Consider the following 112,239-nt stretch of genomic DNA (forward strand, 5'->3'; position numbering starts at 1 on the left):
CCAGCCTGGGACGCGGCGTCATTCTCATCCTCGTTGTGGCTCCTGACGATACGATCCGGGACCTGTTCGTGATGGAGGGGCGCAGCGTTTTCGCCAAGTTCAAGCGCTTGGACCAGTTCGAGGGCCGCGATGTCGTCAGCCTTCTCGCCGACGAAGCCTTCATTGGAATGCGTGGACGCAAGCAGGCTTTAGAGCAGGCTCTTCAACAGATCGAGAATGCGAAGGCTCGGAAAAGCGAGGCTGCGGCTGCGCTACGAGACCAGCCGGCATAGCCCGGCTGGATCTAAAAGAGAGTGGGGGGGCCGGCCAGGCCCTTTGTCAAAGGGAGGAACCATGACAATCTTCAGCACGATGGCTCAGCACATCGATGTTGTGAGTGACAGTCTTCACTACGCATCGCTCAGTGCAAGCCATGCCGTCCACGGCCTTGGAGCAGCCGACGGCGCACACGCAAGCCAGATCGCAGGCCAGGCGTCAGGTGACCTGATCATCCTGGCGCAGAATGCGGCTCCGGCTGCTCCCGCCACCGGCGCCGATTTCGCCGAGCGCGTGAAGAACGTCGCCCAGGAGGAGCAGCTCGGATGGCTCTCCACCATCGGTCGTCACTTCATCGGGGTCTTCCAGCAGGGTGGACAAGTCTTCACCGGCTTCGTGACCGGCATCATTCCAACCCTCATCGTGCTGATGACTGCCTTCTACGCGGTCACGGAAATCGTCGGCGAGCAGCGGGTGCATGGATTGGCGCGCGCAGCGGGTCGCATCGCGCTGACGCGCTACACGGTGCTGCCCGTCATGGCGATGTTCTTCCTCACCAACCCGATGGCCTATACCTTCGGAACCTTCCTCGAAGAGAAGCACAAGCCCGCCTTCTACGACTCGGCCGTGTCTTTCTGTCATCCCATCACCGGTCTCTTCCCCCATGCCAATGCGGGCGAATACTTCGTGTGGGGCGGCGTTCTGGTGGCTCTGCAGCAGCTTGAATCCAGCGGAAAGCTGCCGGCCGGATGGCACGTGAATCTGGCTGTCTGGTACTTCATCGTCGGTGTCGTCGTGATCCTCATCAGAGGCATCGTGACGGAAAAGATCACGCAGATCATGGCTCGCCGCGAAGGCGTGAAGCTCTGAGCGACGATGGAGGGTGCCATGGAAAAAAAGTTTAAAGCAGTTCGTGTCGATCGCGGCTCTAGCGGCTGGGGCGGTCCCCTGGTCATCAAGCCGACATCGCAGAAGGACAAGATCGTCGCCGTGACCGGTGGCGGAATTCCTCCGCTGGCGCAGAAGCTCGCGGACATGACCGGCGCAACGGTCGTCGATGGATTCCGCGCGCCGCCTGTCGAAGGCGAAATCGCCGCCGTCGTGATCGATTGCGGTGGAACCGCCCGGTGTGGCGTCTATCCGCGCAAGCGGATTCCGACGATCAACCTGACACCTGTCGGGCAATCGGGACCGCTCGCCCAGTTCATCACCGAAGACATCTACGTGTCGGGCGTGAAGGAGGCGAGCCTGTCCTATGCGGACGAGTCCGATATTCCGACGCCTGCCGCAGCAGGAGCTTCGGACCTGTCGCCGTCCGTGGGTGCGGCCGCAGCCGAAGCCCGCGAGGATATCGCCCAGACCCCGCCTCCCGCCGGCGGCTTCATCAAGATCGTCACCAGCGTCGGCCGCGTCATGGGCCGGGCGGTTGCGATCTTCTTCAATGCCGGACGCCGGACGATCGATCAGGTCATCCGCAACGTGCTGCCGTTCATGGCCTTCGTGACCATGCTGATCGGCTTCATTCTGTACACCGGCATCGGCGATCTGCTGGCCCAGCCCATGGGACCGCTGGCCAACAACATCGTCGGCCTCATCGTGCTCTCGGCCATTTGCGCCCTGCCGTTCCTCTCGCCCGTGCTCGGGCCGGGTGCGGTCATCGCGCAGGTGATCGGCGTGGCGATCATCGGTCCGCAGATAGCCAATGGCACCATTGCACCCGCAATGGCCCTTCCAGCGTTGTTTGCCTACAACGCGCAGGTCGGCTGCGACTTCGTTCCCGTCGGTCTCGCCCTTGGTGAAGCCAAGCCGAAGACCATCGAGATCGGTGTTCCCGCCGTTCTTCTAAGCCGCCAGATCACCGGACCAATCGCGGTCCTGATCGCCTACGGAGCGAGCTTCTTCCTCTAAAGAAAAAGAGATCCATGACCGTTTTCTACCAGACCAAGATCACCGATGTCGGCTCCGAAGTTCCTGAACTCATCGAAGGCGGCGTCCTGATCCTCTATGCAGCGGGAGCACCGCCGGAGCTTGCAGAAGTTTCGGTGCTGCACGATGTGCAGGCCGGACCGACCGCGGATGAACCGCCGGTGGGCGCGGTGCTTCGCATCGGCAATGTCTCCGCCAAGCTGACGGCTGTTGGAGAACTGGCATGGAAGAAGGTTGCGGATATGGGCCACGTCGTCATCAATTTCGACGGAGCCGAAACCGCCGGACGCCCGGGGGAGCTTTGCGCTTCCCCGGTCGATGCCGCCACTCTGCTCGGCGCCCTCGCTTCCGGTGCTGAGATTGTGATTGAGACCGCCGCTTAAGGCGGATCGTGATTTGTTGAAGTATTTGTGCGGCGACCCGTTCGCCGCCCCTTTTTCTTTGGAGATGAGCGATGCAGGTTGAACGGACCGTTTGCGTCAGAGTTCGCGATGGGCTGCATGCGCGTCCAGCGACCCAATTCGTCAAGCTTGCCAAGAGCTTCCAGTCCGACATCGAACTCGTTCGCGGCGAACAGGGCGTCAGCGCCAAGAGCTCCGTGAAGCTCATGCTTCTCGGTGTGAAGGAGAACGACGAGCTCATCATCCGCGCCAGCGGCGAGGACGCAGCTGTCGCCATGGATGCGCTCGCACGCTTTCTGGAAACGCCCGATGCCGGCTTGGACGTCGGCGGAGCGAGCGGCGCTTCCGCCGCCGAAAAACCGCAACCTTCGCCTCAGCAAGCCACGGCGCCTGCAGCCTCCGAAGGTGCCAAGGGAATCCCGGCAGGCGAGGGCACGGCCCTCGGCCCCGTCTATCCGTTCTTTCATGAAGACCTCGTCGCCGACCGGCGCCAGATCCCCGTGGAGCGGATCGAAGAAGAGGTTCTGCGTTATGAGGCGGCCGTGGCCCAGACGGTTGCAGCCCTTCTCGAAGGGCGCGACCGCGCGGGCCTGAAGCCCGACGACCTCCAGATCATCGACGCCCTCGTGGACGTCGCTCACGATGCCGAACTCGTCGAGCAGATCAAGAACCGCATTCGCAACGGCGACGATGCCGTCCATGCCACGGTGTCCGCCGGCGAGGAGCTCGCCCGCAGCTTCGAGGCGATGAGCGATGCCTATATCCGTGCGCGGGCGGAAGACATCCGTGGTGTTGCGCGCAACATCGCCCTGACATTGCTCGGCCGCAAGGATGCGACCCTGGCCGACGTTCCTGATGGCGCGATCATCGTCGCGGAAGAGATCAGCGCCTGGGATTTTGCGAAAGCGCCGATCAGCCGCATCGGCGGCATTCTCTGCACGACAGGTTCCACCACGTCGCATGTGGCCATCATGGCAAGGACCCACGGTCTGCCGGCCGTGCTCGGATATGGCGGTTCTCTCGAGGCGCTTCGCGCGGCGAAGACAGTCGCCATCAACGGCAGCACCGGCGAGGTCGTGCTCGATCCTTCCGAGGATGTGGCGGCCGCTTATCGCGAGCGCATCCGCAAGGAGGCCGAGGCCCGCGAGCAGCTTGCGGCCTTTGCGCATGTAGAGCCGAGAACACGCGACGGAAAGCTGATCGAGGTCGCGGCCAATCTGGGCTCGCTCAGCGAGGTCGACGCGGCGCTCAAGGCCGGCGCCATGGGCGTGGGTCTGTTCCGCACGGAGCTGCTCTTCATGGAGCGCAAGGTGCTGCCGACGGAAGACGAGCAGACGGCGATCTACACCGAACTCGCCCGCGCCTTCGCGCCGCGTCCGGTGATCGTGCGCACGCTCGATGTGGGCGGCGACAAACCTGTGGCGGGCATCGAATTTCCCGAGGAGGAAAATCCGTTCCTGGGCTGGCGCGGCGTTCGCATGTGCCTCGACCAGCCGGAGATCTTTCGCCCGCAGCTGAAGGCGCTTCTGCGCGCGGCAGTTGTGGGCAACATCAAGGTCATGGTGCCGATGATCGCCGACATTTCGGAGCTGAAGGCGGTCAAGGCGCTCGTGGAGGAGTGCAGGACTGAGCTTCGCTCGCAGAACGTGCCCTTCGGCGAGATCGAACTCGGCATCATGATGGAAACGCCTGCGGCGGCCCTGACCGCCAACGAGTTGGCGACGGAGGCGGATTTCTTCTCCATCGGCACCAACGATCTGACGCAATACGTGATGGCGGCCGACCGTCTCAATCCGCGTCTCGTCAAGCTCAACCGTGCGGATCATCCTGCCGTGCTGAAGGCCGTGGACATGATCTGTCAGGCCGCGACGAAAGCGGGAATCTGGGTAGGCGTCTGCGGTGAGGCGGCCGCGCGTGAGGATCTCATTCCGGAGTTCGTCCGCATGGGCGTGACCGAGTTGAGCATGAGCCCGGCCTCCATCGCCCGCGCCAAGAAGCGCATTATCGAGCTCTAGGGCAGATAGGGCAGGACCCGCAGGAACTCTCCCGTCAGGGACTGAACGGGAACACGCGAATCCATGGCCGCCGTAAATTCGGGGAGGCGGGCTTGCACAACGAGCCTGCCGCTCTCCAGAACGTCCGAAGTCTTCATGGTGACAGCCGCGGGGCGCTTGGAGGCTATCGCGAGCGCGAGGCCGACGATCGCTGCACAGAGACGGTTCGGGGATTCCATAGCGGGCTGCGAAGACGTGTCCGGAGATTGCACGATGTCGAACCGGCGGATCGGACGCGCCATGTCGATCTCGCAGGCAAGAGCCGCGCAAAGCTCGGCCTGACGCTCGAAATCCTTTGCTTCCGTCACCGGCCTCCTGTCAGCCTCGGCAACCTCGGCGATCAAAGTGCCGTAACGGCTCTGCAGGTTCTGCCTGACGGACTCGATGGCATGCTCCGAAACATAGACGTTCTCGACCGGCAGGTCTCTCAGCAGGTGGCCGATATACCGGTAGATGATCGTGACGAAATCCGACGGGCCCCTGGCGTAATTGTTGAGCGATGTATCGCTCAGGAGCGAGGAGATCGGCTTGACGGGGCCGGACAGGACGCGCAGCTCCCCCGGCTCCTGCAGGGCGATCTTCGCGGCCTTCTCCAGCGATCCGAACACGGCATCCGAGAATTGCAGGAGCGGCTTGTCGGGAAGGATGTGAATAGGGAGGGAGCGTGGAGCGAACTCGGATCCGATGGCATCCAATGCCCTGTCGATCATCCCCGCCTCATGGCGGATTGTATAGCGGATCTTCCGAAGCGTATCCCTTGCTCGAAGGAAGGTGATGCTTGGCCGTCGCATGATGGATCCCGCGGGGCGTTTCCGTGAGGCTTAACGATAGCGGATCAACGCGTCACAGGCCGATATGTTTGCCGATGGCGTTCCAATCCGCTTCCACGTAATGAGCGCCGGCTTCGAGGAGAACCTCCGCATGGGGTTCTTCCAGATGGCTGCCGCCGATATAGCCGATGGCCGTCATGCCGGCAGCGCGGGCGCCTTGAACGCCGAACGGCGAATCTTCGATGACGACGCAGTTCTCAGGACGCACGCCCATTTGCCTGGCGGCGTGCAGAAACAGGTCCGGCGCAGGCTTGCCCCGCTCGACTTCGTGGGAACTGAAGAAGTCGTCTCCGAAGAACGGCAGGAGGCCCGTAACCTCGAGGCTGAGCCGGATGCGGGTCTTGTCCGAAGACGAGGCGACGCAGCGGCGATAGGGAAGTTTGCTGAGGAAGGCGGGCACGCCCGGTGTGGGTTTCAGCTTCTCGACGAACAGGGCGCGGGTGGCTGGCCAGATATCGTCTGCTGTCTCCGGGCTGATCGTTGTTCCGGTTTGCGATGCGATCCGCGCGAGGATGTCATCGCGCTTCATGCCCACGCAGGCAGCCACCATCGCGGGGGTCGCCGCAACGCCCTGCGCCTGGAGTACCGAGCACATGGCTTGGCTTGCAAGAATCTCGCTGTCCACCAGCACGCCGTCGCAATCGAAAATGACAAGTTCCGGAGACATGAGGCTCTCTCAGATCTGAAAAAGGATGGGGCTTAAGGGGCGTTTACCCCGACTGCCTTGAGAATCGCAGAGGCCGTGACCTCGTCGGTGATAAACACTGTCGGCTTCACCATGCGAATGCCGCCAATGATCGCATCGACCTTGTTGGGGCCGCCCGACGTGAGAATGCGATTGGGAGCCGCAGCAAGGCTTTCGACGGGGATCGCCATGACGCGATCGTTGGTCGGGTGATCCACAAGGCGGCCGTCGACTCCATAGAAATAATAGAGCAGGTCGCCGACCGCGCCTTCCTTGACGAGCGCAAGCCTGTCCTGCTCCGAGAAATAGCCGAAGCGGTAGGCCGTCGCGTCCGCCGTCATGCCGCCGACGCTGAGCAGGACGGTGTCGAGGGAGCGAGCCACATCGAAAATCTCGGACAATCCGCAGCGCTCGATGAGCGTGCGCTTGGTCTCAATGCTGTCGACGAGGGCCGGTGCGGGCAGCAGGAAGCATTCCGACTGAAGCAACCGGGAGAACTGCCACGCGAACTCGGTGGGATTGTACTGCTTGGCCTTCACGATGCCGCCCAGGAGCGACACGACGGAGATGTCGGGAATCTGGCGGTCGCTGATGAAGTGGAGCGCCTGATGCAGGGTCTTGCCCCAGCCGACGCCGATCTTCATTCCAGGCTGCAGGAACTCGGAAACGAACTGGCCCGTCGCGGCCGCGATGGGTCTCGTCGGATCGGCGTCCGGTGACGAGAGTGGCGCTACCACTGCCTCTCCGATGCCGAAAGCCCGCTCAAGCGCCATCTCGAGGGCCGTCAGTTCCGATACATTCCGGTTGAGGGAAATGCGGACCTCATGCCGGTCGCGCGCATCGGACAGAAGGCGCACGACGGTGACGCGGCCAATGCCCAACGCCTCCGCGATGGCACTCTGGGTCATCTCCTCCACATGATACATCCAGGCGGCGCGAAGCCTGAGACGGTCCGAGCGGCGCCCGATAGAAATCGGGCCTTCGTCGGTTTCGACGGACGCGGCGGCAGCGTTCTTCTTTCGCGTCTTATTCTGGGTCATGAAAGGTTTCTAGCTTAGGCTTGTCACTGAGACAACAAAGGACGCTTCTCAGAACATATTGCACCCTCAAGAAACAGATGATCTAATCCATTCGATCTCGCCAGGGTCGGGCGGGTCATGTCGAGCGCTGGACGAAAGAATGCCAGACGACAGTGAGACTCACTGGGAGGGTAAAGACCATGGACAGTATTTTGACCGCCTTCAAAGGCGTCGTCGACACGCTCGGCGCAACGGTTCTGCTGCCGATCATCATCTTCGTCATCGCGCTCGTGCTGGGCGCCAAGCCCGGTCGCGCCTTCCGGGCAGGCTTGACCATCGGCATCGCCTTCATCGGCATCAATCTGGTGCTGGGGCTGATGCTGACCACGCTCGGCGAAGTCGCGCAGGCCATCGTCAAGAACACGGGCATACAGCGCGATATCGTCGATGTGGGCTGGCCCTCGGCTGCGGCCATCGCCTTCGGCTCCTCGGTCGGCCTCTGGGTGATCCCCATCGGCATCCTGGTCAATGTGGCGCTGCTTCTCGCAGGACTGACGCGAACGCTTAATGTGGACGTGTGGAATTTCTGGCACTTCGCCTTCGTCGGCTCGCTCGTGGTGGCTGCGACCGGCAGCCTCGGCTATGGCCTCATGGCGGCGGCGCTGATGGCGGCTCTCTCGCTGGTGCTCGCCGATTGGACAGCCAAGGGCGTGCAGCGGTTCTACGGTGTTCCTGGCGTATCCGTGCCGCACCTCGCCTCCGCGCAGATCGTTCCGATCGCGATTGGCCTGAACTGGCTCATGGATCGCATCCCCGGCATCAACAACATTCAGCTCGATACCGACACCGTGCAGAAGCGCCTCGGCGTCTTCGGCGAGCCCATCGTGCTCGGCCTCATCATCGGCCTTATCCTCGGCTTTGCCGCCTATTACAACGCGGGCGATGCAGGCACCGTCATCTCCCAGTCCCTGAAGACCGGCATCAATCTCGCGGCCGTGATGCTGCTGCTGCCGCGCATGGTGAAGATCCTCATGGAAGGCCTGATCCCTGTCTCGGAAGCCGCCCGCGAGTTCGTGCAGAAGCGCGCCGGCAACCGGGAAATCAATGTGGGTCTCGACTCGGCCATCCTGATCGGGCACCCCGCCGCCATCGCGAGCTCCCTGGTGCTCGTGCCGGTGGCGATCCTTCTCTCGATCATCCTGCCCGGGAACAGGATCATCCTGTTCGCGGATCTTGCGGTGATCCCGTTCATCGTGGCCATGGCCGCTCCCATCGTGAACGGCAACGTCTTCCGCATGATCGTGATCGGCACGGTGACGCTGATCGTCGGCTTCTATGTGGGCATGGCGCTCTCGCCGCTCATGACCTCGACCGCGCAGACCGCCGGTTTCCAGATGCCTGCCAACGCCACGCTCATCACCAGCGTCGTCGACGGCTTCCTCTACATCCCCTATCTCGTGATCAGCGCGATCTCGGCGCTGGGGCTGTTGGGTGTCGGCATCGTTCTCGTCGCCGTTCTCGCGCTCCTCTTCGGATTCCGCGCCGCGCCGCGGGCCTGGGAGCGCGCAGCCGGTGCCGAGCCTGAAGAGCCGGTCGTCCAGACCCGCGCGATGCCTGCGGAGTAAGCAAAAGATGGCGGTAGACTTTCGCTCGATCCTGTCCCCCCAGGCCATGTGCCTGGGGGTCTCGGCTCAATCCGCGGATGAGGTGATCGCTCTTCTGGGCGAACGCCTCATCGCGATGGGCAAGGTCAAGGCAAACTACACCGCCGCCTTGATCGAGCGGGAGCGCACCATGCCGACGGGTCTGCCTCTCGGCGCAATCAATGTGGCGGTTCCGCACTCGGACCCCGTGCACGTGATTGCGCCCGCTATTGCGCTAGCGACGCTCACGGAGCCCGTGTCCTTCGGGAGCATGGACGACCCGGACGAGAAGCTGCCGGTTCAAATCGTGGTGGCCCTTGCCTTGAATGACAAGGACGCGCAGATCGAAATGCTCCAAGCCGTGGCGGGCTTCATCCAGAATCCGGGTGCGCTGTCTGCGCTGTTGTCCGCCCGGACGCCGGAAGAAGCCTTCGCCGCTTTCCCTTCCTGAACAAAGAGAGTGCCCTATGGCTCAGCAGAAAGTCGTCCTCATCGCATGCGGAACGGCCGTCGCCACATCGACCGTTGTCGCGCATGCCATTGAAGAAGCCATGGCCGAACGCGGCATTCCCGTCATGACCCGTCAGTGTAAGGCCACGGAAGTGCGCAGCATGGCGGCTGACGCGGACGTGGTGGTCGCAACCACCCCGGTGCCGGACGATCTCGGGAAGCCCACCTTCAAAGGCCTGCCCTTCCTGACCGGCATCGGCAAGGCTCAGGTGCTCGACGATATCGAAAAGGCGCTGCGGGGCTAGACCCGGCGGGTTTGGGAGGCTTCCGCAGTTCCGCTGGAAGAACTGCTCACAGCGGGGCGCGGCAGCCCCCTCTTGGCCGATTGCATGCCCCCTTTGAGCTGGACGCCGCTGGCCAATGACACCGGACTTGACCCCGGTGCTCGTTCTGTGTTTGTTCTTGCAAACACATGGATCGAAAAAGGCTGGCCAAACCGTGACTCGTAAAGGATCAGAACAGCAGCTCGCCGAGCCGGCTGTGCTTGAGCAGCAGGCGAAGGACATGAAGCGTCTGCTCGCAAAAGCTGAGCAGACAATCGGGAAACTGCAGGAGAAATTGGCGGATCAGAAGAAGCTGGTTCGCGAGCTCCAGGCTCAGGCGAAGCATGAGACGAACCTTGCTGCGGAATGCGAGGAGCTCAAATCCGAAATCGCTGACATGAAAGGCGAAATTCGGGAGCTGACACGGACCAACCGGGAGCAGGTCGAAAAGCTCGATGCGGCCCGGATGGAGCTGATGAAAGCCAAGGCCACCGCGAAAATCCCAAAGCCGACCGGAACCGCTGCCAGGGCACGTTCTCGGGACTACTTGCAGCCCACGCTGCCTTGAGGACGAGAGAACAGGCGGGATGGGCTGAAGGGTCACCACTTCGCCCAACCGTCATGCGGCTGGGAAGATTGCCTATTATTCTGGAAGATGGAGAGGCTTGGTGGAGCTGAGGGGATTCGAACCCCTGACCTCTGCAGTGCGATTGCAGCGCTCTCCCATCTGAGCTACAGCCCCGGCCGGTGCAAAAAGACCATGCGGGCCGATTTTTAGGCCTCACGGCTGGGATCGTCAATCAGCCAGAGACCAGGGAAGTCTCGCCTTTCGGAGGAGAAGGGCTGCTTTTGAGACGGTGATGGGTTGTTCAGCCCCGCTTGGAAGGTTACATGAGCAGCGCCCGTTCCTGACAGGTTTCCCATGCGCGCTCTGTTCGAAGTCATTCTCGTCGCCCTGCAGCTCTATACATATCTCATCATCGCCTCTGCGATCCTGAGCTGGCTGGTGGCCTTCAACGTGGTCAATACCCGCAGCGAGTTCGTCCGCTCGATCTGGAAGTTTTTGGACGCGGTGACCGAGCCTGTCTTGCGGCCGATCCGGAACATCATGCCCAATCTCGGCGGCGTCGACATCTCGCCGGTCATCCTGATCCTGATCATCATGCTGATCGACCGGGCCATCCGGTACTACGTGCTGCCCTTCGTCTATTAAGGAGGGAAGGGCGTTTGAGCCTCCTTCCTTGGCGCATCCGTCCCGATGGTCTCGAGGTCCGCTTGCGCGTGACCCCCAGGGGCGGGCGCGACGCCATCGACGGAGTGGAGGTGCTCTCCGACGGCAAGCCGGTGCTCAAGGTCCGTGTTCGGGCCGCGCCGGAGGACGGGGCGGCCAATGAGGGCGTCCGGCGTCTGCTCGCCAAAGCGTTGAGGCTTCCCGCCTCCGCGGTGAGCCTGGAAACCGGCGCGACCGCCCGGCTGAAGACATTTCTGATCGCGGGTGAGGGAGAATCCCTCGCCAGAGACATTGCTGCTTTGACAGGACGCTAGCCCATGACCGCTGCCATCATCGACGGAAAAGCCTACGCGGAAGGCCTTCGCGCCCGCATCGCGAGCGCGGTGAGGGACCTGACGGGCAAGGGCGTGACGCCGGGGCTCGCCGTGGTGATCGTAGGCGAGGATCCGGCAAGCCAGCTCTATGTGAAGAACAAGGCCAAGCAGACGGTGGAAGTCGGCATGCGCTCCTTCGAGCACGTGCTGCCTGCCTCCACCACGCAAGCCGAGCTTCTGACCCTTGTCGCGCAGCTCAATGTCGATCCGGCGGTGGACGGCATTCTCGTGCAATTGCCGCTGCCGAAGCAGATCGATGCGCAGAAGGTGATCGAGGCCATCGACCCTGCGAAGGACGTGGACGGCTTCCATCCGATCAATGCGGGCAAGCTGATGACCGGCGTGCCGGGCCTCGTGTCCTGCACGCCGCTCGGCTGCCTCCTGCTGATCCAGTCCGTCCGCCGGGATCTGGCGGGCTTGAATGCCGTGGTGGTGGGCCGATCCAACATCGTCGGCAAGCCGATGGCGCAGTTGCTGATCGCGCAGAGCTGCACGGTGACGGTGGCTCATTCCAAGACCCGGGATCTGCCTGACGTATGCCGCGAGGCCGATATCCTGGTCGCCGCCGTCGGACGGCCCGAGATGGTCAGGGGCGATTGGGTGAAGCCCGGCGCCATCGTGATCGACGTGGGCATCAACAGGGTGCCGAACCCGGCCGCAGGCGAGGGCAAGACCAAGGTGGTGGGCGACGTAGCATACGCGGAGGCGGCGGGCGTGGCCTCCGCCATCACGCCGGTTCCCGGCGGCGTCGGCCCCATGACCATCGCCTGCCTCCTGCGCAACACCCTGGAGGCCGCATGCCTGCGCCGCGGCCTCGCCATGCCGGCGGTGGATTTCGCAGCCTGATCAGTTCGCCGCGAAGCAGTAGAACAGTCCCGCGCCGCCGGTGCTCTTCAGGGCATCCTGGCTGCATCCGCCTCGCGAGGGGTGCGAGGTGTTCCAGGATTTGGCTGGCGGCGAGTCGTCCAGGCCCATGCGGTCGTGGTGACCGAGCATGACGGCGCCGTCCGTGCCGCTCTTCGTCCAGTTGCCGCAGGTGCGATCCTCCGCGCCAGCAAAGGCTGTGCCGTCGGCCTGCGTCCCGGTGAGGATGTCGTGCTGGTTGGGCTGGTCGCCTCGGCCTTTTACCATCTCGCCCTTCTCGGTGAGCGCTGTCTGCTTGTTGAGGTTGTTGTTGGCGCTGTGCAGGTCCGCCACGTCCTTGGCAATGACGACGCCCTTGGCGTTCTGCCAGGGGCCTCGGCCGATCCGGTCCTTGGCGTTGACGGCGGTGGCGCCGCCCGTGGCCTGCGTGGAGAGATAGGCCCGCCACATCTTGCCGCGAATCCCGGCGGCTTCCGCGAGGGTCTGGCAATGCCGGTCCGCACCTTCCAGCCCGCCGAGGTCGGCGCCCTTGCCCGAGCCGACGCTGGTCACGAAGAAGCTCGTGTCGGCAGAGGCCGTCTGGGCCTGGGCCGCAGCCGGCGAGGCCAGGGCCAGGAGGCCGATGAAGGCCATGGGCGATAAGCCGTTCGTTCCACGCATTGTCATCCTCCGCGATGAGATTTGGCGCCCCTTTGGTCAAGACAATCGTGAAGCGGCATTATTCCTCGGCTCACGGCGTCGTGAAGGCGAGCCTCAGGTGCCCTGCCGCAGATGCGCCACGAGCTGCCGGGCCGAAGAGGGCAAATCCTTGAGAGAGCGAATGCAGAGGGTCAGATCGCGGGCGGCCCATGAATCCTCCAGGGCGACGGGGTGGATCGCCATGGTGCGGGCGGCGCGCTGGGCGGTGGTCTCCGGAACGATCCCGAGGCCCACGCCCGCCTCCACCATGCGGCAGACCGCGTCGAAGCTGCGCAGCTGTACCCTGAGGCGAAGGGGCCGGCCGATGCGGCTCGCCTTGCTGGAGAGGAACCGCTGGAGAGCGCTGGCCCGATCGAGCCCGACGAAATCGTGCTCCAGCACCTTCGAGAAGGCAATGCTGGGATGGGAGGCGAGGGCGTGGCCCGTTGGGACCGCCAGCACGAAGCGGTCGCTGCGGAAAGGATAGGTTTCGAGCTGGCCCGTATCCACCGTGCCGGCCACGATGCCGATATCGCCCACGCCTTCGGCGATCAGCCCCACGATCTCGTCGCTCAGCCGCTCCTCAAGATCGATGGAAACCTGCGGATGCTGGGCCAGAAAGGCGCCGAGCGCCTCGGGCAGGAACTCCGTGAGGGCATTGGTGTTGGAGAGGATCCGGATCTGTCCCGCCAAGCCGCCGGTGAAGGAGCCGAGATCCTCCTTCAGCCTCTCGGCCTGGGCCAGGAGGGTCCGGGCATGCTGAAGCAGGGTGCGTCCGGCAGGCGTGAGCGTCACACCGGCCCGGGTGCGCAAAAGGAGAGGGGCACCGAGCGACTTCTCCATGTTGCGGATGCGGGTGCTCGCGGCGGCCAGCGCCAGATGGGCCCGTTCCGCTCCATGGGTGATGCTGCCTGCCTCGACCACATGTCGGAAGAGGCTCAGGTCCGTCAGATCGAATTGCATATCTTTCCTTCGTCATCCGCGAAGGGAGATAAGAATAATTAAAAATTGTCCTATAAGCGAGGGGAGAGCATTCTTCGCCGCCGACGAAGTGTGCCTGTGGTCGTCATCTTGGGCGGAAGGCGCATTGCGGTGTTCCCGCGCTTCCGATACGAACCATTCCAAACTACGGGCGACGCGGCGTCGCCGATCAGGAGTGAAAGCTATGGCTGAGGCGAAAGTGGCCCCGCGCCCCTTGTCCCCGCATCTTCAGGTTTACCGCTGGAGCTGGACGATGGCGATGTCCGTCGCCCACCGTATTACGGGCACGGCGCTTTACGGCGGCATCGCCCTGCTGGCGATCTGGCTCGTGGCCCTGGCCTCCGGCCCCTCGGCGTTCGACGCCGTGCAATGGTTCTTCGGCTCGCCCCTCGGCTACCTGATCCTCTTCGGCTACACCTGGATCCTCATGCATCACATGCTCGGCGGCGTGCGCCACCTGGTCTGGGATTTCGGCTACGGCATGGAAGCGGCCCAGCGCATCAACATGGCCCGCTTCACTCTCATCGGCTCGGTCGCGCTCACCCTCGCGATCTGGGTCATCGCCTTCCTCGCGTTCTAAGGAAAAAGCCATGGCCGACAACAGGGCTGATACCCGCGTTTCCATGCGTACCCCGCTCGCCCGCGTGAAGGGCCTCGGCGCTGCCGGGCACGGCGTCGAGCATTGGTGGGTCCATCGTGTCACGGCGGTGGCGAACGTCCCGCTCATCATCGCTTTCGTGATCATCGTCGCGTCGCTGGCGGCCTCGCCGTCCTATCAGGATGCCATCGCCATCATCTCGCATCCGCTGATCGCGATCATTCTGCTGCTCGCCGTTCTCTCGGTGGTGAATCACATGCGCCTCGGCATGCAGATCATCATCGAGGATTACGTGCACGAGAAGGGCTACAAGATCGCGGCCCTGATCGCGAACAACTTCTATGCCGCGATCATCGGCGTGGCGTGCCTCTACGCCATTCTCAAGGTCAGCCTCGGCCGCATCCTGGTTTAAGGAATTCTCTCATGGCTCAAGCAACGAACGGCGCAGCCATCAACGGCAAGGCCTATAACATCATCGACCACACCTTCGACGTGGTGGTCGTGGGTGCCGGCGGCGCAGGCCTTCGCGCCACCGTCGGCTGCTCGCAGGCCGGCCTTCGCACCGCCTGCATCACCAAGGTGTTCCCCACCCGCTCGCACACGGTGGCGGCGCAGGGCGGCATCTCCGCATCGCTCGGCAACATGGGGCCGGACGATTGGCGCTGGCACATGTACGACACCGTGAAGGGTTCGGACTGGCTCGGCGACCAGGATGCCATCGAGTACCTGGTGCGCAACGCGCCCGCGGCCGTCTATGAGCTGGAGCACTGGGGCGTTCCCTTCTCCCGCACGGCTGAGGGCAAGATCTATCAGCGTCCCTTCGGCGGCATGACCACCGAATTCGGCAAGGGCACCGCGCAGCGCACCTGCGCCGCCGCCGACCGCACGGGCCACGCGATCCTCCATACGCTCTACGGCCAGGCCGTCCGCAACCAGACGAACTTCTTCATCGAGTATTTCGCTCTCGACCTGATGATGGATTCCGACGGCCGCTGCATCGGCGTCGTGGCTCTCAATCAGTCCACCGGCGAGATCCACCGCTTCCGCGCCCACATGACGATCCTCGCCACGGGCGGTTACGGACGCGCATACTTCTCCGCAACCTCCGCACACACCTGCACGGGTGACGGCAACGCCATGGTGCTGCGCGCCGGCTTGCCGCTGCAGGACATGGAGTTCGTGCAGTTCCATCCCACCGGCATCTACGGTTCGGGCTGCCTCATCACCGAGGGCGCGCGCGGCGAAGGCGGTTACCTGACGAACTCGGAAGGCGAACGCTTCATGGAGCGTTACGCTCCTTCCGCGAAGGACCTTGCCTCCCGTGACGTGGTCTCCCGCGCGATGACCATGGAGATCCGCGCCGGTCGCGGCGTGGGCAAGAACAAGGATCACATCTACCTGCACCTCGATCACCTCGACCCGAAGATCCTGCACGAGCGCCTGCCCGGCATCTCGGAAAGCGCGAAGATCTTCGCGGGCGTCGACGTGACGAAGGAGCCGATCCCGGTTCTGCCGACCGTGCACTACAACATGGGCGGCATTCCCACGAACTATCACGGCGAAGTGCTGACCCTGAAGAACGGCAACCCCGACACGGTGGTGCCCGGCCTCATGGCGCTCGGCGAAGCGGCCTGCGTGTCCGTGCACGGCGCGAACCGCCTCGGCTCGAACTCGCTCATCGACCTCGTGGTGTTCGGCCGCGCGGCGGGCCTGCGCTGCGCCGAGATCCTGGAGCCGAATGCCCGTCACGCGGATCTGCCCAAGAACGCCGACGAGCTTGCGCTCTCGCGTCTCGACAAGTTCCGCTATGCCAACGGCTCGACCTCGACCGCCGAGCTGCGCAATCAGATGCAGCGCACCATGCAGAACAACTGCGCGGTGTTCCGCACCGGCGAGGTTCTGGAAGAGGGCCGCAAGCTCATTCACGACGTGTGGAACGCGAGCGCCGACGTCAAGGTCACGGACCGTTCGCTCATCTGGAACACCGACTTGCTCGAGACGCTCGAGTTCGACAACCTCATCGGTCAGGCCGTCGTCACGATGGAAGGCGCCGCCAACCGTCAGGAATCCCGCGGCGCTCACGCCCGCGAGGACTTCTCCGAGCGCGACGACAAGAACTGGATGAAGCACACGCTGGCATGGCTCGACGACACCTCGCACAAGGTGACCCTCGATTACCGTCCGGTGCACACCTACACCATGTCGAACGACATCCAGTACATCGAGCCGAAGGCTCGCGTGTACTAAGGAAGACGAAAACAATGGCTCAGTTCACGCTTCCCAAGAACTCCAAATACACCGAAGGCAAGACCTGGCCGAAACCGGCCGGGGCTTCCAACGTCCAGGAATTCCGCATCTATCGTTGGAACCCGGATGACGGCGCCAATCCGCGCATCGACACCTATTACGTCGATCGCGACGATTGCGGCCCGATGGTTCTCGACGCGCTTCTGTGGATCAAGAACAACGTCGACTCGACGCTGGTCTTCCGCCGCTCCTGCCGCGAAGGCATCTGCGGTTCCTGCGCCATGAACATCATGGGCGGCAACACGCTGGCCTGTACGCTCGGCATCGACGATTGCGCGTCGGATTCGATCAAGATCTATCCGCTGCCGCACATGCCGGTGCTGAAGGATCTGGTGCCGGATCTCACGAGCTTCTTCGCCCAGCACGCCTCGATCCAGCCCTGGCTGCAGACGGAGACGGCGGAGCCCGAGAAGGAATGGCGTCAGACGCCTGAAGAGCGCTCCAAGCTCGACGGTCTCTACGAGTGCATTCTCTGCGCCTGCTGCACCACCTCCTGCCCGAGCTATTGGTGGAACGGCGACCGGTTCCTGGGTCCCGCAGCCCTGCTTCAAGCCTATCGCTGGCTCATCGACAGCCGCGATGAGGCTACCGGAGAGCGCCTCGACAACCTGCATGATCCTTTCCGTCTCTACCGCTGCCACACGATCATGAACTGCGCCAACACCTGCCCGAAGGGCCTGAACCCGGCAAAGGCCATTGCCGAGGTGAAGAAGATGATGGTGGCTCGCGCGGTCTAACCCAGACAAAAGCCTGGCTCCAGGCTGCTGTTTCTTTGCATGGCTCCCGGAGCGGCCTGGTCCGCTCCGGGAGCTTTTTTATGCTCACTTGCTCGCGAACTCGGTCGCATTCGGGGCCTTGCAGGACCGCCTCGGCTTGACTCGCACCCCATCTCTGCCATTTCAGGAGAGCTGCAACGACTGAAACAAGAATCGATTCCTCTGTTCCAAGAAGTATCTGCCGCGATGATCGACATGAAATCCCGTGCCTATGCCCTGACCGTTACTCTCTGCGCCGCTTTGGCGCTGAGCGCATGCTCGTCCACCCGCCTGGGTGGATCGTCAGGACGTAGCGCCGCGGCTGCGCCGGCTCTCGCACCCGTAGAGGCCGTGCCGTCCGGGCCCGTCGAGGCTGCGCCGCTTGCCCCCATCGAGGGCCAGCCGCTGTCGCCCATCGCCGGTGCGCAGGCACCCCTCGACTCAGGCCTGACACCGCCTGCGGGCGGAACAGACATCGCAGGTCTTCCTCCGGCTCCCCCTCCGGGCGTATCCGCTGCTCCTGCCGCTCCCGCGGCGCCCACCAGCCGCACGGCCGTGGTCGGCAGCTGGTCCGCGCGCGATGCGTCGGGCAAGTCCTGCCGGATCCAGCTCTCGAGCTCGCCCGCGCTCGATCTCTACCGGGCTTCCGCCTCGGGCTGCTCCAACCAGGATCTGTCGAAGGTCAATGCGTGGGATTACCGGGACGGCGAGGTCTACCTCTACCAGACCGGAGGCTCGGTCGCGGCGCGCCTTCGCGGCTCCTCGTCGGCCCTCTCCGGCGTGCTCGCCAAGTCCGGCGCTCCCCTGTCGCTCTCGCGATAGCAGCTCTGACGATAAGTCATTTGCGCTCGGTTGAGCGGAACGGTATCGGTTGATCCGTGACCGATACCTTCCATCCCCCGCAATCCATCACCGCCCGTTATGACGCGCTCGTCGCCTCAGGCGCCATCGAGCGCGATCCTGCGCAGGTGAAGCTTCTGCGCCAGCTCGAGACCCTGGCAGAAGGCCTCGGCAACTACCGTCTCGCCCGCAAGCCCAGCGCGCTGGGATGGCTGTTCGGCAAGAAGAATCCCGCGCCGCCGAAGGGACTTTACGTCTGGGGCTCGGTCGGTCGCGGCAAGACCATGCTCATGGACCTGTTTTTCGAGGCGCTGCCGGTCAAGCGCAAGCGCCGGGTCCATTTCCATGCGTTCATGGCTGATGTGCACGAGCGCATCCACGAGTTCCGGCAGAAGCTGAAGACAGGCGAGGTGAAGGGCGACGATCCGATTGCGCCGGTCGCCGAAACCTTGGCCCAAGAGGCCTGGGTGCTCTGCTTCGACGAGTTCACCGTCACCGACATCGCCGATGCGATGATCCTGGGAAGGCTGTTCACGGCCCTCTTTGCACATGGGGTCGTGGTGGTCGCCACCTCCAACGTGGAACCGCAGCATCTCTACGAGGGCGGGCTCAACCGCTCGCTCTTTCTGCCCTTCATCGAGCTGCTGCAGGAGAGGATGGGCGTGCTGAAGCTCGAGTCCCGCACGGATTTCCGGCTGGAGAAGCTCGCAGGCAGCCCGGTTTTCTATGCACCCGCCAACGAGCATTCCCGCGCGGCGCTCAACCATGCCTTCAAGAGCCTGACGGGCCGCGAGCAGGGCAAGCCCGTGACGCTCACCGTGAAGGGCCACCATGTGGAAGTGCCACAGGCAGCAAGCGGTGTGGCGCGCTTCTCCTTCGAGGATCTTTGCTCGAAGCCGCTCGGCGCTGCCGATTATCTCACCGTTGCCGACGAGTTCGAGACCGTCATCCTCGAAAATATCCCGAGAATGAGTTTCGAGCGCCGCAACGAGGCCAAGCGCTTCATCATGCTGGTCGATGCCTTCTACGACGCCAAGGTGAAGCTCCTCGCTTCCGCCGAAACCGAGGTTCATGAGCTCTATCAGGCGGATTCCGGGCGCGAGGCTTTCGAGTTCGACCGCACGGTGTCCCGCCTCATCGAGATGCGCTCGGAGGAATATCTCTCCTTGCCGCATGGTCGGGAGGCATCCGGCAGCTCCGAGGGACTGGCCGAGACATGAAGCGGGTGCGGGGCATCCAGCGGATCGTGGACGCCGACACTCCGGCCGACAGCCGCCTGCTCGCCATCGCCGCCGATCAGCTCAAGCATTTCGGGCCCAAGCACGTGACGGTGGTCGGCATTGCCGATGCCGCCGGCATGACCCATGCCAACGTCTACCGCTACTTCGCGTCCAAGGCCGCGCTCATCGATGCGGTGGCGGGCCAGTGGTTGCGGCGGATGGAGGCGATCATCGCCGATATCGCGGATTCCCCCGATCCGGCTGACGACAAGCTGGAGCGCCTGATCCAGGCCTGGGCGCGTACGCATCGCGAGCTGCTGAAGGAGGACCGTCACCTCTTCGACGTCTATTGCTCCGCCACCGAGACTTCGAGGGCATTGGTGCGCAAGCACCGGTCCCGGATGCGGGTCCTGATCGAGCGGGTGCTGGACGAAGGCATCGTGACCGGCAAGTTCGATCCTCGGGACAGGGAGCGGGCGCTCGCATTCATCAGCGATGCGGTCTATCGCTTCATCAATCCCCTGACCGTGCGCCTCGATGCGGAGGTTCCGCAGGACATCCTGGACCAGCGCCTGGCGGCCATGATCCGGGTCATCCTCCGGTCTCTGGAGATCGGCACGATATAGGTCTGGTTACAATTTCGAGAAATTGTAACATGAAATTTCCGGGCCCTATTAACGCTCTAAGTCCCTGAAGTCATACTGTTATTCTGCTACGGTCAAGCTGAGCCAAGTCTCCCAAGGGCTCAAAGCCTTGCTGGTTAACCTTTTGCTGACTTGAAGCAGGCCCATTTCTGGGGCTAAACAGCGCCACCTCTTAAAAGGCGTCAGCTTCAACAACATCCAAGGACAGACCATGGCCCGGAAAAAGATCGCGCTCATCGGTGCAGGCCAGATCGGCGGTACGCTCGCCCATCTCGTCGGCTTGAAGGAACTCGGCGACGTCGTTCTCTTCGACATCGCGGAAGGCATCCCCCAGGGCAAAGGTCTCGACATCGCGGAATCCGCGCCGGTCGACGGGTTCGACGCCAAGTACAAGGGCGCGAACGACTATTCCGCCATCGAAGGCGCCGATGTGATCATCGTGACCGCCGGCGTGCCACGTAAGCCCGGCATGAGCCGCGACGACCTGATCGGCATTAACCTGAAGGTCATGGAAGCTGTCGGCGGCGGCATCAAGCAGTATGCTCCGAACGCCTTCGTCATCTGCATCACCAACCCGCTCGACGCGATGGTGTGGGCGCTCCAGAAGTTCTCCGGCCTGAAGCCTGAGAAGATCGTCGGCATGGCCGGCGTTCTCGACTCCGCTCGCTTCCGTCACTTCCTCGCCGAAGAGTTCAACGTGTCCGTCGAGGACGTGACCGCCTTCGTGCTCGGCGGCCATGGCGACGACATGGTGCCGCTCGTGCGCTATTCCACGGTTGCCGGCATTCCGCTGCCCGACCTCGTGAAGATGGGCTGGACCACCCAGGAGAAGCTCGACGCCATGGTCGAGCGCACCCGCAAGGGCGGTGGCGAGATCGTCAACCTGCTCAAGACCGGCTCCGCCTTCTATGCGCCTGCCGCTTCCGCCATCGCGATGGCAGAGAGCTACCTGAAGGACAAGAAGCGCGTTCTGCCCTGCGCCGCCTACCTGACGGGTCAGTACGGCGTGAAGGACATGTTCGTGGGCGTTCCGATCGTGATCGGCGAGAACGGCGTCGAGCGCATCGTCGAGGTCGAGTTCTCCGGTGAGGAGAAGGCCATGTTCGAGAAGTCGGTCGCCTCCGTGCAGGGTCTTGTGGACGCCTGCAAGCAGATCAATCCGGCGCTCGCATAAATTCAGTGACGTTATGGCCGGGTTCATCCCCGGCCATTCATGTCTTTCAACCGCCCAAGCGGAGAGAAACGAATGAATATCCATGAGTATCAAGGCAAAGCCATTCTGAAGGAGTTCGGTCTTCCGGTCTCCAATGGCGTCGCCATTTTCTCCGCCGACGAGGCGGAAGCCGCTGCCAAGCAGCTCGGTGGTCCGCTCTGGGTCGTGAAGTCCCAGATTCATGCGGGCGGCCGCGGCAAGGGCAAGTTCAAGGAAGCCGCTGCCGGCGAGAAGGGCGGCGTGCGTCTTGCCAAGTCCGTGGACGAGGTGAAGGAGTTCGCCAAGCAGATGCTCGGCAACACTCTCGTGACGATCCAGACGGGCGAAGCCGGCAAGCAGGTCAACCGCCTCTACATCGAGGACGGCTCCGACATCGCGCGCGAGCTTTATCTCTCCATGCTCGTCGACCGCGCCACCGGCCAGGTTGCCTTCGTCGTCTCGACGGAAGGCGGCATGGATATCGAGCAGGTCGCTCACGATACGCCTGAGAAGATCCTCACCTTCTCCGTCGATCCGGCCACGGGCATCATGCCCCACCACGGCCGTACCGTCGCCAAGGCGCTCGGCCTCACCGGCCCGCTCGCCAAGGAAGCCGAGGATCTGGTCACGAAGCTCTACAAGGCCTTCACCGCGAAGGACATGGAGATGCTCGAGATCAACCCGCTGATCGTCACGCAGGACAACCACCTGAAGTGCCTCGATGCGAAGATCTCCTTCGACGGCAATGCTCTTTACCGTCACCCTGACGTGGTCGCGCTGCGCGACATCACGGAAGAGGACGAGAAGGAAATCGAGGCCTCCAAATACGACCTCGCCTATATCGCTCTCGACGGCACCATCGGCTGCATGGTCAACGGCGCGGGCCTCGCCATGGCGACCCTCGACATCATCAAGCTCTACGGCGAAGAGCCGGCGAACTTCCTCGATGTCGGCGGCGGCGCTTCCGAGGAGAAGGTGACGGCGGCGTTCAAAATCATCACCGCCGACCCGCAGGTGAAGGGCATCCTCGTCAACATCTTCGGCGGCATCATGAAGTGCGACGTCATCGCGCGCGGCGTTCTCGCCGCCGTGAAGGCTGTCGGCCTGCAGGTTCCGCTGGTGGTGCGCCTCGAGGGCACGAACGTGGAAGAGGGCAAGAAGATCATCCGCGAATCTGGCCTCAACGTGATCCCCGCTGACGACCTCGACGACGCCGCCCAGAAGATCGTGAACGCGGTTCGCAAGGCCTAAGAATGCTGAGCCTGTTTACGATAGACCACCGCTTGATAGCCCTCGCGATGTTCGTAGGGCCGCTCTTCGTTGTACCAATTTGCAGAGTTGTTTTTGGTGCACGTTGGGCAAAGCGGATTGGATATGTCGTAGCAGGTTTGTTTGGCGCTCTGCTCGCAACTGCTATTGGCCTGCTCCTCTATGCACAGGTTGGTCCAGACGACGCTCATGGCGATCATATCGTCGCTGGTTTGCTCGTCTTGATCAGCATGTGGTCAGCCGCAGGGTTGACTGGCGCCGTGCTCGGCGGAGGCCTTATTCCGCAACCTAAAAAACCCCAGCCCGTTGGAGGCTAAATGTCCATCCTCATCGACAAGAACACCAAGGTCATCTGCCAGGGCTTCACCGGCAAGAACGGGACCTTCCACTCCGAGCAGGCCATTGCCTACGGCACCAAGATGGTCGGCGGCACTTCGCCCGGCAAAGGCGGCTCCACGCACCTGAACCTGCCCGTGTTCGACACGGTGCGCGAGGCGCGCGAGGCGACCGGCGCGGACGCGTCCGTCGTCTACGTTCCGCCTCCGGGCGCGGCTGACGCCATCTGCGAGGCTATTGCAGCCGAGATTCCGCTCATCGTCTGCATCACGGAAGGCATTCCGGTGCAGGACATGGTGCGCGTGAAGCGCTCGCTGTCGGGCTCCAAGTCGCGCCTCATCGGCCCGAACTGCCCCGGCATCGTGACAGCGGGTGAATCGAAGATCGGCATCATGCCGGCCAACATCTTCCGCCCGGGCTCGGTCGGCATCGTGTCACGTTCCGGCACGCTGACCTATGAAGCCGTGTTCCAGACCACCAACGAGGGCCTCGGCCAAACCACCGCTGTCGGCATCGGCGGCGATCCGGTGAAGGGCACCGAGTTCATCGACATGCTCGACATGTTCCTCTCCGATCCCAAGACCGAGTCGATCATCATGATCGGCGAGATCGGCGGCTCGGCCGAGGAAGAGGCGGCCGAGTTCATCGCCCGCGAGGCCAAGAAGGGCCGCAAGAAGCCGATGGTCGGCTTCATCGCAGGCCGCACGGCACCTCCCGGACGCCGCATGGGCCATGCCGGCGCGATCATTTCCGGCGGCAAGGGCGGCGCGGAAGACAAGATCGCCGCGATGGAAGCTGCGGGCATCCGCGTCTCGCCATCCCCGGCGCGACTGGGCAAGACTCTCGTCGAGGTTCTCAAGGGTCAATAACGAACAGGCCGCCCCTTCATCGGGGCGGCCAATCACCTTTTTGATTTGTAGGTTGCCATGGCACGCCAAGACGCCAACGAAAACTTCCTGAACACCGCTTTCCTCTATGGGGCCAATGCGTCCTATATCGAGGAGCTTCAGGCCCGCTATGAGAAGGACCCGTCCTCGGTCGATGCCGAGTGGCAGGCGTTCTTCGGCGCTTTGAAGGACGACAAGCAGGCTGTCGAGAAGGCGGCCAATGGTCCCTCCTGGGAAAAGCCGAACTGGCCGATCCATGCCAACGGCGAGCTGATCTCCGCACTCGACGGCAACTGGGCACAGGTCGAGAAGGCCGTCGGCGACAAGATCAAGGCGAAGACCGAAGGCAAGGGCGCTCAGATCAGCCAAGCCGACGTGCAGCAGGCGACCCGCGACTCCGTGCGCGCGATCATGCTGATCCGCGCCTATCGCGTGCGCGGCCATCTTCACGCGAAGCTCGATCCGCTCAACATCAATCCGCGCCCGAGCGATGAGGAGCTGCATCCCTCCCATTACGGCTTCACGGAAGCCGACTGGGACCGCAAGATCTTCCTCGACAACGTGCTCGGCCTCGAATTCGGCACGATCCGCGAGATCGTCGCCATTCTCGAGCGCACCTATTGCCAGACGCTGGGCGTCGAGTTCATGCACATCTCCGATCCGGTCGAGAAGGCCTGGATCCAGGAGCGCATCGAAGGTCCCGACAAGGAAATCACCTTCACCAACGAAGGCAAGCGCGCCATCCTCAACAAGCTCGTGGAAGCCGAAGGCTTCGAGAAGTTTCTGGATGTCCGCTACACCGGCACGAAGCGCTTCGGACTCGATGGCGGCGAGTCGCTGATTCCGGCGCTCGAGCAGATCATCAAGCGTGGCGGCAATCTCGGCGTGAAGGAAATCGTTTTCGGCATGGCCCATCGCGGCCGCCTCAACGTTCTGACCCAGGTGATGGGCAAGCCGCACCGCGCGCTGTTCCACGAGTTCAAGGGCGGCTCGTTCGCGCCCGACGACGTGGAAGGCTCGGGCGACGTGAAGTATCACCTCGGCGCTTCTTCCGACCGCAACTTCGACGGCAACAACGTCCACTTGTCGCTCACCGCCAACCCGTCTCACCTGGAGATCGTCGATCCCGTGGTGCTCGGCAAGGTTCGCGCGAAGCAGGACCAGCACGGCTGCACACCGGACAATCGCGGCGCGGTGATGCCGCTCCTCATTCACGGCGACGCGGCCTTCGCGGGCCAGGGCGTGGTGGCGGAGTGCCTCGGACTTTCGGGTCTGCGCGGTCACCGCACAGGCGGCTCGATCCACTTCATCATCAACAACCAGATCGGCTTCACCACCGATCCGCGCTTCTCGCGCTCCTCGCCGTATCCGTCCGATGTGGCGAAGATGGTGGAAGCACCGATCTTCCACGTGAACGGCGATGATCCGGAGGCCGTGGTGTTCGCGGCGAAGGTCGCTACCGAGTACCGTCAGCGCTTCCAGAAGCCTGTCGTCATCGACATGTTCTGCTACCGCCGCTTCGGCCACAACGAAGGCGACGAGCCGTCGTTCACCCAGCCGCTGATGTACCGCAAGATTCGGCAGCATCCTTCGATCACGGAGATCTATTCCAAGAAGCTGTTGTCCGAAGGCATCGTCACCGAGGCCGAGCTCGAGGAGATGAAGAACTCCTGGCGCTCGAAGCTCGATGCCGAATTCGACATCGCTGCCAATTACAAGCCCAACAAGGCCGATTGGCTCGATGGCCGCTGGTCGGGCCTCAAGGCCGTGCGCGAGGATCAGGACGATCCGCGCCGTGGCCAGACGGGCGTGTCCGTCGAGACGCTCAAGCGCATCGGCGACGCCCTGACGAGCGTGCCGGAGGGCTTCCACGTCCACCGCACGATCCAGCGCTTCCTCGATAACCGCAAGAAGATGATGGAAACCGGCGAAGGCTTCGACTGGGCCATGGCCGAGGCGCTCGCCTTCGGCTCGCTCCTGCTCGAAGGCCATCGCGTGCGCCTCTCCGGTCAGGATTGCGAGCGCGGCACCTTCTCGCAGCGCCACTCGGTCCTCACCGACCAGGAGAACGAGGAGCGTTACACGAACCTCAACCACATCTCCGAGGATCAGGCCCGCTACGAGGTCATCAACTCGATGCTCTCGGAAGAGGCGGTGCTCGGTTTCGAATACGGCTACACGCTCTCGGAGCCCAATGCGCTGACCCTGTGGGAAGCCCAGTTCGGCGACTTCGCCAACGGCGCCCAGGTGGTGTTCGACCAGTTCATCTCGTCGGGCGAGCGCAAGTGGCTGCGCATGTCGGGTCTCGTCTGCCTGCTGCCGCACGGCTACGAAGGTCAGGGTCCCGAGCACTCCTCCGCACGCCTGGAGCGCTTCCTCCAGATGTGCGCCGAGGACAACATGCAGGTGGGCTACTGCTCGACGCCGGCGAACTACTTCCACATCCTGCGCCGTCAGCTGAAGCGCGACTTCCGCAAGCCGCTGATCCTGATGACGCCGAAGTCTCTGCTGCGTCACAAGCGCTGCACCTCCACGCTCGCGGACATCTCGGAAGGCACGCACTTCCACCGCGTGCTGCAGGACGATGCGCAACGTGGGGCCGAGGGCTTCAAGCTGGTGAAGGACGATAAGATCCGGCGCGTCGTGATCTGCACGGGCAAGGTCTATTACGACCTGCTCGAAGAGCGCGAGAAGCGGGGCATCGACGACGTCTATCTGCTGCGCGTGGAACAGCTCTACCCGTTCCCGGCGAAGTCACTGGCCGCAGAGATTGCCCGCTTCAAGAAGGCCGACGTGGTGTGGTGTCAGGAAGAGCCCAAGAACATGGGCTCCTGGACCTTCGTCGAGCCCTATCTCGAATGGGTGCTCAAGACGGCAGGCTCGAAGTCGGATCGTCCGCGCTACGTGGGCCGCCCCGCTTCCGCCGCCACCGCCACGGGCCTCATGTCGAAGCACACGGCCCAATTGCAGGCATTCCTCGACGAGGCTTTCGCGGCCTAAAAACCGCGAAGGCTCTCATCCTTTCCTTAGGGCTTAACGAAGCTCCGAAGAGACTGAACGATCATGGCAACCGAAATCCGCGTACCCACTCTTGGCGAATCCGTTTCAGAGGCCACCATCGGCCGCTGGTTCAAGAAGCCCGGCGATCCCGTAAAGGCCGACGAGCCTGTGCTCGAGCTCGAGACCGACAAGGTCACTCTCGAAGTCAACGCGCCCGCAAGCGGCACGCTGGGTGACATCATCGCCAAGGATGGCGAGACGGTCGCTCCCGGCGCCGTGCTGGGCTCCATCGTCGAGGGCGGCGCGGCCGCCGCTCCTGCCGCTGCCGCCAAGGCCGAGGCGCCGAAGGCTGCTCCGGCTCCCGCCGCGGCCCCTGCTCCCGCACCGGCTGCTGCAGGCGCTGCCAAGGATCACGGTCCGGCTGTCGGCCGTCTTGCCGCCGAGAGCGGCGTGAATCCGGCCAATGTCGGCGGTACCGGCAAGGATGGCCGCGTGACGAAGGGCGACATGCTTGCTGCCATCGCCACCGGCGCTTCGGCTCCCGCGGCCTCCGCTCCCGTCGCTGCGCGCGCCCCGTCCGCTCCGGTCGATGCCGAGCGCGAAGAGCGCGTGAAGATGACGAAGCTGCGCCAGACCATCGCGCGCCGCCTGAAGGACGCCCAGAACACCGCCGCCATGCTCACCACGTTCAACGACGTGGACATGAGCGCCGTGATGAACCTGCGCAGCCAATACAAGGACGTGTTCGAGAAGAAGCACGGCACCAAGCTCGGCTTCATGGGCTTCTTCACCAAGGCTGTGATCCAGGCGCTGAAGGACGTGCCTGCGGTGAACGCCGAGATCGACGGGCAGGATCTCGTCTACAAGAACTATTACCACATCGGCATCGCCGTCGGCACCGAGAAGGGCCTCGTGGTTCCGGTGGTGCGCGACGCCGATCAGCTTTCGGTCGCCGGCATCGAGAAGACCATCGCCGATTTCGGCAAGCGCGCCCGTGACGGCAAGCTCTCCATCGACGAGATGCAGGGCGGCACCTTCACCATCACCAATGGCGGCATCTACGGCTCGCTCATGTCGACGCCGATCCTCAACGCGCCGCAATCGGGCATTCTCGGCATGCACCGCATCGAGGAGCGTCCGGTGGTTCGCAACGGCCAAGTCGTCGTGCGCCCGATGATGTATCTCGCGCTCTCCTACGATCACCGCATCGTCGACGGCAAGGAAGCCGTGACCTTCCTCGTGCGCGTCAAGGACGCCCTGGAAGATCCGGCTCGCCTCGTTCTGGACCTGTAAGAAGCATTATCAAATCAGCGTCATGGCCGGGCCTGTCCCGGCCATCCACGACTTCAAACCTTCAGCAAGGACGTGGATGCCCGGACTTGATCCGGGCGTGACGTTAAGTGGAGACAAAAGATGTCCTACGATCTCATCGTCATCGGCACCGGCCCCGGCGGCTATGTGGCTGCCATCCGCGCCGCGCAGCTCGGCCTGAAGACCGCTGTCGTCGAAAAGCGCAAGACCCATGGCGGCACCTGCCTCAACGTGGGCTGCATTCCCTCGAAGGCGCTGCTCCATGCCTCGCACATGTTCGAGGATGCGCGCGATCACTTCGCCGATCTCGGCATCGGCGTTTCCTCGCCATCGCTCGACCTCGCCAAGATGCAGGCCTTCAAGCAGGAAGGCGTCGACGGCAACACCAAGGGCGTCGAGTTCCTGCTGAAGAAGAACAAGATCGATGCCTTCATCGGCACCGGCCGCATCGCCGCGGTCGGCCAAGTCGAAGTGACGGCTGAGGACGGCTCCAACCAGATGCTGGAGACGAAGAACATCCTGATCGCCACCGGCTCGGACGTCACGCGCCTTCCTGGCATCGAGATCGACGAGAAGGTGATCGTTTCCTCCACCGGCGCACTCGAACTCGAGAGCGTGCCGAAGCGCCTCGTGGTGATCGGCGCTGGCGTGATCGGCCTGGAGCTCGGCTCCGTGTGGCGCCGCCTCGGTGCGGAAGTCACGGTCGTCGAGTATCTCGACCGTATCCTGCCCGGCATGGACGGCGAGGTCGCAAAGAACTTCCAGCGCATCCTCGGCAAGCAGGGCTTCCAGTTCAAGCTCGGCGCGAAGGTCACGGGCGTGCAGAAGACCGGCAACGGCGCGACGCTCACCTATGAGCCCGCCGCAGGCGGTGCCTCTGAGATCATCGAAGCTGACGTCGTGCTCGTGGCCGTGGGCCGCGTGCCCTATACGCAGGGTCTCGGCCTCGACCATGTGGGCGTTCAGCTCGACAATCGCGGGCGCGTCCAGACCGATGCACATTTCGCCACCAACATCACCGGCATCTATGCCATCGGCGATGTGATCGCGGGCCCCATGCTCGCGCACAAGGCCGAGGACGAGGGCGTTGCGGTTGCCGAGATCCTCGCCGGCAAGGCGGGCCATGTGAACTACGACGTGATCCCGAGTGTGGTCTACACGTTCCCGGAGGTCTCTTCCGTCGGCAAGACGGAAGAGGAGCTTAAGAACGCAGGCGTTGCCTACAATGTCGGCAAGTTCCCCTTTACGGCGAACGGCCGCGCGAAGGTGAACCGCACCACGGACGGCTTCGTGAAGATCCTGGCGGATGCCTCCACCGACAAGGTGCTCGGCGTGCACATCATCGGTCCGGAAGCAGGCAACCTCATTCACGAGGCGGCCATCGCCATGGAATTCGGCGCGTCGAGCGAAGACATCGCCCGGACCTGCCACGCCCACCCGACCCTCGCGGAAGCTGTGAAGGAAGCTGCACTCGCAGTGGAGAAGCGCGCCATCCATATGTAATATGGATTCATGGCAAAACTTCACTTCATCCATTCCGTAATGAATGCAGGCAAGACCACCCATCTCCTGCAGGTTCGTTACAACTACATCGAGAACGGCGGAAACGTTCTGCTGTTCACGAGTCTGGTCGACGACCGTTTCGGCGTCGGCAAGGTGAAGTCCCGCATCGGCCTCGAGGCCGATGCGATCCCCCTGCGGAAAGACGACGACATCGCAGCCTATGTGACGGCGGAGCATGCTCGGAAGAAGGTGACGGTCGTTCTGATCGACGAGGTCCAGTTCATGACCGCCGATCAGGTCCGCCAGTTGGCCTGGATCGTTGACGAGCTGAAGATTCCCGTCATGGCCTATGGCCTCAAGAACAACGTCTATGGCACGCTGTTCAGTGACGCGATCGCGACGATCATGGCGCTGGCCGAGGATTTTCAGGAGATCAAGCAGCTCTGTCATTGCGGCCGCAAGGCCACCATGATCCTGAAATTCGACCCCAACGGCGAACCGGTGCGCTCAGGCCCGGTGATCGAGATCGGCGGCGAGAGCCGCTACGTTTCCGTCTGTCGTCCGCATTGGACGAAGGGCGATATCGGTCCCGCCGCGCGGCAATTGCTGGCAGAAGCCGTGGTCGCGGCGGAGTAATCCCTCAGCCCTTCATCCGTGCCCGCGGATGCGCCGCGTTGAATGCATCCATCAACCGTGCCGCATCCACCTTCGTGTAGAGCTGTGTCGTGGATAGCGATGCATGCCCGAGCAGTTCCTGAATGCCGCGCAGGTCGCCGCCTTTGGCGAGGAGATGCGTGGCGAAGGAATGGCGCAGGGCATGAGGCGTGGCGCTGTCGGGAAGGCCGAGCGCGCCACGCAGTTCCTCGACCGCAAGCTGAATGATGCGCGGCGAAAGCGGGCCTCCGCGCGCGCCGACGAAGAGCGGGCCTTCCGGCGGAACCGCATAGGGGCACAGGTGCAGGTATTCCTCCACCGCACGCTGGATCGGCGGGATCACGGGAACGCTGCGCATCTTCCCGCCCTTGCCGGTCACTGTGATCGAATCGGTGCCGTTCACCGGCGCGTCGCGGCGCTGAAGGCCGAGCGCCTCAGAGATACGCAGTCCTGCGCCGTAGAGCAGCGAGAGCACTGCGGCGTCGCGGGCCAGGATCCAGGGCTTGCGATCCTCGGAGGCGCGCGTTTCCTTATCCGTCACTGCAACGGCCGAGGAGGCGGAGAGCGGACGCGGCAGGTTCTTGTCCACCTTCGGGGTGCGAATCGCCGCAAAGGCCGAGGCGGTGCCATGGCCCTCTCGTTCGAGATGGCGCGCGAAGGAGCGGAGCGCCGCGAGTTGGCGCATGAGGGAGCGGCTTCCGACGGAATTCATGCGGCGCGCGGCCAGAAAGGAGCGGATGTCGAGAGGCTTGAGGCCCAGCACCCCCTTGATGGTGGGCTTCTCGCCGAGATGCTCGGTCAGGAAGGCAAGAAATTGCCGAATGTCGCGGGCATAGGCCTCTACCGTCTTCGGCGATAGCCTGCGCTCCTTGGCGAGGGACTTGAGCCACGCCATCACCTCCCGGCGGGTATCCTCCGCGCCGGGCAGGGCAAGATCGAGGGCTGCAGGTTGCGCTTTGGCGTTCGTCACAGGCTGAGTATCTCTTCGTTGCCTTGCCAAAAGATGAACTTGGAAGATTACGCGCTATAAACCGGATAACGTTCAGGCTGATCCGAGAGAACAAATATGGAAGCCGAAGGGAGACCGATCCCGAGCATCGCAGGCTATGCCGAGCAGGCCGACGCGCTGGTCGATTCGTACGAAAGCATCACCTTCGAGGATGTCTATCGGCCAGTCTTCGATCTTCTGCCTCACGGCGGATGGGCTCTGGATATTGGCGCGGGAACCGGCCGCGATGCGGCGGAGCTGGCGGCCAGAGGATTTCAGGTTCATGCAGCTGAGCCCACGGCGGAGCTGCGGGCCCATGCGAAGCGTCTTCATCCCGATCCCTCCATTACATGGACGGATGATGCGCTGCCCGATCTCGCAGGGCTCCATGCGGGCCGCATTCGTTTCGATCTTGTTCTCATGACAGCCGTGTGGATGCATCTTGATGCAGATGAGCGCGATAAGGCGCTTCCCATCATCGCGGATTTGCTCGTTCCAGGTGGGCGCTTGTTCATGGCGATCAGGAAAGGGCCGGTCCCTCCAGGCCGCCGCATGTTTTCCATTCCCATCACTCCCCTGATTGAGTCAGCGGAGCGGGCTGGCCTGATGCTTCTGCGAGCCAATGAGTTCGGCGATATGCTCGGACGTCAGGATGTGAGTTGGGCCATGCTTGCTTTCGAACGGAAAAATCGGGTCTAAGCGTTCGCTAAAGATACATTCCATGAATATGTTCGCTTCCTGATGGCTTCCAAAATCGCCGATGTCCTCATCCCGCTGGCGCTGGACACGGCCTATTCCTATGCCGTGCCGGATGGCCTCGCGCTTGAGGAAGGCGACGTGGTGCAGGTGCCGTTGGCGACCCGCGAGGTGGCGGGCGTGGTCTGGGCCTTGAGGGAAGGGCAGGGGGCCAACTTCAAGAAGGTGACCGGCGTCCTCGAGGGGCCGAATCTCTCCCCCAGGATGCGCAAGTTCCTCGACTGGGTGTCCTGGTACACCCTGGCGCCCAAAGGCTCTGCCCTCGCCATGAGCCTGAAGTTTCCCGATCCCGACCGCACCGAGGTCGTGCGCGTGGGCGTGAAGCTCACCGAGAACCTGCCCAGACGCATGACGCCCGCGCGGCAGAAGGTAATCGAGGCGGCGCGGGATGGAATCGTGCGCTTGAAAAGCGAACTCGCCCATGCGGCGGGCGTCAGCAACGGCGTCGTCGATGGGCTGATCGACGAGGGCGTGCTCGAAACCCTGGCCCTGCTGCAGGAGCCAGTGGCAGGCCTGCCAGACCCGGCTTTCGGCGACACGACGCTCTCGGACGGCCAGGACAATGCGGCGAAGGAGCTCGTCGCCGCCATGGGCGAGGAGCATCCGCCCGTCATCCTGCTGGAGGGCGTCACGGGGTCCGGCAAGACGGAAGTCTATTTCGAGGCGGTGGCCGAGGCCGTGCGTCAGGGCAAGCAGGCGCTGATCCTCATGCCGGAAATCGCGCTCACCGCGCAGTTCCTCGACCGATTCGCCACTCGCTTCGGCGTCAAGCCCGCCACGTGGCATTCGGGCGTCACGGGCCGCAAGCGCGAGCGGCTCTATGCGGCCATTGCTTCGGGCGAGGTGAAGGTCATTGCAGGCGCGCGCTCGGCCTTGTTCCTGCCCTATCACGATCTCTCCCTCATCGTGGTCGATGAAGAGCATGAGACCGCCTACAAACAGGATGACGGCGTGCACTACCACGCCCGCGACATGGCGGTGGTGCGCGGCAAGATCGAGAACGCCATGGTGGTCCTCGCCTCCGCGACGCCCTCGATTGAAAGCCGCGTGAATGTCGAGCGCGGGCGCTATCGGCACGTGAAGCTGCCTGAGCGTTTCGGGGGGCGTTCCATGCCTCAGATCCGCTCCATCGATCTCAGGCGCGAGCAGATCCCGAAAGGACGCTGGCTTTCGCCCTCTCTCGTGAGTTCCGTAGAGGAGACGGTGGCGCGGGGCGAGCAGGCGTTGCTCTTCCTCAACCGGCGCGGCTATGCCCCGCTTACTCTCTGCCGGGCCTGCGCTCATCGCTACGAGTGCCCGAATTGCTCCGCATGGCTCGTGGAGCACCGGTTCCGCCGCTCCCTCGTGTGCCACCATTGCGGCCATGTGGAGCGTACGCCGCAGGCCTGCGTGGAATGCGGCAGCCTCGATTCGCTCGTGCCCTGCGGACCGGGCGTGGAGCGAATCGCCGAGGAGGTGACGGAGCTTTTCCCGGACAAGCGTACCATCGTGCTCTCCAGCGACTTTCCCGGCGGCACCGAGCGGCTGCGCACGGAACTGGCGGCTATTGCGGCAGGCGAGGTCGACATCGTCATCGGCACCCAGCTCGTGGCCAAGGGCCACAATTTTCCGCTCATGACGCTGGTGGGCGTGCTCGACGCCGATATCGGCCTCACTTCGGGCGATCCCCGAGCCGCCGAGCGAACCTTCCAGATGCTCCAGCAGGTGACCGGCCGCGCCGGGCGCGGCGAGAAGCCGGGCAGGGCGCTCGTCCAGACCTGGCAGCCGGACCATCCTGTGATCGCGGCTCTCGTCTCGGGCGATGCGGAGCGATTCTACGAGGAGGAGACCCGGGTGCGCGAGATGGCGGGCCTGCCTCCCTTCGGGCGCCTGGCATCGCTGATCGTCTCAGCGGAGGAGCGGGAGGTGGCCGAGGCCCATGCCCGGGCCATGGCCATGGTGACGGAGCCTCCGCCCGGCGTCATGGTGCTCGGCCCCGCCGAGGCGCCCCTGGCTTTGATCCGGGGACGTTATCGCTACCGGCTGCTGGTGAAGACCGAGCGGGAGGTGGACCTGCAGGCCTATCTGCGCTCCTGGCTCTCCCGTTGCCCCAAGGTCAGAGGCAATACGCGCGTCTCTATCGACGTGGATCCTCAGAGTTTTCTGTAAGATCAATGGAGGCGGTGGTCTCGACCGGCGCGACGCGAATCTCCCGTGGCGCGAGCACGAGAACGGGCTCCGCTCCGCGCTGAACGGGAGCGATCTGGGAGCGAGCGACCTTTTCCAGCTTTGGAGCGAGGAACGGATAGCTCCAGAACAGGCCGAGCGCGAGCAGGGTAAAAGTCGCGAACAAGCGCATGGGACGCCCCCCGGATTAACCTTTCGTTAAGGGTGGCGCCCAATTTCGACTTCTCAAGTGCGCAAAAGCACAGGTGCGGCCGACTACCTCATCCGGGTCGACGCAAGAGCGTTTTTGTGATCGATAGCGGCCCAGAGGAGCCCATCCGGAAATCTCATGCCCAAGATCGTTCATTGCATCCGCCACGGCCAATCGACCTTCAACGCCCATTTCGCCGAAACCGGGGAGGATCCGATGCATTTCGATGCACCCCTGACCGAGCTGGGCCTCAGGCAGGTGACGGAACGGGCGCAGGAGCTGCGTCGGCATCCCTACGAACTTGTGATCACCACGCCGCTCACTCGGGCGATCCAGACCACCCTAGGCCTGTTCGGCGATCATCCCGCAGCCCCTCCGATCCATGTGGAATGCCTACACCGCGAGCATCTCGCGAGCAGCTGCGATGTCGGGCGGGCTCCGGCCCAGCTGATGCGGGATTTCCCGCACCTTTCCTTCGAGCACTTGGCCGAGGTCTGGTGGCACCATGAAGGGGAGATGGACCCCCGCGGATTCGTGTGCGAGCCCGGTCACATTTTCGAGGGTCGGGTGAATGAGTTCCGGCGCTGGCTGGTCGAAAGGCCGGAGCGGATGATCGCGGTCGTAGGCCACGGCACCTTCTTCGGCCAGCTCACGGGCCAGTATCTCGGCAATTGCGAGGTTGCCGTTCTGGAGCTGTGATCTTCACCTTGGGCGCGTCCTTGCCGGCTTTTACGGGCCAATCCCCGCTCAGCTCGCCTTGCGCCCCAGGAAAACCCATGCTAGTGCACCCCCGCCTGAGGGCGGAGACCGTTCCCGCTGAAGGCTCACTTCCATCGACCTGACGGGTTTCCCGAGAGCTGCAAGAGCTTCCCCGGTCCGAGACCCGTAACTTGAGAGAGACGATTACGTGGCGCAAAGCGGCTCCCAAGAAGGCCCCCTCCTGTCAGGCGTAGCGTTGCGCTATGCCTCGGCGCTGTTCGAGCTTGCTCGCGAAGCAAATGCCGTGGATGCCGTCGCCGGCGATCTCGGCCGCTTCGATCAGCTGATCCGGGGCAGCGAAGATCTGCAGCGCCTGATCCGGAATCCCATTTTCACGGCTGAAGAGCAGTCCCGTGCGATGGATGCCCTCCTCGCCAAGGCCGGCATCTCCGGCCTTGCGGGCAACTTCATCCGCCTCGTGGCGTCCAAGCGTCGCCTCTTCGCCCTTCCCGACATGATCCGCGCGTACCAGGACTTCGTGTCCGACGCGAAGGGTATCGTCCGGGCCCAGGTGATCCTGGCGGAAACGCCTTCGGACGCCGTCCTCAACGAAATCAAGGCGGCGCTGCGCGACGTCGCCAAGGCTGACGTCTCCGTCGACGTCAAAATCGACCCGAGCCTCATCGGCGGTCTCATCGTGAAGATGGGCTCCCGCATGGTGGATGCCTCGGTGCGCACCAAACTCAATTCCATTCGTCTAGCGATGAAAGAGGTCCGCTGATGGACATTCGAGCCGCTGAGATCTCCGCGATCCTCAAAGAGCAGATCAAGAACTTCGGCACCGAAGCTGAAGTGACAGAAGTCGGACAGGTTCTGTCGGTCGGTGACGGCATTGCCCGTTGCTACGGCCTCGACAAGGTTCAGGCCGGTGAGATGGTCGAATTCGAGAGCGGCGTGCGCGGCATGGCCCTCAACCTCGAGACCGACAACGTCGGCGTCGTGATCTTCGGTTCCGACCGTGAGATCGCCGAAGGCCAGACCGTGAAGCGCACGGGCGCCATCGTGGACGTGCCGGTCGGCAAGGGCCTGCTCGGCCGCGTCGTCGACGCGCTCGGCAACCCGATCGACGGCAAGGGCCCGATCCAGTCCACCGAGCGTCGCCGCGTCGACGTGAAGGCTCCGGGCATCATTCCGCGCAAGTCGGTGCACGAGCCGATGGCGACGGGCCTCAAGTCCATCGACGCCCTCATCCCGGTCGGCCGTGGCCAGCGCGAGCTGATCATCGGCGACCGCCAGACCGGCAAGACCGCTGTCGCCCTCGACACGATCCTGAACCAGAAGCCTCTGAACCAGGGCAACGACGAGTCGCAGAAGCTGTACTGCGTGTACGTCGCCGTGGGCCAGAAGCGCTCCACGGTCGCTCAGTTCGTGAAGGTTCTCGAAGAGAACGGCGCGCTGGAATACTCCATCATCATCGCAGCCACCGCGTCCGACCCGGCTCCGATGCAGTTCCTGGCGCCCTTCTCGGGCTGCGCCATGGGCGAGTTCTTCCGCGACAACGGCATGCACGCCGTGATCGTGTACGACGACCTGTCCAAGCAGGCCGTCGCCTACCGTCAGATGTCACTCCTGCTCCGCCGTCCTCCGGGCCGCGAGGCTTATCCGGGCGACGTGTTCTACCTGCACTCCCGCCTTCTGGAGCGCGCCGCGAAGCTCAACGACAGCCAGGGCGCGGGCTCGCTCACCGCTCTGCCGGTCATCGAGACGCAGGCGAACGACGTGTCGGCCTACATCCCGACCAACGTAATCTCCATCACCGACGGCCAGATCTTCCTTGAGACGGATCTGTTCTACCAGGGCATCCGCCCGGCGGTGAACGTCGGCCTCTCCGTGTCGCGCGTGGGCTCCTCGGCCCAGACGAAGGCGATGAAGAAGGTCGCGGGCAAGATCAAGGGCGAGCTGGCGCAGTACCGCGAGATGGCGGCCTTCGCCCAGTTCGGTTCTGACCTCGACGCCACCACGCAGCGCCTGCTGAACCGCGGCTCGCGCCTGACCGAACTCCTGAAGCAGCCGCAGTTCTCGCCGCTGAAGATGGAAGAGCAGGTCGCCGTGATCTATGCCGGCGTGAACGGCTATCTCGACAACCTGCCCCTGAACCGCGTGCGCGCTTTCGAGGACGGTCTGCTCGCTGCCCTGCGCGGCAAGCACGCCGACATCCTGGAATCGATCCGCGCTTCCAAGGACCTGTCGAGCGACACCGAAGCGAAGCTGAAGGACGTCGTCCAGAACTTCGCCAAGTCTTTCTCGTAAAGACTGACGTTCTCGTAGGATCGAACCGGGATACCGGAGAGGTAGGGCTGCTCGATGCCGAGCTTGAAAGACCTTCGTAACCGCATCGCCTCGGTCAAGGCGACGCAGAAGATCACCAAGGCCATGCAGATGGTGGCCGCCGCGAAGCTGCGCCGCGCGCAGACCGCGGCGGAGGCCGCGCGTCCCTATGCGGAGCGCATGGAAGTGGTGCTCGGCAACCTCGCGTCCGGCATCACTGTCGGGCCCGAGACGCCGCGCCTGCTTGCCGGCACCGGTGGCGATCAGGTTCACCTGCTGGTCGTCTGCACGGCCGAGCGCGGCCTGTGCGGTGCGTTCAACTCCTCGATCGCACGTCTTGCCCGCGATCATGCCAACCGCCTCCTGGCGGAAGGCAAGACGGTCAAGATCATCTGCGTGGGCAAGAAGGGTTACGACATCCTTCGCCGTCAGTTCGCGCAGAACATCATCGATCTGATCGACCTCCGCTCCGTGCGCCAGATCGGCTTCGAGCAGGCCGACCAGATCGCGCAGAAGGTGCTCGGCCTGTTTGAGGCCGGCGAGTTCGACGTAGCGACGCTGTTCTACTCGCGCTTCCGTTCGGTGATCGCGCAGATTCCGACGGCGCAGCAGATCATCCCGGCACAGATCGAGGCTACCGGCGTTTCGTCGGATGCGGTCTATGAGTACGAGCCCGAAGAGGGCGAGATCCTCGCGACGCTTCTGCCGCGCAATCTCACCGTGCAGGTTTTCCGCGCGCTTCTGGAGAACGCCGCTTCCGAACAGGGCGCCCGCATGAGCGCCATGGACAATGCGACCCGCAACGCGGGCGAGATGATCAAGAAGCAGACGCAGACCTACAACAGGTCCCGTCAGGCGATGATCACCAAGGAACTGATCGAAATCATTTCGGGCGCCGAGGCGCTCTGACGAATCCGAGAGGAGCCTCACATGGCTAACACCGCTACTGCCGGCAAGAAGGCCGGTCACATCACGCAGGTCATCGGCGCCGTCGTCGACGTGCAGTTCGAAGGCCACCTGCCGGAAATTCTCAACGCTCTCGAGACCACCAACCAGGGCAACCGCCTGGTGCTCGAGGTCGCGCAGCAGCTCGGCGAGAACACCGTGCGCTGCATCGCCATGGACACCTCCGAAGGTCTGGTCCGCGGTCAGGAAGTGTTCGACACCGGCGCACCGATCTCCGTGCCCGTCGGCGCCGCCACTCTCGGCCGCATCATGAACGTCATCGGCGAGCCGGTGGACGAGGCAGGCCCCATCGTCGGCGAGACCACCCGCGCCATTCACCAGCCCGCTCCTTCCTATGCCGAGCAGTCCACCGAGGGTCAGATCCTCGTGACGGGCATCAAGGTCGTCGACCTGCTCGCTCCCTACGCCAAGGGCGGTAAGATCGGCCTCTTCGGCGGCGCAGGCGTCGGCAAGACCGTTCTCATCATGGAACTCATCAACAACGTCGCGAAGGCGCACGGCGGCTATTCCGTGTTCGCCGGCGTCGGCGAGCGTACTCGTGAGGGCAACGACCTCTATCACGAGATGATCGAGTCGAAGGTGAACGTGAACCCGGCCGAGAACAACGGTTCGGCCGCCGGTTCGAAGTGCGCTCTCGTGTACGGCCAGATGAACGAGCCCCCGGGCGCTCGCGCCCGCGTCGCTCTGACCGGCCTGACCGTTGCAGAGAACTTCCGTGACCAGGGCCAGGACGTGCTGTTCTTCGTGGACAACATCTTCCGCTTCACCCAGGCAGGCTCCGAGGTGTCGGCGCTCCTCGGCCGTATTCCTTCGGCCGTGGGCTATCAGCCGACCCTGTCCACGGACATGGGCGCCCTGCAGGAGCGCATCACCACCACCACCAAGGGCTCGATCACCTCGGTGCAGGCCATCTATGTGCCCGCCGACGACCTGACCGACCCGGCTCCGGCCACCTCCTTCGCCCACCTCGACGCCACGACCGTTCTGTCGCGCTCGATCGCCGAGAAGGGCATCTACCCGGCCGTGGACCCGCTCGACTCGACCTCGCGCATGCTGTCCGCCGCCATCGTCGGCGAGGAGCACTACAACACCGCCCGTCAGGTCCAGCAGGTGCTGCAGCGCTACAAGGCCCTCCAGGACATCATCGCGATCCTGGGCATGGACGAGCTGTCCGAAGAGGACAAGATGACTGTGGCCCGCGCCCGCAAGATCGAGCGCTTCCTCAGCCAGCCCTTCCACGTGGCTGAAGTGTTCACCGGTTCGCCCGGCAAGCTCGTGTCGCTCGAAGACACCATCAAGGGCTTCAAGGGTCTCGTGAACGGCGACTACGATCACCTCCCCGAAGCTGCCTTCTACATGGTCGGCACCATCGAGGAAGCCGTCGAGAAGGCCCAGCGCCTCGCAGCTGAAGCTGCCTAATTGAAATGAAGTCTTGTCCCGGAGCGTGTGCGCACGCTCCGGGACTCACTTTTCAAGCCTGTCTCCAACGACCCCGACCGCTTCTTCAAGAGCGGACGGATGACGAGAAGCTCAGATGGCCACCTTCAATTTCGAACTCGTCTCTCCCGAGCGCGTGCTCTTCTCGGATGCGGTCGATGCCGTCGTCCTGCCCGCCAGCGAAGGCGACATGACGGTTCTTCCGGGCCATGCGCCGATGATGACGACCCTGAAGACCGGGTTTCTTATCATCGGGAACGGCGCCGGCGCCGGAAAGCGCGTCCTGGTGCGCGGCGGTTTTGCCGACATCAGCCAGAACGGCCTCACCGTTCTCGCCGAGCGCGCTCTCCCCACCGAAGAGCTGACCCAGGAGATCCTGGACAAGGAAATCCTCCAGGCCGAGATGGCTTACGACGCCACCAACGATCCGGCGGCCAAGCACGCCGCGGAATCGGCCATCGCGCAGCTGCGCGAAGCCAAAGAGGCGCTGAACTACTGAATTGAAACAACCCGGCCCTGAGCCGGGTTTTTCTTTTCATGACCCACGCCGCGCCGCTTATCCTGACGCTCGCCCTCGATGAGCGCTCCTTCGCCTTTTTCGACGAGCAGAGGCAGCGTTACTTTCCGCCCGCGAGAAACTTCATTCCCGCTCATCTGACGCTGTTCCATCATCTGCCGGGCGCTCATGTCGAAAGCATTCAGCGGTACATCGAAGAACGCTGCTCCGAACTGCCCCCCTTTCCGGCTGAAGTGACAGGCCTGCGCTCACTCGGCCGCGGCGTTGCCTATACTTTGCAATCCGAGAAGCTGAGAGGCCTGAGAGAAAGCTTCGTGCAGGAATGGGCACAATGGCTCACGCCGCAGGACCGGCAAAAGCATCAACCGCACGTCACAGTGCAGAACAATGTCGAGCCCCAGAAGGCGAGGGAGCTGCTCACGGAGCTGACGGAGTCGTTCCAGCCGTTCCAGGCGCAGGCAACCGGCCTGGACCTCTGGTGGTATCGCGGAGGGCCATGGGAGAAGGTGCGCGGCTTTCCTTTTGCGAGAACTGGGTGGTCGTAGCCCGAGACAAGTTATCCCGTGTCCTGCCCATCCAGCTAGCTGCTGGACCCACAGACCTTCCATGATCTGATCCATCAACGGATGGCGCCAGTTTCCCTCCCCCCTTGAGGGGAGGGCCAGGGTGGGGGTGTCGGCGTAAGTTCTGAGATCTTGGCGCTCACACCCCCACCTCCAACTCCTCCCCACAAGGGGGAGGAGAGCTAAAGTGCTCAACCGAGAGGCGCTCAGGTGAAGGACTGGCAGAAGCAGCGCCCTCACTCGCCCATCGCGATGAGATTCGCGTTGCCGCCCGCCGCCGCCGTGTTGATCGTCACCGTCTGCTCGGTGGCGAAACGCAGCAGGTAGTGCGGGCCGCCGGCCTTCGGGCCCGTGCCGGAGAGACCGTGACCGCCGAAGGGCTGAACGCCGACCACCGCGCCGATCATATTGCGGTTCACGTAGACATTGCCGACCGACAACGCGTTGACGATCTGGTTCACGGTGGCATCGATGCGCGAATGCACGCCGAGCGTCAGGCCGTAGCCCGTGCCCTCGATAGCCTGGATCACCTCTTCGAGCTTGCCCGACTTGTAGCGCACCACGTGGAGCACGGGGCCGAACACCTCCTGCGCCAGATCGTGCGGCTTGCTGAGCTCGAAGATGTGCGGCGCGACGAAGGTGCCAGTGGAAGGCGCGGTGCCTGCATAATGCACTTTTGCCTGGCGCTTCATCGCCTCAATATGTCCGTCGAGCTTGTCCTTGGCCTCGCGGTCGATGACCGGACCCACATGAACCGACACGTCGCGGGGGTCGCCGAGCTTCAGCTCCTGCGCGTTGCCTGCGATCATCTCGATCATGCGGTCGGCCACATCGTCCTGCACGCAGAGCAGGCGCAGGGCCGAGCAGCGCTGACCGGCGGAGCGGAAGGCGGACATCACGACATCGTCCGCCACCTGCTCAGGCAGGGCGGTCGCATCGACGATCATCGCATTGATGCCGCCGGTCTCCGCGATCAGCGGAACGATGGCCGCATCCTTGTTCGCCAGCGTACGGTTGATGATGCGCGCGACTTCCGTCGAGCCGGTGAAGACGACGCCCGCGACATCCTTGTGCTCCACGAGACGCGCGCCCACGCGCCCGTCGCCGGGCATGAGATGAAGCGCGGTCTTGCTCACACCGGCTTCGTGCAGAATGCGCACGGCCATGTCGGCGATCAGTGGCGTCTGCTCGGCGGGTTTGGCGACGACACTGTTGCCTGCCATCAATGCGGCGCTCACCTGGCCTAGGAAGATCGCGAGCGGGAAGTTCCACGGCGAGATCGCCACGAATACGCCGCGTCCGCGAAGGCGCAGCACGTTGCTTTCGCCAGTCGGACCCGGCATCGCCTCGCCGGAGCCGAACAGCGTGCGGCCCTGCACGGCGTAGTAGCGGCAGAAGTCCACGGCCTCGCGCACTTCGGAGAGTGCGTCATCGAGGGTCTTGCCCGCTTCGACCTGCAGAAGATGCAGCAAGGCCCCACGGCGCTCCTCCAGCAGGTCGGCCGTGCGCTCCAGAGCCTTCGCGCGGGTTTCCGCATCCGCGCGGCTCCAGGCGGCAAAGCCTGCGCGGGCAGAGGCCATGGCGCGATCCGCGATCTCAGGCGTTGCTTCCGACACCTGACCGGCGACGGTGCTGCCATCGATGGGGCTGATCACCGGACGCGTCTCGCCGGATGCCGCCTTGCCGTCGAGAAGCGGATCGGCGCGGTAGGTTTTCGCGGCGGCCTGCTTGATTTCGCCAAGCAGCGCATCGAGCGAAGCCTGATGGCCGAATTCGACGCCCTTCGAATTGGCGCGCTCAGGACCGTAGAGGTTGCGCGGCAGCGGGAGCTTCGGGTGACGCGCCTGCTCGGCGGAGACGATGATGTCGGCGGGACGCTTGAGGAGAGCCTGCACTGGAACTGCGGGGTCCGCTGCCACCGACACGAACGAGGAGTTCGCGCCGTTCTCGAGAAGACGCCGCACAAGGTAGGCAAGAAGGTCGCGGTGACCGCCCACCGGCGCATAGGCGCGGCAGGCAAGGCCCGGATTGTCCTCGAGCAGGCGCGCATAGAGCGCTTCGCCCATGCCGTGCAGGCGCTGGAACTCGTAGCCCTCCGTGCCGCCCGCGCGCTCGATGATGGACGCGACGGTCAGCGCGTTGTGGGTGGCGAATTGAGGATAGATGCGGGGGCGCAAGCTGAGCATCTTTTCGGCACAGGCGACATAATGCAGGTCGGTCATCGCCTTGCGCGTGAAGACCGGATAATCGTCGAGCCCGCGCTCCTGCGCGCGCTTCACTTCCGTGTCCCAATAGGCGCCCTTCACGAGACGCACCATCATCTGGCGGTCGTACTTTTCCGCCATGGCGGCGATGGCGTCGATCACGGAGCCTGCGCGCTTCTGGTACGCCTGGATGGCAAGGCCGAAGCCTTTCCAGTCGGCAAGCGACGGGTCGGCGATCACGGCCTCGATCACCTCCAGCGAGAGTTCGAGACGGTCCGCTTCCTCCGCATCGATGGTGAAGTTGAGGTCGTAGGATTTCGCCTTCTGCGCCAGCGCGATTACGAGCGGAACGAGCTCGCGCATCACGCGCTCGCGGCTTGTCGCCTCGTAACGCGGGTGAAGGGCGGAGAGCTTCACCGAAATGCCGGGACGGTTCGGCAGAGGCTCGTTGCCGGCGGAGCGGCCGATGGCGTCGATGGCCGCGGCATAGGAATCGTAATAGCGGCGGGCATCGTCCGCCGTGCGTGCGCCTTCGCCCAGCATGTCGAAGGAGTAGCGATAGATGCGGCCCTTGGCCGAGCCTGCACGCTTCAGCGCATCCTCGATGGTCTGGCCGAGCACGAAATGGTTGCCCATCACGCGCATGGCCTGACGGGTGGCGGTGCGCACGGCAGGGAGGCCGAGGCGCTTCGTGAGCTGGCCCAGGATGCTTTCCGGCGTCTCGCCGGGCTGGATCACGCGGGCCGTGATGCCGAGCGCCCAGGCGGAAGCGGAGACGAGGAAGGCGTCGGACTTGGCCTCATGGCCCGCGAAATCCGCCTGACCGAGCTTGTCCTCGATGAGCTTGTCGGCCGTGGCGGCATCCGGCACGCGCAGCAGGGCCTCCGCCAGCACCATGAGGGCGAGGCCTTCCTTGGTGGAGAGCGCATACTCGCGCAGCATCTCCTCCACGCCGCCGAGACCGCCGCCCTTGGCGCGAATCGCCTCGATCAGGCGGGTGGCGCGCTCGTCCACGCGCCGCTCCCGCTCGGGCGACAGCCGGGAACTCGCCAGAAGGCGGGCGGCAATGGCCTTGTCGTCCTCGGCGAAGGGCGGGTTGAAGGGCAGGGCGGCGCTGGAATTCGGCATCGTGGCTTCCTCTGGGAGTTTCCCGGGAATATACGAACCCTTATGCCGTGTTTCGATGGCAATATTTACGCCCTGGCCTTATGTTCCTCGCCTGAAAAGGGCATGGGGCGTGATAATGACGGAAATCGACCGGATTGATCGTAAGATCCTGAAGCTCCTGCAGCAGGACGGCCGGATCTCGACCGTGGACCTGGCCGAGAAGGTGGGGCTCTCCCCCACCTCCACGAGCGACCGAGTGAAGCGCCTGCAGCGGGAAGGGTACATCGCAGGCTTCGGGGCAAGGCTCGATCCGCACCGCCTCGGCCTGGAACTGCTGGTTTTCGTGGAGGTCTCCCTCGACAAGACGACGCCGGACGTCTTCGAGAAATTCGCCGAGGCCGTGAAGCGAGCGCCGGAGGTTCTCGAATGCCACATGGTGGCGGGCGGCTTCGATTATCTCGTGAAAACGCGCGTGGCCGACATGGCGGCCTACCGCCACTTCCTCGGCGAGATCCTGCTCGCGCTACCGGGCGTGAAGGAAACGCGCACCTATGCGGTGATGGAGGAAGTGAAAAGCGACGGGATGCTGCCGGTGTAAAATGAAAGAGGCGGCTTTCGCCGCCTCCTCGGGTCCTGTGCTTTAGGCCTCGTTGGAAATCGTGTGCTGCTCGTCCCTCGTCTTCCAGAGAGAGAACACGACGCCGCCGGCGATCAGCGCGAGGGTCACGCCGAGCGAGATGGTGGGGTCGAGCTTGCCCACGAGCTGGTTCCAGAAGATCTTGCCGCCGATGAAGACGAGCACCAGCGCCAGAGCGTATTTCAGGTAGTGGAACCTGTGCACCATGGCGGCGAGCGCGAAGTAGAGCGCGCGCAGGCCGAGGATCGCCATGATGTTGGCCGTGTAGACCACGAAGGTGTCCGTGGTGATGGCGAAGATCGCCGGAACCGAGTCCACCGCGAAGATCAGGTCGGCGACGTTGATCACCACGAGAGCGAGGAAGAGCGGCGTCGCCCAGGTGACGAGCTTGCCCGACTTGGGGTCAGGCTCGCGCACGAAGAAGTGCTGATCGTGCAGACGGTTCGTCACCCGCATATGCTTGCGCAGGAAGCGGACGATGGCGTTCTTGTCGATGTTGGGCTCGCTCTCGGGCACGAGCAGCATCTTGATGCCTGTGGCGATGAGGAACGCGCCGAAGATGTAGAGCATCCAGGAATATTCCTGCACCAGCGCCGCACCCAGCGCGATCATGATACCGCGCAGAACGATGACACCGATGATGCCCCAGACGAGGGCGCGATACTGATATTTCCGGGGAATCGCGAAGTAGCTGAAGATCAGCGAGATCACGAACACGTTGTCGATGGACAGGGACTTCTCGATGAAGAAGCCCGTGAAGTACGAAATGCCCGCGTGTGTACCGTCTTCGGTCACCAGCAGGCCGGTCTCGAACGACCACCAGATATAGGCGCCGAACAGCACCGCGATGGTAATGTAGAAGGCGGAGAGAAGAAGACTCTCCTTCACGCCGAGTTCTTTGTCCTTCTTGTTCAGGACGCCGAGATCGAAGGCGAGGAGAAAAACGACAAGGCTCAGGAAAGCCGTCCACATCCAGACGGGCTTTCCCAGCCATTCCACGAAGAGGAATTCTGGCATAACCGGACCTATGTTTGCTCAATGCTCAAGCATCGGTTCCGACATCACAGGCGCTTTCTCGCCTGCCAGAGGGGCCCGGTTACCGATTTCGGTCACATGGGATCGGCCTTGCGAGGCGTCAAGAGACCCGCAGACAGAACCGAATGCTCAAATTTTCGTCAATTGAGCGCCTTCGCTGCAGACTTGACCGGGCTACAGGCTTGACCCTGCTCACCAATCTGATTGCATGATGAGTAACAAGGCAACTCAAGCCTCCCGGACTCGTTCAAGAGCTGGGCCATAACAGCAGAGGTAACGGTGATGGTGTCAGGACGTTCGACGAAGGCGGGGATCAGGGGAATCGTGGCCGGGGCAGCCTTGCTGATAGGCATGGCGACCGCGCAGGCTCAGACGCCGGTGCGGTTTTCCCTCGACTGGCGCTGGGAGGGGCCGGCCGCGCCCTTCGCGGTGGCTCTCGACAAGGGCTACTTCAAGGCCGAAGGCCTGGATGTCACCATCGACCCAGCGGCAGGCTCCCGCGAGCCGATCTCCCGCGTCGCTTCCGGCACCTACGACGTCGGATTCGGCGACGTGAACTCCCTTGTGCGCTTTCGCGACGAGAATCCCGGCACGGACCTCAAGGCCGTGATGGTGATCTACGATCGCCCGCCCTTCGCCATCATCGGGCGCAAGAGCCGCGGCATCTCGAAAGATGCATCGAGCCTGACCGGCAAGAAAATCGGCGCACCGGCGGCTGACGGCGCCTTCGCGCAATGGCCGATCTTCAAGACGGTGAACAAGGTTGATGAAACAGGCATGAAATTCGAGAACGTAGGCTTCCCCGTACGCGAGCCGATGCTGGCGCAGGGCGAGGTCGACGCCGTGTTCGGCTTCTCCATGTCCTCCTTCATCAACCTGAAATCCCGCGGCGTGCCGGCGGACGACATCGTCGTGCTCCTCATGAGCGATTACGGGGTCGATCTCTATGGCAACACCATCATCGTGTCGCAGAAGTTCGCGCAGGAGAAGCCGGAAGCCGTGAAAGGCCTGCTGCGGGCGATCATGAAGGGCGTGCAGGATACGGTGAAGGACCCGTCGAGCGCCGTGGATTCCGTGATCAAGCGCAACGACGTCGCCAAGAAGGACGTGGAGCTGGAGCGCCTCAAGATGGTGCTGGAGCAGAACATGATCACGCCCTGGGTGAAGGAGAACGGCTTCGGCGGAATCGACAAGGCGCGTTTCGCCAAGGCGCTCGACCAGATCGGCCTGACCTTCACCTACAAGGAAAAGCCCAGTGTCGAGAGCGTGTTCACGGAAGAGTTCCTGCCCGCCGCCGACCAGCGGAAAGTGAACTGACTCATCCAACGCTCTGTCCTTTACCCTCCCCTAGAGGGGGAGGGTCGCGAGCACAGCGAGCGGGGTGGGGTGAGAAACACTGCGTTCTGAAGCGTCACGCTACCCACCCCACCTCGGCTCTTCGAGCCGATCCTCCCCATCGAGGGGAGGATAAATGAGCGGAGCCCCCCTTTGCCGGTTTTTGTCGACATCCATAACGTCACCCATGTCTATGCCCGCGCCGAGGATGGCGTTCCCGCCGTCGAAAACCTGACCATCCGCATCAATGAGGGAGAGTTTGCCGCCATCGTTGGCCCTTCGGGCTGCGGCAAGTCCACGCTCATGAAACTCGCCACCGGCCTTCAGTTCCCGCGCGAAGGAACGGTGATCGTGGACGGCAAGGAGGTCGGCGCGCCGGTGAAACTGGCGGGCATGGCGTTCCAGAATCCCACCATGCTGCCCTGGCGCACGACCCTCGACAACATCCTGCTGCCGCTTGAGATCGTGGAGCCCCACCGCTCGCGACTGCGCAGGCACAAGGCGGAATACGTGGCGAAGGCCGAAAGCCTTCTTGAACAGGTCGGATTGAAAGGTCAGGGGCAAAAATTCCCCTGGCAGCTCTCAGGCGGCATGCAGCAGCGGGCTTCGCTCTGCCGCGCGCTCATTCACGAGCCGAAGCTGCTCATGCTCGACGAGCCCTTCGGCGCGCTCGACAGCTTCACCCGCGAGGAATTGTGGTGTGTGATGCGCGATCTCCACGCCGCCCAGAAAGTCACCATCATCCTCGTGACGCACGACCTGCGGGAGGCCGCGTTCCTGGCGGACCGTATTTTCTGCATGAGCGCGCGGCCCGGCCGGATCGTAGCCGAGAGGGAGGTGACGTTCCCGCGGCCGCGCGATCTCGAAATCACCTACACACCGGAATTCTCTGAACTCGTCCACGAGCTGCGCGGCCGTATCGCGCAGGCGCGCAAGGCAGCTTGAACCCCTCATGAAAACCAAGAATCAACTTGCCATCGCGCCCTGGATCTTCACCATCGGCTTCTTCGTGCTGTGGGAGCTCGCCTGTCGCGTCTTCAATATTTCCAGCTTCATCCTGCCCGCGCCGTCGACGATCCTGTTCGCCGTCTGGGAGTATCGGACCCAGCTCACCTATCATGCTTTCCATACGCTCTGGATGACGCTCGCGGGCTTTGGGCTCGCTGTCGTGTTCGGGCTGCTGCTCGGCATGGTGCTCGGCTCGTCCCGGCTCATCAATGCGGGCAGTTATCCGCTCCTCGTCGGGTTCAACTCTATTCCGAAAGTGGCGGTGGTGCCGATCCTCGTGTTCTGGTTCGGCGTCGGCTGGGTGCCGCCGGTGCTCACCGCCTTCCTCATCTCGTTCTTCCCCATCGTGGTGAATGTCGCGACCGGCATCGCCACCGTGGAGCCGGAGATGGAGGATGTTCTGCGCGCGCTGGGCGCCTCGAAGAAGGACATCGTGTTCAAGGTCGGCGTCCCGCGCGCGATGCCTTACTTTTTCGGCTCCCTCAAAGTTGCGATCACGCTCGCTTACGTGGGGTCCGTCATCGGCGAGCAGAACGCATCGAATGTGGGCATCGGCAATCTGCTCACCCGCGCCTCCGCCGCTTTCGAGGTGCCCCTCGTCTGGGCGTCCCTTCTGGTGCTCGCGGTGCTCGGCGTCATCATGTACGCGATCACGGCCTATGCGGAGCGCTCCATGACCGGATGGGCGCAGCGCTCGCAGATGGCGGCCTAAAGCATCACCCTGAAAAGTGGGAACCGGTTTTTCCGATAAGATGATGCGAAGCTCGAAAGACTAGCGGCGCAGCGACAGCGGGTTATCCGACAACGCCGCCGCGTCCGGCTGGTCGATGGCCGGGTTTCCCAGAAACGCGTTCCAGAGCTTCTCTACCGTCTCGCGTTCCAGATCGTCCACGATGAAGACGATGCGGCTGCGCCGATCGTCGCTCGGCCAGCGCGGCAGAACGGCGGGCACATGGATCACGTGCTGCACGCCGTGAATCACCACCGGGTGCTCAGGATCTTCCGCGAGCGCGACGAGACCTTTCACGCGCAGCAGCTTTGCGCCTTGGGACGAGCGTAGAAGATCGAGGAACATATCCAGCGTGCCCTGCCGGATGGGCTTGTCGCTGGTGAGGCAGAAGGCGCGGATGCGCTCGTCGTGCCGGTTCACGTCATGATGATGATGGCCATGTTCGTGATGACCGTGGTGATGATGCACATGCTGGTGGCCGTGGCTCTCGTGCTCGGCCTTCTCCACCGCTTCCGTGCGCAGCCATTCGGTCACGTCGGCGATCTTACCGTCGAGGCCGAAGAGGCCGCCTGAGATGATGTCCTCGACAGGCGCATCGGCGTTGAGGATCGCGGCGCCCGGATTAAGCGCACGCAGCCTTTCGTTCAGCTGTGCCAGCTTCGTCCGGTCCTCGATGAGGTCGGCCTTGGTGATGACGATCCGCTCCGCGACGGCGGCCTGCTTCAAGGCTTCCCTATGCGCATCGAGGGTCTGTGCGCCGTTTACGGCATCGACCAATGTCACCACGCCTTCCACCGCGTAGCGCATGGACAGATACGGATGGTAGAGCACGGCGTGGAGAATGGGAGCTGGGTCGGCAAGGCCCGTGGTTTCAATGATCACGCGCTTGAAAGGCGTGATGCGGTCGTTGTCGCGCTTGCGCAGGAGGTCCTCGAGGGTCGCAATCAAATCGCCCCGCACGGTGCAGCACAGGCAGCCTGCGGACAGAAGCACCATGTTGTCGTCGATCTTCTCCACCAGCAGATGATCGAGGCCGATCTCGCCGAACTCATTAATGATCACCACCGTGTCCTGCAGGGCAGGACTTTTCAGCATCCGATTCAGCAGGGTTGTCTTTCCGGCGCCCAGAAAGCCGGTGAGGATCGTCAGCGGGATTGGTGCAGGCGGAGTCAGGGGCGCATGTGTCATGGCGTTAATCCGCAATCGGAATCAAAGGTGCGTCCTTCAGGCGACGCTGTTCCAGAAGAACGTTGGTCATGATGGCGGCGAGCACAAGGCAGCCGCCCGCGACCTGAACGGGAGAAAGGGCCTCGCCGAGGATGAAGGCTGAGGCAACGGAGGCCACCACAGGCTCCGTGCAGTAGATGATGCCGGCAGCAACGGCCGTGATGCGCCCGAGCGCCAGGAACTGCAGGACGAAACCGAAGACGTAGCCGCCGATGGTCATGGCAACGGCAAACGGAGCGAGAGCCAGGATCGAAGGCGGCGCGAGCTGTCCGGTGACGAGGCTGATGAGGATCGAGGTCGGCAGGACGATCAGGTGAATCCAGAACACCTTCGCTACCACGCCGGTTCGGGTGCAGCGGGCCGCCACGAAGAACTGGATGGCCGTGGCGACGCTGGCTGCGAAGGCGAGCGCCAGGCCGCGCCAGTCGAGGCCGGAGAAGGCGGGGCCGACGACGAGACAGACGCCGAAGGTCGCAACCACCACGACGCCGATGAGCAGAGGCGTCAGCGGCGTCTTTTCTACGAAGGGGCTGGCGAGAACGATAAGGATGGGAAAGGTGTAGAACACCACTGCGGCGACCGCCACTGGAATGAAGGCGACGGAGGACAGGTAGCAGATGCCGACGAAGGCGGTGGAGATGCCGAGGAGAAGCATCTTGCCTCTCTCCTCGCGCGCCATGGCGAGCGAGCGCCGCGCGGCGAAGGCCACGATGGCCACAAGCGCCAGCATCAGAAACACACGGTAGACCACGATGGCCGAGCCGTTGGCGCCGGCGAAGGACGCCATGCGCGCGAAGACGATGTTGAGGCCGTAGAGGCTGGCGGAGCTGACAGCGAAGAGAAGGCCTGTGGCGTGGTGGGAGGAGCGCGTCATGACGAGGATCGAGGTTCGCGGGATGCGCACCGTTCGCGCGGATCGGGTGTGAAAGCAAGAGGCCGGATAAGCAAAACGCCCGGCACGGGGCCGGGCGCTGATGATGCGTTGGGGAAGATCAGTTCGCCGCTTTCGGCTTCGAGGCGGCTTCCGCCTTCTGGTCCTTCTTGGCCGGCTTCTGAGTATTGGCCTTCTGGTCCGTCACAGGCTTCACGGTGACGCTGACACGGCCCTTCGACTTGGTCTTGCTGCCTTCCTCGGCTGCCGGAGCATCCGCCTCCTTGGAAGCGGCTTCCTTGGTGGCCTTTTTCTTGGCGGGGGCCTTCTTCTTGTTCAGGCGGGCCTTTTCGGCAGCCTCCTCTGCAGCGGCCTGGGCGGCAAGCTCGGCCTGGGAGGGCGGGTTCAGGCCGATCCAGACGCGCTCCGGCTGCACGGCAGCGCGCGGGCCAAGCACGGTGCGAACGGGCTTTTGCGTGTCGCCCGCGAAGGCCATGACGTCGGACGAGAAGAGGTTCGGAACGTTCGAGTTGTCCTCGGCCACCACAGGGGCGTCTTCTTCCTGAGGCATCGGGCCACGGCGGTCGCAGATCACCGGACGCATGTCCGGCGGCGTGGTGTTGGCCGATGCGGGAAGAGCGGCGAGCTCGGGATTGGTGAAGTTCACCTTGCTGTTGAAGCCGCGGTCGAACAGCTCGGCTGCCTTCATGGTGCGCTCGTTGGCCGAGGGCGCGCCGAGCACCACCGTGATCAGATGACGGCCGTTGCGGTTGGCGCTGGCCACCACGTTGAAGCCGGCCGAGCAGATGAAGCCGGTCTTCATGCCGTCCGCGCCGGGATAGCGGCCGATGAGGCCGTTGGTGTTGCGCATGATGCGGCGTCCGAACTGCACCGCGCCGATGTGGAACAGGTCCTGCTGATCAGGGAACTCCCTCAGCAGCGCGCGGCCCAGGATGGCCATGTCGCGCGCGGTGGTCTGATTGCGCTCGTCGGGAAGACCGTGCGGATTAGCGAAGTGGCTGCTGGTCATGCCGAGTCGCTGGGCATGGGCGTTCATGAGAGCCGAGAAGCCATCGATGGAACCGCCGATATTCTCCGCGATCGTGGCGGCGACATCGTTGGCCGACTTCACCATCATGATCTTGAGGGCGTTGTCGAGGCGGATCTGGGTGCCCGGCTTGAAGCCCATCTTGGACGGCGGCAGCGCGGCGGCGCTGTCGCTCACCGTGAGCAGGGTGTCCATGCTCAGCTGGCCGGAGCGCACCTTGTCGAGAGCGATATAGGCCGTCATCAGCTTCGTGATGGAGGCCGGATACCAGGGGTCGGTCGCCCGCTCTGCGTGCAGAACGCGGCCGGATTCAACCTCGACCACGAGGGCAGGGCCGCCCGCGGCCAGAGCCTGTCCACCCATGAGAGCGGCAAAGGCAAAGGCTGTCATGCGTAGGGCACGGCTAACGTTCATACGGAACGACTCCTTAGACTTGTACAACGGTCGGAGAGGGGACAGAGAGCCCCGCTTGCCAGCTGGGCTATAATTTTTAATCCCAAACCTTAGCTTTGGCTAGGCAAGGTGATGTATCGCAACCCGCACCGCCCTTTGTACTGAACTCCGTGGCAAGAGAGTGGCAAGAGCCGCTCATATGCAAGAACAACGAAGCTCGGCCATTGTTTCTCGGTGGAGAAGCATATTGTCGCTGCCTGAGGGGAATGCTATCACGAAACGTGATTTCATTTCTTTTGATGGATTGCGTCGATGACTGCCGCTGAAGCCACCGCTACGAAGCCCGCCTATCGTGCCATTCATGTCGGCGATCCCGCGCCATGGTTCACCCAGAACTGCACCAGCAACCCGCAGTTCCATTTTGAGACCGTTGCCGGCCGCTATCTCGTCCTGTGCTTTTACGGCACGGGAGCGGACGAGGCCGGTCGCGAGACCCTCAAGGCGTTTCAGGAGACGCATCGGGCCCTGTTCGACGATGACAAGATCGCCATCTTCGGAGTGAGCTCCGACCCCTCTGACCAGTCAGAGGCGCGTGCAAGGCAGATCGTGCCGGGTATCCGCCACTTCTGGGATTTCGATGGCAAGGCCGGGCGCCTCTACGGGGCTCTTCCCAGCAATGTCGAACCCGGCCAGACCCAGATTCCCGTTCGCCGGTTCTGGATGGTGCTCAATCCGACCCTGCGCGTACGCGCCATCTTCCCCTTCAAGGAGGACGGCAGCGACCGCGAGGAGGTGATGGCATATCTGCGTGATTTGCCCCCGGTCGACCGCTTCGCAGGTTTCGAGATCCCGGCCCCCATCATCATCGTTCCGGACGTGTTCGAGCCTTCTTTCTGCCGGCACCTGATTTCGCTCTACGAGCAGAACGGTGGAGAAGAATCAGGCTTCATGCGGGAGATCGACGGAAAGACAGTGGCCGCCCACGACCGCAGCCACAAGAGCCGCAAGGATTTCACGGTTACAGATTCCGAATTGATCGCGCAGCTGCAGCGGCGCATCATCCGCCGCATCAATCCCGAGATCGAACGCGTGCATTTCTTCACTCCCACCCGCATGGAGCGCTACATCGTCTCCTGCTATGCGGCGGAGGATGGCGGGCATTTTCGCCCGCATCGCGACAACACCACCAAGGGCACGGCCCATCGTCGCTTCGCGGTGTCGATCAACCTCAACGACGAATTCGAGGGCGGCGAGGTGAGCTTCCCGGAATACGGATCGCGCAGCTACAAGGCTCCGCTCGGCGGCGCCGTGGTGTTCTCGACGCCGCTTCTGCATGCGGTCTCGAAGGTCACGTCAGGACGCCGCTATGCGTTCCTTCCCTTCCTCTACGACGAGGCAGCGGCGAAGGTCCGCGAGGCGAACAACGCGCATCTCGGCGAAGGTGTCGGCGCGTACAAGGCCTAGAGCATTTTCAGCGAAGTGGATGCAGTTCGCCGTCAAAAATGCTGAGGACCATGAACAGAGATGATTCCTTGTCGATGGAGCCATCTTGGTTGCGGATCATCGCTCGCCGGCCTTGATCCATTTCTCGACCTTCGGCGGCTCATAAGCCCGGATCGCATCGATCAGGGCGGCGGGCTCGTCCTTCACGATCAGCATGGCGCGGTGGATGGGCTTCACGAAGCCGCGCTCCACCACGTCGTCGAGGAAGCCTGCGAGCTTGTCGTAGAAGCCCGCCACGTTGAGCAGGGCGCAGGGCTTCTTATGATAGCCGAGCTGTGCCCAGGTCCAGACCTCGAACAGCTCCTCGAAGGTGCCGAGGCCGCCGGGTAGCGCGATGAAGCCGTCCGAGAGTTCGGCCATCATCGCCTTGCGCTCATGCATGGAGCCGACCACACGCAGGTCGCTCAAACCCGCATGTGCGATTTCCTTGTCGACGAGAGCCTGCGGCATCACGCCGATCACGTGGCCGCCCTTGGCCAGAGCCGCATCCGCCACCGCGCCCATGAGGCCGACCGAGGCGCCGCCATAGACAAGCTCGATGTCGTTTGCAGCCAAGGCCTCGCCGAGCAGGCGGGCGGTTTCGATGTAGACGGGATCCTGGCCCGCGCTGGAGCCGCAAAAGACGCAAAGACGCATGGAGCATGTCCGCTGATTCGTTCCGGGCGTCCATGGAGGCTGAAGCAGGAGCAAATTCAAGAGGCGGGGGACTTTGATCAGACTGCGACCAAGGCTGGCTTGCCGAACGGCAGGAACCATTCCACCTTATGCGCAACATCCGAGTTTCGTGAGGAGACCCCCATGACTGCCTGCATCGTCGGTTGGGCGCACACCCCCTTCGGCAAGCTCGACGCGGAAAGTGTCGAGAGCCTCATCGTCCGGGTCGCCAGCGAGGCGCTGGATCATGCGGGGATCGGCGCGGAGGACGTGGACGAGGTAGTTCTCGGCCATTTCAACGGCGGATTCTCGGCCCAGGATTTCACGGCGTCGCTGATTTTCCAGGCCAGCGACAAGTTCCGCTTCAAGCCTGCGACGCGCGTCGAGAATGCCTGCGCCACCGGCTCTGCCGCCGTCCACCAGGCGATCAAGACCATCGAGGCCAAGCGCGCTAGAACGGTGCTCGTGGTCGGCGTCGAGCAGATGACCCGCACGCCGGGACCTGAGATCGGCAGCATCCTGCTCAAGTGCTCCTACGTTCCCGAGGACGGCGAGACCCCGGCTGGCTTCGCAGGCGTGTTCGGGCAGATCGCGGGCCAGTATTTTCAGCGCTTTGGCGACCAGTCGGATGCGCTGGCGCTCATTGCGGCCAAGAACCACAAGAACGGCGTCGACAATCCCTACGCGCAGATGCGCAAGGATCTCGGCTTCGACTTCTGCCGCGCCGAGAGCGAGAAGAACCCCTTTGTGGCGGGACCTCTGAAGCGCACGGATTGCTCGCTCGTTTCCGATGGCGCCGCAGCGCTCGTGATCGCCGACACGGAGACAGCGCTGCGCATGCGCCGCGCCGTAGCGTTCCGGGCGACTGCCCATGCGCAGGATTTTCTGCCCATGTCGAAGCGTGACATCATTCAGTTCGAGGGCTGCGAAGTAGCATGGCAACGCGCGCTCGCTCAGGCCGGCATCGAACTCTCGGATCTCTCCTTCGTGGAGACCCATGACTGCTTCACCATCGCGGAACTCATCGAATACGAGGCCATGGGGCTCGCGCCTCCCGGCCAAGGCGCCATCGCGGTCAAGGAAGGCTGGACGAATCGCGACGGCAAGCTGCCGGTGAACCCGTCCGGTGGCCTCAAGGCCAAGGGACACCCCATCGGCGCGACGGGCGTCTCGATGCACGCGCTCTCGGCAATGCAGCTCTGTGAGGAAGCCGGTGGGATGCAGGTGAGGAACGCGAAGCTCGGCGGCATCTTCAACATGGGCGGCGCGGCCGTAGCCAATTACGTAAGCGTGCTTGAACGGATTAAGTAATGCAATATCTTTTCCTTGGCCGCCCTGGCGAGGAGCAAAATATTACGATGAATAAATTGGATCGGAGACGCTCTCCACAAGAGAACAAAAAGCTCTCCTATGAGCGAGATTGCAGCAATCAATATGGTGAGAATGACAAGGCAGCCCGTAAGGCCGTTCGGCGCTTCAAAGCTGCTTCCAACCGTGCTGGCAGGCGTGGAGTGAACAGGGCATTGCATGGGCTTGAGCACGCTCCCGATGAGATGGCCCACGAGATAGCTTTGTTCGAAGCCGAGCATATGGCTTTGAAACCAAAGCAAACAAAGGTGCCTGATGCCCCTCTCAAAGATGTCGTGCCTTATCGGATGCGTGCTAGAATTAAATGGGCAACTGCCCTCAGGCCCATTTTCAAAGAATGCGGAGAAACGGGGATAACGTCCCCGCATCTCTTAGTAATGGAACTCGAACGGCGTCGCATTAGCGCCCCGTATGGGAAGACATGGACACCTTGGCTTGTCCATCAAGCATTGAGGAGTCTCGGCGTTAAATATCCTTGGGAGTGGGATGGAAAACTAGCCTAAAATCCATCCTGCCTGTCCTTACTCCCCCGGCGCCTTGGCCTGGATGGCCAGGGCATGCAGGCCCCTGTCGAAGGCGCCTTTCAGAACCTCGTTCACAAGGCGATGACGCTCGACGCGGCTCTTGCCTGAAAAGGCTTCCGACACGATATAAAGACGGAAGTGAGTTTCACCCCCCTCCCGCCAGCCTCCATGGCCGCGATGCTGCTCCGACTCGTCGGTGACGGTGAGCGCGGAGGGCTGCAACTGTTCCTGCAGATTCTGTGTGATCCAATCGGTGAGGGTCATGCTGCTCTTGTAAACCTTTTTGAACGGGTCTGCGGCGAAAAGCTCTTAAGCCTTGGCTCAGGGCCTTCCGCCCTTCATAATGTTTGAATCATGGATCTCAACTCGCCTCTTTTCGACCGTATCCGGATCAAGTCTTCCGCCGATGAGCCGCGGGAGACGAAGGGACCTGCCTGCGAGCACCCCGGCTGCAAGGCTGCGGGCGAATTCCGTGCGCCGAAAGGCCGGGACCGGGAGGGTCAGTACTGGCGCTTCTGCCTTGAGCATGTGCGCGAGTACAACGCCTCCTACAACTATTTCACCGGCATGTCCGATTCGGCGGTCGCCGCCTATCAGAAGGACGCGATCGTCGGTCATCGCCCGACCTGGGCCATGGGCGTGAACACCTCCGGCAAGGCCGAGGCCGAAGGGAAGGCTCAGGAGCCCCGGGACTGGGCCTATGTCGACCCGCTGGGCATCCTCAGAGGGGAGGACTTCACCCAGGCCCGCAGCCGCAGGGCGGCGCCCGAGCCGAAGCGCCCCCGCTATACGGGCGCAGTGCGCCGGGCCCTGGACATTCTCGGCCTGGATGAGACCGCCGACGGACCCGCCATCAAGGCCCAGTACAAGTCCCTGGTGAAGCGGTTCCACCCCGACGCCAATGGGGGCGACCGTTCCTTCGAGGAGCGGTTGCGCGACATCATCAAGGCGCATGACGTCCTCAAAAGCGCTGGTCTTTGCTGAAACCTCCTTGTTTCATGCAGCCCTCTTAAGCGTTTAGGAAATTGCACCGCACCGCCATGGAGTTTAAGAAGCCATGGCAAGTCTTTGAAACCACTGTCCGACGAGAGGCCCTTATGACGGCACAAACCGATACAACGACCCGCCTGCCGGATATGAAAGTGTCCGTGCGACAGGTCTTCGGCATCGACTCGGATCTGGAAGTTCCCGCCTTCTCCCAAGCGGAGGAGCATGTACCCGATCTCGACCCGGATTATCTCTTCGACCGGGAGACGACGCTGGCGATCCTCGCGGGCTTCGCGCGCAACCGTCGCGTGATGATCACCGGCTATCACGGCACCGGCAAATCGACCCATATCGAGCAGGTGGCCGCCCGCCTCAACTGGCCTTGCGTCCGCGTGAACCTGGACAGCCACGTGTCGCGTATCGACCTTGTCGGCAAGGACGCCATCGTGCTGCAGGACGGCAAGCAGGTCACCGCCTTCCAGGACGGCATCCTCCCCTGGGCGCTCCAGAACAATGTCGCTCTCGTGTTCGACGAGTACGATGCCGGACGTCCCGACGTGATGTTCGTGATCCAGCGCGTGCTGGAGCAGTCGGGCAAGCTCACGCTGCTCGACCAGAAGCGCGTGATCCGTCCTCATCCCGCCTTCCGCCTGTTCGCCACCGCCAACACGGTCGGCCTGGGCGATACGTCGGGCCTCTATCACGGCACGCAGCAGATCAACCAGGGCCAGATGGACCGCTGGTCCATCGTCACCACGCTCAACTATCTGCCGCACGACAAGGAGGTGGACATCGTCCTCTCCAAGGCGAAGCACTATCAGAACAGCTCGGAAGGGCGCGACATCGTCAACAAGATGGTGCGCGTGGCCGATCTCACCCGCTCGGCCTTCATGAACGGGGATCTCTCCACCGTCATGAGCCCGCGCACGGTGATCACCTGGGCCGAGAACGCCGAAATCTTCGGTGACACGGGCTTCGCCTTCCGCGTGACGTTCCTCAACAAATGCGACGAGTTGGAACGCACGCTGGTCGCCGAGTTCTATCAGCGCTCCTTCGGCAAGGAATTGCCGGAAAGCGCCGTGAACATGGTGCTGAGCTAAGTCACGATCAGGCATCCTCATCCTGAGGAGCGTAGCGTCTCGAAGGATCAGGATGCCGGGTCCAGAATTCTCTGGAAGCGCCCTCGTTCTTCGAGACGGCCTTTGGCCTCCTCAGAATGAGGGCTTATCGGAAGCGACAGGCAAGTATGTCCATCTCGAACCGCAAGCCAGGTGAGAAGAAGGAAGCGCCGGCGGAGCCGCTGAAGCGCTCCATCGCCGGTGCGATGAAGGCCATCGCCCGCAAGCCCGATCTTGAGGTGGCCTTCGCCTCCGACCGCCCCGTGCTCATGGGCCAGGACAAGGCTCGCCTGCCGGAGCTGCCGCGCAAGCTCACGTCGAACGATGTGGCGATCCTGCGCGGCAACGCGGATTCCATGGCGCTGCGGCTCGCCTGTCACGACACCTCTCTCCACCGCAAGCTCGCTCCCGAGGGCCAGGCCGCCCGCGCCGTGTTCGACGCCGTCGAGCAGGCGCGCGTGGAATCCATCGGCTCGCGCCGCATGGCGGGCATCTCTTCCAACATCTCCGCGATGCTGGAGGACCGCTATCACCGCGGCGGCAAATACGAAGAGATCACCGATCGCGCGGATGCGCCCATCGAGGACGCGCTGGCGCTCATGGTGCGCGAGCGCCTGACCGGCGAGAAGCCGCCACATGCGGCCGAGAAAATCGTCGATCTCTGGCGCGACTTCATTGAGGAGCGCGCAGGCAAGAATCTCGACGGGTTGTTGAAGAACATCGACAGCCAGCGCGATTTCGCGCGCGGCATCCGCGACCTGCTCTCCTCCCTCGACATGGCCGACGATGCGTCGCTCGAGCAGGACGACGAGGAGAACGAGGAAGACAACGAGTCCGAGCAGCAGGAGCAGCGGGGCGAAGGCGAATCCGAGCAGGAATCCCAAGGCGACCGCGCCGAGGTTGAGGTCAGCGAGGATTCGAGCGACGAGATGGAGGACGGCGCGACGGAAGAGGCCGATGGTCCTTCCGGCGAAATGCCCGAGGAAGCGGAAGAAGCCGATTCCGAGGATGCGGGCGAATCCTGGCGTCCGCCTTCGCGCGCGAACGAGAATCGGGGGCCCGATTACAAGCCCTACACCAGCAAGTTCGACGAGATCATCCATGCGGAGGATCTCTGCGATGCGGATGAGCTGACGCGCCTTCGCGCCTATCTCGACAAGCAGCTCGCGCATCTCCAGGGCGTGGTGGGACGTCTCGCCAACCGCCTGCAGCGCCGCCTCATGGCGCAGCAGAACCGCTCGTGGGAATTCGACCTGGAGGAAGGAACGCTCGATCCGGTGCGCCTGCCTCGCATCATCATGGACCCGTTCCAGCCGTTGAGCTTCAAGCAGGAGCAGGACACCAACTTCCGCGACACGGTCGTGACGCTGCTTCTCGACAATTCCGGCTCCATGCGCGGACGCCCGATCACCGTGGCTGCCACCTGCGCCGATATTCTCGCGCGCACGCTGGAGCGCTGCGGCGTGAAGGTGGAAATCCTCGGCTTCACCACGCGCGCCTGGAAGGGCGGTCAATCCCGCGAGATGTGGCTGCAGAACGGCAAGCCCGCCAATCCGGGCCGCCTCAACGATCTGCGTCACATCATCTACAAGTCGGCGGATGCCCCCTGGCGGCGCGCACGCAAGAATCTCGGCCTCATGATGCGGGAAGGCCTGCTGAAGGAGAACATCGACGGCGAGGCCCTCGACTGGGCGCACAAGCGTCTGCTCGGGCGTCCCGAGCAGCGGCGCATCCTGATGGTGATTTCCGACGGCGCGCCGGTGGACGACTCGACCCTCTCGGTCAATCCCGGCAACTATCTCGAACGCCACCTGCGCTACATCATCGAAGAGATCGAGACGCGCTCGCCGGTCGAACTGATCGCCATCGGCATCGGGCACGACGTGACCCGTTATTACCGCCGAGCGGTGACCATCGTCGATGCGGAGGAACTCGGCGGCGTGATGACCGAGAAGCTTGCGGAATTGTTCGAGGAGAATGCTCAAGCGCCGCGCGGGGCGGCACCTCGCCGCCGGGCTCACGCGTGAGGCTATTCAGCCGGAGAAGCCTGCTCATCGGCGGCGGTGCGATCACCGCTGCCGGCATCGCAGGCGTCACAGGAACGGCGCTGGCGCAGCGTCCGCAGGCGTTTCGCAATGCCACGCCGATCAGGGTCTCGGCTCAGCCGATCAGCCATCTCTCCAACACCGATCCTGACCGCACGAAGTTCGGCGCGCTGTTCTTCCGGTCAGGTCTCATCCTCAAATCCGACGTTTCCGCTTTTGGCGGCTTTTCCGGTCTGTGGCGCTCGCCAAGGGGCCAGGAAATCATCGCGCTTGCCGACAATTCGCAGGTGCTTCAGGCGCGCGTGGAGACGGCGGACGGGCGCTTGTCGGGGCTGTCCGATGCGGTGATGGCGCCCTTGCTCATGAGCAACGGCACGCCTACGCGCCGCACCCGCTATTACGATACGGAGAGCCTCGCGATCTCCGGCAACACGGCCTTCGTCGGCATCGAGCGAAATCATGCCGTTCTTCGCTTCGAGCGCGGCCGCGAAGGGGCGCTCGTCAAGGGCGTTCCGATTGCCGTGCCGAATGAACTCAAGGATCTGCCGAGCAATGGCGGGATCGAGGCTCTTGCCGTTGCCCCGCAGCGATCAACCCTGTCCGGCGCCCTCATCGGAATTGCCGAAGGCGGTCAGGGGTTCATCCTCACCGGCTCACGCAAGGGCGCATTCGAAATGGTGCGCCGCGGCGGCTACGACGTGACGGATCTCGCGTTCCTCGATTCCGGCGATGCAATCGTGCTGGAGCGCCGGTTCTCCCTGTTCGGAGGCTTCGGGTGCCGTCTCCGGCGTGTGGCGGCCTCGGCGATCAGGCCCGGTGCGCGCGTGGACGGCGAGGTGATCTACGAGAGCGAGGCCTCGCACCAGATGGACAACATGGAAGGCGTTGCCGTTCATCGGGAGGGAAGCGAGCATGTGATCTCACTGATCTCCGACAACAACTTCAATACGAACCTTCAGCGAACCCTGCTGCTGGAATTCGCGCTCGCCGAATGATCTGCGCGAGCGCCGATCAGGCGGTCCGGTGGTGGTGCTTTGCCTCGAAGCGCATGAGCCGCAGGATCGCGCCGTAGGGAGCGATCGAAAGAGCGGCGAGCGCGAGCTTCACCAGATAATCGGCGACGGCGAGGTTCACCCACGGAAGCGCGATGCATTCATCCGCAATGCCAGCAAGGCCAAGCGTGTCGGTGATCGTGAGGCCGAGACCGGGGAGGGCGCCGCAATAGAAGGCGACCGAGAAGAAGATGGCCGTGTCGAGGCCCGACGAGATCACCGAGGACACGAAGGGCGGCATCCACCAGGCGTGGCCGCGAAGGCGCGTGAAGATCTGAATGTCGAGCAGCTGCGCGCACAGGAAGGCCGCGCCCGAGGCAATCGCGATGCGTGGCGTCGCGAGATAGATCGACAGCAGGACAGCCAGCACGAAGCCGGCATAAACCACCCGGCGGGCGCCTTTGGGGCCGAAGCGGCGGTTCGAGAGGTCCGTGACCAGAAAGGCGAAAGGATAGCTGAACGCGCCCCAGGTCAGATAATCACCCAGGCCCAGATGGTGGAAGGGATACTGAACCAGAATATTCGACGAGAGGACGACGAGGGTCATTGCGGCGAGCGCAATGAGGAAGTCGCGGTGCCCGGTCTTGATCATGAACGGAGCCTTCCCAGAGAACAGCTAAGCCTTGAGGCAACGCAAAACGGGCGGCTGTGAGGCCGCCCGCAGCGTAGAAAACGGTTGAGGCCGAGATTAGCTCGCTGCGGCGAGCTTCTTCTCGATCTCGCGCTTCACAGTGAGGGCGGTGCTCGACAGCTCGTCAGCCGAAGCCTTCGCCAGGAAGGCGTCGAGGCCGCCGCGATGCTCGACGGAACGCAGAGCATGAGCGGACACGCGCAGGCGCACGGAGCGCTGCAGGGTGTCAGACTGGAGCGTGACGTTGCAGAGGTTCGGCAGGAACTTCCGCTTCGTCTTGCGGTTCGAGTGGCTCACGAGGTGGCCACTCAGCACGGCCTTGCCGGTCAGTTCGCAACGGCGCGACATGGGTTCAATCCTATCGTATCAAAGGGTCACGGCTCTAGTTTCGTGGGTTTGCTTCAACGCAGATCCCGCGCGGCCGGACACCAGAAGTCCTTGGAAGGTGCAGGGCTATAGGCCGAAAATGGGCCCGGCGTCAAGAATAGTGCGGCAGCACAACTCGTTTTTTTGCGCCGCCATGGTCATGATTTATTCTGATTCTCATGCCATGCAACGGAATAGACTAACGGGACAGCCCGAGAAAGCATCCATGCGCCTGATCGCTACCGCTCTGTTAACCTTAACCGTTGCCGGCCTTGGTTCCCAGGCTCAGGCTCAAGCCGCGCAGACCCTTAAGGTGAACTATGAACTTTCCTTGGCGGGGCTTCCGTTGGGGAAGGCTGATCTCTCCTCCACCTTTACCGGCCCCCGATATGAGCTGCAGGGCAATGTGAAGCTCTCCGGCCTCGTGCGGATGATCACCGGCGGCAAAGGGGCCGGCACGGCCTCGGGCCTGATTGCCGGGTCTCAGCTGCAGCCCAGCGGCTTTGCCGTGTCCTCCAAATCCTCCGGCGAGCAGCGTACGGTGCGGATGTCGCTTGATGGCGGCAACGTGGTCGAAGCCGAGATCACTCCGCCGGTGGAGCCGAAAGAGGACCGGGTGCCCGTAAAGGATGCGGACAAGAAGGGGGTCATCGATCCCCTGAGCGCCCTCATCATGCCTGCGGTCGCGTCAAAAGACCTCACGGATCAGGCCAACTGCAATCGCACCATCCCGGTCTTCGACGGCGCCGCCCGCCAGAACATCGTGCTGACCTATGCCGAGACCAAGAACGTCGCGGTGGCTGGCTATTCCGGGCCTGTCCTCGTCTGCAACGCGCGCTGGGTCCCGATCTCCGGCCACCGCACGCAGCGTCCCTCCACCAAGTTCATGCGGGAGAACAAAGACATGACCGTGTGGCTGGCGCCGGTGGAAGGAGCGCGCGTGCTCTTTCCCATCAAGGTCGCCGTGCGCACCATGATCGGCATGGGCGAGCTGCAGGCCGCGAGCTGGTCGGTGGAGGGCGACGTGAAACCCGCCTCGGCAAAGGCCAGACCCGCGGGCAAGGCGCGGGAGCCCATCAAGGCCGGGGCCGGGCAATAAGCCCTTCAAAATCCCCGGAGAATTCTTGGATACCCGGTAGCGAAACCGGCGCGTAGCCCCATATAAGGGAGAGCCTGCCGCCGGGTTTGCCGGACCAGGCCCGCTTTGTGAGAAGGCTGCCTGCATCATCTCTACGTGCAGGGGCGTCTCGCCCCTCTCACCCGGGATCTTATCCGACATTACCCCGCATCCAGGCATGGTTCGCCGTTCTCTTCCTCCGCAAGTGCGTGCGCGCGGCGTTACTGCTGTGCTCGGGCCCACCAATACCGGCAAGACTCACCTCGCCATCGAGCGCATGCTCGGTCATGACAGCGGCATGATCGGTCTCCCGCTGCGCCTGCTCGCGCGCGAGGTCTATCAGAGGGTGGTCGAGAAGGCGGGGCACCACAACGTCGCCCTGATCACGGGTGAGGAGAAGATCAAGCCGGACAAGCCCCGCTACTGGATCTCCACCGTCGAGGCCATGCCGCGCGACATCGACGCGTCCTTCGTGGCCATCGACGAGATCCAGCTCGCCGCCGATCTCGACCGCGGCCACGTGTTCACCGACCGCCTCCTGAACCAGCGCGGACGGCAGGAAACGCTGCTCATCGGCTCCATGACCATGCGTCCGCTGATCGAGGCCCTGATTCCTGGGGTCCATGTGGTCACCCGCCCGCGCCTGTCGAAGCTCACATTTTCGGGTGAGAAGAAGGTCTCGCGCCTGCCCCGCCGGTCCGCCATCGTCGCCTTCTCGGCGGAGGAGGTCTACGGCATCGCCGAGCTGATCCGCCGCCAGAGCGGCGGTGCGGCGGTGGTGCTCGGCGCCCTTTCTCCCCGCACCCGCAACGCCCAGGTCGAGCTCTACCAGAACGGGGACGTGGACTACCTCATCGCCACGGACGCCATCGGCATGGGCCTCAACCTCGACGTGGACCATGTGGCCTTCGCCTCGGACAAGAAGTTCGACGGCTTCCGCTTCCGCAAGCTCTACAATCCCGAACTCGCCCAGATCGCCGGCCGCGCCGGCCGCTACATGCGCGACGGCACCTTCGGGTCCACGGGCCGCTGCCCTCCCTTCGATGCGGAGACGGTGGAGGCGCTGGAAAACCACACGTTCGATCCGGTGCGCATCCTGCAATGGCGCAACCCGGATCTCGATTTTTCGTCCATCGGGCGGCTTCGCGATTCTCTGGGAGCTCAGCCCAGGGAGCACGGCCTCGTGCGTGCGCCTATGGGCGAGGACCTGGCGTCCCTGGAGATTCTGGCCCGGGAGGACGATATCCAGGCTTTCGCTCGCACGAAATATGCGGTCGAGCGCCTCTGGCAGATCTGCCAGGTGCCCGATTATCGAAAAGTTTCACCCCAGACCCATGCGGACCTCGTCGGCCAGCTCTACCGTTTCCTGATGAAGGACGGCGCGGTTCCGGCGGACTGGTTTGCCCGCCATTTGTCGGCTTCCGACCGCACGGATGGCGATATCGACACCCTCTCCAACCGCATCGCCCAGGTGCGGACTTGGTCTTTTGTCGCAAACCGTCCCGACTGGTTAAAGGACCCGGAGCATTGGCAGGGTGTTGCGCGTCAGGTAGAGGACAAGCTATCGGATGCGCTTCATGAACGTCTGGCCCAAAGGTTCATCGACCGGCGGACGAGCGTTCTCATGCGGCGCTTGAGAGAGAACACGATGCTCGAAGCGGAAATTACGACCACCGGCGACGTCACCGTCGAGGGACAACATATCGGCCACCTGCACGGATTCCATTTCGTGCCTGATCCCCAAGCCGATACCACGGAAGCCAAGACCCTGCGCAACGCCGCCAGCAAGGCGCTGGCCGGCGAGATCGAGACGCGGGCCGACCGGTTTGCCGAGACCCCGGATACCACGCTGGTGCTGTCGAACGACGGCACGATCCGCTGGCAGGGCGATCCCGTGGCGAAGCTGGAGCCGGGCGACAAGCTGTTCGAGCCGCGTGTGCGCATTCTCTCGGACGAGCACCTCACCGGTCCCGCTCGCGACAAGGTGGAGAATCGCCTGCGCGCCTGGCTGAAGGCCTATGTCGTGCGTCTGCTCGGCCCTGCGATGGATCTCGAGACCAATGCGGAGCTCGCCGGCCTTGCCCGTGGCATCGCCTTCCAGATTGGCGAGGCCATCGGCGTGCTCGAGCGCGCGAAGGTTCTCAACGAGGTGCGCAGCCTCGACCAGGATGCCCGCGCGGCGCTCCGCAAGGCGGGCGTGCGCTTCGGCGCCTATCATCTTTATCTGCCGGCCCTTCTGAAGCCGGCTCCGCGCGTTCTCGCAACCCAGCTCTGGGCGCTCCAGAACGGTGGCCTCGACCAGAAGGGCATCGACGAGATCGCCCATCTCGCCCAGTCCGGCCGCACCTCGATCCCGGTGGACGCCGAGATCGCGGCGGGTCTGTACCGCGCTGCGGGCTTCCGCGTCTGCGGCGGCCGTGCCGTGCGCGTCGACATCCTGGAGCGTCTGGCCGACCTCATCCGCCCGGCGATCTCCTATCGCCCCGGAATCACCCCCGGCGAGCCGCCGGCCGGTGCCGCCGACGGCGAAGGTTTCGTGCCGACGGTTGCCATGACGTCCCTCGTCGGTTGCGCAGGCGAGGATTTTGCTACCATCCTGAAGTCACTGGGCTACGTGATGGAGCGCCGTCCGGGACCTGCGATCACCGTGCCGCTGGTCCAGGCCGCTTCGACCGAGCCTGCTGCCGTACCCCCGGCTGAAGCTCCCGCCGATGCCCCAGCCGAGGGTCAGACCCTGGCTGAGGAGACAGGCGCCGTGGCCGTGGAGGCTCCCGACGCATCCGTATCGGCCGAGACCGTCGTGGAGAGCGCATCCGAAGCCGTGGCATCGCCTGAAGGGCAGGCGCTGGCGCCGACGGAAGGTGCCGCTGAAGCTGCTCCCGAGGCTCCGTCGGAGCCCGAGATGGTTGAGATCTGGCGTCAGCACCGCCGTCATCACGAGGGCGGTCACGCCCGCCAGGGCCGAGAGGCTCGCGGCGGACGCCATGAGCGCGGCGAGCGTTCCGAACGCGGTGACCGGCCTGAGCGGGGCGACCGTCGTCCACGTCATGGCGAAGGTCAGGGCGAACGTCCCCGCCGCGAGGCTCAGGGCGAGGGCGGACGGCCGCAGAATCGTCCGCCACGGGGCCCACGTCCGGATGACCGCCGTGGACCGCGTCCTGACAAACGCGCCGACAACCGCCGCGAGGGCGGGCACGAGCGCCGTGAGAAGCAGCCGGACCCGAATTCACCCTTCGCCAAGCTGATGGCTCTCAAGGCCCAGCTCGAAGACGGCAAGAAGTAAGGACGGCGAATGCGTGAGGACCGGCAGCGGCTCGACAAGTGGCTCTGGTTCGCACGCTTTGCCAAAACCCGGACACTGGCCGCCAAGCTCGTCACGAGCGGGTTCGTCAGGGTCAACGGGCAGCGCACGGATAGTGCCGCCAAGGCGGTTGCCGTCGGTGACGTGATCACTCTCGCTCTCGCCCGCACGACCCTGGTGGTGCGGGTGGAAGGCCTCGGGCAGCGCCGGGGGCCTGCGCCGGAAGCAAGGCAGCTCTACGCTGACCTCAATGAAGGCGAGGGGATGCTTGTCAGCGAAGGCGACAAGGGCTAGAGCGGCGGCAGAGCTAGTATTTTTGGAAAGACCCTCGAAGGACCGTCCATGACCTACGTCGTCACTGAAAATTGCATCAAGTGCAAATACATGGACTGCGTCGAGGTGTGTCCGGTGGATTGCTTCTACGAGGGCGAGAACATGCTCGTCATCCACCCGGATGAGTGCATCGATTGCGGCGTCTGCGAGCCGGAATGCCCCGCCGAGGCCATCAAGCCCGATGCTGAGCCCGGCCTCGAGCAATGGCTGAAGCTCAATGCCGATATGGCCAAGAGCTGGCCCAACATCACCCAGAAGAAGGACGCCCCGGCCGACGCCAAGGAATTCGATGGCGTCGCTGGCAAGTTCGAGGCTTATTTCTCGCCTAATCCAGGCGAAGGCGACTAAGCCTGAGGGCTCTTGAAGCACGGCCATAAACCGTGCCTCTTTACGCTATGCTTTGAAATATTTTTGCTTTTTCGGCCAGACTGTGATAGGGTCTGCAAATGCCGTCGCTTGCGCTCAAGCCGTGCGCCGTCCCCCGCAGGTCGTCGGTTCACACACTGAAGCAATAACGCACGAAACTTGGCCGAAAGGGGTTTACCCTTACTTTTGAGCCCAGGCGGAGTGCTTTTGAGCTACTGCTTACATCAGGGAGTCGCACGGAATAGTCAAGTTCCGCATGCACTCATCTCATTCCTGTTCCCCTGGGTCCCTGCTCAGTGGAACCATCGCTCCTGAGCCTGAGGGCAAGGGACCATGCAAGGAGGCCTCTCTCGCATGACAACCGCCAAGAAGTCCACCCCGCGCCTGGGTTTTAAGTCTGGCGAAGCCATTGTTTATCCCGCTCACGGCGTCGGCCGCATCACGGCCATCGAGGAGCAGGAAATCGCCGGCTTCAAGCTGGAGCTCTACGTGGTCTCTTTCGACAAGGACAAGATGGTCCTGCGAGTCCCGACCGCGAAAGCTGCCAGCGTCGGCATGCGCAAGCTTGCCGAGCCCGCCCTGGTTCAAAAGGCTCTGGACGTTCTGACGGGTCGTGCCCGCGTGAAGCGCACCATGTGGTCGCGCCGCGCTCAGGAATATGAGGCGAAGATCAATTCCGGCGATCTGATCGCCGTGACCGAGGTCGTGCGTGACCTGTACCGCTCCGAGGCCCAGCCCGAGCAGTCCTACAGTGAGCGTCAGCTCTACGAATCCGCTCTCGATCGTATCGTGCGTGAGATCGCGGCCGTGAACAAGATCACGGATACCGAAGCCCTCAAGCTCATCGAGCAGAGCCTGGCGAAATCTCCCCGTCGCGCCAAGGGCGCCGAGGGTGACGATGCCGATGGCGACGACGCGCAGGAGGAAGCCGCGTAACCATCGCGCCCTCCTCGACAAACCCTTTCAAAGCCTGGCCTTGCGCCAGGCTTTTTGTTTGCGGGTGCACCTTGTCGTCAGGGTTTTGGAATCTATTTTGCAAAACTTGGCTGTAAGGAGTGAACTTTTTCCGGCCTCGCTCGTTGTGTCTCTGCCAAGGGAGGACACAATGGGAGAAATCTCAGGCGTTCGTCGTCGTTTCGTTCGCGCCGCCATGAATGCACCTTTTCTCGAAAGAGAAGAGGAGCATCAGCTTGCCGTGCGCTGGAAGGATCATGGCGACGAGACAGCTCTTCACCAGTTGACTGCTGCTCATATGCGTCTCGTGATCGCGCTTGCGGCCCGCTTTCGCCACTATGGCCTGCCGATGGCGGATCTCGTTCAGGAAGGTCATGTCGGCCTTCTCGAAGCCGCCGCTCGGTTCGAGCCGGAGCGGGAAGTCCGTTTCTCGACCTACGCGACATGGTGGATCCGCGCTTCTGTGCAGGACTACATCCTTCGCAACTGGTCAATCGTCCGTGGCGGAACAAGTTCCGCTCAGAAGGCTCTTTTCTTCAACCTCCGCCGCCTGCGCGCTCGCCTGACGCGGGGTGGTGAGGAGCGCATCTCTTCGGACGTGCACGCGAAGATCGCCGAGGCCATCGGCGTGTCCAAGGCCGACGTCGCCCTCATGGATGCCCGCCTTTCGGCTCCCGACACTTCGCTGAACGCGCCGGTGCTCGATGCCGACCCGTCGAACTCGGCGGAGCGTGTGGAGTTCCTCGTGGACACCAGCCCGTTGCCTGACGAGAGCGTGAGCGACGTGATCGACACCGAACGCCGCGTGCGCTGGCTCAAGCAGGCTCTCGAAGTGCTCAACGAGCGCGAACTGCGCATCCTGCAGGCGCGCCGCCTCGACGACGAGCAGGTCACCCTCGAATTCCTCGGCGACCGTCTGGGCATTTCGAAGGAGCGCGTGCGCCAGATCGAGAACCGCGCCCTGGAGAAGCTCAAGCGAGCGCTGGTGGACAAGTATCCCCAGGCCTCAGGTGCTTTCGTCTAAGGATTTCGAGACCCTTAGAACCATTCAGGCGAGCCGGACACCGGCTCGCCTGTTTCGTTTTGGGCGCATGTGCATGAGGGGGAGGATATGTCCCTGAGCGCGTCTCGACCTACCGTCATACTGGGCGTGAGGAGGTCATGACGGCGTGAGGCTGTCGTGCATGGCCGAACAGGCACTCTCCTCAATCACTAGCCTCAAGGGGCGAGATTACTCCGTAACGATCTTGTAGCGCTGACCCGGCCTCAAGGGCCCGCTCCGCTCAAGACCGTTGAGGAGCAGGAAGCGGTCGAGGGCGCGATCGACTGGCATGCGGGAGGCAAACGACTGGGCCGTGTCGCCCCGCTGAGCGGTTACGATCTGGAGCTTGAGCGGCCGGATACGGCGGGCCTCCTCCGGCTGAAGCTGTCGCACGCTGTTGAGCGTCCGCTGGAACATGTTTTCCAGGTCGGAGCCGCCGCTGCGGGCCGCCATGATCAGGCGGTAGGTGGTGTTGCCGATGCGGATGGCCGAGAGGCGGAAGGTCCATTCCTTGCCGTTCGAGAGAGCGGTCACTACAGGCAGGTCATTGATCGTCGTCGTCAGCAGGCTTCCCGCCTCAATGGTGTCCGTCCACGTGGAACGCAGCACCTCTTCCAGGCTCTGGCCAGCGGGAGTATCGGCGGCATCGAAGAGAAGGCGGCGCTCACCATCGGCCGAGGAGCCGAGAACAGCTTGGGAGGTGTTCTCCAGGGTGAAGCCTTCCGGCGCCTCGAAAGCGACGCCGAGACGCGCATGGGTGAAGCGGCGGCCTTTCACGACGCCGTCGCTGGGATCGTCTCCGTAGGGGAGGCCATCGAGGGCCGTCATGTATTCAAGCTTGCCCGTTTCGCCCATGCCGGGAGGGCCCGCGCGTCGGGCGGCCTGCAGCGCCTTGGCGATGCGCTCAGCGGTGCTGGGATGGGAATCGACCCGGCCTGGGCCGCTATTGCTGGAACTGCTGGCAGAGCGGCCCAGCGCCGTGAGGAAGCGTGGCGCGCCATAAGGGTCGAAACCCGCGCGGGCGAGCACTGTGATGCCGGTCTTGTCGGCCTCGAGTTCCTGCGAGCGCGAGAAGCTCGCAAGCGTCGAGCGCGCCTGGTCCTGCACCACGGCAGCTTCCTGGGCATTGTTCAGGACATTTTCTGCCACCCTCTCGATCAGCTCGGAGCGGGCCTGCAGCTCGTTGCGCTGAGAGGCGTGGCGAAGGGTGACGTGGGCGATCTCGTGCGAGAGCACAGCCGCGACCTCGGAGGTGTCGTTCGCAAGCGCTAACAGACCGCGCGTGACGTAGAGGCGTCCGTTCGGCAGGGCGAAAGCGTTTACCACGGGGGAGTTGAGGATCGTGACCTGATAGGACTCATCGGGCCGGTCGGTGGCCATGACGAGCCTGTTCACAGCATCGCTGAGAAGACGCTGCATCTGCGGCGCGCGGCCCTCGCCGCCAAAGGCTGACACGAGACGGATATGGTCGCGGTCGCGATCCGGCCCGATCACCCGGGGCGCGTTGGCCGGCAGTGAGGTGTTGCCGAAACCTGAACAGGCTGAGACCAAGCCTGCGATCATCAGGCCAGTGGCGATCCGGAGCGTACCTGTGTGACGTTTATCGCGCATGCTCGCTTATCGGGCCAAGCGTTTATCTTCACCTCGGTCGCCCTGAAGGCGTCTGCCTTCAAGGAGTTCGATCATCTCCGGTAAATCAACGGTAAGTGCCGTTCCCTGCCAAGACTGCAAAATGCCTCGGGCTCGAAGAGTGCTGCCTTTCAGCGAATCGGCCGAGAGCCCCCGCTCGGCCATCCTCATCCAAGTTCTCTTCGGGATGATGATCGTGAAGTCGTCTGCCCAGTGCCCCCCGAAATTCAAATAGGTTTTCTGCTTGCGTTCGCCGACGCTGCGAACTCGTCCTTCGACGATGACGAAGCTGCCGACGCGCTCTTTCAAGCGATCGGCTTGGTCGACAGGAATGGGGTTATAGCGGCCATCGGCCCAAAGACCAAGGTGTCGTTCGCGAGCCGTCTCCTCCAGCGCGAGCAATTCAGGCTGGCAAAGCGCGGAATCGGCGCTCGCATCGACAAGGGCCAAGCCCGCTTCGACAAGTCCGTGACTGAGGTCGAGGGTACGCGAGCCCTGAACAAGCTTGGCGCGCAGGGGCATGCGGCCCCACCGGTCACGGCTTCCTTGCGCAGTTACGAGAAGAGGTTGGCCGATCCTGGCCTTGAGCCAGTCCATGGCCTGTTGCCTGTGCGTCTCGGGAATCCGGACGCCGGCGAGCCTCGCCAGACGCTCCAAGCCGAGAATGAGCTCACCCTCGGCGGAAATGGCTTCCAGCCGGTCCTGCCGCGTTTCATTCGTGCAGGCGGCTGCGTGCATCCGTGACGACACACGTTCCTGTGCAGCCGCCCCAAGTACCGATGCAGCCCATATGCCCAGCGCAATTCCGATTCGCATGCCCGATCCCGGTCCGAACAGGGATCATAAGCGGTTCAAAGCGAGGGGCTAGGCTCGGACATGCAGGGCTATTGCTTTTCCTGTGCGGGGTTGTGCCTGTTGTGGTCGCGGCTCTCCTGATGCGACATGCCAACTTGCCGGGGTATATCTGGCTTGCCGCCCGTATCGCGCTGGTTGCGCTGGCTGGAATTGGTCATCGCGAAAATCCTGATCGTTGCGTGCGATAGACTGCAGGCTCGGCAGGAGGCTTTTTCTTACCAGCGGATCACCACCACCGTCTGGTTGCCGTTGCCTAGCTCCACCGCTTCCAGGCTTTCAGTCCGCCTGTTCTGCGGCTTGGCATTCTCGACGATCTCGAACTCCTCAACATGGGTGGCGAAAGCCTCGTCCACCTCTGCGACACAGAGCAGGGTGTCGGGCGGCAGTTTCTCGACCTTTTTGAGAAAGTCGCGCAGGGTCTGAGCCATGGAATGCCTCCGTTTGCCCACACCAAACCGGATGAAGCGCGGCAGGTTCCGTCGCGCATGGATGCAGGCCCCCTGTTGCCTTGGACGGCGGACCGCTTTAGGAGAGAAGGGACGTCCGCGTAGCTCAGCAGGACAGAGCAAAGGTTTCCTGTTTTCAAAATCGGGGGTTGCAGTCGGAAACGCTGCAATCGATCTGCTCAAAGTCGGGGAACGCTTCGCCGCACTCGCGGCATGCCAATCCCGAGCCAAGCCCCTTCACGGGGAAGGTGTAGAGACTGGACGGGCAGCACCTAAGGGCCGCAAGGCCTAGGGTGAAGGGACAGTCCAGGCCACGAACGTCCTTCCGGACGGCGGCGAAAGCCGAAGTGGTATGAAACCTGAGGTCGGGGGTTCGAGTCCCTCCGCGGACGCCATTTCATTCCATCCGGGCGATCTCTCGCCCGGTGAGGCCAGCCTTCTAATCCAAGTAGCCGAAACCGCCTTCGGCCTGGCCACGTCTCCAGTAATTGAGAATGTACATCTGATCGCGATCAAGGCCGCGCTGCGCGCGCATATGGGAGCGGATAGAGCGCGCCTTCGCGCTTTCCGCTCCGGCCCAGACGAAAACGCGGCTGTGGGCCGGCCATGAGGCAGCCTTCACGGCGTCCTGGAGCGCCGAGGTCTCGCCCTTGCCGAGGAGCCACCTGACATCGACGCCCAATGGCTTGCTGAAAGTCTGCTTTTCGGATTCGGCGGGGATTTCGATATAGGCTTCCCCGCGCGCCGTGGCCGGCAGGTTCTCCAGGATGAAGGCGATGGCGGGCAGCGCCGTCTGGTCGCCGGCGAACAGATACCAGTCGATGTTCTGCGTGGTCGTGCAGCCCGGTCCCCACAGGCCGACAGAGTCGCCGGGTTTTGCACGGTTGGCCCAGGCAGAGGCTACTCCGCGATCTCCGTGCATGACGAAATCCACATGCAGCTCGCAATTCCCCTTGTCGAAATGGCGCACGCTGTAGGTGCGCATGACGGGGCGTCTTTCGAGAGCGGGCCAGATCAGGCGTCCATCGTCATTCAGGACCGGCCATTCGGGCTCGATATCTTTCGGCGGAATCAGGAGCTTGATGTAGGGCCCAAGCGCATTTCTCGGCACATCGAAGGTTTCGAGATCCCTGCCGCCCAGAACGATCCGGCGCATATGCGGCGTAAGATCGTAGGTGCGCACCACATGCAGGACACAGAGCTGCAGCTTGGGCTCCTGCGGGGAAGTTGCGTTCAGGGACATGGGAGGAATCCTCTCGAACAAGCGCTTACCGCCCGCGTCTCGTGAGATGCCAGATCAGGTATGGAACGCCGATCAGGGCCGCCACGAGTCCGGCAGGCAGTTGGAAGGGGAAGATGACGATGCGGCCGAGCCAGTCGGCCAGAATCATGAGAATGGCGCCGATCAGAGCCGCGCCGATCAATTGCTCGAACGCGCGGCGAAGGCCGATCGCGCGCGCCAGATGAGGTCCGACGAGACCCGCGAATGTGAGTGGGCCGATAGCCAGAACGGAAGCGGCGGTGAGAAACGCCGTCAATCCCATGATGGCAAGACGCGCGAGCCTGAGATCGACGCCGAGTTCCCGCGCGGTCTCCTCGCCGAGGGGAAGAATGTCCAAGGTGCGCGAGAAGAAGGGGGGCGCCAGGAGCAGCGGTGCCGCGATCGCCAGCGTCATCCACGCGGTCGTTGCATCCGCCCTGTAGGTGGAACCCGCAAGCCATGCGAGAAGCTGCGCCGCGCGCGGATCACCCAATGCGATGAAGCTCACGATGATGGCATCGAGAAACGCGCTCAGTGCAATGCCTGTCAGAAGCATCTGATCGGGAGCGGAGCGGGATTTGATGCCGCGCCAGAGAAGAAATGCGAGCACGGTGAAGGCGCCCGCAGAGCTCATGGCCAGTTGCAATCCGCGCCCCGGCGCGGTGCTGATCACCATGCTGAGAAGAATGCCGATCGCGACGCCGGTACCGATACCCAGCACTTCGGGGCTCGCGACCGGATTGCGGGTCAGGCGCTGAAGAAGAACGCCCGCCATGCCGAGCATCGCGCCGCCGAGCAATGCGACGCTTGTCCGCGGCACGCGCCATTCCGCGAGAGCCGCAAGCATTTCGCCGTCGGCAATGGACCATCCTTGTGTGGAGCGTCCGAGCAGGATGCTGGCGAGAGTGACGGCGACGAGACCTGTCATGAGAAGCGGAAAGAGGATGCCCGGTCTGTATGCCGTCGCCGGTGCGATGAAACCCGGTGCGAGATCGTTGCTCGACGATTTCAGCTGCGGCAGCAGCCACAGAAGAAGCGGGGCTCCGAGGAGAGCCGTCACGGCGCCTGTGGGCAGGAAATCCGAAAAGCTGCCGCTGGAAGCCTGAGCCGCCTGATCGACGAGAACCAGCAGGCCTGCCCCCATGAGGGGCGCCACGACGAGGCGCTCCTGAAAACGCCGTGCGCCTGACAGGCGCGCGATCTGCGGTGCCGCGAGCCCGATGAAGCCGATGATGCCCACAGCCGATGTGACGAAGGCGGTGAGCAGGACCGCGATGAAGAGAGCGGCGATGCGAAGCCAGCGCAAGGACACGCCAAGCGCGCTTGCGCTTTCGTCGCTGAGCGTGAGGACGACGAGGGGGCGCGCAAGCAATGCGGCGGCAAAGGCGCAGCCCAGCAGACGCGGCAACAGATAGGTTACCGCGGACCAATCCTGCTGCGCCAGGGATCCTGCTCCCCAAATGTAAAGGGAGGAGATGTATTCCTGGTTCAGGAGTTTCAGCGCCACAACCAGGGAACCGCAGAACAGGCTCATGACGAGGCCTGCCAGGATCAGCGTGAGAGACGAGAACCCGCGCGCCGACGACACGGCGAAAATGAGCGCTGTGACGCCCAAGGCACCGGCGACTGCCACGAACTCGCGGCCGACGCCGAGCAGGAAAGGCGCCCAGATCGTCGCTATCACGAGCGCAAGCTGCGCACCCGCCTCGACGCCAAGGGTCGTGGGCGAGGCGAGGGGATTGCGCAGAACATGCTGAAAGATCGTGCCCGCAAGCCCCAGCGCCGCTCCGCACAAAACAGCCGTCACAAGCCGCGGCAGGGCGCTGTAATGAAACAGGAGCTGTTGCGCATCCTCGAGAGAAGGATGCAGCCAGGCCTGTGTCCACAGATGCAGAGGCAACTGGCTGTTGAGACGGACGATTGCCCAGGTCACAGCAAGAGCGGCAAGGCCTGCGGCCAACACAACCGAACGGGAAGCGGAGTTAGCCTGCACGGAGGCTCTCCTTGTCGAGCAGCGTCTTGGTCAAGCTGCGAGCAAACCGCTCGGCGGTGGAGACATCGCCGAAGGCCCAGGTCGTCGGCAGCGTTCCGACCCGTCCCGCGCGCACGAAGGACAGGCTGCGCCACAGGCCTTCACCCGATGCATTCAGGGGCGCTTCCGGCGGAATGGGAGCAATCGCGAGAAGCCCGGCCTCTGCATAAGGCGCGAGCTCGTGGATGCCGACAAGGCTGAAGCCCCAGAAATTCGTGGGCTTGTTCCAGGCATTGCGCAGGCCCAATCGGTCGAGAACGTTTCCGAAGAGACTGTCGGCGCCATAAATACGGGTATGACGGCCATCCATGAATCCAGCCAAGAGAAGAGGCGGGATCTTGCGTCCTGCAAGGCTTGCTCTTGCTGCCGTGAAAGTAGCCTCCGCCTGAACGATGACGGCCTGTGCTCGGGCCTCGGCGTGCAACTCTCGGGCAATCTCGCGCAAGACCTGCGCCGAGCGTGCGAGGGGATGCCCGTCGGGCGTGTAGGTTGCATAGGAACGCGTCGGAGCGATGCGCTCGAGGAGCGGCCGCACGTTTTCGCTGAAGGGCGTCGTGAGAATCAGATCGGGTTTCAGGGAGGCGAGAACTTCGAGGTTCGGTTCCGTGCGAAGGCCGACATCCTGAATGTCTGGAGAAATCGGAAAATCATCAGCCCACCGGCGATAGAGATCGATTTCCGCGATGCCTGCGGGCGTGATGCCGAGAGAGAGAACGGATGTCGTGAGGCCCCAATCGACGATCGCCACGCGCGGAGGCGCTTTGCCCGCATCCTGCGCGAAAGCCGGAGCCATCGGGAGCAGGAGGGCAGCAAGGCATTCGCGGCGATTGAGACCTCTTCTCATCGGGCAAATCCGATCGGCGCTTCGGACGCGGGATGGCGGATCACTTCCATGGGAATGCCGTAGACATTCTCAAGCACGTCGCTTCGCATGAGATCGTCGGGCTTGCCCTGGATCCGGATCCGGCCTCTCTGGAGAGCGATCAGCTCGTCGCAGAAGCGGGCGGCCATGTTGATGTCGTGGAGTATGGCGACGACGCCGAGATTGCGGCTGCGGCTCAAATTGCGCAGAAGGCGAAGGACCTCGATCTGGTGCGCAAGATCGAGCGCGGAGGTCGGCTCATCGAGGAGAATGAAGCTGCTGTCCTGCGCCACCAGCATGGCGATCCAAGCGCGCTGGCGCTCGCCGCCGGACAAGGTGTCGACAAGACGATCCGCGAGATCGTCCAGCTGGGCCAGCTGCATGGCCTCGACGACATTCAGGTGGTCCTCCGCCGAGATACGGCCCAACGGGCCGTGCCAGGGATAGCGCCCGAACCTGACGAGCTCGCGAACGGTGAGGCCAGTGGTAGCAGGCGTCTGCTGCGGCAGATAGGCGACATGGCGCGCGAAAGCCCGCGCGCCATAATCTTCAACAGGTGTTCCGGCATAGCGGATCGAGCCGCCACTCGGTTGAGCCTGACGGCCCAGGAGCTTGAGGAGCGTGGACTTGCCCGATCCATTGTGCCCGATGATCCCGTAAACGCATCCCCGTTTCAGGGTGAGGGATGTGGGGGCAAGCAGCACATGTCCGTCGATGGAAACGCTCGCGCCCTCCATCTCGAACATAGGACCGGACAGCCCCGACGAATCGGTTCTGTCCTCAGTCCCGTCCTGCCGGAACAGTGCCTGCATCACCACTTGTAGCTCGCGCTGAGCGTCGCCTTGCGGCGGTCGCCATAGAAGCAGGCTGCCGGGCCGGAGCAGGAGCCGACATAAACCTCGTCGAACAGGTTCGACACGTTCAGCGCCACACGCCAGTTGTCCCGCTCGTAATGCAGGGCTGCATCGGCCACCGTATAGCTCGGCACGGTGAGCGTGTTCGCCGCATCCGCATAGGACTCGCCGACGAAACGAACGCCAGCGCCCACGCCGAAGCCTCTGAAGGTTCCCTCCTGCACCGTGTAGTCGAGCCACAGGGAGCCGAAGCTTTCCGGCGTGCCCGTCGGCATCAGGCCGATATTGGCGGGGTTGAGATCCTTCGTCGTTTCCAGATCGTAGAGTGTATAGGCGCCGACGAGGTTGAGGCCTTCCATCAGGTTGGCATTGACCGCGAACTCGACGCCCTGCGAACGCACTTCGCCGGTCTGAACCTGGAAGAGGGCGTTGCTCGGATCGGTCGTGAGCACGTTCTGGCGCTTCAGGTCGAACATGGCGACAGTGACGAAGCTGTTCATACCGACCGGCTGATACTTGAGGCCCACCTCGATCTGCTCGCCGGTTTCCGGATCGAGCGGACGGCCCGTGGCGAAGTTGGTGCCGATCTGCGGATCGAAGGAGCGCGAATAGCTCACGTACGGCGCAAGCCCCAGATCGGTGTTGTAGACCAGACCCACGCGACCGCTGAACTTGCTGTCGTTGCCTTCATAGCTCGACGAGGGGAAGAGGTTGTTCGTGTTATCCGTGTTCACCCAGTCCTGGCGTCCGCTCAGCACCAGAGTGAAGCGGTCGAATTTAACCTGATCCTGCACATAAGCGCCGACCTGCGTCTGGGTCGTGTTGCCCAGAACGTAGCGCGACGTCGTCGGCGTGGCGGGCGGATAGACCGGGTTCAGGAGATTGAGCGAAGGCCCGAACTCGAAACCCTGCTCGTCGTCGATGCTGTAGCGCTTGTAGTCGAGGCCGAGCAGCAAGGTGTGCTGAAGAGGGCCGGTTGCGAACCTGGCCTCGGCCTGATTGTCGACCGTGAAGAGATCGACGCTCGGCTTCGTGACGAAGTTGAAGCGGGAGAGCAGCGCCTCGTTGGCAGTCGGAGCAGCGGCGTAGCCGCCGCCGTAAAGCGTGGCGAAGTCGATCTTGAGATGGTTGTAGCGCAAGTTCTGGCGCACCGTCCAAGTCTCGTTGAAGCGATGCTCGAACTGGTAACCGATCATCGCCTGTTCGCGCTCGAAGGAGTCGAAGCCGGGATTGCTGGTGAAGAGCTTCGTCGGAATGCGGCCGAAAGGCGCTGGAACCACAGTGCCTTCATACGGCAGGAAGTTCTGGCCGTTCGTCTGATCCTTCTGGTACGAGCCCAGGATCGTCAGCGTCGTGTCCTGATTCGGCTTCCAGGTCAGGCTCGGCGCGATGAAGGCGCGGTTGTCTTCCGTGTGATCGACCTGCGTGTCGCCGATGCGGCCCAGACCGACGATGCGGTAATAGAACTGATTTCCATCGCCGTTGAGTGCGACCGGCCCGCCGAGATCAAAGGCACCATACGTGTTGCCATAATTGTTGACGCCCACCGTGACTTCACGGAACGGCGTCATGGGCGGCTTCTTGCTGATGGCGTTGACGAGACCGCCGGGATTGCCGCCGCCGTAGAGAACGGAAGAGGGGCCGCGAAGGATCTCGATGCGCTCGAGGCCATAGGGCTCGAGTTTGAACGTTGCAAACGAGGTCGAGAAGAGCTGCAGGGAATCGAGATAGTAACCCGTCGTCTGGGCGGGGAAGCCGCGGATCAGGAACCAATCGTTTCGGGGGTCGGCACCGAAGGACTCGGAGCGAACGCCGGGAGAATAGCGGGTTGCCTCGACGACCGATTGCGCGCCCTGATCCTCGATCTGCTCACGTCCCACGACGGAAACGGATTGAGGCGTCTCGATGAGCGGGGTGTCGGTCTTGCTGCCGCTTGTCGTCTGCCTGGCGACATAGCCGTTCACGGGGCCTGTTCCGCTCTCGCGCTGCTCAGTCACGGTCACCGTTTCGAGCTGGATGGCTCCATTGGCCTGCGGAGCATTCTGCGCCTGAGCAGCCTGCGCTGAGAGCACGAGCCCGCCGAGCGCCGTCGTTGCAAGGAGCCCCCAAAGCCCGGCCCGGCGGAACGACATTTCTGTTGCGTCCTGATTGGTCATTTCTTGTTGTCCTCACCGGCGGGAATCAAGGTCCCGCCCGCTTGTCAGTGATGGGAGATTGTCTCTCCCTGATTGTTGCCTCTGGCACGCCACGCCACGTCTGAGCGCAGGAAACTCCTATCTGCGGAGATTGAATTGCAGGGGCACCGAGAAAGTGAACTGCTGCTGAGGAAGGGCCGCCGGTGCAGCCGGAAGCGATGAGCCCGGGCGCGCGGCCGCCAAGGCGGCCGCGTCAAGGGAAGCATCACCGGCGCTCCTGACGAGGGAAGCGCTGAGGATCTGGCCGGAGCGATCCATGGAGAAGCGCACAGTTGCGACTCCCGTAACGCCCTGGCTGCGCGCCCGATCGGGATAGCGAAGGCGGCTGCGGAGCGATGCCGCAAGACTTGCCACATAGCGGTTGAGCACGTTCGGATCGGCAGACGCTGCCGATCCCTGCATGTTTTCACGAGACGCTGATGCCTGCCCTTGGCTGGCATTCGACGGAGGAGGCGCACGCTCGGCAGCCGCGCGGCGCGGCTTGGGATCGGGCTTGCGCTCTTCCTTCTTCGGAGCGGGTTTGACCGGCTTAGGCTTAGGTTTCTCTTCCAAAGGCTGGGCAATCACCGCCTCCTTAGGGTCGAGGGCGGGAACGGCGTCTGGAGCGATTGTTTCCTCGACGGGCACGGCTTCGACCTCTGTGGCCTCCACGACTTCCTGAGGGGCTTCCTCAACCTGCTCTTCAACGGGCACGGCTTCTGTCGGAGCTTCGACCGGCTGCGTTTCGACCTCCGTTGGAGGCGACTCGATGGCCTGTACTTCCGCAGGCGCGACCGATACGAGATTTTCCATGGGAGGAGCGAAATCGATGGTGATTTCCTGCTCGCCTGGTGGGCTCAATTCAGCCCGCGATTGCCAGATTGCCACGGCCACGAGCGCACCCGCATGCAGCGCAAGCGCCATGAGGAAAGCCAGTCCTACTCGGCCCGGCTCCTGCATTGATGGTGTGTTCTGGTGTGTGCTCTGAACGGACATCGGAACGATTGCAGCCTCAGGGAGCCGAGCCGCTGGGTGCTTGCGCGATCAGGGATACCTTGCTGAAGCCCGCTGCATTGATCTGGCCCATGATCTCGACAATGCGGCCGTAGGGCACGGCCTTGTCCCCACGCACCAGAACCACCTGCGCAGGATCGGCGCTCGCCAGTTCTTTCAGGCGCGGCATGACGGCTTCAGGCGCCAGCGGCTCCTTGTCGAGGAAAGGCTGGCCCTGGCTGTCGATGCTGACGACGACGGGCTGCTTCGGCTGTGACACCTTCGGTGCCGCCGTCTTCGGCAGCTGCACGGGCACGCCGACTGTCATGAGCGGGGCCGCCACCATGAAGATGATGAGCAGCACGAGCATCACGTCGACGAGCGGCGTCACGTTGATTTCGGACAGTGGCGCTGCGCCGAACTCGTCGTCGGATTCCGATGAGCGGAGTGGCCCCATGCCCATTATTCAGCGGCCTCCGACCGGATGTGAAGTTTGCGGTCGCGGGCGAGACGATCACCGAGAGCGGTAATGCCGGAGGCGAAGGATTGCTGCAGGCGTCCGAGATCGGTGGAAAGCTTGTTGTAGGCGATCACGGCCGGGATTGCCGCTACGAGGCCGATGGCCGTGGCGAACAGCGCTTCCGCAATGCCGGGTGCGACAACGGAAAGGCTGGTGTCCTGGCTCGACGCGATGGCCGAGAACGAATTCATGATGCCCCACACCGTGCCGAACAGGCCGATGAACGGAGCGGCCGAACCGGTGGTCGCCAGAAATGAGAGGCCCACCTGAAGCTGGCGAAGATCGACGGACAACGTGGCGCGCATGGCGCGCTCGATGCGCTCGCGGCGCTCCGCGCGGCTTTCCGACGGATCCTGATCGCGCCACGCCTCATAGCCCGCCGCCACGATGCGCCCGGAGGTCCCGGGCATCTGCGGATCAACCTTCTCTCCCGCGCGCGCTCTGGCCTCGAAGGTGCGGGCCTGGCGACGGATGGCCCTGATGCGGAGGAGCTTGTCCAGAATGATGGTCCAACAAGCCACGGATGCCAGCACGAGCAGGATCATGACCCCTTTGACGATGGGATCGGCCTGCATGAAGAGGCCGAGGAACGACAGGTCATGCGCAGGGGCAAGGGCAGGGGCGACGGAGGGTGCGGCTGCAATCTGTTCCATGGCTCTACCTCACTTGGCGAAGGGAACGGTTTCGACTTTCGAGCCAGTCTCGATGACGGCAAGGCACTCCTCGCGCGAGGCGGCAGCGCCTTCGCAGGCTACGACGTCGTTGAGAAGCACGCTTCCGAGCTGCGGGCAGCTCAGGCCTGGAAAGTCGAAGAGCTTGATGAGCGTCTTGCGGGCCGGCACGGGACCGACTTCGACAGCCAGCCGCTTGGCGGCGATGCCGTCCTTGTCGAGCGCGAACAGGTCGAGCTTGAGGGAGCGCCAGGCTTCTTCCTGACGATTGTCGATCCGGAAATACGTGCGGCAATTCTCGCCGGAAGCTTCAATCTTGTTCAGCTCGACGCGCAGGGGCGTCGAGGCCTTCGAAGCATCCTGTGCCACAGCCATGACGCCGAAACAGGCCATCGTGGAGGTGCAGGTCGCGATTGCGATGATAGCCTTCACGGCTTTCCACTTGGCTTGGCGCATGGATGTTCTCCTTGTGCCGGTGAGCATTCGTGAAAGCGCCAAGCGCGCGGTTTCAGCGTTCCCGAAAGACGCTGTTCACAGATGTCGACGGCAGTTTCGATCAATCACCGAAAGCCTGATGAGGATCAGGGGCGACGTTGAGGAGATATCTGAAAGAAATAAGATAGATCAAGGGTTTAGGATAAGATCAGATTGATTCTAAAAGAGGCTCTATTGCTTTGAGTTTGGAGTGAGAATCGCCTCTTTAAAAACCTTACAAACTGATTTTCTTCAGCTCATGAGCGGATCTTCTGTTCAAACCAGATTATTTTTCCAGCATTCGATGTGGTGACAGAATGCGAGGCGGTCGAGCTATCGGATCTACTGCTCCGAAGGTTGCAACGCCCGTCTGGCAGAATTCTATAGGGAGTTGCGGACTAAGAAGGCAGCCAAGCCGATACGAGGAAAATTCGTTATATCGTAAGAATGTTCGATCGCCTCGTGTGATAAATGGCACCTCCCTGGGCAGACGGGTGCATTACACATTCGTAATGCGATCGTAAGCATCAAGACGATTTGATGCGCCTAAGCTCGAAATAGGCGGCACATCCAACCGATGCCGCTCCTATTTTCAAGCATGGCGAGACAGCCTTGGCGGCTTGTGGGATCCCGCATTTCCACCGAGCACGATCTCGCCTCCGCACATTTTCAAAATGCGTTTCGCGTTTTCGCGTCGAGTGGAGCATTGCCGATGGTTTTGGAACGGAAACTGCTCAAGGAGAATCTGTCCGACGATCTCTCGCCGGTGATGGTGCGAATTCTCAACGAGATCAAAGATGCGATGCATGAACTGAGAGGTTCCATGCCTGAAAGCGCTCTGATCGCTCTTGCAGAGCGAAAGATCGCGCTGTTGTCTTCCGAATATGGCTTTGCTTCGTCCGACGGGGGCGACGCTGTTGGGGAAGACGCGTAACGGAGGAAGCTGTGCATGATCGCCAATGTCGCTGGACAGACGTGGATAAGACGCTCATCCCGCGCCATGATGCAGCTGCCGGGCGCGTATTCCTCAAACGCTCTTTATCAGCGTCTTGCCTGGGCGATGGCTGCTTTTGCGTCTTCGAGATCGGGCGCGTCGATATGGCGGTAGCGCGCCTGGACGAGGCCGAAGAGGCCAAAGGCGAAAAGGCCGGTGGCTGTGAGCGCCAGAAGCGCCCAGCCATAGGGTTGTTGCTGCAGGGCCTTGAGCGCGCCGCCGAGGCCATGGACCTCTTCGGAGGAACTGCGCAGGGCGGCCAGGATGAGAAAGCCGCCAGTCATCAAGAAAACGATGCCTCTTGCCGCAAACCCCATGCGCCCTAGAGAGACCACCCAGTTTTTCTTGTCGGCTGGCAGTGAAAGATGAGCGGCAACATCGCCGCGCCAGGCCTTCCAGGCGAAGCCTATGCCTGTTGCCACCACGATAAGGCCGATAAGCCCTACCAGCCACAACCCGAAGGGTTTGCTCATCAGCCACGCTGTCCAATCCTGTGCGGCTTGGTCCTCTCCGCCGCCGGATTCCCGGCCCAGGGCGAGGTTCAATGCGGAGATAGCAAGACCGGCATAGATGATGCCGCTGATGAGATGAGCGCCTCTGATTGCCCACCCTTTCATGTCGGATCCACGCTGGTCGGCGTCGGTCAGCGCCTCGACAACCCGCCAGATGCAAAAACCGAATAGGCCGAGCGCGATCAGAACCAGCCAGAACCGGCCGAGAGGCTGCGTGAGCAAGGTTTCCAAAGCGGTGCGGCTGCCTCCTGTCTGCCCACCTGAGCCGATGGCCGCAAGAAGAGCCAGACCGCCGACGAGACCATACACCACTCCACGCGCGCCATATCCTAAACGCGCAAGTGTCTCGACGGGATTTCGGGTGACGTTCGGCATCAATTGCGGCTCCGCTTCTAGAGCATGAACCGATGAGCCTCGCCGGATGTTCCTTGTTACCGGCAGAGGCGGCTACGACCTGTGCGGGTGTCCGGCGTGATCGAACACATCGTCTGCGAGGGGAGGCCCAGCAAGAAGCAGCAGCAGAAGGGCAAAGGGCAGGGCGAACAGGAAGCCGAAATAGTTGAATCCGATCGCTCCCGTGATGCCGCCGATGAAAAATGAGCTGAGCAGCAGGATAAGCAGGCGCAATTTCCCGCGGTCCGCCAGCACGATGTTGCCAAGATGCGGGTTCCGGTTCCAGTAGAGAAGCTTGCCGAGCTCGATTCCGATATCCGTCACGATGCCGGTGACATGGGTCGTCCTCATCCGCGCGCCGGAAATTTTCGTGACCGTTGCATTCTGCAGCCCCATGACGAAGCACAGGAGAGGCACTGCGGCTGCGACGAAACCCGGCGAAGGATGGACCATCCATCCAAGCCCCCCGAAAATACAGAGAAGAATGGCCTCCAGCATCAGGGGTAGGGCATAGCGGCTGCCGAGCCGATGCCGCCGGCCCCAGTTGATCAGAATGGCCGAGCAGGCAGCCCCTGACACAAAGGGGATGAAGGCGGCAAGGCCCATAGCGACAATCGCAACGCTCCCCAACGCGAGGTTATCCGCCATCGATGAGACAATGCCGGACATGTGCGAAGTATATTGCCCGACGGCGAGGAAGCCGCCTGCATTGATCGCACCTGCGATGAAGGTGAGAGCCATGCCGAGGAGGGTGTCCGCCGCTCCGGTGCGCTCCGAGGCAGCAATCGCCTTCACCGACCTCAGGGTCCGGGCGGCGATGACGCGGTGCTTGGGAGAGGAGGGCGGTAGGTTCATCGGCGCTTAGCTTACTGCGCCGGCCCGGTCGGGTCCATCAGTGAAAAACCGCCCGAAGCAGGCTTCGGACGGCTTTCAGAAAACTATTGAACGATGCTTGTCGCGGCAGAGACGCGCCGCTCGTCGGGCGGTATGTTGATCGTGTTGATGATCTCCGCTTGGCCGACTTCATCGGCAAGGGAGCTGCCGCCGACGAAGACCTGGATCGCTCCGGCCTCAACGACATAGCTGCCGTCGTCGAGATGGAAGCCGAGGGATTCGACGGGGACGCGCAACGTCACACGCTTCGTCTGGCCGGGATCGAGGCTGATTTTCTCGAAGGCTTTCAGCTCACGCACAGGACGGCTGCGGCTGGCCACCGGATCGCGGGTGTAGAGCTGCACCACTTCCTGGCCGGCCCGCGAGCCCTTGTTCGTCACGCTCACCGATACGTCCAGCATCTGCCCGGCATCGAGCCTCGGCTGCGCAATGGCGGCATCCGAATAAGCGAACTGCGTGTAGCTGAGGCCCCAGCCGAACGGATAGAGAGGTGAAATCGCCTCATCGATGTAACTCAGCGTGAAGCGGTTGCCCGGAATGGTCGGACGGCTCGAAGGCAATCGATTGTAGTACATGGGCAGCTGTCCCGTGGCGCGGGGCCATGTGACCGGCAGCTTGCCGCTGGGATTGACATCGCCGAACAGCACATCGGCGACGGCGTTGCCGCCTTCTGTGCCGGGATACCAGGCCATGAGGATCGACGGCACGCGCTCCGCAATCGCGCCCAATACCTGCGGGCGCCCGCCCATGAGCACGAGCGCGATAGGCTTGCCGGTGGCGGCGAGTGCTTCCAGCACTTCGGTCTGCTTGCCGTTGAGTTCGAGATGGGCGCGCGAGGCTGCCTCGCCCGAAAGCTCCTGTGGCTCGCCGAATACCGCGATGATGAGATCGGCTTGCTTGGCAGCCTCGATGGCGGCGGGCAATTGCTCCGTCGAGCGGCACATGAGATCGCAGGCAGGGGCGTGGCTTACGGCAATACCGGCCGACTGGGCACGCTGTCGAATGCCCTGAAGCATCGTGATGCTGTCTTCCTTGTGGCCGCGAGCGGCATGCGGACCCATCATGTCGTGCGGCGCATCGGCCAGCGGTCCGATGACCGCGATCGAGCGCGTATCGGATTTTATCGGCAGAAGGTCGTTCTTGTTTTGGAGGAGAACGAGCGTTTCGCGCGCGACCTCGCGTGCAGCCTGGCGCGCCTCCGCAGACGGAGCCGCTTCCGTTCGCTTCGGGTCGATAGCAGGATGATCGAACAAGCCGAGGCGTATCTTGGTTCGCAGGATCCTGCGAACCGATTCATCGACCACACTCTCAGGCACACGTCCGGCCCGCACCTCATCCGGCAGATGCTTGATGTAGAGATGGCCCATCATGTCCATGTCGACACCGGCAAGGATCGCCTTGCGTGCGGCTTCGGCTCCATCTGCGGCGACGCCATGAAGGATGAGCTCGCCGACGCCGACCCAATCGGATGTCACGAATCCGTCGAAGCCCCATTGCTTGCGCAGCACATCCGTCAGCAGCCATGCATTGGCTGTCGAAGGCTCGCCGTTAAGTGCGTTGAAGGCCGCCATGAAGCTCGCAGAGCCGGCTTCCACCGCGGCACGGAAGGGCGGCAGATAGGTGTCGTGCATCTCTGCGCGGGGAATATAGGTGGTGTCGTAATCGCGCCCGCCCTGCGGTGCGCCGTAGCCCGCGAAATGCTTGGTGGTGGCGGCAAGCCCGCCTTTGCGGAAACCGTTGACGCGGGCGGCCGTCAGAACCGAGCCGAGATACGGATCCTCGCCGAACCCTTCCACGATGCGGCCCCAGCGGCTGTCGCGCGAGAGGTCGGCCATGGGCGCGAAGGTCCAGTTCACGCCCACGTGGGACGCTTCCTTCGCTCCCCATTCGGAAGCAAGGAAGGAGAGGCGCGGATTGAATGCGGCAGCTTCCCCCAAGGGAAGAGGGAACTGGGTGCGGAAACCATGCAGAACGTCCAGGCCGAACAGCAGCGGAATCTTGAGGCGCGACTGCTGGACGAGAGCCTGGGCTCGGGCCACATCGGCAGCATTGTTGAAGTTCAGAACCGCGCCGGCTTTCCCCTCGGAAATATCTTCCCAACGCAGCGGGGGGCCGTGGGATACGAGGTTCAATTGTCCGACCTTCTCCTCCAGCGTCATCTGTCCGAGCAGCTCATTCACGCGGCGCTCGATAGCCTCCTGCGCTGCAACCTCTTGGAAGGGCAGGCTGGATACGACCAGAGCGGAAAGAAGGCCTAGGACACAGGAAAGCCTCACATTCATCTCCTTCACTAGGCACGAAAACGTTATTGCGATAGGAATCTCGCTTGTCAGGCCTTCGTGCTACACAAGATAAGGTTCCGAAGTGGCGTCTTGCGGGCGTCAGGTCAATGACTTTGTGAGAAACGCGAGCAACCCGTGCAGGCCATTCTGAGGCTTCCTTTTCTGGCTTTGTCCTGCGCCCTGATCCTGTCAGGTGTGGCGCTGGCAGCGGCTGCCTATACCCGCAACTCGGAAGCGCTGGTGATCGCCCTGGCATTCTTCCTGATGATCGCGGCGGGTGCTCCCCTCCTAGTCGCACGGCAGATCGGGAGGATATTCGAGGAGCAGGAGCAGGCCATCGAGGATGCCTCGATCTTCGAAGCCCTCACCGTGGAGCAGCCCGTCACGGCGGAGCCCGAGCCTTTCCAGCTCATCGACGATCCGATCCCGGAAGAGGATGGGGAGACGCTGCGCCGTGACCAGAAGGCGCAGGCCCTAGAGCATCTCCGGGACGGCATCACGCACGACCTCAACAACAAGCTCATGGTGATCAGCGCCAATATCGACGCAGTGGCCCGCCATATGAAGGATCAGCCGGGAATTCAGCGCAAGCTGCTTTCGGCTCTCGTTGCGTCCGATCAGGCAGCCAAGCTGATTGCGAAATCCACCGCCTTCGCACGCCAGAGCGAGCCGCAGGTTCAGTACCTGGATCTCTCCGAGAGGATCAGTTCGGTTGCGGCTCTCATGGGCCGCTCCCTTTTGCGCGATACGGTGGAGCTGCGCCTGTCTCTCGATGAAGAGCTTTGGCCCGTGGAAGCCGATCCGGACGATATCGAAACCGCGATCGTTACTTTGAGTGCCTATGTGCGCGATGCGCTGGAGCAGGGCGGCACGATTTCCCTGGAGGCGCAGAATACGGCCGTGGATAAAGGCTCCCTGCCGAATCTCCAGATTCAGGGCGATTTCGTAGAGCTTCGAATCTGCAGCATCTCGGCTTCCGAGGGCTCGGAGGATGCGGATGAGAGCACGGAGCAGACCTTTGTCCTCGAGGACATGGATGTAACGTCCTGGCTGCGCCTGAACAGGAGCCTGCATTTCCTGCAAGGCATCGGCGGCGCTTCGACGGTGTCCCGCAATGGATCCGAGATGACGATCTCCATGTACCTGCCCCGCGCGCAGGCCGCCACGATGCTGTCCTTCGGCATTGCCAGTGAGGACGACCCGCCGAGCGAGGGCGAGCGGCAGAATGTGGAAGTCCTCATCGTGGATGACGAGCTCGAGGTGGCTCTGGCTCTGCAATCGACCCTGGAAGAGTTCGGCTACGTTACCTGCATCGCCACGGACGCCACCCAGGCGATCAGGAACCTGAATGCGCGCAGGCCTGGCCTCGTGCTCACGGATGTGGCCATGCCCGGAACCATGAACGGCGTAATGCTGGCGCGCGAAGTGCGACAGATCTTCCCTGGCCTTCCGGTGCTGCTGATCACGGGCAGCCCCGTCCTGGCCGACGAGGCGAGTGAATTCCCGTTGCTGAACAAGCCCATCGTCAGCCGCGACCTGCATGCGGCGATTCAGCGCCATCTGAAGCCGAAGGATGAAGACAACAAGGTCGTGCCGCTGTTTCCACGCTCCACCAAACGCGTGAGTTGAATCAGGACGCGAGAGCCGCAACCCCCAAAGGCGCCGTAACGTCCTCGGCGGCCCTCACGAGAGCGGCAAACAGCCTCTGCTGCGGCTTCTTCCAGACCAGAAGCTCCGGGTGCCATTGCACGCCGATGAGAAACGGAGCCTTCTCGTTCTCAATCGCCTGGACGATTCCGATTTCGTCACGCGCCGCGATCTTCAATCCATCGCCGAGCCGGTCGACGGACTGATGATGCAATGCGTTCACCAAGCAGGGATTGCAGTGCAGGATTCCGTCCAACCGTGAATCGCGCTCGATGGACACGCGCTTCTTCGGCAGCACGGTGCGCATCTTGGGCGCCTGCACGTAAACCTCGTAAATATCCGTGTGAAGGGTTCCGCCGAGCGCGACATTGATCATCTGCGATCCGCGGCAGATGCCGAGAACAGGGAGTTGCGCGGGCAGGGCCGCCTTCAGAAGCGTCAGCTCCATCTTGTCGCGGTCGGGGTCGATGCGCACGTCGGGAAGAACCTTGCCGCCGTAGATCTCAGCGCCGATATCGTCTCCCCCGCCGATGATGAGACCCTGCAAGGGCTCTTCCGGTAAAGGTTCTCCCGGAATCAGGCGCACGGAACGCGCACCCACGCGAAAGAGCGCCAGGCGATGCATGAGATAGCTGCGCCATCCACCCCGGCGGGATGTGGTGACGCCGATCAGGGGTCTCGTCATGACCGTACGACCTGTTCCACCACGTTGGCCCAGCTTTTGTCCTCGCCTTTGAAGCCGAGATACGTGGTTCCTGCCGCATTGAGCTTTTCGCGGTCGGCCGCCAGCCGTTCGACGGCTACCCAGCGGTTCCAGTCCGGTGCGATGCTCCAGCCTGGATCGCTCGCTCGGGCGTCGGGCAGCCGGTAATGGAAGGTCGGACGCCCGTTGATCTTCTCGTTGGGGAGTACGGCTCTCACGCGCTCCCGGTCGAAATGATGCAGAAGGGGCAGCAGATCGAGGTCGCGGTTACGGGTAGGATTGGCGGCCAGATAATCGTCGATGAAGCGCGGAATGTCGGGCCAGTAATCGGGCGAGACGATCCTGCGCACGTAATCGACGGGGAATGGATCGGCGAAACCGAGAAGATCACGGGTCCGGTCGGGCGAGACCTCTCGGCGCAGCCAGGAGTTCAGGAGCACGAAGCTCTTCATGAAAGCCGTGAGCGTCTCCGCATCCTGGCGTGGGATCTCGGGATTGAAGTGCAGGCCGAAAGCATAAAAGGGCGCATCCTGCGTGCCTTTCGCACCGAGCTTGCGCAGGATGTCGAGAATGCGGTCGAGCTCCTGCAGGCGATCCACCGGGGTTGGAGCCGTCACCAGCTCGCAGGGTACGAGGTAGCTTGCAGCAAAGCCGAAGAGGGCGGCGATCTTGGGCAGCATGCCCTTGCGGTTCCCCCCGCCTTTCCCCGGATGGAGGATGCGGCTGTCGAGTTCCACCGTCAGCTCCCCGATAGCGGAATCCTTCAGGGCGAAGGAATGCGGGTCTGCCTCGACGAGACGGCCGCCAAGGGCCTCCTGCAGAGCCTGCACCGTCTTCTCGGCGGAGGGGCCGACGAACTCGATCTCCACCCCGACCGTGCGCACCTCGCCCTGCTCATTGTGGAGCATGGGAGGGGGCAGAAAATCGATCGAGGTAGGAAGCGCAAGTTGCGCCATTGCGAACTCCGGCGGACACGAAAACGTGAGGCGGGGAGTGAACGGGTGCGGTGTGGCTGAGTTCCTCACTTTTGCTTTCTCCCCCTCTTTTCGGCCCCGCAGTGTGGCGTTTGGATCTTCCTTTGGGTAAAAACCCGCCATCATGACCGCGAAATTCGACAAATCCGCCTGGTTGGCGGAGCTGCAGGCGACTTTGTCTCTAGGCTGGCCCCTGGTTCTGACCAACGTGGCTCAGAACGCCTTGATGACGACTGATGTCATCCTCATGGGATGGCTCGGATCCAGCGCCCTGGCGGCAGGTGCGCTAGGCACGAATCTTTATTTCGCGTTCCTCATCTTCGGCATTGGCCTCATGAGCGCGGTCTCGCCCCTGGTCGCTGAGGAACTCGGCCGCAAACGGCACTCCGTGCGCGAAGTCCGCCGCACCGTGCGGCAGGGCTTCTGGGCCGCGATTACCGTGGCGGTTCCGATCTGGACCGTGTCATGGAACGGAGAGTTCCTGCTGCTCGCCATGGGACAGGAGCCACTGCTGGCCCATGAGGCGGGTCAGTACATCCGCGCGCTGCAGTGGAGCCTGCTGCCCTTCCTGCTCTATCTGGTTCTGCGCTCGTTCCTGGCTGCGCTGGAACGGCCCGGCTGGCCGCTCATCGTCGGTGTGCTGGCGGTTCCAGTAAACCTCGGTGCCGCTTATTGCTTCATGTTCGGCAAGCTCGGCATGCCCAATCTCGGCCTCATCGGCGCAGGCGTCGGTACGGGAATCGCAAGCACGTTCATGTTCGTGGCGCTCGCTACCGTCATCTGCCTCGATCCCAAGCTCAAGCGCTACTATATCTTCGGACGCTTCTGGCGCCCCGACTGGCCGCGCTACCGGACCCTGTGGCGCATCGGCGTGCCCATCGGCCTGACCCTGGCCTTCGAGGTAACGATCTTCAATGCAGCAGCCCTCCTGATGGGCCGCATCGGCGCCAATGAGTTGGCGGCTCACGCCATTGCGCTTCAGATCGCCTCTTTCTGCTTCATGGTGCCCTTCGGCTTGAGCCAGGCTGCGACGGTGCGCGTGGGCCGCGCCTATGGGGCACAGGACGGGGCGGGCGTTACCCGTGCAGGCTGGACAGCCTTCGCGCTCGGAACGGGGTTCATGGTGGTGACGGCATCCCTCATGCTGTTCACGCCGCACCTTCTGCTCAGCGCCTTCCTCGACATGGGCGATCCGAAGAATGCGCCTGTGATCGGGTTTGCCGTGTCCTTCCTGGTCATGGCGGCAATCTTCCAGCTCGCCGATGCTGCGCAGGCAGTCGGAGCGGGCATGCTGCGCGGCCTGCAGGATACGCGGGTGCCCATGATCTATGCGGCCATAGGCTATTGGGGCATCGGCCTGCCGCTGGGCATCGTGCTGGCCTTCGGCACGGAGCTTCGGGGTATCGGCATCTGGATCGGACTGGCGACCGGCCTCGGCGTCGTCGCTTCCCTGATGCTCTGGCGATGGATGCATCGTGACAGGCTCGGCCTCGTCACGGCAGTGCCGCAGGACGTTCAGGAGGCGTTCGCGAGCTGAGCGATCAGCTGTGAGATGTCGACCGGAGCGAATTGCGTGCCCTCGTGCGTCACGCGAACCTCTTCGACAGTGATGCGCCGCCATTGCGCCAATAGGGCGAGGGCTTCCTGCACCAGCTCCTCAGGGGCTGAAGCGCCTGCTGTGATGCCGATCACCGCTGCGCCGTCGATGAAGGATAACGTGAGGTCCTTCGGGTCCTGCATGAGAAGGGCGGGCCGCCCCTCGCTCTCGGCCACTTCGTAGAGGCGGTTGGTGTTCGATGAGTTGCGCGCGCCGCATACGATGATGCGCTCGGCACGTTCCGCAATCACTCGCACGGCAAGCTGGCGGTTCTGCGTGGCATAGCAGATCGTCTTGATGTCCGGTCCCAGGATGGCGGGAAAGCGCCGCTTCAGGGCGGCGATAATCTCCCGCGTGTCGTCCACGGATAATGTGGTCTGGGTGATGTAGGCGATGCGTTCCGGGTCGCTGACATTCAGCGAAAGGGCTTCCTCGACGCTATCGATGATGTGAACGATGCCGTCGATCTGCCCGATGGTGCCTTCGATTTCCACATGGCCGCGATGACCGATGACGATGACCTCGCGCCCCGCCTTGGCGTGGCGCTGTCCTTCCAAGTGAACTCGGCGCACGAGCGGACAGGTGGCATCCAGCACAGCGAGCTTCCGGCTCCTTGCTTCCCGCTCCACGCTGCGTGAAACCCCGTGTGCGCTGAAGATGGCGACTGCTCCGTCCGGAATCTCGGACACATCCTCGACGAAAACCGCGCCTTGGCGTTTGAGTTCGTTGACGACGCGTCCGTTATGCACGATCTCGTGGCGCACATAGACAGGACGGTCTGTCCGTTGAAGGGCATCCTCGACCGCCCGAATGGCACGTTCGACGCCCGCGCAGAAGCCGCGTGGGGCCGCCAGAAGAACGGTGAGAGGAGGACGATCCTGGATCATGCGGCGTCCTCTCTTCGGAGTGCAGGATGACGGGAAGCCGAAGCTCCCGTCAACGGCGTATGCAAGAGAGCCGCCACGGCTTCCGTGCCGGAGATGACGGCGCTCTCGATGGTTGCAGGCATCGATCCGATCCAATCCCCTGCAAGCGCCAGATTGGCGAGGGGCCGCAAGGGCGGTTGCGGCAGCGGCGTGACATCCTGACGGATCGTGGCGCGCTTTTCCTTCACGACGCGCGCCTCGGGCTGCTTGTCAGGAGATGCATCAAGGCCGAGATCACCCAGTGTCGGTGCGATCTCGCGCCAGACAAGCGCGGCAAGATCCGCCGCGCTGTCGAGGACGGCCGAGTCGGCCGCCGATATCGTGACGCCCACATGGTCCTGGCGCACCAGCAGCCATTGCGTCAGCCCGCCTGTGAAACCAATGAAACGAGGCTCGTCCAGCCCGGGCAAGCGGAAGTGTACGTTGAGGATTGCCTCGAAGCGCTGAGGCACGGGCACGGCAGGAAGCAATCGCTCTATCTCGTAAGGCGGCAGCGCGAGGATCACCCTGTCCTCGGGGCCAAGGGCGATGGTTCGATCCGTGAGGCTCAGTCCGATGACACGCTCGCCGTTGGTCAACAGATTGCGCAGGCGCTGACCGGCCAGGAGGGGGACGCCGCGCCCCTGCAATGTCTCGATGGCAGGCTGGATGAGGTCTTCGCTCAACCCGTTTCTCGCCACGAGCAAGCGGCCGGCCCGCGGCCACATCAAACGCCTCAGAGCACAGCCGAGACGGCGGGCGGAAGCCGTGCTCGGCGGGGTGTTGAGAACGGCCACAGTCAGCGGGCCGATCAGGCTGTTCATGATCGGCCTGTCGCCGATGATCGATGCGACGGAGCATTCCTGGGCAGGAAAGGCGAGACGCAGGAGCCGCAGAAGGTCGGCAATGCCCAATCCATTGGGGCGGCGCGAAGGCCGCAGCCATGACCATGGCGACAAGCCGACCCGATGCATGACCTTCGTGGGCAGGTCGTACAGCGGAAGGCCCTTCCGCTCAGGCTCGATCCATCGGTCCCTCGCCCCAATGGATTTAAGAAGGCTCAGTGCGTTCCGGTTGGCCGTGAGAAGAACATGGGTGCCGTTGTCGTGAGAAAATCCGTTGGCGGAACGGATCGTGCGGCAGCGGCCTCCTGCCTGGGGGGCCGCTTCATAGAGAACGGCTTCGCCACCTTCCTCGGTTGTCGCAAGAGCGGCGCTGAGGCCGGCAATGCCGGCGCCGACAATATGAGTGCGTCTTGCCGTCATGCGGGCCTCATGGCGCGGGTGAGAAGGTGCAGCTTGTCTGCCGTAGTGAGCCGGAGCCTGCCCTGGCGCATGCCCCAGCCGCGGGCGATGAGCCGATCGAGAACGCGGCGATAGTTTTCCATCATCAGGATGGCGGGCTTGAGGGCCGCCCGATCAAGGCTCGTCAAGGCTTCGTCCGCAGCCGCAAATCCTGTACGGGCCTCCTCAGCGAGCGTCTCGCATATGCGAGCGAAGCGGGGATCGGCAACCAGAGCGGCAGCCGGCGCATCCTGCAGACCGAGCTGGGCGAGACGGGAGAGCGGGATATAGACACGCTCGCGCGCCGCATCCTCGTCTACATCGCGCAGAATGTTCACGAGCTGCAGGGTCCGCCCGAGATCGAGCGCAAAAGCGCGCGCTTTCGGCACCCCGAATACATGCACCGAGAGCGTCCCGACAGAGCCTGCCACCCGACGCCCGTAGAGATGAAGATCGTGGTCGCTGCTTAACCGGACCCGCTCGGCGCTGTCGGTCTCCATGCCATCGAGCAGGGCGTGGCACTCTTCGAGCGGCAGCCTGAACAGACTCGATGCACGAGCGAGCTCGCGGCCGATGGGCGTCTCGGGCGCACGGCGGAGCCGGTCGATCTCTCGCCGCCATTCCCTCAGGAAACGGATCTTTTCCGAGGGCGGAACATTGCTGTCCGCGATGTCATCCACATTGCGGCAGAACGCATAGACCGCATGGATGGCGCGGCGGCGCTCATAACTCAAGCTCTGCATGCCGAGCCGGAACGACGAGCCCGACCGGCGCACCGCCTCTGCAGTGACATGCGTATCCTGGCTTTCCGGTTTGCGGATGAGGCCGGACAATCCGACCATGAAGGCACGCGCCTTGTCCGCCTTGTTGGTCTCGACGCGCTCAAGAACAGGGTCGCTCGTACGCAGACGCCGGCTCAAACGGTCTGCAAGCGCGATGGTAGCCATGCTTTGCGCGCGCAGGCGCTTGTTCTGCAGCCGCTCAGGTAGAATACGTGAGCTGTCGATCAGGCTGTCGACACGATCCAGCATGGCATCCAGGATCATGCGCCGCATCGCTGCCTGAGCTGGATCGAAAAACGCCTTGTCGCCTCCGAGAGGCATTGTCCATTGAAGAGGAATGTAGATGCGCCCGAGATTTTGCAGATCCTTACCGCAATCCTGCAGGTGGTTGAGGATCTGCAGGGCCGTGCACAGAGCATCGGAGGGCGCATATGCGGAGGCACATTCGCCATGGAGCTGCAGCAGGAAGCGTCCGACCGGATTGGCGGAGAGACGGCAATACCCGGTGAGATCTTCCCAATTGTTGTAGCGCGTCTTGATCACATCTTGCCGGAAGGCGCGCAGCATCTCGCGGGCCTGGGCGATGCCGCATCTGTGCTTCTTATCGGCTTCATGCAACAGCATGGCCTCAGGAGCCTTTGGATCGCCCATGACGAGCGCCTGCTCCAGAGCCTCAAGGCGCGCAAGTTTCTCGCTCGCTCCGAGATCGGGTGCATCGGCTACGTCGTCGGCAAGGCGCACGAAGGCGTAGAAGGCGAGCACCGCCTCTCGATGCTCCGGCGACAGCACGAGAGAGGCGACAGGAAAGTTCTCGTCCTTTGGTCTTTTCGTTGCATCCTTCGCCAGCATGCTCATCGCGTCGCTCCGACCGGATAGCACCTTCCCTTCCATCCGGTCTGACCAATGCCCCCGATCCGCAGGAGAACGCCCCATTGGATGGCAAGGCTCGTAAGCACGGTCAGGGGATGCACAAGGATGGAGAGAGGGTTTTCACGCGTGGCGATCGACACCATGGCTCGTGTAGCGAGAGAGAGAGAGGCCGCCCACACAACGGGCCAGATAGGAGCGATAGGAAGAAGAGCAAAGGGCAGGACATGTCCGCCGAGAAGCAGCGCGGTCCAGATCGGCAGCGCCACGGGTTTCGCCATGCCCTCATGGGCATTCTTGGCAAAGCCGTTCCAGGCATCGGTGAAGCGGGTGTACATGCGGCATGAGGCAAGTCTCTCGCCGGGCACGAGATCCGTCATGAAGCCATGGTGGCGGAAGAGGCGGGCGAGCTGAATCCCGTCGTGGATGAAGGACCGAATGGCCGCGTGCCCGCCGCTTGCGCGGTAGGCCTCCCGCTCCATCAGCATGAGCTGTCCGCAGGCTGCGCCAAAGCCGGGATGAAGCGACGCGCGCATGAAGCCCATGGGCAGGTAGCCGAGAAGCAGCAGGTTGATCATGGGGATCGTCAACAACTCACCCGGCGTCTTCATGATCTGCCGCGGAACCGCGCTCACGAGACGCGCACCTGTCTCCTGAGCGTGGCCAGCCAAAAGGCTTGCGGCTTGGGGCGACAGTCTCACATCCGCATCGACGAAGAGGAAATGCGTTCCGCGTGCATGCTCCGAAAGGTGATGGCAGGCGTGGATCTTGCCTGTCCAGCCATCCGTCAAAGGAGGGGCGTTCAGCAGCCGAACACGTGCATCGCGGGATGCGATGGAGCGTACGATGTCGGCGGTCCCGTCGGTCGAGCCATCGTCCATCACCAATACCTCAACGGCAACGTCACGGCTTGCGAGTGCTGCCTCGACAGCAGGCCGGATATTCGCAGCCTCGTTGCGTGCGGGAATGAGGATGGAAACGAGGGTGCCTTCCCGTGCGGGCCTGAGCGGGGTTCTGCCCAACACGGTGAGGTTGATGGTGGAAAGAACGGCAGGCAGGGCCGCGAGTGCAAGAAGGATGAGTCCGATCACCATCATGGCTGGCGTCCCTCATGCGAGGGATCGAACGCGCGTCCGCGCATGGCAGACGTCAGACGCCGCCAACCGTCGTAGAGCCCGCCCACCCCTGCGCTCCCTTCCAGCAGGGCGCGGAAACGCGCGGGATCGCGCGACTGCACGTCATCGCTCAGGCGGTCGAGCACCTTTGTCAGTTCACCATCGAGGCGCTGGAGACGCTCCGGGCGGGAGAGCTCAAGCAGCTCCCTGGCGCTCATCTGCGGGCCGAAGGCCATGAAGGCCTCCGCTCCACGCTCGAGCCAGAAGCCGTATTCGATGCCCAGAGGAATAATCGTGCTCTCAGGAGCGATCTCAACCAGTCGCGCAATGCCGGGTTTGAGATCAAGAGGACGCTCGCGCACATCGGAAAAGCGTCCCTGCGCTGTAATCCAGAGGGCGCGTTGGGGAGAAGACAGGATTTCAGCGCTCAGCCTCATGAAATCCGCAGCACCCCTGGTGCTGTGCAAATCCACGCCGAAAGCTCCGATGCGTCCGAAGACGCCGTAGCGCCGAAGCATCTCGGCATCGATAGGAGCGTAGCTTTCATATGCAGGGAAGAAATGGTCCGCGGCCAGGATGTAGATGGCTGCGTCCCACCATGCTGGATGATTGGAGTATATGATGACAGGACCGTTTCGCGGCACGGCTGGCAAGCCCCAGGGCGCGATCCGCAGCGCATTCATGTGTCGTCTGAAATAGCGACGGAAAACCTGCACCATGAAGCGGTGGATTGTTGCAGAGCGGCGCGCGACGGGGGAGGGCCCTGTCTGCCGGGGCAAACCTCGTCGTCCTGGCGCGCTGTCCCTGTCGTGCATCAAGACGCGTTCCGTAAATCTTCTGTCTTGAGATCGGTGTCGAGGGCATCGGCGGCGATCCAGCCGGACATCATCACCATCGGCATGCCGGGACCGGGATGCGCTGCCCCGCCCGCCAGATAAAGGCCGCGCACCTGTCGGCTGCGATTGCCCGGCTTGAAGGCGCCCATGAACTTGCCATGGCTCGCCAGCCCGTAGATCGCGCCGTTCAGGACCTTGTAGCGATCGTGGATGTCCTGCGGCGTCAGGTGCCGCTCGACGACGATGCGTTCCTCGATATCGTGCATCCCCGCCGTGCGTTTGAGCTTGTCGATGATCACCTGCCGGTAGGCCGGGAGCATCTGCGACCAGTCGTGATGCGGTCTCAGATAAGGCGTGTGAACGAGAACGTAGAGCGCTTCGCCTCCTTCCGGCGCGACGCTTGGGTCCGTTGCAGAGGGTGCCGCGAGATAGCAGGTCGGATCGGGCGCAGGCTCGCCACGGCGATAGATGTAGTCGAATTCCTCTTCCGGATCGCGCGAGAACACAAAATCGTGATGGAGGATGTGGTCGTAGCGTTTGTTGAGGCCCAGATAGAGCACCACCCCGGAGCAGGCGGGTTCGAAGTCCTTGCGCGCGTAATGCTCGCCCACCTCTCCGCCGACGAGTTCACGATAAGTGCGGATGGAATCCATGTTGGAGATGACGCTGTCATAGGCCGCCGTCTCGCCGTCTGCGAGAACAACGCCTTTCACCGCACCGTTCTCGATTTTGAGGGAAGCGACATCGGAGGCGGGCTTGAAGGTCGTGCCGAGCTCGGAGGCGAGCTTCATCAGCGCTTCGGCCACGGCACGTGTGCCGCCCATGGGATACCACACGCCGTCGGAGGCCTGCATATGGGCGATGGCGCAAAGTACCGCGGGCGAGCCGTAGGGCGATGAACCTACATATTGCGTGAAGTGGTCGAGCATCTGCGCCAGCCGCTCGTCCTTCACCTTGGAACGGATGGTGCCGGCAACCGACGAGCCCATGCGCAGGGAGAGAACATCCCGCAAGGTCGCGGGATTCATGTTGGCGCGAATATTGATGGTGTCGAACAGATCCTCCACCGGCTTCCAGAAGAAGAAACGGTTGGAGATGTCGTGAAGATGCGCCGAGATGTCCTGGAAGCGGCGATAGCCGTCGCCTGCGCCCTTGCCGGGTGCGAAGCGATCCATATCGTCCGCCATCGCATCGACGTTCTCCTGCAAGTCGATCCGCGTGCCGTCATCGAAGAAGCAGCGCCATTGCGGGTCTAGCCGTACGAGGTCCAGATAATCGGAGAGATTGCGCCCCGCCTCTGCGAAGATGCGCTCCAGAACGCGTGGCACTGTGAGGATCGTCGGCCCCATGTCGAACCGGAAGCCGTCTTCGTGCAACACCGCTGCTTTGCCGCCGAGCCAGGGATTCTTGTCGTAAAGCGTCACTTTATGGCCACGCGCCGCTGCCACGCAGGCCGCCGCCAGCCCACCCAGACCTCCACCGATCACGGCAACCGAAGCTCTTTGAGCGCTCACGAATATCCTCCCAACGGATCTGAGCCATGGAGCATTGATCTCGAGGCTCTCAGGCTTGGTTTCATGGTCATGCGTCTGGCGCGGTCTGTGGCCTGAAGGCTTGGTTCTAGGAGGCGCAAAACACAGTTCAAGGTGACCTCCCGCTCACAGGACGGCGAGCGCAGATCATCCGCAGCATTCGTCCGCCTGGCGCGCGGATGACGGGATTGAACCCTGCTGCAACAAAGTGCGGCTTGATGCTGTCCATGCTGCGGGTGTGGCCGCCCCAGAGCAGGTTCTTCAGGCGGTTCACGGAGGAGGCGATGCCGTGGCCTTCGTCCGCAAGAACCGCGACGAGCAGCCATCCGCCCGGGCGAAGGCTGCGGAAGATCCGCCGGGCTGCCTCGCTCATCGCAGGATCCGATAAAAACATCTGCGGCAGGAAAGCGAGATCGAACGCTTCTTCGTCCTCGATGTGCTCGATGCGTTGACGGCGCAGGACGATGCGCCCGTCAAGTCCGGCTTCCCGCACATGTCGCTCGCCGATGATGGCAGGGTGTTCGGCTGGTTCGAGCGCCGTTGCCGTGAGATGGGGAAAGGCTTGGCACAGGGTGATCGAAAGCCCGGCAGCGCCTGCGCCGACATCGAGCAGGCTTGCGCCCTGTCTTTCCAGGCATGTGACCAAGCCTGGCAGGAACTTGAGCTTGGGCAGAGCCTTTGCGGTCCAGAGCCGCGTCAGCGCTCCCTGCGCCTCGATGATGGCTTCATCCGTGTGCGTCCAGCCGTTCAAGGCCATGCGGCCATCCCGGAGCCTTTCCCGAAAATCCTTCACCTGCAGAAGCGGAGCCTGCAGGGCGGCTTGGAGGACTTTGGCGCCGTCCTCCGTGGTGAAGGGCTGCAGGGCGGGAGCGGCGCGGATGCTATCGTCCTCACAGGTCGCAAGGCCAGCGCCAACCAGAACGTCCACAAGAGCTGCCGCGAGCCCAGGGTCGAGCGACAGGTTTTTGCTGATATCCTGGAGCGTCGAGGGAGATTCCAGATGTCGGACGACGCCGGCTTCGGAGCAGGCCGTCAGAGCATGCGCGAACCACAGCGCCTCGTCGGCCCGCTCCAGGAGGTCGAGGACCTCATTGGAACCTCGCCGAAGGATCGGTTGACTGGGTCTTCGCCAGGGGCGAAAGCCCATGCGGTCTCCACCATGTGAGAGGAGGGCATAGGCTCGCCACAGCACGGCGGCACCTATCGGAGCGGGATGACGATTGTCGTGGAGGGCTCTCTCACGACGATCCTGGCAGCTTCGAAGTTGGGCGGGCCGCGGCGTCCCACATCGTTCGAGAAACCATAGGGCTCACTAGGAAGACCGATGAAGTTGCGGTCGAGCTTTCCGTTCCCGTTAGTGTCGTGAAATACGGCAATGGAATAAGAGCCCGGCTTCACGTTTCTGAGTCGCAGCTCGACCGTGCCGGCCTTTGCTGCTCCCCGATCCCGATAAGGACAGGTAGCCTCCTCGAAGCTCGTGTCGCAGATGCCCGCATAGACCATGCCCTGCGCGGAACCGACGCCTTCTGCTCGAATGGTCAGCGTGGCCGCCTGAGGCGCGGACGCGGCGAAAGTGAAGAGCAAGACCCAACCGGCACGTCTCATGATCTCTCCTACAATGTCGCTTCGCGGATGGTTTCGACTTCGGGTTCGGCTTCGCGCTCTCCCGACCGGCGGCGTTCACGATCCTCCAAGAGCAGGCGCGTGGTGATCCGCGCGCCTTCATAGATCACGGGCAGCCCGCTGCCGGGATGCGTGCCGCCGCCCACGAGATAGACGTTGCGCCCGAAGCGGTTATGAGGCCGGAAATAGAGCATCTGCGTAAGATTGTGCGCGAGGTTGAAGGTGGCGCCTTCGAACACGGAGAACTCATCCTGCCAGCCGCGCGGCGTTACCACGCGCTCAAAGCGGATGCGGCTTTCGATGTCGTTGAGCCCCAGAAGCTTGAGCCGCTCGAGTGCGAGCCTGCGATAGCGCGGCCCTTCCTTCTGCCAATCGATGTTGCAGCGCAGGTTCGGAACCGGCACGAGCACATAAAGACTTGTATGCCCCTTCGGCGCGAGCGAAGGGTCGCTCGCGCCTGCATGCTGCACATAAACTGAAGGCTCTTCGGACAGAATGCCTTCCGTAATTTCGCGAATGTTGCGCTCGTAATCCTTGGCGAGAAGAATCGTGTGGTGAGAAAGATCCCCAATATCGCCCTCGATACCGAGATAGAGCATGAAGGTCGAGCAGGAGAGCTTCGCGCGATCGAGCCTTTTATTCTTCCAACGTGGGCGCATGGCCTCTGGCACGAGACGGCGCATGGCATGGCCGAAATCGCCGTTGACGACGATGGAGCCAGCCGCGAAGCGTTCTCCTCCTGCCTCTACGCCGACGGCTTCACCATTGTCGTAAAGAATGCGGTCGACCGGCGTGTTCAGGCGAATATCGACGCCCATCTTGCGCGCAACATCCGCCATCGCTTCCGAGACGGCGCCGCAGCCTCCGATGGGATGGTAGACGCCATGTTCGTATTCGAGGAACGACAGGATCGTGAACAGGCTCGGGCACTGAAAGGGGGACATCCCGAGATATTTCGTCTGAAACGAAAAGGCGAGCCTTACGCGCGGGTCGGCGAAGTAGCGCTTCAGATCGTCGTTCACGTTTGAAAAGGGCCGCAGTTTCGGCAACGCCGCGAGCATGGCGGGCGAGACGAGATCGGCCGGAGAAGAGAAGGATTGCTCGAGGACTGGCCGGAAGGCTTCGAGCTTTGCTCGATTGTCATCGAGAAACCGCCGGACATTGCGCGCATCCGCGGGTGCCAGACGGGCGATCTCCTGTTCGAGACGTCCGAGGTCGCCTGTCGCGCGAATCTCGCCCCCGCCCTCGAAGACGAGGTGATATTGCGGGTCGAGGCGCTTGAGCTCGACATGATCTTCCAAGCGCTCGCCGCACGCCTCGAAAATGTCCTTCAAGACCCGCGGGTAGAGAAAGAACGTGGGTCCGATATCGAACTTGTAGCCGCCCGGGGCATGGATTGTTCGCGTGCGGCCACCTACGGCAGGCTCACTTTCGAATATGGTGACGGGAATTCCTTCCCGTGCCAGCAGCATGGCGGATGCAAGCCCTCCCGGACCTGCGCCGACGATAGCCACCCGCGATGAGTGCGCGGCATTCGACATGAAAAGCAAACCCCATAAAGAGAATGGCAAACGGGAGACCCGCAATTCAAGCCAACTAGAACAGGAAAATCAGCCGACTAGAGGTGGAGCTTTGAAGGTCGAAAGCTGGAGTAACTTCTCAGTGATAAGTGAAACTATATTCAGGCTATAGTTCCAGGGTAGAAGTCGTTCTCAGGCTATAGATTATGATTATCAGCATGCTCAAAAGTATGAATTTCCAAGGCGAGAATCTAATCGCCTTATTCTTGCCTTTTTAAAGATGAGCTTCACTTCCAATCAAAACGGAAGGGGAGACTATCTTTGAAGAACATCCTCACCCGCGTGACAGCAATCGCGCCACTTCTGCTCGTTGCTGCATGCAATACGACTGCCTCCAACGATCCCACTGTCACGGGATCCATCTCGCAAGCCAGCCTGGGTAAGGAGTTTCAGCGGGGCACCGCCTCCTGGTACGGCCCCGGATTCCACGGCCGGAAGACCGCCAGCGGCGAGCGTTTCAACTCCAATGACATGACGGCAGCCCACCGGTCTCTGCCCTTTGGCACGCGGCTTCGGGTCGTCAATGAGTCGAACGGCCGCTCGGTGGTCGTGCGCGTCAACGATCGTGGGCCTTTCGCCCATCGGCGCATCATCGATCTGGCGAAAGGGCCTGCTCAGGCTCTGGGTCTGACCTCCGCTGGCACAGGATATGTCTCCCTGCACAGGCTCGATTAAGGGTGCCAAGTTAGGCGCTTCTTAATTCCTTGCGGCGATTCTTGGCTCGATTCGGGACCAAGGGTTGCTTACATGGAATCGAGATCGTCTCAGGCGACGAACGTCATCCGCTTTCCGGGCGCACGCTCGTCGGCCAATTCCCGCCGCGATCAGAAGAGCCTTATGGATGCGGTTTATGCCGCAGGCTCCCTGCCGATTGCGGCAGATGATCGGGCAACCAAAGATATGGCGACCCGGCTCAATATCTTCGGCTTTGTTGTCATCGACGAGGTTCAGACGGATGGGACGGCGCGCCGCTTGCGTCCCTCGGAAGCCTTCCAATCGGCGAATCAGCATCCATGGCGCGTTTCGAAGCCTTCGGGCTGCTATCGGGTCGATGACGCCTGGCCGGAAACGGATCAGGATCTGTTCGCCGCTCTTCTCGCCTGACCGCTAGGCTCGCCTTTTCCTGCGCCTGAACTATGTCCTGCCGCATAGCAGGCTCGCATGAGCCTCCAGGTTCTTTACGAGTGCAGGATTGACGCAATGCATCTGGTGCAGATTCTTCTGCCGCTAAATGACAATGCTGGCCGCCGCTTCGATGGAAAGGCCTACGGTCGCGTCCGCAGCGAGTTGTCGGAGCGATTCGGCGGCATCACGAGCTTCACCCGCGCGCCTGCCGAAGGCGTCTGGAAGGAAGGCGGCCACACCACCCACGACGATATCGTGGTGTTCGAGGTAATGGCCCGCGAATTGGATCATTCCTGGTGGGAGAACTACCGCGCCGAGCTGGAGCGCCGCTTCCAGCAGGAGGCTATCGTGATCCGCGCGATCAAGGTTGAAATGCTCTAACGGCGGAACCTCAGCCGTGCTGCTTCGCTTGTTGTTTCGGATAGCGGAGTATCCTCATGTCAAAACCTCTCATCGTCACTATCCCCCATAACCTCGGCAAGGCCGAGGCTCTGCGCAGGCTGCAAGGCGGCATGAGCGGCCTGAAATCCCAATTCGGCGACAAGATCGCGTCCATCGATGAAAGCTGGACCGGTGACCGCATGGATTTTCGTGTGGGTGCCATGGGTCAGAACGTGAGCGGCAACGTGCAGGTGATGGACGAACAGGTGCGCGTGGAAGTGCAGTTGCCATGGATCTTAGCGATGATCGCCGAGAAGGCTAAGACTTTCATCCAAAAGCAGGGAACGCTGATGCTAGAGAAGAAGTGATACGCACGGTCAGCTTGAATAGTTGTTCACAAACATGAACGTAGATGGAACCAAATTGCACCGACTGCGTTGATTAAACGATTGCGCCCGCGACCCATCTCCGGAGCGCTTCACTAAAGTCATCGCATTATTCGCCCCGGACCGTGATTTTCCGTCCGTTCGTGACAACACATCTATTCTTGAGGATCGCGCTATGCATGAGCGTTTGATGACGCAGCCGCATGCCCTCCGTACGCCTTCCAAGGCCACTTCCCAAAAGCCGCTTCTCATCTGTTTCTCCCATCTTCGGTGGGATTTTGTCTGGCAGCGCCCGCAACATCTGCTGAGCCGCGCGGCCAAGCATTACGATGTGCTGATCATCGAAGAGCCGATCTTCAAGGCGGACATCCAGCCGCATATGGATGTGAGCAGCCGTCCTCAGGGCGTCACCATTGCTGTTCCAATGCTCCCTGAAGGCCTTTCGCATGAAGATGTCATCGCTGAGCAGCATGACCTCATCGAGGGGTTGATCGGGCGTGAATCCAATGGCTCGCGCGTGTTCTGGTACTACACGCCCATGGCAATGGCCTTCACCAGCGATTTCGAGTGCGAGCTGTGCATCTACGACAATATGGACGAGCTGTCTCTGTTCCGTGGCGCCTCGCAGCAATTGCTCGATCTTGAAAACGCGCTTTTCTCACGCTGCGATCTGGTCTTCACGGGCGGCATGAGCCTTTACGAGGCGAAGAAGAGCCGTCACCGCAGCGTTCACGGCTTCCCGTCCTCCATCGATTTCAACCATTTCTCTCAGGCTCGTTCCATTCGCCAGGACCCACTGGACCAGGCGCATATTCCGCATCCGCGCCTCGGCTTCTTCGGCGTCGTGGATGAGCGCATGGATATCGATCTTCTGGCAGAAGTCGCCGATCTGCGCCCCGATTGGCAGTTCGTCATGATCGGTCCGGTGGTGAAGATCGACCCCGCCACCCTTCCGCAGCGGCCTAATATCCATTGGCTTGGCGGCAAGGATTACAAGGAACTGCCGCATTATCTCTCCGGCTGGGACGTAGGCTTCATGAACTTTGCCTTGAATGAAGCTACGAAGTTCATCAGCCCGACGAAGACGCCTGAGTTCCTGGCCGCCGGCGTTCCCGTGGTTTCAACAGCCATCACCGATGTGGTGAAGCCTTACGGCGAAAAGGGTCTCGTCGAGATCGCCCGCAATGCAGAGGAAGTCGTCGCCAAGGTCGAAATGATGCTTGCCCGGCCGAAAGATGCGTGGCTCGCCAAGGTCGATCGGCATCTCGCTCAGGGCTCTTGGGACAAGACCTGGGGCGCCATGCACAAGCTCATGCTCGATGTGACGGGCGATACGGCTTCTGAGCGTCCGGCTGCTGCCTCCCTTCCTCTTTACGCCACCACGCCTGCGGAGTGATCTGAATGTACGACTGGCTGATTGTCGGCGCCGGCTTCGCGGGAAGCGTGCTGGCCGAGCGTCTTGCAACCGAGCGCAACGAACGCGTCCTGCTTATCGACCGCCGCAACCATATCGGTGGCAATGCATACGACCGATACGACGACGATGGTCTGCTGATCCATCAGTATGGGCCGCATATCTTCCACACCAACTCGAAGCAGATTTTCGACTATCTTTCCCGCTTCACCGAGTGGCGCTTCTATGAGCACCGGGTGCTGGCTGAGGTGGACGGTATGCAGGTGCCGATCCCCATCAACCTCGACACGGTCAACAAGCTCTATGGCCTGAACCTCACATCCGAACAGCTCCAGGAATGGTTCGCGGAGCGGGCGGAAAAGATCGGCGAGATCAGGACATCGGAAGATGTGGTGGTCTCCGCCGTGGGCCGAGAACTCTACGAAAAGTTCTTCCGCGGCTATACGCGCAAGCAATGGGGCCTCGATCCATCCGAACTCGACAAGTCCGTGACCTCACGCGTGCCCACCCGCACGAACCGGGACGATCGTTACTTTGCAGACGAGTTCCAGTTCATGCCGAAGAACGGCTACACGCGGATGTTCGAGAAGATGGTGACCCATCCGAACATTCATATCATGACGCAGACGGATTATGAGGACGTGAAGCATATCGTCCCGCATCGGCGCGTCATCTATACGGGTCCTATCGATGAGTATTTTAATTATCAGTTCGGAAAGCTGCCCTACCGTTCTCTGCGCTTCGAACATGTCACCCTCGACAAGCCCTGGCATCAATCCGTCGGGGTGGTGAACTACCCGCAGACCCAGGATTATACGCGTGTGACGGAATACAAGCACCTCACGGGCCAGGAGCACACCAAGACGGCCCTGACTTACGAGTACCCATCAGCCGAAGGCGACCCCTACTATCCCATTCCGAAGCCGGAGAATCAGGAGCTCTTCAAGAAATACGAGCGCCTGGCCCTTGCGACACCTGACGTATGGTTTGTGGGGCGTCTGGCGACGTACCGCTACTACAACATGGACCAGATCGTCGGCCAAGCTCTTGCCACTTTCCGGCGTATCAACGAGTCATTGCCTGTCGATGCCGATACCACGGCCGTCAAGGTTATGTCGTCCTCCGCGGCTCTGGTGTCATGACACCAGAGCTCTATCGAAATCCGCCGAACAATCCGCAATGAGAAAGGTTTGTGAGAGCTGACATAAGATAGCTTGGAGCTAATGATGAAGCGACCCCTGGAGCTTTGGGGCGGTATTGAGTGCACTGTCGCGCGTGTTGGCGACGAGTACCGCGATCAGGGCCTGGAGACCGGATACAGCGACCGCATCGAGGATCTCGACCGGATCGCCGAACTCGGCATCCGCACGCTGCGCCATCCGGTTCTTTGGGAGACAATTTCTCCCGAGAGTCCGGACCGTACGGACTTCACCTGGCACGATGAGCGCCTGACAAGATTACAGGAGCTCGGCATTCGCGCCATTGCGGGCCTATGCCATCACGGCAGCGGACCACATTACACCCATATGCTCGATCCGGCTTGGCCCGAACTGCTCGCGCGCCATGCCGCCAATGTAGCCGAGCGCTACCCGCATCTCGACCTTTATACTCCGGTCAACGAGCCGCTCACCACGGCACGCTTTTCAGGTCTTTATGGCCATTGGTATCCGCATGGCACGAGTTACGAGGCGTTTCTCAAGATCCTCGTGAACGAGTGCAAGGCCACGGTTCTGTCCATGCGCGCGATCCGGAAGGTTCGTCCCGACGCCCAGCTTGTGCAGACGGACGACATGGGCAAGACCTTCTCGACCCCGTTGCTGGCCTATCAGGCCGAGCATGAGAACCAGCGCCGGTTCCTGGGGTTCGACCTCCTGTGCGGCATGGTGGATCGAAACCATCCCTGGTGGGAGATAATGCTGAGATCCGGGGTCAGCGAAGCAGATCTTGAATTTCTCCTGGAAGGCGACGCCGCCCCGGACATCATCGGCATTAATCATTACCTCACGAGCGAGCGCTATCTCGACGAGAATATGAAGCGCTACCCCGAGCATCATTGGGGTGGGAACGGGCAGCATCGATATGCGGATGCCGAAGCGGTGCGCATGCCATTGCCCGCCAAGGAACTGGGCCCCGCGGCCCGTCTGCGCGAAGTCTGGGAGCGCTACAAACGCCCGATAGCGGTCACGGAAGCCCACCATGGCAGTTCTCGCGACGATCAATTGCGCTGGCTGATGGAGGTTTGGAACGACGTTGAGACATTGAGGAACGAGGGGGCCGACATTCGCGCCGTGACCATCTGGTCGCTTTTCGGCGCGGTGGATTGGAACAGCCTGCTCACGCGGCGAAACGGGTTCTATGAGCCTGGTCCGTTCGATGTGCGAGCGCCCGAACCTCGACGCACGGCGTTGGCTCATGCGGCTGAGGCGCTGGCGAAAACCGGAATCTACGATCACCCGGTTCTCGACCGGGCTGGCTGGTGGAAGCGAGATATCCGTTTCTATAAACGTCCAGCCAAACAATCGAGATCGTGCTGGCTCGCGGACGAGCCGCGTCAGCTGTTGATCACGGGCGTCACCGGAACGCTGGGCCGTGCCTTCTCGCGGCTTGCGGAATTCCGCGGTCTCAACCATTCGCTGCTTTCCCGCCACGACATGGATATTGCGGATCCAAAAAGCGTCAGGAAAGCCTTGCGATGCCACAGACCCTGGGCGGTCATCAACACGGCCGGTTATGTGCGCGTGTCGGAGGCGGAGAACGATGCGAAAGCCTGCTTCCGCGAAAACACGGTCGGTGCGGAGGTTCTCGCGAAAATCTGCGCGGATCTTGGAATTCCCATTGTGACGTTTTCGTCCGATCTCGTCTTCGACGGCACGCTCGACAGACCTTATGTGGAAAGCGACGAAGTCAACCCCACTACGGTTTACGGCGCCAGCAAGGCCGAGGCGGAGCAACGGGTCATGGCCGCCCATGACAAGGCCCTGATCATCCGCACGAGCGCCTTCTTCGGCCCATGGGACCGCTACAACTTCGTGTGGTCGATCCTCAATACCTTGAGCAAGGGGGAAGGAGTCGAAGCCAGCGTTGATGTGGTATCGCCCACTTACGTGCCCGATCTCGTCAACACTGCACTCGATCTTCTGATCGATGGTGGAACCGGCATCTGGCACATGGCGAATATCGGCGAGATGTCATGGCGCGATCTGGCTGCACAAGCTGCCGAACGGGCCGGATTCGACCCTGCCCTTGTTCGCTGCGCGGGAGATGTCCCGATGCTGAAAACGGCGCTCACGACCGAACGCGGCATCCTCATGCCCCGTCTTGAGACGGCTCTCGACAGGTTCTTCATCGACAGCGAGGTGGATTGGTCGGAGGCAGGCCTCAAGGTGGCTGCCGAGTAAAGGCTTTTATCCTATATCGCAAAGAAAGCGGCGCGGAGATGATCCGCGCCGCTTTCTTTTGAGATCGATCAAGTCTTAAGCCGCAGCTTCCGCTGCACGCACCGCTTCCTCGAGACGCGCGGCCCGGGATTCGACTGCGAGTTCCACAAGAGCATCCGTCAGAATGGTGGCCGTCGGATCGGCCAGTGGTGCGTCGCGCAGCAGGCGCAGCGTGGAGGCAACAAGGCGGCCGCGTCCGTAGGACCGCTCGACACCGAGCGCTACGGGTTTGTGGATCCAGCCGACCACGAGACCGGCGAAGACGCGGGCCTGGAAGTCGAGCAGGTTGCAGCCAGAGATCACGAAATCGGGCAGCACCCGGTCCATGGTCTCATCGAGCAGCGGTCCTGACGGGAAGCGCGAGAAGTGCCCTGCACGACGCAGCCAGCCGAAGGAGGACGCCCAGTCGCCGGACCACAGGGTGCCATGACGCGTCTGCACCTTCACCGCCTGCCAATGCGGGAAGAATGGATAGAGACTCATATCCGTTTCCGGCAGAAGGAGGAGCTTCGCACCGGCACGCACATGATCGGCGATCGCCTTGTCATGCGTGCGAGAGACGATCAGCGTCGATTCCTCAAACGCACGGGCCAGGGTATAGCCGAGAGCACGGAAGTGCTCGCGAATGTCCTCGTCGGGCGACCATACCAGTTCCCGGACATGCACAGGCTTTGCACGTTTCGGATGGATGGCGATGTCGTGATGATTGTGGGCAATCAGAGCGCCATCGGGTCCGCGAAGATCGAAACTGATACGCCGCAGGGAAGGCTCGTCCATCTCAGGGACCCGCACCTCGACACGGCCGAGATCGAATACGTCCGGTGCTTCGATACGCGGCAGGGTGATCTGCTGCGTCTCGTTGTTGAGCGTGATCTCAAGCGTGCAGTTTTCCAGCACCGGGCCGGCGCCATGTGCGACAGCCAAGTCGAGGGCGATTGTCTCACCGACCCAATAGGAAGCACGCTCCCATTTCGGCACGATCACCGTGTCGGAATTGATGATGTGGAAGAGCTCGTGGAACACGCGCGGATTGCGGCGCATGTCGAGAAGACCGTTCGATTCCCAATGGCAATCATGGAGCTCGGTGATCACATAGCCGGCGAGATTCGGCTTCCGGCGCATGGATTCGACTTCGTATTTCAGCGCACGGAACTGCTGCCACTGCGCAGCAATCACGAAACGCCGCAAGTCACCGAACACACGGTCCAGGCTCCAGTCCGAGAAGCGGTTCTCGACACCGTGGGCATACATGACGCCCTCGCCCCAGTCGTGGCCCGTCTCGAACCACCAGGGCTCCTCGCCATTGGCATCGCGCAGATCCTTTGGATAGGGCAGGCCCCAATTGCCAAACTCCGAGCACATGAGAGGCTCGCGGCCGGTAATCACGGCATCGCCATGGGGCGAGTAGAGCCAGGATGCACGGCTCGACAGCTCGTCCACGAACTGGTCCCACTGCGCTCTGTGATCGGGATAGGCGGCATAGAAGTGATAATCCGCAATATCGGATTCCACGTGGAAGCTCGGCGCGAGCGGCGAGTTGTCGACGACGAGGCGAGTCGGATCGTAGGCCTTGAGCCACGCAAACGTGCGCTTGAGCCAGTCGCGGTGATCCGCGTCGTTGACGAGGTCGACGCCCCAGTTCTCGTTGATGATCGTCCAGATGATGATCGACGGGTGGTTGCCGTCGCGGTCGACGATGCCTTTGAGGAGCTTTTCCTTGCGGCCCCGCGAGCGATCGGTGGCCATGCCGCCGTTGGGCAGCTCCGTCCAGATCAATACACCCATGCGATCCGCTACCTCATAATAGCGAGGGTCCGCTGCCTTGATGTGGCAACGCAGGCAGTTGAGGCCAAGCTCTTTCGCCTTGCGGAACTGATCCTCCAAAAACTCCACCGACGGCACGGTGCAGATCGTGTCCGGGTAGTAATCCTGGTCGAGGGCGGAGCGCAGATAGAGAGGTTCGCCGTTGAGATAGAACTTGCCGTTCCGGGTTTCGATGGTGCGAAAACCGAAATTGTCGGTGATCTCGTCCTTCACATCGCCGGCGCGCATGAGCTGCAGGCGAATGCGGTAGAGGTTCGGATGATCGGGCGACCACGGCTGCACGTCCGGCACTGTCAGCTCGAAGGGCATGCTGGTGACGCCTACCTGCGTCTCGTGCACCTCGTCGACGACGATGGCGCCGGAAGGATCCGTGACTTCGATGCGGATCTGCGTTGCATCCATCAAGGGACGAGCGAAGAAGACGCCGGACGCCACATGGCCCGTGGCAAGGTTCGGCACCAAGCGCACGCGATTCATATGATCGGGGATGCGGCGCTCCAGATAAACAGGCTGCCAGATGCCTGAAAGTGGCCCGTACCAGCTCTGCTTTCCGAACGGGATTTCAGCAAAGGGCGAATCCGGGAAT

General features: G+C 62.7%; 108 protein-coding genes and 1 tRNA gene (2 of these 109 running past the window's edge). 63 read left to right on the forward strand and 46 right to left on the reverse strand.

Going from position 1 to position 112,239, the window contains the following annotated elements; translation table 11 throughout:
* From BLP10_RS04355 to ptsP, 5 genes are all read left to right on the forward strand, one after another.
* On the forward strand, positions 1–272 hold the 3' portion of the coding sequence (locus BLP10_RS04355; RefSeq protein ID WP_091130669.1) for a transcriptional regulator GutM. It extends 154 nt beyond the left edge of the window; the window shows 272 of its 426 coding nt (coding positions 155–426); its start codon lies off the left edge, out of view; its stop codon occupies positions 270–272.
* Between the two features lie 61 nt (positions 273–333).
* Positions 334–1,125 carry a PTS glucitol/sorbitol transporter subunit IIC gene (srlA, locus tag BLP10_RS04360; protein WP_091130688.1) on the forward strand — a complete coding sequence of 264 codons (792 nt, stop codon included), beginning with the start codon at positions 334–336 and terminating at the stop codon, positions 1,123–1,125.
* An 18-nt stretch (positions 1,126–1,143) separates the two neighbouring features.
* Positions 1,144–2,163 carry a PTS glucitol/sorbitol transporter subunit IIB gene (gene srlE / locus BLP10_RS04365; RefSeq protein ID WP_091132032.1) on the forward strand — a complete coding sequence of 340 codons (1,020 nt, stop codon included), beginning with the start codon at positions 1,144–1,146 and terminating at the stop codon, positions 2,161–2,163.
* 14 nt (positions 2,164–2,177) lie between these two features.
* Positions 2,178–2,564: a PTS glucitol/sorbitol transporter subunit IIA gene (locus tag BLP10_RS04370; protein ID WP_091130692.1), complete on the forward strand. Its 387-nt coding sequence runs from the start codon at positions 2,178–2,180 to the stop codon at positions 2,562–2,564.
* A gap of 71 nt (positions 2,565–2,635) precedes the next feature.
* Positions 2,636–4,597, forward strand: a complete 1,962-nt coding sequence (gene ptsP / locus BLP10_RS04375) for a phosphoenolpyruvate--protein phosphotransferase (RefSeq protein ID WP_091130699.1) — start codon at positions 2,636–2,638, stop codon at positions 4,595–4,597.
* On the opposite strand, the gene BLP10_RS04380 is transcribed toward ptsP, so the two are convergent.
* From BLP10_RS04380 to BLP10_RS04390, 3 genes are all read right to left on the reverse strand, one after another.
* Positions 4,594–5,346 carry a hypothetical protein gene (locus BLP10_RS04380; RefSeq protein ID WP_091130707.1) on the reverse strand — a complete coding sequence of 251 codons (753 nt, stop codon included), beginning with the start codon at positions 5,344–5,346 and terminating at the stop codon, positions 4,594–4,596. The two genes, ptsP and BLP10_RS04380, sit on opposite strands and share 4 nt — an antisense overlap.
* Before the next feature lie 133 nt (positions 5,347–5,479).
* Positions 5,480–6,133 (reverse strand): HAD family hydrolase, encoded by a 654-nt coding sequence (locus tag BLP10_RS04385; protein WP_091130710.1) that lies wholly within the window; start codon positions 6,131–6,133, stop codon positions 5,480–5,482.
* Positions 6,134–6,165: 32 nt separating this feature from the next.
* A complete protein-coding gene (locus tag BLP10_RS04390) occupies positions 6,166–7,191 on the reverse strand; it encodes a sugar-binding transcriptional regulator (protein ID WP_091130711.1) in 1,026 nt (341 codons plus the stop codon).
* Positions 7,192–7,370: 179 nt separating this feature from the next.
* On the opposite strand from BLP10_RS04390, the gene BLP10_RS04395 reads away from it, so the two are divergent.
* The 4 genes from BLP10_RS04395 to BLP10_RS04410 all read left to right on the forward strand — a co-directional run bounded on the left by BLP10_RS04395 (position 7,371) and on the right by BLP10_RS04410 (position 10,154).
* Entirely contained in the window at positions 7,371–8,795 is a 1,425-nt protein-coding gene (locus BLP10_RS04395) for a PTS galactitol transporter subunit IIC (protein ID WP_091130712.1), read from the forward strand.
* Between the two features lie 7 nt (positions 8,796–8,802).
* Entirely contained in the window at positions 8,803–9,264 is a 462-nt protein-coding gene (locus BLP10_RS04400; protein WP_091130721.1) for a PTS sugar transporter subunit IIA, read from the forward strand.
* A 16-nt stretch (positions 9,265–9,280) separates the two neighbouring features.
* Positions 9,281–9,568, forward strand: a complete 288-nt coding sequence (locus BLP10_RS04405; RefSeq protein WP_091130724.1) for a PTS sugar transporter subunit IIB — start codon at positions 9,281–9,283, stop codon at positions 9,566–9,568.
* Between the two features lie 127 nt (positions 9,569–9,695).
* The gene (locus tag BLP10_RS04410; RefSeq protein ID WP_139165432.1) at positions 9,696–10,154 is read left to right on the forward strand and encodes a hypothetical protein; all 459 of its coding nucleotides are present in this window, start codon (positions 9,696–9,698) and stop codon (positions 10,152–10,154) included.
* Between the two features lie 98 nt (positions 10,155–10,252).
* On the opposite strand, the gene BLP10_RS04415 is transcribed toward BLP10_RS04410, so the two are convergent.
* Positions 10,253–10,328: transfer RNA gene (locus BLP10_RS04415), tRNA-Ala, on the reverse strand.
* A gap of 180 nt (positions 10,329–10,508) precedes the next feature.
* Here BLP10_RS04415 and BLP10_RS04420 point away from each other — a divergent pair.
* Genes BLP10_RS04420 through folD form a run of 3 tightly spaced genes read left to right on the forward strand, consistent with a single transcriptional unit; the run spans position 10,509 to position 12,037 of the window.
* Positions 10,509–10,799, forward strand: coding sequence for a YggT family protein (locus BLP10_RS04420; RefSeq protein ID WP_091130730.1), 291 nt, complete (start codon positions 10,509–10,511; stop codon positions 10,797–10,799).
* A 14-nt stretch (positions 10,800–10,813) separates the two neighbouring features.
* Positions 10,814–11,131 carry a DUF167 family protein gene (locus tag BLP10_RS04425; RefSeq protein ID WP_091130733.1) on the forward strand — a complete coding sequence of 106 codons (318 nt, stop codon included), beginning with the start codon at positions 10,814–10,816 and terminating at the stop codon, positions 11,129–11,131.
* Positions 11,132–11,134: 3 nt separating this feature from the next.
* Complete coding sequence (gene folD, locus BLP10_RS04430) at positions 11,135–12,037, forward strand: bifunctional methylenetetrahydrofolate dehydrogenase/methenyltetrahydrofolate cyclohydrolase FolD (RefSeq protein WP_091130736.1); 903 nt, start codon at positions 11,135–11,137, stop codon at positions 12,035–12,037.
* Here the strand turns inward: folD and BLP10_RS04435 are convergent, their stop codons facing one another.
* Positions 12,038–12,715, reverse strand: a complete 678-nt coding sequence (locus BLP10_RS04435; protein WP_091130737.1) for a hypothetical protein — start codon at positions 12,713–12,715, stop codon at positions 12,038–12,040. It lies immediately after the preceding gene.
* Positions 12,716–12,808: 93 nt separating this feature from the next.
* On the reverse strand, positions 12,809–13,696 hold the full coding sequence (locus BLP10_RS04440; protein ID WP_091130739.1) for a LysR family transcriptional regulator: 888 nt from the start codon (positions 13,694–13,696) through the stop codon (positions 12,809–12,811).
* A gap of 202 nt (positions 13,697–13,898) precedes the next feature.
* Between BLP10_RS04440 and sdhC the strand changes: the two genes are divergently transcribed.
* The 9 genes from sdhC (at position 13,899) to sucC (ending at position 22,521) form a co-directional block, all read left to right on the forward strand.
* Entirely contained in the window at positions 13,899–14,294 is a 396-nt protein-coding gene (sdhC, locus tag BLP10_RS04445) for a succinate dehydrogenase, cytochrome b556 subunit (RefSeq protein WP_091130741.1), read from the forward strand.
* 10 nt (positions 14,295–14,304) lie between these two features.
* Positions 14,305–14,724, forward strand: a complete 420-nt coding sequence (gene sdhD / locus BLP10_RS04450; protein ID WP_091130742.1) for a succinate dehydrogenase, hydrophobic membrane anchor protein — start codon at positions 14,305–14,307, stop codon at positions 14,722–14,724.
* An 11-nt stretch (positions 14,725–14,735) separates the two neighbouring features.
* Positions 14,736–16,559 carry a succinate dehydrogenase flavoprotein subunit gene (gene sdhA / locus BLP10_RS04455; RefSeq protein WP_091130743.1) on the forward strand — a complete coding sequence of 608 codons (1,824 nt, stop codon included), beginning with the start codon at positions 14,736–14,738 and terminating at the stop codon, positions 16,557–16,559.
* 14 nt (positions 16,560–16,573) lie between these two features.
* Positions 16,574–17,356 (forward strand): succinate dehydrogenase iron-sulfur subunit, encoded by a 783-nt coding sequence (locus tag BLP10_RS04460; protein ID WP_091130745.1) that lies wholly within the window; start codon positions 16,574–16,576, stop codon positions 17,354–17,356.
* A 225-nt stretch (positions 17,357–17,581) separates the two neighbouring features.
* Positions 17,582–18,196 (forward strand): AprI/Inh family metalloprotease inhibitor, encoded by a 615-nt coding sequence (locus tag BLP10_RS04465; RefSeq protein ID WP_244510392.1) that lies wholly within the window; start codon positions 17,582–17,584, stop codon positions 18,194–18,196.
* A 56-nt stretch (positions 18,197–18,252) separates the two neighbouring features.
* The gene (gene zapE / locus BLP10_RS04470; RefSeq protein ID WP_091130748.1) at positions 18,253–19,434 is read left to right on the forward strand and encodes a cell division protein ZapE; all 1,182 of its coding nucleotides are present in this window, start codon (positions 18,253–18,255) and stop codon (positions 19,432–19,434) included.
* Positions 19,431–20,060 (forward strand): TetR/AcrR family transcriptional regulator, encoded by a 630-nt coding sequence (locus tag BLP10_RS04475; RefSeq protein ID WP_091130752.1) that lies wholly within the window; start codon positions 19,431–19,433, stop codon positions 20,058–20,060. Before zapE ends, BLP10_RS04475 begins: the two co-directional genes overlap by 4 nt.
* A gap of 229 nt (positions 20,061–20,289) precedes the next feature.
* Positions 20,290–21,252, forward strand: coding sequence for a malate dehydrogenase (gene mdh / locus BLP10_RS04480; protein ID WP_091130755.1), 963 nt, complete (start codon positions 20,290–20,292; stop codon positions 21,250–21,252).
* 72 nt (positions 21,253–21,324) lie between these two features.
* Positions 21,325–22,521: an ADP-forming succinate--CoA ligase subunit beta gene (sucC, locus tag BLP10_RS04485; RefSeq protein ID WP_091130756.1), complete on the forward strand. Its 1,197-nt coding sequence runs from the start codon at positions 21,325–21,327 to the stop codon at positions 22,519–22,521.
* On the opposite strand, the gene BLP10_RS22785 is transcribed toward sucC, so the two are convergent.
* Positions 22,518–22,739, reverse strand: a complete 222-nt coding sequence (locus BLP10_RS22785) for a hypothetical protein (RefSeq protein ID WP_175493778.1) — start codon at positions 22,737–22,739, stop codon at positions 22,518–22,520. The genes sucC and BLP10_RS22785 overlap by 4 nt on opposite strands.
* Before the next feature lie 117 nt (positions 22,740–22,856).
* Here BLP10_RS22785 and sucD point away from each other — a divergent pair, with 117 nt between their 5' ends.
* The 5 genes from sucD (at position 22,857) to BLP10_RS04515 (ending at position 30,212) form a co-directional block, all read left to right on the forward strand.
* Complete coding sequence (gene sucD, locus BLP10_RS04495) at positions 22,857–23,744, forward strand: succinate--CoA ligase subunit alpha (protein WP_091130762.1); 888 nt, start codon at positions 22,857–22,859, stop codon at positions 23,742–23,744.
* A 57-nt stretch (positions 23,745–23,801) separates the two neighbouring features.
* Entirely contained in the window at positions 23,802–26,762 is a 2,961-nt protein-coding gene (locus BLP10_RS04500) for a 2-oxoglutarate dehydrogenase E1 component (RefSeq protein ID WP_091130765.1), read from the forward strand.
* A gap of 63 nt (positions 26,763–26,825) precedes the next feature.
* Positions 26,826–28,055, forward strand: coding sequence for a 2-oxoglutarate dehydrogenase complex dihydrolipoyllysine-residue succinyltransferase (gene odhB / locus BLP10_RS04505; RefSeq protein ID WP_091130767.1), 1,230 nt, complete (start codon positions 26,826–26,828; stop codon positions 28,053–28,055).
* A 120-nt stretch (positions 28,056–28,175) separates the two neighbouring features.
* Positions 28,176–29,576, forward strand: a complete 1,401-nt coding sequence (gene lpdA / locus BLP10_RS04510; RefSeq protein ID WP_091130768.1) for a dihydrolipoyl dehydrogenase — start codon at positions 28,176–28,178, stop codon at positions 29,574–29,576.
* 9 nt (positions 29,577–29,585) lie between these two features.
* Positions 29,586–30,212 (forward strand): thymidine kinase, encoded by a 627-nt coding sequence (locus BLP10_RS04515; protein WP_091130776.1) that lies wholly within the window; start codon positions 29,586–29,588, stop codon positions 30,210–30,212.
* 4 nt (positions 30,213–30,216) lie between these two features.
* Here BLP10_RS04515 and BLP10_RS04520 read toward each other — a convergent pair whose 3' ends face one another.
* The gene (locus BLP10_RS04520; protein ID WP_244510418.1) at positions 30,217–31,125 is read right to left on the reverse strand and encodes a tyrosine recombinase XerC; all 909 of its coding nucleotides are present in this window, start codon (positions 31,123–31,125) and stop codon (positions 30,217–30,219) included.
* A gap of 171 nt (positions 31,126–31,296) precedes the next feature.
* On the opposite strand from BLP10_RS04520, the gene BLP10_RS04525 reads away from it, so the two are divergent.
* Together BLP10_RS04525 and BLP10_RS04530 are read left to right on the forward strand one after the other, a co-directional pair.
* A complete protein-coding gene (locus tag BLP10_RS04525) occupies positions 31,297–31,917 on the forward strand; it encodes a class I SAM-dependent methyltransferase (protein ID WP_091130782.1) in 621 nt (206 codons plus the stop codon).
* 42 nt (positions 31,918–31,959) lie between these two features.
* Positions 31,960–34,122 (forward strand): primosomal protein N', encoded by a 2,163-nt coding sequence (locus BLP10_RS04530; protein ID WP_091130785.1) that lies wholly within the window; start codon positions 31,960–31,962, stop codon positions 34,120–34,122.
* On the opposite strand, the gene BLP10_RS04535 is transcribed toward BLP10_RS04530, so the two are convergent.
* The gene (locus tag BLP10_RS04535) at positions 34,091–34,312 is read right to left on the reverse strand and encodes a hypothetical protein (protein ID WP_091130789.1); all 222 of its coding nucleotides are present in this window, start codon (positions 34,310–34,312) and stop codon (positions 34,091–34,093) included. The two genes, BLP10_RS04530 and BLP10_RS04535, sit on opposite strands and share 32 nt — an antisense overlap.
* Before the next feature lie 156 nt (positions 34,313–34,468).
* Here BLP10_RS04535 and BLP10_RS04540 point away from each other — a divergent pair, with 156 nt between their 5' ends.
* The 7 genes from BLP10_RS04540 to BLP10_RS04570 all read left to right on the forward strand — a co-directional run bounded on the left by BLP10_RS04540 (position 34,469) and on the right by BLP10_RS04570 (position 40,822).
* Positions 34,469–35,029, forward strand: coding sequence for a histidine phosphatase family protein (locus BLP10_RS04540; RefSeq protein WP_091130794.1), 561 nt, complete (start codon positions 34,469–34,471; stop codon positions 35,027–35,029).
* A gap of 208 nt (positions 35,030–35,237) precedes the next feature.
* Positions 35,238–35,810, forward strand: a complete 573-nt coding sequence (locus BLP10_RS04545) for a F0F1 ATP synthase subunit delta (protein ID WP_091130797.1) — start codon at positions 35,238–35,240, stop codon at positions 35,808–35,810.
* Complete coding sequence (gene atpA / locus BLP10_RS04550; RefSeq protein ID WP_091130801.1) at positions 35,810–37,339, forward strand: F0F1 ATP synthase subunit alpha; 1,530 nt, start codon at positions 35,810–35,812, stop codon at positions 37,337–37,339. Before BLP10_RS04545 ends, atpA begins: the two co-directional genes overlap by 1 nt.
* Positions 37,340–37,393: 54 nt before the next feature.
* Entirely contained in the window at positions 37,394–38,266 is an 873-nt protein-coding gene (locus BLP10_RS04555; protein ID WP_091130803.1) for a F0F1 ATP synthase subunit gamma, read from the forward strand.
* A 21-nt stretch (positions 38,267–38,287) separates the two neighbouring features.
* Positions 38,288–39,742, forward strand: coding sequence for a F0F1 ATP synthase subunit beta (gene atpD / locus BLP10_RS04560; protein WP_091130805.1), 1,455 nt, complete (start codon positions 38,288–38,290; stop codon positions 39,740–39,742).
* A gap of 115 nt (positions 39,743–39,857) precedes the next feature.
* The gene (locus BLP10_RS04565) at positions 39,858–40,259 is read left to right on the forward strand and encodes a F0F1 ATP synthase subunit epsilon (protein ID WP_091130808.1); all 402 of its coding nucleotides are present in this window, start codon (positions 39,858–39,860) and stop codon (positions 40,257–40,259) included.
* Between the two features lie 38 nt (positions 40,260–40,297).
* The gene (locus tag BLP10_RS04570; protein WP_091130813.1) at positions 40,298–40,822 is read left to right on the forward strand and encodes a 2'-5' RNA ligase family protein; all 525 of its coding nucleotides are present in this window, start codon (positions 40,298–40,300) and stop codon (positions 40,820–40,822) included.
* A gap of 254 nt (positions 40,823–41,076) precedes the next feature.
* Here the strand turns inward: BLP10_RS04570 and putA are convergent, their stop codons facing one another.
* A complete protein-coding gene (putA, locus tag BLP10_RS04575; RefSeq protein WP_091130815.1) occupies positions 41,077–44,172 on the reverse strand; it encodes a bifunctional proline dehydrogenase/L-glutamate gamma-semialdehyde dehydrogenase PutA in 3,096 nt (1,031 codons plus the stop codon).
* A 115-nt stretch (positions 44,173–44,287) separates the two neighbouring features.
* Between putA and BLP10_RS04580 the strand changes: the two genes are divergently transcribed.
* Complete coding sequence (locus BLP10_RS04580) at positions 44,288–44,749, forward strand: Lrp/AsnC ligand binding domain-containing protein (protein ID WP_091130818.1); 462 nt, start codon at positions 44,288–44,290, stop codon at positions 44,747–44,749.
* A 42-nt stretch (positions 44,750–44,791) separates the two neighbouring features.
* Here BLP10_RS04580 and BLP10_RS04585 read toward each other — a convergent pair whose 3' ends face one another.
* Positions 44,792–45,805 (reverse strand): TerC family protein, encoded by a 1,014-nt coding sequence (locus BLP10_RS04585; protein ID WP_091130821.1) that lies wholly within the window; start codon positions 45,803–45,805, stop codon positions 44,792–44,794.
* A gap of 300 nt (positions 45,806–46,105) precedes the next feature.
* Between BLP10_RS04585 and BLP10_RS04590 the strand changes: the two genes are divergently transcribed.
* From BLP10_RS04590 to BLP10_RS04600, 3 genes are all read left to right on the forward strand, one after another.
* On the forward strand, positions 46,106–47,140 hold the full coding sequence (locus BLP10_RS04590) for an ABC transporter substrate-binding protein (protein WP_210183592.1): 1,035 nt from the start codon (positions 46,106–46,108) through the stop codon (positions 47,138–47,140).
* A 171-nt stretch (positions 47,141–47,311) separates the two neighbouring features.
* Positions 47,312–48,103, forward strand: coding sequence for an ABC transporter ATP-binding protein (locus BLP10_RS04595; protein ID WP_425286934.1), 792 nt, complete (start codon positions 47,312–47,314; stop codon positions 48,101–48,103).
* A gap of 7 nt (positions 48,104–48,110) precedes the next feature.
* Positions 48,111–48,878 carry an ABC transporter permease gene (locus BLP10_RS04600; protein ID WP_091130829.1) on the forward strand — a complete coding sequence of 256 codons (768 nt, stop codon included), beginning with the start codon at positions 48,111–48,113 and terminating at the stop codon, positions 48,876–48,878.
* Positions 48,879–48,938: 60 nt separating this feature from the next.
* On the opposite strand, the gene BLP10_RS04605 is transcribed toward BLP10_RS04600, so the two are convergent.
* The 3 genes from BLP10_RS04605 to BLP10_RS04615 form a co-directional block, all read right to left on the reverse strand.
* The gene (locus tag BLP10_RS04605) at positions 48,939–50,084 is read right to left on the reverse strand and encodes a CobW family GTP-binding protein (protein WP_091130832.1); all 1,146 of its coding nucleotides are present in this window, start codon (positions 50,082–50,084) and stop codon (positions 48,939–48,941) included.
* Between the two features lie 4 nt (positions 50,085–50,088).
* A complete protein-coding gene (locus tag BLP10_RS04610) occupies positions 50,089–50,997 on the reverse strand; it encodes a DMT family transporter (RefSeq protein WP_139165434.1) in 909 nt (302 codons plus the stop codon).
* 118 nt (positions 50,998–51,115) lie between these two features.
* Complete coding sequence (locus BLP10_RS04615) at positions 51,116–52,456, reverse strand: D-alanyl-D-alanine carboxypeptidase family protein (protein ID WP_091130841.1); 1,341 nt, start codon at positions 52,454–52,456, stop codon at positions 51,116–51,118.
* Positions 52,457–52,747: 291 nt separating this feature from the next.
* Between BLP10_RS04615 and BLP10_RS04620 the strand changes: the two genes are divergently transcribed.
* A complete protein-coding gene (locus BLP10_RS04620) occupies positions 52,748–53,899 on the forward strand; it encodes a 2OG-Fe(II) oxygenase (protein ID WP_091130845.1) in 1,152 nt (383 codons plus the stop codon).
* A 96-nt stretch (positions 53,900–53,995) separates the two neighbouring features.
* On the opposite strand, the gene BLP10_RS04625 is transcribed toward BLP10_RS04620, so the two are convergent.
* Positions 53,996–54,574 carry an LOG family protein gene (locus tag BLP10_RS04625; protein WP_091132040.1) on the reverse strand — a complete coding sequence of 193 codons (579 nt, stop codon included), beginning with the start codon at positions 54,572–54,574 and terminating at the stop codon, positions 53,996–53,998.
* Between the two features lie 162 nt (positions 54,575–54,736).
* Between BLP10_RS04625 and BLP10_RS04630 the strand changes: the two genes are divergently transcribed.
* A complete protein-coding gene (locus BLP10_RS04630; RefSeq protein WP_091130848.1) occupies positions 54,737–55,903 on the forward strand; it encodes an acetyl-CoA acetyltransferase in 1,167 nt (388 codons plus the stop codon).
* The gene (locus tag BLP10_RS04635; RefSeq protein ID WP_091130850.1) at positions 55,903–56,463 is read left to right on the forward strand and encodes a hypothetical protein; all 561 of its coding nucleotides are present in this window, start codon (positions 55,903–55,905) and stop codon (positions 56,461–56,463) included. The genes BLP10_RS04630 and BLP10_RS04635 overlap by 1 nt, the downstream gene beginning before the upstream one ends.
* 18 nt (positions 56,464–56,481) lie before the next feature.
* On the opposite strand, the gene BLP10_RS04640 is transcribed toward BLP10_RS04635, so the two are convergent.
* Positions 56,482–56,748 (reverse strand): BolA family protein, encoded by a 267-nt coding sequence (locus BLP10_RS04640; protein WP_091130853.1) that lies wholly within the window; start codon positions 56,746–56,748, stop codon positions 56,482–56,484.
* 90 nt (positions 56,749–56,838) lie between these two features.
* On the opposite strand from BLP10_RS04640, the gene BLP10_RS04645 reads away from it, so the two are divergent.
* From BLP10_RS04645 to BLP10_RS04660, 4 genes are all read left to right on the forward strand, one after another.
* Positions 56,839–57,468 (forward strand): J domain-containing protein, encoded by a 630-nt coding sequence (locus BLP10_RS04645; RefSeq protein WP_091130857.1) that lies wholly within the window; start codon positions 56,839–56,841, stop codon positions 57,466–57,468.
* A 113-nt stretch (positions 57,469–57,581) separates the two neighbouring features.
* Positions 57,582–58,571 carry a cobaltochelatase subunit CobS gene (gene cobS / locus BLP10_RS04650; protein WP_091130860.1) on the forward strand — a complete coding sequence of 330 codons (990 nt, stop codon included), beginning with the start codon at positions 57,582–57,584 and terminating at the stop codon, positions 58,569–58,571.
* A 146-nt stretch (positions 58,572–58,717) separates the two neighbouring features.
* Positions 58,718–60,616 (forward strand): cobaltochelatase subunit CobT, encoded by a 1,899-nt coding sequence (cobT, locus tag BLP10_RS04655; protein WP_091130864.1) that lies wholly within the window; start codon positions 58,718–58,720, stop codon positions 60,614–60,616.
* Positions 60,613–61,629 carry an esterase-like activity of phytase family protein gene (locus BLP10_RS04660; RefSeq protein WP_175493779.1) on the forward strand — a complete coding sequence of 339 codons (1,017 nt, stop codon included), beginning with the start codon at positions 60,613–60,615 and terminating at the stop codon, positions 61,627–61,629. The genes cobT and BLP10_RS04660 overlap by 4 nt, the downstream gene beginning before the upstream one ends.
* A gap of 16 nt (positions 61,630–61,645) precedes the next feature.
* Here BLP10_RS04660 and BLP10_RS04665 read toward each other — a convergent pair whose 3' ends face one another.
* Positions 61,646–62,278, reverse strand: coding sequence for a queuosine precursor transporter (locus BLP10_RS04665; protein ID WP_091130868.1), 633 nt, complete (start codon positions 62,276–62,278; stop codon positions 61,646–61,648).
* A gap of 96 nt (positions 62,279–62,374) precedes the next feature.
* Positions 62,375–62,665, reverse strand: coding sequence for a 50S ribosomal protein L28 (gene rpmB, locus BLP10_RS04670; protein ID WP_091130872.1), 291 nt, complete (start codon positions 62,663–62,665; stop codon positions 62,375–62,377).
* A 244-nt stretch (positions 62,666–62,909) separates the two neighbouring features.
* On the opposite strand from rpmB, the gene BLP10_RS04675 reads away from it, so the two are divergent.
* The 6 genes from BLP10_RS04675 (at position 62,910) to BLP10_RS04700 (ending at position 69,778) form a co-directional block, all read left to right on the forward strand.
* The gene (locus tag BLP10_RS04675) at positions 62,910–63,782 is read left to right on the forward strand and encodes a DUF3108 domain-containing protein (RefSeq protein WP_091130875.1); all 873 of its coding nucleotides are present in this window, start codon (positions 62,910–62,912) and stop codon (positions 63,780–63,782) included.
* A 196-nt stretch (positions 63,783–63,978) separates the two neighbouring features.
* A complete protein-coding gene (locus tag BLP10_RS04680) occupies positions 63,979–67,083 on the forward strand; it encodes a helicase-related protein (RefSeq protein ID WP_091130878.1) in 3,105 nt (1,034 codons plus the stop codon).
* Between the two features lie 9 nt (positions 67,084–67,092).
* Positions 67,093–67,395: an RNA-binding S4 domain-containing protein gene (locus tag BLP10_RS04685; protein WP_091130882.1), complete on the forward strand. Its 303-nt coding sequence runs from the start codon at positions 67,093–67,095 to the stop codon at positions 67,393–67,395.
* 48 nt (positions 67,396–67,443) lie between these two features.
* Complete coding sequence (gene fdxA, locus BLP10_RS04690) at positions 67,444–67,782, forward strand: ferredoxin FdxA (RefSeq protein WP_091130886.1); 339 nt, start codon at positions 67,444–67,446, stop codon at positions 67,780–67,782.
* A gap of 372 nt (positions 67,783–68,154) precedes the next feature.
* On the forward strand, positions 68,155–68,736 hold the full coding sequence (locus tag BLP10_RS04695) for a CarD family transcriptional regulator (protein ID WP_091132049.1): 582 nt from the start codon (positions 68,155–68,157) through the stop codon (positions 68,734–68,736).
* Between the two features lie 169 nt (positions 68,737–68,905).
* On the forward strand, positions 68,906–69,778 hold the full coding sequence (locus BLP10_RS04700) for an RNA polymerase factor sigma-32 (protein WP_091130889.1): 873 nt from the start codon (positions 68,906–68,908) through the stop codon (positions 69,776–69,778).
* A 207-nt stretch (positions 69,779–69,985) separates the two neighbouring features.
* Here the strand turns inward: BLP10_RS04700 and BLP10_RS04705 are convergent, their stop codons facing one another.
* Both BLP10_RS04705 and BLP10_RS04710 read right to left on the reverse strand, forming a co-directional pair.
* Positions 69,986–71,407: a M48 family metalloprotease gene (locus BLP10_RS04705; protein WP_091130892.1), complete on the reverse strand. Its 1,422-nt coding sequence runs from the start codon at positions 71,405–71,407 to the stop codon at positions 69,986–69,988.
* Positions 71,408–71,413: 6 nt separating this feature from the next.
* Positions 71,414–72,022 carry a thermonuclease family protein gene (locus BLP10_RS04710; RefSeq protein WP_244510419.1) on the reverse strand — a complete coding sequence of 203 codons (609 nt, stop codon included), beginning with the start codon at positions 72,020–72,022 and terminating at the stop codon, positions 71,414–71,416.
* Here BLP10_RS04710 and BLP10_RS23475 point away from each other — a divergent pair.
* Complete coding sequence (locus BLP10_RS23475; protein WP_244510423.1) at positions 71,993–72,169, forward strand: hypothetical protein; 177 nt, start codon at positions 71,993–71,995, stop codon at positions 72,167–72,169. The two genes, BLP10_RS04710 and BLP10_RS23475, sit on opposite strands and share 30 nt — an antisense overlap.
* Positions 72,170–72,309: 140 nt before the next feature.
* On the opposite strand, the gene BLP10_RS23820 is transcribed toward BLP10_RS23475, so the two are convergent.
* The 11 genes from BLP10_RS23820 to BLP10_RS04760 all read right to left on the reverse strand — a co-directional run bounded on the left by BLP10_RS23820 (position 72,310) and on the right by BLP10_RS04760 (position 82,549).
* On the reverse strand, positions 72,310–72,438 hold the full coding sequence (locus BLP10_RS23820; protein WP_280141072.1) for a hypothetical protein: 129 nt from the start codon (positions 72,436–72,438) through the stop codon (positions 72,310–72,312).
* Positions 72,439–72,495: 57 nt separating this feature from the next.
* A complete protein-coding gene (locus BLP10_RS04715) occupies positions 72,496–72,708 on the reverse strand; it encodes a sugar phosphorylase (RefSeq protein WP_091130900.1) in 213 nt (70 codons plus the stop codon).
* 457 nt (positions 72,709–73,165) lie between these two features.
* Entirely contained in the window at positions 73,166–73,969 is an 804-nt protein-coding gene (locus BLP10_RS04720) for a siderophore-interacting protein (RefSeq protein ID WP_091130903.1), read from the reverse strand.
* Positions 73,970–73,994: 25 nt separating this feature from the next.
* Complete coding sequence (fhuB, locus tag BLP10_RS04725; RefSeq protein ID WP_091130907.1) at positions 73,995–75,980, reverse strand: Fe(3+)-hydroxamate ABC transporter permease FhuB; 1,986 nt, start codon at positions 75,978–75,980, stop codon at positions 73,995–73,997.
* Positions 75,970–76,863, reverse strand: coding sequence for an ABC transporter substrate-binding protein (locus tag BLP10_RS04730; RefSeq protein WP_091130910.1), 894 nt, complete (start codon positions 76,861–76,863; stop codon positions 75,970–75,972). Before BLP10_RS04730 ends, fhuB begins: the two co-directional genes overlap by 11 nt.
* Positions 76,860–77,693 (reverse strand): ATP-binding cassette domain-containing protein, encoded by an 834-nt coding sequence (locus BLP10_RS04735; RefSeq protein ID WP_425286935.1) that lies wholly within the window; start codon positions 77,691–77,693, stop codon positions 76,860–76,862. Before BLP10_RS04735 ends, BLP10_RS04730 begins: the two co-directional genes overlap by 4 nt.
* The gene (locus tag BLP10_RS04740; RefSeq protein ID WP_244510393.1) at positions 77,693–79,891 is read right to left on the reverse strand and encodes a TonB-dependent siderophore receptor; all 2,199 of its coding nucleotides are present in this window, start codon (positions 79,889–79,891) and stop codon (positions 77,693–77,695) included. The genes BLP10_RS04735 and BLP10_RS04740 overlap by 1 nt, the downstream gene beginning before the upstream one ends.
* Positions 79,892–80,008: 117 nt before the next feature.
* Positions 80,009–80,905, reverse strand: coding sequence for an energy transducer TonB family protein (locus BLP10_RS04745; protein WP_244510394.1), 897 nt, complete (start codon positions 80,903–80,905; stop codon positions 80,009–80,011).
* Positions 80,906–80,921: 16 nt separating this feature from the next.
* The gene (gene tolR, locus BLP10_RS04750) at positions 80,922–81,365 is read right to left on the reverse strand and encodes a protein TolR (protein ID WP_091130920.1); all 444 of its coding nucleotides are present in this window, start codon (positions 81,363–81,365) and stop codon (positions 80,922–80,924) included.
* A complete protein-coding gene (locus BLP10_RS04755; RefSeq protein ID WP_091130924.1) occupies positions 81,365–82,075 on the reverse strand; it encodes a MotA/TolQ/ExbB proton channel family protein in 711 nt (236 codons plus the stop codon). Before BLP10_RS04755 ends, tolR begins: the two co-directional genes overlap by 1 nt.
* A gap of 9 nt (positions 82,076–82,084) precedes the next feature.
* On the reverse strand, positions 82,085–82,549 hold the full coding sequence (locus tag BLP10_RS04760; protein ID WP_175493780.1) for a Tat pathway signal protein: 465 nt from the start codon (positions 82,547–82,549) through the stop codon (positions 82,085–82,087).
* Positions 82,550–83,144: 595 nt separating this feature from the next.
* Here BLP10_RS04760 and BLP10_RS22790 point away from each other — a divergent pair.
* Positions 83,145–83,501, forward strand: a complete 357-nt coding sequence (locus BLP10_RS22790) for a hypothetical protein (protein ID WP_139165436.1) — start codon at positions 83,145–83,147, stop codon at positions 83,499–83,501.
* A 107-nt stretch (positions 83,502–83,608) separates the two neighbouring features.
* On the opposite strand, the gene BLP10_RS04770 is transcribed toward BLP10_RS22790, so the two are convergent.
* From BLP10_RS04770 to bglX, 3 genes are all read right to left on the reverse strand, one after another.
* The gene (locus BLP10_RS04770) at positions 83,609–84,448 is read right to left on the reverse strand and encodes a DUF1206 domain-containing protein (RefSeq protein WP_091130931.1); all 840 of its coding nucleotides are present in this window, start codon (positions 84,446–84,448) and stop codon (positions 83,609–83,611) included.
* Between the two features lie 72 nt (positions 84,449–84,520).
* Complete coding sequence (locus tag BLP10_RS04775) at positions 84,521–85,321, reverse strand: YoaK family protein (RefSeq protein WP_091130934.1); 801 nt, start codon at positions 85,319–85,321, stop codon at positions 84,521–84,523.
* An 83-nt stretch (positions 85,322–85,404) separates the two neighbouring features.
* Positions 85,405–87,636: a beta-glucosidase BglX gene (gene bglX / locus BLP10_RS04780; RefSeq protein WP_244510395.1), complete on the reverse strand. Its 2,232-nt coding sequence runs from the start codon at positions 87,634–87,636 to the stop codon at positions 85,405–85,407.
* A 141-nt stretch (positions 87,637–87,777) separates the two neighbouring features.
* On the opposite strand from bglX, the gene BLP10_RS04785 reads away from it, so the two are divergent.
* Positions 87,778–89,271 (forward strand): response regulator, encoded by a 1,494-nt coding sequence (locus BLP10_RS04785; RefSeq protein ID WP_091130941.1) that lies wholly within the window; start codon positions 87,778–87,780, stop codon positions 89,269–89,271.
* A gap of 1 nt (position 89,272) precedes the next feature.
* On the opposite strand, the gene BLP10_RS04790 is transcribed toward BLP10_RS04785, so the two are convergent.
* Both BLP10_RS04790 and BLP10_RS04795 read right to left on the reverse strand, forming a co-directional pair.
* Entirely contained in the window at positions 89,273–89,974 is a 702-nt protein-coding gene (locus BLP10_RS04790; RefSeq protein ID WP_091130945.1) for a gamma-glutamyl-gamma-aminobutyrate hydrolase family protein, read from the reverse strand.
* Complete coding sequence (locus BLP10_RS04795) at positions 89,971–90,948, reverse strand: amidoligase family protein (protein ID WP_175493782.1); 978 nt, start codon at positions 90,946–90,948, stop codon at positions 89,971–89,973. Before BLP10_RS04795 ends, BLP10_RS04790 begins: the two co-directional genes overlap by 4 nt.
* Positions 90,949–91,090: 142 nt before the next feature.
* Here BLP10_RS04795 and BLP10_RS04800 point away from each other — a divergent pair, with 142 nt between their 5' ends.
* Entirely contained in the window at positions 91,091–92,503 is a 1,413-nt protein-coding gene (locus BLP10_RS04800; RefSeq protein WP_091130953.1) for an MATE family efflux transporter, read from the forward strand.
* Here the strand turns inward: BLP10_RS04800 and ispH are convergent.
* The 9 genes from ispH to crtI form a co-directional block, all read right to left on the reverse strand.
* Entirely contained in the window at positions 92,482–93,450 is a 969-nt protein-coding gene (ispH, locus tag BLP10_RS04805; RefSeq protein ID WP_091130956.1) for a 4-hydroxy-3-methylbut-2-enyl diphosphate reductase, read from the reverse strand. The genes BLP10_RS04800 and ispH overlap by 22 nt on opposite strands.
* Complete coding sequence (locus tag BLP10_RS04810) at positions 93,447–94,733, reverse strand: hydroxysqualene dehydroxylase (protein ID WP_091130958.1); 1,287 nt, start codon at positions 94,731–94,733, stop codon at positions 93,447–93,449. The genes ispH and BLP10_RS04810 overlap by 4 nt, the downstream gene beginning before the upstream one ends.
* Complete coding sequence (locus BLP10_RS04815; protein ID WP_175493783.1) at positions 94,730–96,388, reverse strand: squalene/phytoene synthase family protein; 1,659 nt, start codon at positions 96,386–96,388, stop codon at positions 94,730–94,732. The genes BLP10_RS04810 and BLP10_RS04815 overlap by 4 nt, the downstream gene beginning before the upstream one ends.
* A complete protein-coding gene (locus BLP10_RS04820) occupies positions 96,385–97,497 on the reverse strand; it encodes a glycosyltransferase family 2 protein (protein WP_091130966.1) in 1,113 nt (370 codons plus the stop codon). The genes BLP10_RS04815 and BLP10_RS04820 overlap by 4 nt, the downstream gene beginning before the upstream one ends.
* The gene (locus tag BLP10_RS04825) at positions 97,494–98,234 is read right to left on the reverse strand and encodes a lysophospholipid acyltransferase family protein (protein WP_091130970.1); all 741 of its coding nucleotides are present in this window, start codon (positions 98,232–98,234) and stop codon (positions 97,494–97,496) included. Before BLP10_RS04825 ends, BLP10_RS04820 begins: the two co-directional genes overlap by 4 nt.
* A gap of 95 nt (positions 98,235–98,329) precedes the next feature.
* On the reverse strand, positions 98,330–99,865 hold the full coding sequence (locus BLP10_RS04830; protein ID WP_091130974.1) for a phytoene desaturase family protein: 1,536 nt from the start codon (positions 99,863–99,865) through the stop codon (positions 98,330–98,332).
* A gap of 127 nt (positions 99,866–99,992) precedes the next feature.
* Entirely contained in the window at positions 99,993–101,030 is a 1,038-nt protein-coding gene (locus tag BLP10_RS04835) for an SAM-dependent methyltransferase (protein WP_091130977.1), read from the reverse strand.
* Between the two features lie 53 nt (positions 101,031–101,083).
* Complete coding sequence (locus tag BLP10_RS04840; RefSeq protein ID WP_091130980.1) at positions 101,084–101,488, reverse strand: DUF2141 domain-containing protein; 405 nt, start codon at positions 101,486–101,488, stop codon at positions 101,084–101,086.
* An 8-nt stretch (positions 101,489–101,496) separates the two neighbouring features.
* A complete protein-coding gene (gene crtI, locus BLP10_RS04845; RefSeq protein WP_091130984.1) occupies positions 101,497–103,047 on the reverse strand; it encodes a phytoene desaturase family protein in 1,551 nt (516 codons plus the stop codon).
* A gap of 342 nt (positions 103,048–103,389) precedes the next feature.
* Between crtI and BLP10_RS04850 the strand changes: the two genes are divergently transcribed.
* From BLP10_RS04850 to BLP10_RS04880, 7 genes are all read left to right on the forward strand, one after another.
* Positions 103,390–103,761 (forward strand): septal ring lytic transglycosylase RlpA family protein, encoded by a 372-nt coding sequence (locus BLP10_RS04850; protein WP_425286938.1) that lies wholly within the window; start codon positions 103,390–103,392, stop codon positions 103,759–103,761.
* A 72-nt stretch (positions 103,762–103,833) separates the two neighbouring features.
* Positions 103,834–104,190 (forward strand): hypothetical protein, encoded by a 357-nt coding sequence (locus tag BLP10_RS04855; RefSeq protein WP_091130991.1) that lies wholly within the window; start codon positions 103,834–103,836, stop codon positions 104,188–104,190.
* Positions 104,191–104,247: 57 nt separating this feature from the next.
* Entirely contained in the window at positions 104,248–104,592 is a 345-nt protein-coding gene (locus BLP10_RS04860) for a hypothetical protein (RefSeq protein WP_244510396.1), read from the forward strand.
* 56 nt (positions 104,593–104,648) lie between these two features.
* A complete protein-coding gene (locus BLP10_RS04865; RefSeq protein WP_091130998.1) occupies positions 104,649–104,960 on the forward strand; it encodes a polyhydroxyalkanoic acid system family protein in 312 nt (103 codons plus the stop codon).
* Between the two features lie 208 nt (positions 104,961–105,168).
* Entirely contained in the window at positions 105,169–106,374 is a 1,206-nt protein-coding gene (locus BLP10_RS04870) for a glycosyltransferase (RefSeq protein ID WP_244510397.1), read from the forward strand.
* Between the two features lie 5 nt (positions 106,375–106,379).
* Entirely contained in the window at positions 106,380–107,534 is a 1,155-nt protein-coding gene (gene glf / locus BLP10_RS04875; protein WP_091131004.1) for a UDP-galactopyranose mutase, read from the forward strand.
* A gap of 81 nt (positions 107,535–107,615) precedes the next feature.
* Positions 107,616–109,790: a family 1 glycosylhydrolase gene (locus BLP10_RS04880; RefSeq protein WP_244510398.1), complete on the forward strand. Its 2,175-nt coding sequence runs from the start codon at positions 107,616–107,618 to the stop codon at positions 109,788–109,790.
* A gap of 75 nt (positions 109,791–109,865) precedes the next feature.
* Here BLP10_RS04880 and BLP10_RS04885 read toward each other — a convergent pair whose 3' ends face one another.
* Positions 109,866–112,239, reverse strand: partial view of a glycoside hydrolase family 2 protein gene (locus BLP10_RS04885; protein WP_091131007.1) — the 3' portion only. Its footprint extends 377 nt past the window's final position; 2,374 of the gene's 2,751 nt are visible here — the last part of the coding sequence; its start codon lies off the right edge, out of view; the stop codon is at positions 109,866–109,868.

Origin of the sequence: Microvirga guangxiensis, from assembly GCF_900102135.1 — a bacterium.
Taxonomy (GTDB): domain Bacteria; phylum Pseudomonadota; class Alphaproteobacteria; order Rhizobiales; family Beijerinckiaceae; genus Microvirga; species Microvirga guangxiensis.

Excerpts from the sequence above, each read along its gene's own strand:
- lpdA (WP_091130768.1), top strand. The coding sequence starts at position 28,176 with ATGTCCTACGATCTCATCGTCATCGGCACCGGCCCCGGCGGCTATGTG.
- BLP10_RS04685 (WP_091130882.1), top strand. The coding sequence starts at position 67,093 with ATGCGTGAGGACCGGCAGCGGCTCGACAAGTGGCTCTGGTTCGCACGC.
- putA (WP_091130815.1), bottom strand. The coding sequence starts at position 44,172 with ATGCCGAATTCCAGCGCCGCCCTGCCCTTCAACCCGCCCTTCGCCGAG.
- BLP10_RS04865 (WP_091130998.1), top strand. The coding sequence starts at position 104,649 with ATGTCAAAACCTCTCATCGTCACTATCCCCCATAACCTCGGCAAGGCC.
- sdhD (WP_091130742.1), top strand. The coding sequence starts at position 14,305 with ATGGCCGACAACAGGGCTGATACCCGCGTTTCCATGCGTACCCCGCTC.
- BLP10_RS04625 (WP_091132040.1), bottom strand. The coding sequence starts at position 54,574 with ATGCGTCTTTGCGTCTTTTGCGGCTCCAGCGCGGGCCAGGATCCCGTC.
- BLP10_RS04435 (WP_091130737.1), bottom strand. The coding sequence starts at position 12,715 with ATGCGTGGAACGAACGGCTTATCGCCCATGGCCTTCATCGGCCTCCTG.
- BLP10_RS04860 (WP_244510396.1), top strand. The coding sequence starts at position 104,248 with ATGAGCCTCCAGGTTCTTTACGAGTGCAGGATTGACGCAATGCATCTG.
- tolR (WP_091130920.1), bottom strand. The coding sequence starts at position 81,365 with ATGGGCATGGGGCCACTCCGCTCATCGGAATCCGACGACGAGTTCGGC.
- BLP10_RS04395 (WP_091130712.1), top strand. The coding sequence starts at position 7,371 with ATGGACAGTATTTTGACCGCCTTCAAAGGCGTCGTCGACACGCTCGGC.
- BLP10_RS04515 (WP_091130776.1), top strand. The coding sequence starts at position 29,586 with ATGGCAAAACTTCACTTCATCCATTCCGTAATGAATGCAGGCAAGACC.
- fdxA (WP_091130886.1), top strand. The coding sequence starts at position 67,444 with ATGACCTACGTCGTCACTGAAAATTGCATCAAGTGCAAATACATGGAC.
- folD (WP_091130736.1), top strand. The coding sequence starts at position 11,135 with ATGACCGCTGCCATCATCGACGGAAAAGCCTACGCGGAAGGCCTTCGC.
- BLP10_RS04825 (WP_091130970.1), bottom strand. The coding sequence starts at position 98,234 with ATGGTGCAGGTTTTCCGTCGCTATTTCAGACGACACATGAATGCGCTG.
- rpmB (WP_091130872.1), bottom strand. The coding sequence starts at position 62,665 with ATGTCGCGCCGTTGCGAACTGACCGGCAAGGCCGTGCTGAGTGGCCAC.
- ispH (WP_091130956.1), bottom strand. The coding sequence starts at position 93,450 with ATGATCCAGGATCGTCCTCCTCTCACCGTTCTTCTGGCGGCCCCACGC.
- BLP10_RS04590 (WP_210183592.1), top strand. The coding sequence starts at position 46,106 with ATGGTGTCAGGACGTTCGACGAAGGCGGGGATCAGGGGAATCGTGGCC.
- BLP10_RS04810 (WP_091130958.1), bottom strand. The coding sequence starts at position 94,733 with ATGACGGCAAGACGCACTCATATTGTCGGCGCCGGCATTGCCGGCCTC.
- ptsP (WP_091130699.1), top strand. The coding sequence starts at position 2,636 with ATGCAGGTTGAACGGACCGTTTGCGTCAGAGTTCGCGATGGGCTGCAT.
- BLP10_RS04705 (WP_091130892.1), bottom strand. The coding sequence starts at position 71,407 with ATGCGCGATAAACGTCACACAGGTACGCTCCGGATCGCCACTGGCCTG.
- BLP10_RS04500 (WP_091130765.1), top strand. The coding sequence starts at position 23,802 with ATGGCACGCCAAGACGCCAACGAAAACTTCCTGAACACCGCTTTCCTC.
- BLP10_RS04535 (WP_091130789.1), bottom strand. The coding sequence starts at position 34,312 with ATGCGCTTGTTCGCGACTTTTACCCTGCTCGCGCTCGGCCTGTTCTGG.
- BLP10_RS04420 (WP_091130730.1), top strand. The coding sequence starts at position 10,509 with ATGCGCGCTCTGTTCGAAGTCATTCTCGTCGCCCTGCAGCTCTATACA.
- BLP10_RS04460 (WP_091130745.1), top strand. The coding sequence starts at position 16,574 with ATGGCTCAGTTCACGCTTCCCAAGAACTCCAAATACACCGAAGGCAAG.
- BLP10_RS04565 (WP_091130808.1), top strand. The coding sequence starts at position 39,858 with ATGGCCACCTTCAATTTCGAACTCGTCTCTCCCGAGCGCGTGCTCTTC.
- BLP10_RS04700 (WP_091130889.1), top strand. The coding sequence starts at position 68,906 with ATGGGAGAAATCTCAGGCGTTCGTCGTCGTTTCGTTCGCGCCGCCATG.
- BLP10_RS04870 (WP_244510397.1), top strand. The coding sequence starts at position 105,169 with ATGACGCAGCCGCATGCCCTCCGTACGCCTTCCAAGGCCACTTCCCAA.
- BLP10_RS04735 (WP_425286935.1), bottom strand. The coding sequence starts at position 77,693 with ATGCAGGCACTGTTCCGGCAGGACGGGACTGAGGACAGAACCGATTCG.
- crtI (WP_091130984.1), bottom strand. The coding sequence starts at position 103,047 with ATGTCGAATGCCGCGCACTCATCGCGGGTGGCTATCGTCGGCGCAGGT.
- odhB (WP_091130767.1), top strand. The coding sequence starts at position 26,826 with ATGGCAACCGAAATCCGCGTACCCACTCTTGGCGAATCCGTTTCAGAG.
- BLP10_RS04605 (WP_091130832.1), bottom strand. The coding sequence starts at position 50,084 with ATGACACATGCGCCCCTGACTCCGCCTGCACCAATCCCGCTGACGATC.
- BLP10_RS04635 (WP_091130850.1), top strand. The coding sequence starts at position 55,903 with ATGCAATATCTTTTCCTTGGCCGCCCTGGCGAGGAGCAAAATATTACG.
- BLP10_RS04555 (WP_091130803.1), top strand. The coding sequence starts at position 37,394 with ATGCCGAGCTTGAAAGACCTTCGTAACCGCATCGCCTCGGTCAAGGCG.
- BLP10_RS04440 (WP_091130739.1), bottom strand. The coding sequence starts at position 13,696 with ATGCAATTCGATCTGACGGACCTGAGCCTCTTCCGACATGTGGTCGAG.
- BLP10_RS04620 (WP_091130845.1), top strand. The coding sequence starts at position 52,748 with ATGACTGCCGCTGAAGCCACCGCTACGAAGCCCGCCTATCGTGCCATT.
- BLP10_RS04370 (WP_091130692.1), top strand. The coding sequence starts at position 2,178 with ATGACCGTTTTCTACCAGACCAAGATCACCGATGTCGGCTCCGAAGTT.
- BLP10_RS04405 (WP_091130724.1), top strand. The coding sequence starts at position 9,281 with ATGGCTCAGCAGAAAGTCGTCCTCATCGCATGCGGAACGGCCGTCGCC.
- BLP10_RS04380 (WP_091130707.1), bottom strand. The coding sequence starts at position 5,346 with ATGATCGACAGGGCATTGGATGCCATCGGATCCGAGTTCGCTCCACGC.
- BLP10_RS04740 (WP_244510393.1), bottom strand. The coding sequence starts at position 79,891 with ATGACCAATCAGGACGCAACAGAAATGTCGTTCCGCCGGGCCGGGCTT.
- BLP10_RS23820 (WP_280141072.1), bottom strand. The coding sequence starts at position 72,438 with ATGACCAATTCCAGCCAGCGCAACCAGCGCGATACGGGCGGCAAGCCA.
- BLP10_RS04840 (WP_091130980.1), bottom strand. The coding sequence starts at position 101,488 with ATGAGACGTGCCGGTTGGGTCTTGCTCTTCACTTTCGCCGCGTCCGCG.
- BLP10_RS04835 (WP_091130977.1), bottom strand. The coding sequence starts at position 101,030 with ATGGGCTTTCGCCCCTGGCGAAGACCCAGTCAACCGATCCTTCGGCGA.
- BLP10_RS22790 (WP_139165436.1), top strand. The coding sequence starts at position 83,145 with ATGCCGCTCCTATTTTCAAGCATGGCGAGACAGCCTTGGCGGCTTGTG.
- srlE (WP_091132032.1), top strand. The coding sequence starts at position 1,144 with ATGGAAAAAAAGTTTAAAGCAGTTCGTGTCGATCGCGGCTCTAGCGGC.
- BLP10_RS04760 (WP_175493780.1), bottom strand. The coding sequence starts at position 82,549 with ATGCGCCAAGCCAAGTGGAAAGCCGTGAAGGCTATCATCGCAATCGCG.
- BLP10_RS04715 (WP_091130900.1), bottom strand. The coding sequence starts at position 72,708 with ATGGCTCAGACCCTGCGCGACTTTCTCAAAAAGGTCGAGAAACTGCCG.
- BLP10_RS04540 (WP_091130794.1), top strand. The coding sequence starts at position 34,469 with ATGCCCAAGATCGTTCATTGCATCCGCCACGGCCAATCGACCTTCAAC.
- BLP10_RS22785 (WP_175493778.1), bottom strand. The coding sequence starts at position 22,739 with ATGATCGCCATGAGCGTCGTCTGGACCAACCTGTGCATAGAGGAGCAG.
- sucD (WP_091130762.1), top strand. The coding sequence starts at position 22,857 with ATGTCCATCCTCATCGACAAGAACACCAAGGTCATCTGCCAGGGCTTC.
- BLP10_RS04855 (WP_091130991.1), top strand. The coding sequence starts at position 103,834 with ATGGAATCGAGATCGTCTCAGGCGACGAACGTCATCCGCTTTCCGGGC.
- BLP10_RS04390 (WP_091130711.1), bottom strand. The coding sequence starts at position 7,191 with ATGACCCAGAATAAGACGCGAAAGAAGAACGCTGCCGCCGCGTCCGTC.
- BLP10_RS04800 (WP_091130953.1), top strand. The coding sequence starts at position 91,091 with ATGACCGCGAAATTCGACAAATCCGCCTGGTTGGCGGAGCTGCAGGCG.
- BLP10_RS04795 (WP_175493782.1), bottom strand. The coding sequence starts at position 90,948 with ATGGCGCAACTTGCGCTTCCTACCTCGATCGATTTTCTGCCCCCTCCC.
- BLP10_RS04645 (WP_091130857.1), top strand. The coding sequence starts at position 56,839 with ATGGATCTCAACTCGCCTCTTTTCGACCGTATCCGGATCAAGTCTTCC.
- BLP10_RS04745 (WP_244510394.1), bottom strand. The coding sequence starts at position 80,905 with ATGTCCGTTCAGAGCACACACCAGAACACACCATCAATGCAGGAGCCG.
- BLP10_RS04610 (WP_139165434.1), bottom strand. The coding sequence starts at position 50,997 with ATGACGCGCTCCTCCCACCACGCCACAGGCCTTCTCTTCGCTGTCAGC.
- sucC (WP_091130756.1), top strand. The coding sequence starts at position 21,325 with ATGAATATCCATGAGTATCAAGGCAAAGCCATTCTGAAGGAGTTCGGT.
- BLP10_RS04385 (WP_091130710.1), bottom strand. The coding sequence starts at position 6,133 with ATGTCTCCGGAACTTGTCATTTTCGATTGCGACGGCGTGCTGGTGGAC.
- BLP10_RS04400 (WP_091130721.1), top strand. The coding sequence starts at position 8,803 with ATGGCGGTAGACTTTCGCTCGATCCTGTCCCCCCAGGCCATGTGCCTG.
- BLP10_RS04630 (WP_091130848.1), top strand. The coding sequence starts at position 54,737 with ATGACTGCCTGCATCGTCGGTTGGGCGCACACCCCCTTCGGCAAGCTC.
- BLP10_RS04530 (WP_091130785.1), top strand. The coding sequence starts at position 31,960 with ATGGCTTCCAAAATCGCCGATGTCCTCATCCCGCTGGCGCTGGACACG.
- BLP10_RS04790 (WP_091130945.1), bottom strand. The coding sequence starts at position 89,974 with ATGACGAGACCCCTGATCGGCGTCACCACATCCCGCCGGGGTGGATGG.
- BLP10_RS04770 (WP_091130931.1), bottom strand. The coding sequence starts at position 84,448 with ATGCCGAACGTCACCCGAAATCCCGTCGAGACACTTGCGCGTTTAGGA.
- glf (WP_091131004.1), top strand. The coding sequence starts at position 106,380 with ATGTACGACTGGCTGATTGTCGGCGCCGGCTTCGCGGGAAGCGTGCTG.
- cobT (WP_091130864.1), top strand. The coding sequence starts at position 58,718 with ATGTCCATCTCGAACCGCAAGCCAGGTGAGAAGAAGGAAGCGCCGGCG.
- BLP10_RS04615 (WP_091130841.1), bottom strand. The coding sequence starts at position 52,456 with ATGAACGTTAGCCGTGCCCTACGCATGACAGCCTTTGCCTTTGCCGCT.
- BLP10_RS04475 (WP_091130752.1), top strand. The coding sequence starts at position 19,431 with ATGAAGCGGGTGCGGGGCATCCAGCGGATCGTGGACGCCGACACTCCG.
- BLP10_RS04675 (WP_091130875.1), top strand. The coding sequence starts at position 62,910 with ATGCGCCTGATCGCTACCGCTCTGTTAACCTTAACCGTTGCCGGCCTT.
- BLP10_RS04585 (WP_091130821.1), bottom strand. The coding sequence starts at position 45,805 with ATGCCAGAATTCCTCTTCGTGGAATGGCTGGGAAAGCCCGTCTGGATG.
- sdhA (WP_091130743.1), top strand. The coding sequence starts at position 14,736 with ATGGCTCAAGCAACGAACGGCGCAGCCATCAACGGCAAGGCCTATAAC.
- BLP10_RS04730 (WP_091130910.1), bottom strand. The coding sequence starts at position 76,863 with ATGAGAAGAGGTCTCAATCGCCGCGAATGCCTTGCTGCCCTCCTGCTC.
- BLP10_RS04580 (WP_091130818.1), top strand. The coding sequence starts at position 44,288 with ATGACGGAAATCGACCGGATTGATCGTAAGATCCTGAAGCTCCTGCAG.
- BLP10_RS04665 (WP_091130868.1), bottom strand. The coding sequence starts at position 62,278 with ATGATCAAGACCGGGCACCGCGACTTCCTCATTGCGCTCGCCGCAATG.
- BLP10_RS04680 (WP_091130878.1), top strand. The coding sequence starts at position 63,979 with ATGGTTCGCCGTTCTCTTCCTCCGCAAGTGCGTGCGCGCGGCGTTACT.
- BLP10_RS04815 (WP_175493783.1), bottom strand. The coding sequence starts at position 96,388 with ATGAGCATGCTGGCGAAGGATGCAACGAAAAGACCAAAGGACGAGAAC.
- BLP10_RS04695 (WP_091132049.1), top strand. The coding sequence starts at position 68,155 with ATGACAACCGCCAAGAAGTCCACCCCGCGCCTGGGTTTTAAGTCTGGC.
- BLP10_RS04520 (WP_244510418.1), bottom strand. The coding sequence starts at position 31,125 with ATGGCGTGGCTCAAGTCCCTCGCCAAGGAGCGCAGGCTATCGCCGAAG.
- BLP10_RS04525 (WP_091130782.1), top strand. The coding sequence starts at position 31,297 with ATGGAAGCCGAAGGGAGACCGATCCCGAGCATCGCAGGCTATGCCGAG.
- BLP10_RS04710 (WP_244510419.1), bottom strand. The coding sequence starts at position 72,022 with ATGGACTGGCTCAAGGCCAGGATCGGCCAACCTCTTCTCGTAACTGCG.
- cobS (WP_091130860.1), top strand. The coding sequence starts at position 57,582 with ATGACGGCACAAACCGATACAACGACCCGCCTGCCGGATATGAAAGTG.
- BLP10_RS04570 (WP_091130813.1), top strand. The coding sequence starts at position 40,298 with ATGACCCACGCCGCGCCGCTTATCCTGACGCTCGCCCTCGATGAGCGC.
- BLP10_RS04720 (WP_091130903.1), bottom strand. The coding sequence starts at position 73,969 with ATGTCCCTGAACGCAACTTCCCCGCAGGAGCCCAAGCTGCAGCTCTGT.
- BLP10_RS04775 (WP_091130934.1), bottom strand. The coding sequence starts at position 85,321 with ATGAACCTACCGCCCTCCTCTCCCAAGCACCGCGTCATCGCCGCCCGG.
- sdhC (WP_091130741.1), top strand. The coding sequence starts at position 13,899 with ATGGCTGAGGCGAAAGTGGCCCCGCGCCCCTTGTCCCCGCATCTTCAG.
- mdh (WP_091130755.1), top strand. The coding sequence starts at position 20,290 with ATGGCCCGGAAAAAGATCGCGCTCATCGGTGCAGGCCAGATCGGCGGT.
- BLP10_RS04755 (WP_091130924.1), bottom strand. The coding sequence starts at position 82,075 with ATGGAACAGATTGCAGCCGCACCCTCCGTCGCCCCTGCCCTTGCCCCT.
- BLP10_RS04880 (WP_244510398.1), top strand. The coding sequence starts at position 107,616 with ATGATGAAGCGACCCCTGGAGCTTTGGGGCGGTATTGAGTGCACTGTC.
- BLP10_RS04600 (WP_091130829.1), top strand. The coding sequence starts at position 48,111 with ATGAAAACCAAGAATCAACTTGCCATCGCGCCCTGGATCTTCACCATC.
- atpD (WP_091130805.1), top strand. The coding sequence starts at position 38,288 with ATGGCTAACACCGCTACTGCCGGCAAGAAGGCCGGTCACATCACGCAG.
- BLP10_RS04640 (WP_091130853.1), bottom strand. The coding sequence starts at position 56,748 with ATGACCCTCACCGATTGGATCACACAGAATCTGCAGGAACAGTTGCAG.
- BLP10_RS04465 (WP_244510392.1), top strand. The coding sequence starts at position 17,582 with ATGATCGACATGAAATCCCGTGCCTATGCCCTGACCGTTACTCTCTGC.
- BLP10_RS04820 (WP_091130966.1), bottom strand. The coding sequence starts at position 97,497 with ATGATGGTGATCGGACTCATCCTTCTTGCACTCGCGGCCCTGCCTGCC.
- atpA (WP_091130801.1), top strand. The coding sequence starts at position 35,810 with ATGGACATTCGAGCCGCTGAGATCTCCGCGATCCTCAAAGAGCAGATC.
- srlA (WP_091130688.1), top strand. The coding sequence starts at position 334 with ATGACAATCTTCAGCACGATGGCTCAGCACATCGATGTTGTGAGTGAC.